The organism is Clostridium pabulibutyricum (assembly GCF_058242705.1).
On sequence record NZ_JBZAYZ010000005.1, the window covers coordinates 1 to 115,343 of the forward strand.

The following is a 115,343-nucleotide window of genomic DNA, read 5'->3' on the forward strand; positions in this document are numbered from 1 at the left end:
TCCATGGAAACAGGCTTCATTTGAACGTTACTGTAATAAGCAAGTTCATAGACAAAAAGAAAAGATAGCATAAAAAACTTACGAAATTATTTTTTAAAAATTAATTGTTTCTAAGGTTTGTTTGCCATACCTTAAATTAATAGCATCAAAACAATAAAGCACCAGCAAAAAACTGGTGCTAATAATTAAAACTTTTTGGGACATTTTCAAAAATGCTTGACACAACTTTGCAAACATTTTCAATAAGTAACTGTTTTGGAATTATTACATAAAATAAAGTGAAGTTTTTAATTTGGAGGAGATTATGTATTTTAATGAATATATGCGTCCATTTTTAGGTTATAGTTTTTATGGATATAGGAATGCTGAAATGGATATGCCTGTTAGAAGAGCAATTGCCTATATATCAGGAGGACCTCTTGATTCTGATATAAGAGGAACGGTTGTATTCACCCAGGTACCTGGAGGAACTGAGGTATCTGTGGAAGTCAATGGTTTGCCTTCGTACAAACCTGCAATGGATGGAAATCCGCAAATTGGCCCTCATGGATTTCACATACATCAGAACGGCACGTGTGCTGTTGGAAATCCAAAAGAACCGTTTGGTGGTGCTGGAGGACACTGGAATCCCACGGACCAGCCTCATGGTAATCATGCAGGAGATTTTCCAGTTCTTTTTTCTAATAATGGTTATGCCAGGATGAGTTTTTTTACAAACAAATTTAATGTAAATCAGATTATTGGAAAATCTGTGATCATACATGAAAGTCCGGACGATTATAGAACTCAGCCATCCGGGAACTCCGGCAGACGATTAGCCTGCGGTGTTATTAAAGCAGTAATGTAATTAGGAACTTTGTATATAAAGAAATACACGGCTGATAATATATTATCAGCCGTGATATCTTTGAATTTGTAATTTCCGTATCATAACCATACAAAACTAAATCTCTGGTGCGAAAGACGGGACTTGAACCCGTACGATTTTACTCACACGCCCCTCAAACGTGCGCGTCTGCCTATTCCGCCACTCTCGCAAAACTCAATTGATACAAGTAGTATTATAACCAGATTCGACTTCTTTGTCAACTGTTTAATTTAATTTTTATGAGATTATTGCAATTTTATGTTGAACTTCTTTATTTTCCTGTATATTGTTGCCTTGCCTATTTTGAGTGCGTCTGCAGCCAGTGAGGCATTGCCGTTAAAATATTCAAGAGCATTTTTTATGCATGATTTTTCTACATTTTCAAGAGGAAGTATGATGTCATTCCTGTTTTTGGGACTTTCAAAATTTGAATTTGTACTGTCACAATACAGGTAACTTGCAGTTATTATAGTATCTTCACAGAGATAATATGAACGTTCGACTATATTTCTAAGCTCCCGTATATTGCCTCTGAAATTGTGTGCTTTTAATTTTTTTATGTAGTCTGAGTCAATGTATTTTGGAAAATTTGGGTTTTGGGTGTTTAATTTACTTATAAAATGGTTGGCAAGAGGTTCTATATCTTCAATTCTCTTATTCAAAGGCGGAAGTTGAAGTTTCATTACATTGAGCCTGTAGTACAGATCCGATCTGAAATTTTTGTTTTTTACCTCCTGCTCTAGAATTTTGTTTGTTGCTGCTATTATTCTCACATTGACAGCCTTTTCGTAAGTTGCACCTACACGAATGATTTTAAAATTGTCTAAAAATCGTAATAACTTTGATTGAATATTTAGTGGAAGTTCTCCTATTTCATCAAGAAATATGGTTCCGCCGTCTGCAAGTTCGAATTTTCCGGGATAGCCTCCTTTTGAAGCACCGGTAAATGCACCCTTTTCATATCCGAATAATTCACTTTCAACAAGTTCTCTTGGTATTGCAGCACAATTGACAGCTACAAAAGGTCCTTTGTGCCTTTGACTGTAATTGTGTATTGATTGTGCAAATACCTCCTTGCCGGTTCCGCTTTTTCCCTGTATCAGTATGGAGCAGTTTGTTTTGGCAATTTTCTTTGCTGTATTTACAATGGTTTTCATATCAGGTGATCCTGTTATGATATCGTTGAATGTGAAAGAAGCCTTATATCCTATAACATTGTTGACTATGTGATGTAATTTTTTCATGTTTTTTAATGAAAATACAAACCCTAGGGTTTGTTCTTCTGTTTTTATTGGAATTATGTTTACAACGCAGCGTACTTCTCTGCCTTTTATGTGGAAAGTAAAATCTGCGTCCATAATTTTTTTGCCAGAATTAATTGAAGGAAAAAAGGAGTTTTCACTGCAGATTTCATCCATGTGAATTTTGTATATCTGGCTTTCTGTTGTATGAAATATTTTTAAAACGGATGAGTTCACCAGTCTTATAAGCAGGTTGTTGTCGGTTATTATCATGCCGTCGTAGGTTGAATCAAGAATTGAGTGAAGTACTGGAGATGCCAGAATATATTCTATATTACAAGGACATTCACGATGTGAATTTTCCATATAAGTTGTATTTTTACATTTGTTCATAGTATTGTCTCCATTAAAATATAATTTATTTTAATATCAGTATAACATTGAGAAATGTATTTTTAAAGAAAAGATATATGAGCTGTGCTATAATTTCATATGATATGTGGTATAATATGTATACTTTATAGAAAATGGATGAATACAATCAAAAAATAAATAAAACTGTCTGTATACTGAAAATATTAAAGAATTTGAACTTAAATGGAGTATGAGTGGGTAAAGACAACTTATGATAATATTGAATAATAATATATAATCATTTCATGTTGATAATAGAAAATTTACTTTTAGAGGTGCTGAAAGATGATTTTTAAGTTAGGAAGGTTTTTGGATGCTCTTACAGGAAAAAGTTTGAAAACTGAGGAGCTAAAGGCAGAAAAACTGAACGTTTTTTGGGGACTGCCTATATTGTCAAGTGACGCAATTTCTTCAGTAGCGTATGCAGGTGAGGAAATATTGTGGGTGTTGATACCTGTATTGGGCATTATGTCGTATAAATATATGTTCCTTGCAGCTCTTTGTATTGTTATTTTGATGCTGCTGGTCACGCTTTCTTACAGGCAGACTATAGATGCGTACCCTGGAGGTGGAGGATCCTACATTGTTGCAAAGGATAATCTTGGAACACTTCCAGGACTTGTTGCAGGAGCATCGCTTACAATAGGATATATACTTACGGTGGCAGTTAGTGCGTCAGCAGGAACTGCTGCTATTTTATCTGCTGTGCCTCAGCTTATTCCACACAGGGTTTCAATAACATTATTTTTGATATTTTTCATGACGGTTGGAAATTTGAGAGGTGTTAGAGAATCGTCTAAAATGTTTGGAGTTCCAACATATATTTTTATTATTGCAACTTTGTTTATGATAATATGGGGAATTTTTAAAGTGAAATTTTTGGGGTATGTTCCTACACCGCAGTACAGTATACCAAAGGTTACAGGTGATATAACACTGTTTTTATTTCTTAAAGCTTTTTCATCAGGATGTACTGCACTTACTGGAATAGAGGCAGTGAGTAATGGAATACCAAATTTTAGAGAACCTTCTCAGAAGAATGCTAAAATGGTACTTGGACTTCTTACTCTTATAATGTTTGTAATATTTGGGGGAATTTCATATCTCTCAACCTTGTATCATGCAGTACCAAATTCAAATGTTACTGTAGTTGCGCAAATTGCATCACAGGTGTTTGGAAACAATGTAATGTTTTATATAATACAGGCAACTACTGCAATTATACTTATAATGGCCAGTAATACAGCTTTTGCAGGACTTCCAATGCTTTTGGCATATATAGCAAAAGACGGATTTGCACCTAGGCAGTTTGCAAAAAGGGGTAAAAGGCTTGGCTATTCAAACGGAATAGTTACACTTGGAATAATATCTGCATTGCTTGTTGTTATATTCAAGGGTGAAACCCACTATCTGATCCCGCTTTATGCAGTTGGAGTATTTGTTTCTTTTACACTTTCACAGTCGGGGATGCTTATAAGATGGATAAGAGGCAAAGAAAAAGGATGGTTGAGGAAGGCTTTTGTAAATGGAATGGGAGCCCTTGTAACGCTGGCTACTGCAATAGTACTTGGAATAACCAAATTTACAAGTGGCGCATGGATAGTATTTATAGTTGTACCTATAATTGTATATTTTATGCTTATAATAAACAGGCATTATTCGGAGGTTGCAAGACAGCTTAAGCTTCCTCTCAATGAAAAACCGAAGGAGATAAACTTTGAGGAGCAGAAGAGATATGCCATAGTTCCTATAGATACATTGAACAAGTCTTTTCTAAAAGCATTGAATTATGCAAGAACAATATCGGATAACATAATAGTTTTTCATGTGTCCGTGGATGATGAGGCTACAGAAAAACTGCTTAGAAAGTGGGATGAATATGACGTTGGAATACCTATAGTTGTCAAGAAGTCACCTTATAGAAGTATTGTTGGACCGCTTTTAAGATTTATAGAGTCGGAGGAGTATTCTGCAGGACCTAAGGATACGGTAACGGTTGTACTTCCACAGTTCGTGGTTACAAAATGGTGGGGTAATATTTTGCACAACCAGACCTCTCTCATAATAAGGACGATGCTTCTTAGAAGAAGAAATATAGCTATAGTTACAGTACCTTATATAATAATTGAAAAATAAAATCGCATATATAATAGTAAAAATCATAATTCAATCTGAATTATGATTTTTATTTTATTTATTTATGTAAAGGTTATGTATTTGATAAATAAATATTATTAAACGTTTAAATATCAATATGTATTTATATATTGATATTTATATTGACAAACAGTTATAAAAGTATGGAAAGTTGATGAAAGTTTGCTTGAATTTAAAATAAATATGTGATACCATAGAAAATATAATTTTTACTCGCGTACATTTGTACGCGAAAGACGTACAAAAAGGTGAAACTTATGAATAAAAAATTTTTAATAATCGATTCAGAGATACTTCCGGATGTTTTCCTGAAAGTTATAAAGGTAAAAGAGTTTCTAAGGACAGGAAGGGCAAAGGATATATCTGAGGCGGCAAAGGAAATAGGAATAAGCAGAAGTACTTATTACAAGTACAAGAATTCTGTGTTTGCCATGTCGGAAGGAGCTGCAGGTCACAAGATTACACTTGGTTTTATGATTTTGCACAAGACGGGTACTCTCTCTAAGATAATTGACAAGATTGCACAGGAACATGGCAATATACTGACAATAAATCAGGATATACCAATAAATAATGTAGCCAGTGTTTCAATAACTTTTGATGCATCGGAACTTTCAATTGATACTGATAGGCTTGTAAGGGATATAGAGAGCATAGAAAGTGTTATTGATGTGAGACTTGTAGCTGTTGAATAGAGGAATTATAGTATGATTTTTTAAAACAGTGTATTCGTAAATATAAAGGGGGCATATAAAAATGGCAGTTATAGCTATGCTTGGGTATGGAGTTGTCGGAAATGGGGTAGCCGAACTCATATGGAAAAATAGATACAAGTTCAAAAAGAGACTGGATGAAGAACTTGTTATATCCAACATTCTGGTAAAGAATATAGGCAAGCACTCAAATCAGAAAAATAAAGAACTGCTTACAGACAATATAGAAGATATATTCAAAAAAAAGGTGGATATTGTAGTTGAAGCCATGGGCGGATTGAATCCTTCCTATGAATATGTAAAAAGAGCACTTAATATGAAGAAACATGTCGTTACTGCAAACAAGGATCTGATAGCAGAACATGGATCGGAACTTCTGGAACTTGCAAGCAAAAATGGAGTAACAATACATTTTGAGGCCAGCGTAGGAGGCGGAATACCTATACTGAAGTCCATGAATGAATGTCTTGTGGGAAATGAAATAAAAAGCATAATGTCTATACTGAATGGAACTACGAATTTCATACTTTCAAAGATGAATCATGATAATATGAGCTATAATGAAGCACTTAAACTTGCGCAGGACAGTGGTTTTGCAGAGGCAAATCCTGAATCGGATGTGAGAGGGTATGATGCAGCAAGAAAGCTTTCAATACTGTCCACAATTGCCTATAACAAGAGAATATACTGGAAAGATATTGATACAGAGGGAATTGAAGATGTAGACGAGGATGATTTCAATTATGCAAAGATGGAGGGATCCAGCATAAAGCTTCTTGGAATCAGCAAAAATCTTGAAAATGGTGTATATGCTTCGGTAAGGCCTGTTATGGTCAAGCAAAATTCAGTACTTGGCAGAATAGAGGATGAGTACAATGCAATTCTTGTGGAGGGAGATGCTGTAGGAGATGTGCTTTTCACGGGAAAGGGAGCAGGAATGTTTCCAACAGCAAGTGCAGTTTTTTCTGATATAGCAGATATAATTATTCATAAGGATGATGATGAAAATATGATTTTTAATGATGAAATGGTTAATGTTGATAAAACGTGGAATGCTGCATCAAAGTGGCTTCTTAGAATAACAACGGATGACAGGGCATCTGTTATTGGAAATATAAGTGAAAATTTTACAAGCAGTTATATACTCTCAAGTGCAGCTTCGAAAAACAGGGATGAAGTTGTTGCATTTGTAAATGCCGACAACGAAGAAAAAGTCGACAAATATATAGAAAATGTCAAAAAAAATTCATATGTGAAATTTGTCAAAAAACTTTTGATTTTGGAGGAGTAAAAGTGTATCCTTTACGATGAAGTTTTAAGGGGGATTTGAGCATGACTAAAGTCAAGATTAGGGTGCCTGCAACTACGGCAAATATGGGGCCTGGGTTTGATACGCTTGGTATGGCAGTAAAACTCTATAATGAAATTGAAGTTGAAGAGATAAATGGAGAAACTGAAATATACAATAACGGAATCAGGATTGATGAAGATTTTAATGACAATTTAATATATAAAAGTATAAAAATTACTATGGATAGACAAAAATATAAAATACCTGGACTTAGGATAGATGTTACAAAATGTGACATACCTATGTCAAGAGGGCTTGGCAGTAGTTCTTCATGTATTGTTGGAGGAATAAAGGCTGCCGATTGTATAATTAACGGCTGTATGACTGTGAATGATATAATTGAACTTGCAACTGAGATAGAAGGGCATCCAGATAATGTTGTACCGGCAGTTATAGGCGGTATGGTAATTTCTATAAAACTCGGTAACAAGATACAGTATTCCAAAGTAAAGCTTCCGGGTATGCTCAGATTTGCGGCGATTATACCTCCATTTGAAGTTAGTACTGAACTTTCGAGAAAGGTACTTCCGGAATCATATAAGAAGGAAGAATGTGTATTCAATGTCTCGAGAGCGTCAATGCTTGTAAATGCTCTTTCAAATTCTGAACTTGATAAGCTTAGAATATGTTTTGAAGATAAGATTCACGAGCCTTATAGAAAAAAGTTGATAAAAAATTCGGATCTTGTATTTGAAAAGTGCAGGGAATATGGATCAATTGGTGAGTTTATAAGTGGTTCAGGTTCTACATTGATGGCGGTTGTCAAGGAAGACAACAAAGATTGTTTTGCTGTTTCAATGAAAGAGTTCCTGAAAAATTTTGGAGATGGGTGGAATATGGTTTTGCTCGAACCAGATCTTTCCGGAGCCAAAATAATATGATATAAAAAATGCTGTTGATTATTTATTTTTCAATAGTGTTTTTTTTATTGTGTATATATAGTAATAATTTTTTCCCTCTGTAATTATATATAGAATATGGAATATATATAACAATGGAAAAATGGGGTGAAAAAATGAAGTACACACGATATGACCTTAAGAAGGATACAAAAAAAAGACCGTTTGTATTTATGGTGGCATTCATACTGGCAGGAGCTTTTCTGATAGGAACGGCTGCATCGGAATTGTTTTTGAACAACTATGGAAAAAATCAGAGTACGAATGTTTCAAGCGTGGTGAAGTCCGTGTCAAAGGGAAAAAGTGACAGGACGGCGGTGGATGGAAGTGAAGTGAAATTTACAGCTGTTCAGGGAGGAATGTATAAAAACAGTGGCAATGCATATAAGGAAAGAGACAGCCTTTCAAGCTGTGGGACTCCGTTTATTGTGAAAGAAGACGGCAAAATTAGAGTGTTCCTTGGAATATATGGATCGGATGCTTTAAAAAATGTTGAGACACTATTGAAAAGCAAGAGTATAGACAGTTCCAATATGAATTTTTCTATAAAAAAGAGTGATCTTTCCAACACTGAGATAATTGAAATTTTAAATGCCAATCTTCAAATATTAAATAAATTTTCGGATATAAATGTAAAATATATAAAAACTTTGGATTTGAAAAAGTGGTGTTCTTCTCTAAAGGAAACTGATAAAACCGATAAGAATTTCAAAGTTCTCTCTGATTTGAAAAAACACACTGCAGGACTTGAAGAGAAGCTGTCCAGAGACAAAAGTCAGGAAAATTATATATATATATATGGAGAACTGAAACAGTTGAAATAAAGCATATAATGGAGCAGGTGGTTATACATTACATCTTAAGCGCCTGCTATTTTTGTGCCCAATTTAAAAATTTTTTTAAACAATAGTATATGTACTTGTTTATGGTTATATTAAATGATAAACTATATTAGACATATTGTTAATTAGGGGGATTTAAGTGAAGGGGACGGGTAAAAATTTAATTTTTTTATGGTTCCTGATATTTTTGGGCGCCATAGCGGGTAGTCTGATTGGGGATACTCTCGGAAACAGCTTTGATGCACTGAAATTTTTAAAAAATGCGTATGAGATAGGTACAAATTCACCATGTGTTTTGAGCTTTAGAATTATGACAATAACTTTAGGAATAAAGTTGAGCGTAAACATAATGACTATAATAGGTGTAGTTGTGGCTATAATACTATATAGGAAATATTAGGAAGTGATTAAATGAAAATTGTATTAGCTTCCTCGTCTATAAGGAGGAAACAGCTTTTAGGCAGACTTGTAGATGACTTTGATGTGTTTGTTGGTGGTTTTCCTGAAAACAGTGTTACATTTAATGGTGATTGCAGCGAGTATGTTATGGATCTTGCTTTTGGAAAGGCGGAAAGTGCCTGTTCAAAGCTTGACGAAAAACAACTGATTGTAATAGGGTGTGATACTGTTGTATATTTTAACGGAAGTATATTTGGAAAGCCAAAAGACAAGTATGAAGCTTATCACATGTTAAAATGCCTGAGTTCAAATGAACACGAGGTGTATTCTGGGATAGCAGTTATTGATAAAGAACATGGAACTACCAGGAAAGATTTTGTAAAGACAACTGTTGAATTTTCCAATCTGTCTGATGATCAGATAGAAAGATATCTTGAAAAAGGTGAATATGTGGATAAGGCAGGTGCTTATGGTATTCAGGGTTATGGAGGGGTATTTGTATCTCAAATCCATGGATGCTATTATAATGTGGTAGGATTTCCTTTAAATAAAGTTTATGAAATGTTGGTTGGAATGGGGGTAAATCTAGTATATCAAGGAGTTTGATGTAGTGATATGTTGAAAATCAAAGATTTGCCTGAAAATGAAAGACCTAGGGAAAGACTTTTAAGATACGGACCTGAGATGTTGTCGAATGTTGAACTTTTGGCTGTGCTTCTGGGTTGTGGAAGTAAGAATGAGAATATAATGTCATTGAGCAGCAGAATTATACATAAAAAAGGCGGATTGAGCGGGATTATGAAATCTTCACTTGAAGATTTTGTTGACATTAAAGGAATAGGCAATGCTAAGGCTTCGAAACTATTGGCTGTAATAGAACTCTCAAAAAGATTAAATTCTTTTAAGGATGGAGACAACTACAAAATATCAAATTCAAAGGATGCAGCATCTCTTGTAATGGGAGAGATGCAGTCACTTAATCAGGAAAATCTTGTAGTTGTAATGTTGAATACCAAAAATATAGTTATAAATGTAAAGACGGTTTTTGTTGGAAGTTTGAATTCATCAATAGTCCATCCAAGAGAGGTATTCAGTGATGCCATTAAAAAAAGCAGTGCTTCAATAATAATATGCCACAACCACCCGTCGGGTGATCCTTCTCCTAGTGAGGAGGATATAAAGGTGACGTACAGGCTAAGCAAATGTGGAGAAATTTTAGGAATAGATTTGCTTGATCATTTGATAATAGGGAATGGAAAATATATAAGTTTAAAAGAAAAAGGAATATTGTGAATTTGAAAGGAGAAATATAAATGGGCTTTTTTGGAATTTCGAGAGATATGGGAATAGATTTGGGTACAGCCAATACGTTGATATATGTAAAAGGTAAGGGAATAGTACTTAGGGAACCTTCGGTGGTTGCCATAAACAATGAGGCAAAAAAGGTAATGGCGGTTGGAAACGAAGCAAAAGAAATGATAGGGAGGACGCCTGGAAATATTGTTGCAATTAGACCTCTCAAGGATGGAGTTATCGCAGATTTTGACGTAACACAGACAATGCTTAGAAAGTTTATTGACAAGGTAAGTCCAAAATCAGCATTCACAAGTCCTAGAATTTTCGTGTGCTTTCCTTCAGGAGTTACTGAAGTTGAAAAAAGAGCTATAGAAGAAGCTACAAAACATGCAGGAGCAAGAGATGTACTTCTTATGGAAGAGCCAATGGCAGCAGCAATTGGAGCAGGACTTCCTGTAAATGAACCTACAGGAAGCATGATTGTGGATATAGGTGGTGGAACAACGGAAGTTGCTATAATATCACTTGGTGGAATAGTTACAAGCAAGTCTCTTAGAATAGCAGGAGATGAGCTTGATGAGGCCATAGTCAATTATATTAAAAAGGAATACAGCTTGATGATTGGTGAAAGAACTGCTGAAAATGTAAAGATAGAACTTGGATCGGCTTATGATACAGGTGAAAATGAATCAATTGAAATAAGAGGAAGAGATCTTGTCACAGGACTTCCAAAGGTTATAACAATAACCGAAGAAGAAGTGAGGGGTGCACTTAAGGAACCGGTGGCAGCAATAATAGATTCTATAAAAACCACACTTGAGAAAACTCCACCTGAACTTGCATCTGATATAATGGACAAAGGAATTATGCTTGCAGGAGGTGGCGCAATGCTGAGAGGTCTTGATCAACTCGTTAATCTGGAGACTCACATACCTGTTCATATGGCAGAAACACCATTGGATTGTGTGGCACTTGGAGCAGGAAAGGCACTAGATACTATAGATAAAATAGTGTCTAGTAGAAAATAGGGCGGTTTTATCATGAAATTTTTTAGAAATAAACTGGCGGTTACTATAACAGTACTGTCAGTTACATTTTTAATTCTCATATCATTCAGCATAAAAGGCAATAATGTATTTTTTATGAGAAATGGTATTGGTGCTACATTTAATTCAGTTCAGGGTGGAATTTATAAATTCAACAATGGTATAAAGCAATTTTTCAGTTTCATAATCAATTTTTCTGAAGTTAAGACGGAAAATGAGACATTAACTAAAAAGAACAATGATCTTGAAAATAAACTTGTGGAATATGATTCACTGAAGGAAGAAAATGCTAACCTCAGAAAAGAAATGAACTTTAAAAAGAACAGGTCGGAATACAACTATATAGGATGTGACATAATAGGTAAAAGCGGAAATGAAACCTTTCAACAGTTTGTTTTAAACAGAGGAAGCAATGATGGTATAAAGAAGAATATGGTTGCTCTTAATTCAGATGGACTTGTTGGTCAGGTGATTCATGTTGAGAAAAGCTGGTCAATAATACAGTCACTTGTAAATGAAAATATGGCAGTCGGAGGAGAAATTCAGGGAACGAAAAGTAATGATGAAGTTTCAGAAGAAGGAATGGTTAAAGGATATAAAAACAATTCAAATAGCTTTCTTGCAAAGATATATTATCTTCCGGTGAAATCAAAAATTAAAAAAGGTGATACGATTTTGACTTCAGGAATTGATAATGCCTATCCAAAGGGAATAAGAATTGGAAAAGTTATAAGTGTGAGTTTGGATAAGGGAAGTGTAATGAAAGAAGCTGTTATAAAACCTTATGTTAATTTTGACAGAATAGAAGAAGTATTGATTGCAGTTCCGAAAGATCAAATAGATATAAAATATTAAGGTGATGTTTTATGAAGAAAATATTGATGCTGATTTTAATATCCATAGTATTGTTTATATTGGACAATGCCTTCGTGCCGTTTTTAAATATAAAAACAATATGCCCGAGTCTTCTGTTTGTTTTTATGGTTTCTTATTCCATTGTAAGTGGAAAATATGAGGTACTGTGGCTCGGAATTTTTACAGGAATGCTTCAGGATATATATTTCATAGACGGATTTTGGGTAAATACTTTTGTAAACATGATAGTATCCATGTTTGCAGTCTTTATAGGAAACAGCATATTCAAGGAAAAGAAATTTATCCCTGTTGTGTCGTGCTTTTTTTTGTCAGTTGCAAAAGGAATGATTATATTTCTGATACTTTTGATTGCCGGAATTCATGTGAGTGTTATGAATATGCTGTTTACCGGAATATATAATATGATATTATGCATATTCATGTATAATGCTGTATACAGGCTGTGCAAAATAAATTATATGAAAACTGAATGGAAATTTTAGGAGACGGGTGATTGTATGAAACTCAAAAAGAAAAAAGGTCTTAGCAGGTATACCGTATTTGTGATAGTTTTTGTGGTTATACTTGGTATAATAGGGGGACAACTTTTCACACTTCAGGTAATAAATGGAAAGGAATATAAGGATATAGCTGCAAACAAATCTATAAGACAGGTTGCAGCTTCAGCTCCAAGAGGTGATATTTTAGATAAAAATGGAAATATACTTGCTACAAGCAAGCAGAGTTATAATCTTGTTTACAATGAAACTGACGAGAACAACAATCATTTTTTCGAGACAATGGCAAAAGTATTTAAAATTTTAGATGAAAACAATGAAAGTCAGCAGGATGATTTTGAACTCAAAATCAATCCGTTCAGATTTGAATTCATGAGTGACGATGCAAAGACGAGGCAGAATCTGGAGATAAAGTTTAAAAGAGACAGAGGATTAAATGAAGATATAGAAAACAAGATAAAGGCAAATAATAAAGACATATCAGATGATGAGCTTAAAGTTAAGGTAAACAAGGAGCTTCTGAAAATTTCTGCAGAGGATACATATAAGCTTCTTCTTAAAGAATACGGAATAAGTAGCAGTTATCCACTGGAAGAACAGAGAAAATTTATGATAGTCAAAGACACTATGAAAATGCACAGTTATACAGGATATGATCCTGTAATAATAGCCAGCAACATAAAGAAAGAAACTGCACTTAAATTTTCACAAAAACTGAATGATCTTCCCGGAGTGGATGTTCAAACGGAACCCATAAGATATTATCCAAACAAGGATTTTGCGTCGGCAATTCTGGGATACATATCAAAAATCAGCAGTACGGATTCCGCAAAATACAAGGCAAAGGGATATAATACAAATACGGATTATGTAGGGCAGGCAGGAATCGAGGCTGCATTTGAAAGCGAACTTAGAGGAAGCAAGGGTGGAAGGGTTGTAAAGCTGAACAACAATGGAAAAGTGCTTGAAGAGCTTGGAACCAAGAAGAGCACACCGGGGGATACAATACAACTCACAATAGACGAGAAAGTGCAGCAGGCTGCGGAGAAATCACTAGATGCAAGAATGAAGGAGCTGCAGTCTAATCCTTATGGTTATGAGAGGTCCGATACTACAAATGCAACGAGAGGTGCAGCTGTGGCAATAGATGTAAAAACCGGTGCTGTAATTGCACTTGTAAGCAAGCCGGGATATGATCCAAATCTGTTTTCAACTCCTGGAAAACTTACATCGGAGCAATACAACGAGTATTTCAGTCCCGACCTTGAGAAGTTTGGAGAGCAGTATATATCAAAGAGAAGCCTTGGCGTGTCACTGGATGAGCTTTTCCCTGTAGACAAAAGCATAAAGGGGAATACCACAATAAGGCAGGATTCCTATGACATATATCCAAAGCCGTTTTACAATTATGCTACACAGTCTCTTATACCACCAGGCTCGACTTTCAAACCGATGACTGCAATTGCAGGCCTTGAGTCAGGTGCAATAACTCCTGATTTCAGTGTGGACGACGAAGGTATATTCGACAAAGGCGGCGGCAATATTGTACATTTTTTGTTGGATGGCTCAAATGGCGTTGTTGATCTTGCACGTGCCATAGAAAAATCAAGTAATCCTTATTTTATGACAGTGGGTAAGAGAATAAGAGATATGTTTGGTGATGATACTCTTGCAAAGTATGCATGGAAATTTGGACTTGGTTCGGATCCAAACAGTAGTATTACTCCGACTACAGGAATAGAGATACCTGAAAAATTCGGTCAGGTGTACAATACTGTATCAAATAAAAATACTTTTGCAAATACCTATCTCTGGAAAGTCATGTCGGTTCTGAGAAGCGGACAGGATGACAGGGGAAACAAGGTTGTGACACTTAATTTAAATGACAATACCGCGGACTCAAAAAAGGTTGCACAAATAAAATCAGATATAAAGACACTTATAAAAAATTCGATAAAAAATGGAGATAAATCTTTTGACAGGACAAAATACAAGGAACTATTCACTGAACTGACAGAGCAAGATTTAAACAACAAGAAAAACATAACAGACAAGCAAATGAACAACCTTCTTGATATAATGTACTATATAACAGTATCAGATGCGAACTCCCAGCTCAGTGTTCCTGCAAATATAGAGGATGCTTCGATAGGGCAGGGTATCGATCAGTTTACTCCTGTTCAGATGGCAAATTACATAGCTACGATTGCAAATGGTGGAACAAGGTACAAAGTCCACCTGCTTGACAAAATACTTGATTCAAACGGTAAGGTTATAAAGAACGTAAAGCCCGAGGTACTTCAAAAAACAGGAGTAAGCCAGGCTAACATCCAGGCTGTCAAGGCAGGAATGGAGGCCGTTAATGAAAAAGGAACAGCAGCAACTACTTTTTCAAATTTTCCTATAAAAACAGCTGGAAAAACTGGTACTGCAAGTGTTGGAAGCCAGGAACACATGGAATATATAGGAAGAACGGACTATGCGGTATATGTTGGATATGCACCTCTTGATGATCCAAAGATAGCAGTATATGTGGTTGTGTTTGACGGTGGTATGGGAGCAGGTTCCGCACAGGTTGCAAAAGATATATATTCTTCTTATTTTGGACTTGACAAGACTACTTCAAGTACTTCTTCTGGAAATTAGGACAGGCAATGTTTATAAATTTGCGTTTAGATGTTTCTACTCGCAAATTTTATTTAATTAAGAATAAAACTTGAATATTTAGAAGGATTTATTATAATTGTGTTGAAATATTATATGTGGTGGTACGTTTTGGAGGTCTGGCTGTATGGATAATGGTATAATTGTAAAGGGAAACAGGGATGGAATAAATATAATCATAAATATCAACAAGTTCAAGGATTTCGATGAAATGGTAGAGGCTCTAAATGATAGGCTTTCAACAGGCAGAACCTTTTATAAAGGGTGTACGTTGAAGATAATAACCGATTTGAAGGAAATAAATGAAAAACAATATAGGAAGCTAAAAGATGTATTATTTGATGAGTTTTTAATAAAAGATTGTGTGTTTGAGGATATAAAGGAAAAATCCATAAAGGTTTTCTCTGGAATTTATGAAGGAAGAACCAAATTTTTGAGAAGAACAGTTAGAAGTGGACAAGTTGTAAATTATTCGGGCAATATAGTTGTAATTGGTGATGTGAATGCCGGCTCTGAGGTATATGCCGGTGGAAATATAATTGTGTTCGGTGCACTTAGAGGATATGCACATGCGGGATTTAGTGGAAATCCCAAAGCTATTGTTGCAGCATTTTTTCTTGAACCGGAGATACTTCAAATTGCAAATGTAGTTACGAGAGCACCGGAGGACAATGTTAAGCCGCTGTATCCCGAAGTTGCACGTGTCAAAGGTAATACAATAATCGTCGAGCCGTATCTACCCAATAAATTTATATGATGGAGGTTTTTTTATGGGAGAAGCAATTGTAGTAACATCAGGCAAAGGGGGAGTTGGAAAAACAACAACCACAGCAAATATTGGTACGGGACTGGCCTCCCTTGGGAAAAGTGTAGTAGTCGTTGATGGAGATACAGGACTTAGAAATTTAGATGTTCTGATGGGACTTGAAAATAGAATTGTTTTTACACTTATAGACGTTATAGAAGGAAAATGCAAGCTTAAACAGGCTCTTATAAGAGACAAGAGATTTTCAAATTTATATCTTCTTCCAACAGCACAGACAAGGGACAAGGAAGATATAAAAACCGAAGAGATGAATGATCTTGTATCTGAACTGAAAAAAGAATTTGATTATGTTATAATCGATTGTCCAGCAGGTATAGAACAGGGATTTGAAAATGCAATAGTTGGAGCTGACAGGGCTCTTGTTGTAGTTAATCCTGAGGTAACGTCTGTAAGGGATTCGGACAGAGTTATCGGAAAACTTGATTCAAAGGGACTTGAAAATCATCAGCTTGTAGTAAACAGAATAGACTACAAGATGACAAAGGATGGGCAAATGCTGGATGTAAATGATATACTTGACAGTCTTGCCATAGAACTTATAGGTGTTGTTCCAGATGACAGGGAAATAACTGTATCTACAAACAATGGAGAGCCTGTAGTTTTAGATGAAAAATCTACCGCAGGAAAAGCCTTTAGGAATATATCTGAAAGAATTACGGGAAAAGATATACCGTTTATGGATCTTGATTGTGACCAGCAGGGATTTTTTTCATCAATTAAAAAATTATTTGGTATTAAATAGGAGGGAATATAATGGATTTATTCAACATCTTTTCAAAGCGTTCCTCTAAAAAGGTTGCCAAGGAAAGACTTAGACTTATACTTATACATGATAGATCCAGTATGTCTCCTGATCTTCTTGAAGATATAAAGGAAGATATTTTAAAGGTACTTTCAAAGTATATGGACGTTGATTTTGGAGATATAGATGTAAAAATGACACCTGCTGATGAGAAGGAAACTTCTCCGGCATTGATTGCCAGTATACCTATAAAAAGTGTGAAACATAAAAAATAGCTATGTGTATTTATTTATGCATAGCTTTTTTAAGTGTATATGTTATAATCGTATATAGTTGTATTGGAGGTTTGATTAGAATGCTTGAAAAGTTTACTATTGATAGAAGGTTGCTTAGAGAACTTGATTTTACAGTTATGATAACAGTACTTGTAATTTCTATATTTGGTATTTTGAATATATATAGTGCTACACGAATGACTGCTGGATTTTCTACGATGAGAACTCAGATTGTATGGATTGTAGGAGGTATTATACTGGCATATTTTGTACTTCTTGTAGATTATTCTATAATAGAAAATTATGCACATATAATTTATTGGTTTGGAGTATTTTTACTTGTATTAAACTGTATTCCGGGAATAAAGTCCACGGTAAATGGTGCAGCTTCATGGATAAAACTGGGTCCTATTTCATTTCAACCCTCAGAAATTGCAAAAGTGGGAATAATTCTCATGCTTGCAAAGGAAATTAGTGATATGGAAGGCAACATAAATAACATAAAGAATTTATGTAAACTTACAATATATGCACTTATTCCAATGCTTTTGATAGTCAGACAGCCGGATCTTGGAATGACAATGGTATGTTTTTTTACTGTTTTAGGAATATATTTTATATCAGGTTTGGATTATAAGATTATATTTGTTGGAATTGCAGGTGTGATTGGGGCAGGAGCTCTGGCATGGAAACTTTCATTAATAGAATATTACCAGAAGATGAGAATAATTTCTCTTTTTGATCCTGTAAAATATGAAATGTCCTATGCACTTCAGCTGAGGCAGTCTCAGATAGGAATAGGTTCAGGTGGAATATTTGGAAAGGGATTCCTGCATGGAACACAGATTTCAGGAGGATATGTACCTTTTGCATCGACTGACTTTATATTTTCAGTTGTTGGAGAAGAATGGGGATTTTTAGGAGCTGGAATTCTAGTATTGTTTTATGGAATAGTACTTTACAGGATAATAAGTATATCAAAGGAGTCAAAAGATATATTCGGTTCAGTTGTATGTGCCGGAGTTGCATCTACGATGTTGTTTTCTATACTTCAGAATATAGGAATGACTATAGGACTCCTTCCTATAACAGGTATTACCCTTCCTTTCATGAGTTATGGTGGAAGTTCAATGGTAACTGCATTTATAAATATTGCCTTGATTTTAAATATTGGCATGAGAAGAAAAAAGATTAATTTTTAATAAGTAAAAGGGGGAATGATTATTATGAGGATAGCATTTATAGCACATGACAAGAAAAAGGACGATATGGTCGACTTCGTAAAAAGGTACAAAAGTTTTTTTGAGGGACATGATTTATTTGCAACAGGAACTACTGGAAAGCTTATAACGGAGGCATCGGGACTTAAGATCCAAAGATTTCTTTCGGGACCACTTGGAGGAGATCAGGAAATAGGAAGCAAGGTTGCAGAGGGAAAAATTGATCTTGTATTCTTCTTAAGAGATCCTTTGACGGCACAGCCGCATGAACCAGATGTGTCAGCACTGCTTAGGATATGTGATGTGCACAGTGTTCCACTTGCAACGAATCTAGCAAGTGCTGAAATATTTGCAAAAGTTGTTGGAATGCATTCCGATATGGAAGATTGACAGCAAAATAAATAGAGGCAGTTAAAGGACAAGCTCCTTCAGCTGCCTCTATCTTTTAATGTCATAAATTATTGTCGGTTAAAATATATATAGTTTATGAAAATGATATTAGAAGGGTGATAATTTTGGGCTGCTATAATTCGCAATATGAAGATTATTACAATGGTCTTAAAAAGAAGGTAAAGTATTCTCCAAAATACAACAATGGACCTATAGACTTAAAACGTACAAAACACATGACAAATTGGATTGTAAAACGTGTTATAAGAGATCTTGCAGGAGTTCTTGTACTCACGATTTTTGTATTTTCATGCAAAATCATACGAACCCCCCAGACCCAAACTGCATACAGTTATGCTAGAGAAGTAGTTGACAAGACCTATGATTATAAAACAGTAATGGGATATTTAAAAAATATTGACCTTGAGAAATTGAAAACGCAGGGGAAAAATATAATAAACAGACTCGATATAAATATACAGCAGTGACTGGTAGGTAAAAATCTTGTGATAAAAATAAGCAGGTATTTTATTCCATATATAATACTTCTCACTATCATAGGTTATAGAGGCCAAATTATTTATACCTTTATAATAGTATTTTTACATGAATTGACACATTATCTGGCTGCCAGGTATTATAAGTTTTCTGGATTTGATATAGAATTCATATCACTTGGAACTGTGATAAAATTAAAAAATCTTGATGAAGCATCGACCAGGGAGGATATTATAATATCTTCTTCTGCACCATTGTCGAATGTACTACTTTATTTTATACTTTATTTTGTATATTCAAAAACTGGAATGTATTTTTTACTTGTACTTGCATATACAAATCTGGCGATTGGGATATTTAATTTAATACCTGCATTTCCGCTGGATGGAGGGAGAATTTTAAGAGATTTATTGTGTTTTAAAACCACGTACAGAAAGGCCAACAAAATAACGATTATAGCGAGCATTATTATAGGAATTATACTAATGCTTGTTTATTTAATAGGATTTTTAAAGGGAAGAGGGATATTAAATATTGGTATTATAGGATTGTTTATAGTTATATCTTCCCTAAAGGAAAATGAAAGGACTTCATATATAATTATGAGTGATATTATAAAGAAAAAGTATAAATTTATAAAAAGAGGATATATGGAAAACAGAGTGCTTTCCATACATTTTAAAAGAGAACTTATAATGGGAATGTCCATGCTGGACAAAAACAAATACAATATATTCAACGTGCTTGATGATGAAATGAAAGTTATGGGAATTGTTTATGAAGAGGAGATAGTAGAGGCATTGAAAAACTATGGAAACATGACCTTTGAGGAATTTTTGAAAGTTAATAGATAGAGCGGACAGCACGGTTTAAAAAAAATTGCTGGTGTGTTAGAATAGAAAAATGTACTTAAGAGGAGGAGTTTGATGAACAGAATTTCTGATGACATATTGTTTAAAGTAGAAAAACCCGCCCGATACATTGGAGGAGAATTTAATTCTTTTGTCAAAGACAAAGAAAATATAGATATAAGATTTGCATTTTGTTTTCCTGACGTCTATGAAGTTGGAATGTCGCATCTTGGGATGAAAATACTCTATTATGTGCTTAACATGAGGCAGGATACTTACTGCGAGAGGGTATTTGCTCCATGGCCGGATCTTGAAAAACTCATGAGGGAAAATGATATTTTGTTGTATGCACTTGAAACAAAAGATCCCATCATTGATTTTGATTTTATAGGATTTACACTTCAGTATGAAATGAGTTACAGTAATGTGCTTAATATGCTGGATCTTTCAGGACTTCCAGTAAGGGCTTCCGAAAGAGGCGAAAATGATCCTGTTGTGATATGTGGAGGGCCATGTGCGTATAATCCCGAACCAATGTATGATATAGCAGATTTGTTTGCACTTGGAGAAGGTGAAGAACAACTTCAGGAACTTATGGATCTTTATAAAAAGTATAAGGGAAAAGGGAAAAAAAGAGAGTTTTTGAGAGAGGCGTCCCACATAGGTGGAATATATGTTCCATCGCTTTACAGGACGGATTACAATGAAGATGGAACTTTGAAAAGCTTTGTGCCATTGTATGATGATGTTCCAGCGGTAGTAAAAAAAAGAATACTTCCAAAATTGGATTCGGCTGTATATCCTGATAAACTTGTTGTTCCATACACGGATATAGTGCACGATAGAATAATGCTTGAAACGTTCAGGGGATGTACGAGGGGATGCAGGTTCTGCCAGGCTGGTATAATATACAGACCGGTTAGGGAGAAGAGCCGGGAACTTCTTCTTGAGCAGGCAGACAAACTCATAAAAAACACAGGGTATGCCGAGGTTTCACTTACTTCCCTGAGTATATGCGATTATTCCGATTTGAAGAATCTTGTGTATGATTTTATAGAAAAATACAAGGATCAGAAGATAGGACTTTCGCTGCCATCTCTCAGGATAGACTCGTTTTCGGTGGAACTTATAAACGAGATACAGAAGGTTAGAAAGACTGGGCTTACTTTTGCACCCGAGGCAGGAAGTCAGAGAATGCGAGATGTCATAAACAAAGGCGTTACGGAAGAAAATCTCATGACTTCTGTTAGGAGTGCTTTTGAATCCGGATGGTCCACAATAAAGCTTTATTTCATGATAGGACTTCCCTATGAAACTATGGATGATGTGCGAAGTATTGGAAAGCTTGCTGAAAAAGTTGTGGATGAATATTACTGTGTTCCGCGTGAAAGAAGGAAGAAGGGACTTAAGGTTACTGTAAGTACATCCATATTTGTTCCAAAACCATTTACGCCGTTTCAGTGGTCACCTCAGATTTCAATTGCAGATGTAAGGCAGGAAATAAATGCAGTTAGAAGTACAATAAAGAGAAAACAGATAAAATACAGCTGGCATGAAAGTCCGGTAAGTTATCTTGAAGCAGTTTTTGCAAGGGGTGATAGAAGACTTTGCGATGTACTTGTTGATGCTTTTAAAAGTGGTGCAAAGTTCGATGGGTGGTCGGAGTATTTCGATTTTGACCTCTGGATGAAATCTTTAGAAAAATGTGGTGTAGACGGTGATTTTTACACGGCACGAAGTAGAAACTACGATGAACTTTTTCCATGGGATTTTATAGATGTAGGAGTTGACAAGGAGTTTCTCGAAAGTGAAAATGAAAAGGCCAAACAGGGAAAAGTTACTACAGACTGCAGGCGTGGATGTAAGATGTGCGGGGCGAATGTAAATCTTGAAGGGAAGTGTTTTGATGGTGCGGTATTTAGTCAAGTTTAGCAAGGAAAGCAGTATAAAATTCATAGGGCATCTTGATCTTATGAGAACTATTCAAAGAACTGCAAGAAGATCCGGCCTTCCCGTCCAGTATTCAAATGGATTCAATCCACACATAAACATGTCGATTGCACAGCCGCTTTCAGTTGGGGTGTATTCCTGCGGCGAGTATATGGACATTTCCTTTGAGGAGGAAGTTCCTTTGGAAGATATAAAAAATGAGTTTAACTCAAATGCCCCATCAGGTGTCAGAATACTTGCAGTAAAAAAGATAGAAGATATTCCGAACACAAAGATATACAAATCAATGGCGGAAATTAAAGCAGCAAGATACAGGATAAAAATAAAATATAAAGATACATCCCTGCTTTGTGAAGATATCGAAAATCTAGAAAAAATGGATGAATGGCCTGCCATAAGAAAAAGCAAGAAAAAAGAGAATGAGATAGATATTAAAAAATTTATAAATAATATTTCTTATAAAATAGATGAAAATGTACTTTTGATAAATACAGTGATTAGCTGTGGCAGCAGTGAAAATCTTTCAGCCAGGCTTCTTGTGGATTTCATACGAAAAGGTACAAAAAATGCAGATATGGATGCGTTTGTGGATATAATGAGGGAGGAAATGTATGGAAAGGTGGAAGACAAGATACTTCCCCTTTTAGAGCTCGTTTAACTAAAATGAGGTGAAATATTGAGAGAAATATTTATAGATGAAAATAATAAAATGTTGAGAATTGCAGTTAAAGAGGATGGAATTTTAAAAGAATTGTTTTTCAGGGAAAAATGTAATGTATATCCTGGGCAAATATACATTGGAGTTATTGGAAACGTGGTTCCTGGAATAAAATGTGCTTTTGTGGATATAGGCATGCATAAAAATGCCTATATGTATATTGATAGAAAATTTAAAAATACAAGATTGAAGAAAGGTGATTGCATTCTTGTACAGGTATTGAAGGAGCCGGTTGGAAAAAAAGGACCCAAGGTTACAAATGCAATCGATATTTCCGGGAAATATTGTGTGTTGAGTAATTTTTACAGTGGAGTGAATTTCTCAAGAAAGATAGAAAATAGTGAATTTAAAAAATATGTAATTGAAAAATTGTATGTTCCGCAGGATACGGGAATCATGATAAGAACAGAAGCAGAAAAGGTTTCTGTTGAATCCATACAGAATGAACTAAATATGCTTTACAATATGTACAAGAGTGTTATAGACAAAGGAAAATATTCCAGCAAAAAGGGACTTGTATCTGAAAATGGAGGACTTTTATTCAAGGTATTGAACGAAAAGCTTCAAGAAGTACCGGTGAGAATATTTGCAAACACTCATAAAAGCTTTGATGCAATAAAAAATTTCATGGAGAAATACGAAAAAACTGAAAACAGCGTAGTCCTTTATGAGAAGGAAGTTGGTATGTTCGAGTATTACAATATTGAAGATGAAATACTTAAACTTAGAAATAGAAAGGTTTGTCTTGAATGTGGTGGATACATAGTAATTGATAAAACAGAGGCCATGTATACGATAGATGTGAATTCAGGCAGAAATACAAACCAAAACTCAATGGAAGATACAGTGTTTACTACAAATATTCAAGCTGCACTTGAAATAGCACGTCAGATAAAACTCAGAAATCTTGGAGGCATAATAGTCATAGATTTTATTGATATGCATGACGACAAGAAAAAAGAAAATATAATTAAAGTGATTAAAAGAGAATTTTCAGGCGACAAAAACAAGACTGTTGTATACCAATTTACCGAGCTGAACCTTGTGCAGATTGCAAGGCACAGGTATGGAAGGGAAATATGCGATTATATTCAAGAGGAATGCAGTTTTTGCAGAGGAAGAGGAAACAAGCTCAAGTTTTCATATTTAAGTATGCTTATTGAGGATAAAATAAAAAAAATACCGGAGGAGAATATACATATTAGGATAGGCAATAATTATAAAGAGGACATTGAACGTAACAAGAGTTCTTTTTTGGAAGAAATATATAAAGAGGGTAAAAATATTTACGTTACTTACGAAGATGATGACTATTTTAAAGTTGAACCTGTTGTTTTTTCAAGTGATATTGAAAAACTTGCAAAGTTCAAACTTAATTCAATATAAACTTTACAAAGGACATCATGTGTGCTAGAATATCGGGTGTAGACCGCGCGAAATAGGTTTGAAAATGCAGTTTTTTCTGCATACCTTTTAGGCGAGACTGGATTGAGGAGGTGTTTTTATTGTACGCAGTTTTGGTTACAGGAGGAAAACAGTATAAGGTTTCAGAAGGAGACGTTATATATGTTGAAAAACTTGATGCCGAGGTTGATTCAACAGTTGAGATAGAAGATGTTCTTGCGGTAAGCAAGGAAGATGGCGAAATTGTTGTTGGAAAACCAAAGGTTGAAGGAGCAAAAGTAAGTGCCAAAGTTTTGTCTCACGGCAAAAACAAGAAGGTAATTGTATTCAAATACAAGAGAAAGATTGACTACAGAAAGAAACAAGGTCACAGACAGCCTTATACTAAGTTACAGATAGAAAAAATAGATGCTTAGTCATGATTGATGTGGAATTTAAAAAGAAGTCCTGCAATCTGGTTTCAGTCAGACTTTCAGGTCATGCCGGGTCTGTGGACAGCGGATATGATTTGGTCTGTTGTGCTGTATCTGTATTGTCGCAGAGTATATTAATTGGAATTATAGAGGTATTGAATTTCGATGTTCAATATTCTGTAGATGATGGTTTTTTAAGCTTTTCACTTGAAAATATGAAAAAAAGTGATATAGAAAAATGCCAGGTACTTATGAATACCATGTTGCTCGGCTTGAAAAACATAGAATTAAATTATGGTAGATATATAAAAACATATGTTGAGGAGGTGTGATTTTATGTTTACTATGGATCTTCAGTTGTTTGCACATAAAAAGGGAGTAGGTAGTTCAAGAAACGGTAGAGAAAGTGAATCCAAGAGATTGGGCGCTAAGTCTGCAGATGGACAGTTTGTTCTAGCTGGAAATATATTGTTCAGGCAGAGAGGAACAAAAATACATCCTGGAAATAACGTAGGAATAGGTTCAGACGACACACTTTTTGCCAAGATAGATGGTGTAGTTAAGTTTGAAAGAGTAGGGAAAAATAGAAAAAAGGCCAGCGTTTATCCTTTACCTGAGGAAGAAGTTGTAGCTGAATAATTTTTATAAGGCACCCTTGCGGAGGGTGCCTTTTTTAAATCAAGATTAAAATATAGGAAGGTGATACAAGTGTTTGTGGATACGGCCAGAATATTTGTAAAATCTGGAGATGGCGGAGATGGAGCCATATCATTCAGAAGAGAAAAGTATGTACCACTTGGGGGACCTGACGGAGGAGACGGAGGAGATGGAGGAGACGTAATACTAGTAGTTGATGATAATATTACAACTCTTCTTGACTTTGCGTATAAAAAGAAATACAAGGCGGATAAGGGAGTAAACGGAGGACCGTCCAAGTGCTTTGGAAAAGACGGAGAAAATCTTTATATAAAAGTGCCTATAGGCACTGTTGTAAGAGATGTTGATACAAACAAGATAATAGCGGATCTTTCACACAAAGGCGAAAGCTGCGTTGTTGCAAAGGGAGGACGTGGAGGACGCGGAAATGTGAGATTTACTACGTCTACAAGACAGGCACCTGAATTTGCAGAACCAGGCATGCCGGGTGAGGAAAGACATATTTCGCTTGAGCTTAAGGTACTTGCCGACGTTGGTCTTGTTGGGTTCCCGAATGTTGGAAAATCAACTATATTGTCTATTGTAACAAAGGCAACCCCAAAAATCGCAAATTACCATTTTACTACTCTCAATCCTAATCTAGGAGTAGTTGATGTACCGGGGATAAATGGCTTTGTAATAGCAGACATTCCAGGAATAATAGAAGGTGCATCCTCAGGTGTAGGTCTTGGAATTCAGTTTCTAAGGCATATTGAGAGAACAAGACTTTTGATACATGTGGTTGATATATCCCAAGTAGAGGGAAGAGATGCTTTTGATGATTTTTTGAAGATAAACGAAGAACTTAAGAAGTATGATGTGAAGTTATGGGATAAACCTCAGATAATTGCTGCAAACAAATGTGATATGCTTTATGACGACAGTGTATTTGAAAAATTCAAGGAAAAGGTAATGAAGCTTGGATATAAAAAAGTATTCAAGATATCTGCAGCTGCAAACATGGGAATAGATGAACTTATGAAGGAAGCTTATGAAGAACTCAGCAAGATACCTGTAAAAGATATGGAAATAGATGAAAGTGAAATGTTTGTACCTGAGGAGAAGAGATTTGTCTATAATATAAGAAAAGAAGAAAATACGTATATTATAGAGGGAAGCTTTGTAGATAGACTTCTTGCAAGTGTTAATGTAAATGATTATAATGAACTCAGGTATTTCTATAAGGTATTGAAAAACAAAGGTGTAATGGATGAACTTAGAGAATTGGGAATCAAAGATGGAGATACTATAAGACTCAACGACTTTGAATTTGAATATCTGCTATAATTTGTTTGGAGAGATAAGCACAATGATTAGAAAAGCTATTTTTGGTGGTACCTTTGATCCTATACACAATGGACACATACACATAGCCTATGAGGCGCTGTATAAACTTAAGCTCGACAAAATTGTATTTATGCCGTCGGGTACTCCGCCTCACAAGCTTGAAAATGAGGTAACTGATGCACCTATAAGGTACGACATGGTAAAAGAGGCTGTTAAAAAAGAAGAGAAGTTTGTTGTAAGCGATTATGAAATGGAAAACAGCCGATTGAGTTATACATACAGGACATTACTTCATTTTAGAGAAAATGACGATAACACGGAATTGTATTTTTTAACCGGTATGGACTGTCTCATGGATATAGAAAAATGGAATAATCCAGGAGGAATATTCAAGTTATGTAAGTTTATAGTCTTTGACAGACCGGGATTCAGCAGAGAAAGTATAATAGACCAAAAAAGGTATATCGAGAAAAAATATTCTACCAATATAATATGTCTGAAGGCTCCTCTTTTGGATATTTCATCTACAAGCATAAGGGAAAATATTAGGATTGGAAGAAACGTAAGCTATCTTTTACCTGAAAGTGTTTATGAAATAATAAAAAAATACAATCTTTATAAATAGAATAATATTTATTGTTTTGGAGTGATGGTTAAATGTGGGATGAGGAAGAAATAAATCAGTATTTGGAAAAAAATCTCAAAATCAAGAGATATAAACACAGTATTGGTGTGAGGGATACCTCTGTCAAATTGGCCCAATTATATGGAGCTCATGTGGATAAAGCCAGGATAGCTGGACTTGTACATGATTGTGCCAAATGCATGTCTGATGATGAACTTATATATATTGCAAATAAAAATGGAATTGTCATAGATGAAGTTTTAAAAGAAACTCCAAATCTCCTTCATGGTCCTGTAGCGGCAGTAATTGCAAGAGACAAGATGGGAATATACGATGAGGATATACTGAGTGCAGTAGCCTATCATACAACGGGCAAGGAAAATATGACTTTGATGCAGAAGATAGTCTATGTTTCAGATTATATTGAGCCTATGAGAGATTTCCCAGGAGTTGATAAAATAAGAAAAGATGCATTTTTAAATTTGGATAGAGCTCTGCTTGATTCCTTTGACAATACAATAAAGCATGTTATAGACAAGAGACAGCTTTTGCATGTAAATACTATAAAAGGTAGAAATTATTTAATTTCACAATACAAAAATAAAATATGTAAGTAACTGGGGGCTTTTTTATGAAAAAAGTAATAAGTACTAAAAATGCACCTGCTGCGGTAGGTCCATATTCTCAGGCAATAAAAGCCGGCAATATGCTTTTTATATCAGGGCAAATTCCACTTGATCCGTCTTCAGGCGAACTTGTCTCAGGTGATGTAAGGAAAGCTGCTTGCAGATCACTTGACAATGTAGGGGCTATTTTAAAGGAAGCAGGGGCATCTTTTGATAATGTTGTTAAGACTACTGTATTTGTAAAAAACATGGAAGATTTTTCAGTAGTAAATGAGGTCTATGCCAAATATTTCAAGGGAGATATGCCTGCAAGATCATGTGTGGAAGTAAAGCTTCCAAAGGATGCTCTTGTTGAAGTTGAAGTAATAGCAGTTTTGGATTAGTTAAAATGCAGTGGGGATGTATTCTCCACTGCATTTTAAGGGAAAAGAAAGGGTGTGGCTATGAGAGAACATGAAAAATTAATTTTCGATGTAGAGTCTGAAGAACAGGGATTGAAGTTGAGGCAGTATTTGAAAAGTCACAAAAAACTTTCCAGCAGACTTATAAAAAGTGCAGCATTGGATGGAAGAATTCAAGTAAATGGAGTACGTGTAAAGTTAAACTATGTTTTAAAGGTGAACGATGTTGTAGCTCTTGATCCTTTTAAAGAAGAAACTCAAAATGTAAATCCAGAAAATATGGAACTTGACATAGTTTATGAGGACCAGGACGTAATTGTTGTAAACAAGTCACCAGGAATGGTTGTACATCCAACTAAAAGCTACCAGAGCGGCACTCTTGCAAATGGTCTTTTGTATCATTTCAGAGAAAATGAAGAAACCTGCATAGTAAGGCTCGTAAGTAGACTTGATATGGATACATCAGGGCTTGTGATTGTTGCAAAAAACCAATTTTCACACATGGCTCTTGCAAGAGATATGAAATCTGTAAACTTTGTAAAAAGTTATATTGCAGTAGTTCATGGAAATATGGATGAGGATGAAGGCATTATAGATTTGCCTATATACAGATCAGAGGATAATGGAATAAAGAGGGTTGTAGACAATAGGGGCCAGAAGAGTATTACAAGGTACAAGGTGATTGAAAGAAGAAAACTTGGTGATATTGTAAAACTTACTCTTGAAACAGGGAGAACCCATCAAATAAGAGTGCATTTAAGCAGCATTGGATACCCTATATTTGGAGATTCGCTTTATTGTGAAGAGGATGACTGCCAATATATAGGAAGACAGGCTCTTCATGCGTACAGTGTAAAATTTCCACATCCACGTACTGGCAAGAAAATAGAACTTGAAACGGAACTACCAGAAGATATAAAACAGCTCATAGAAAAAATAAGTTGAAACATGATTTTCATGGATTTCAACTTATTTTTTATTAATTTATGTTTGATAAACGCCGTCTTATTAAAAGTAGTGCAGTTCCACCTATCAATATTGTAAAACAAGATAAAATTAATATGTATTGATTGTCTATACCTGTTATCTGACTTATATGTTGCTTAATATTGATTTTTGGATCATGGTTTGTTTTGCTTAAAAGATTTAGTTTGCCGACTACTTTTCCATTTAAGGATATTGTTGCCTGTTCTATAGTTTCACCCTTTTTAAAAGATTTTTCAGCTAAATTTAAATGCTTGAGTTTTATTGTTGGTTTGGAGTTGTCTTTTATATCCTTTGTGTAGTAAAAATCCGACTGGGCTATAAGTGGCACTGATAAATCTCCACTTTTATATGTAGTTACAATTTGATTTTTGGAATATAGTTTTTCAAGTTTGAAGTTGTTGAATCCATAGTTTAAAAGAGATACTGCATCCGGAAAAAATGTTTTCTTCTTGTCGTGTACAAGGGCAACTACAAATTTATGTCCTCCGCGAGATGCAGAAGTCACATAGGAATGAAAAGACTGGATTGTATATCCTGTCTTACCTCCGAGTGATCCCTCGTAATAATACTTGGATTGTTTTTGAATTAGTTTGTTTTCATTCCATACAGTCCTAGTTTCTTTTGATTTATTTGTTTTAGGTATTGTATAAGAAACTTTGGTAGCTATTCGTGAATACTCAGGGTTTTCAGATAATTTTTTCATTATAAGAGCCAGGTCTTTTGAGGATGTCTTGTGGTTTTCATCGAAAAGACCACTTGGATTAACAAAGTTTGTGTGGGAAGCTCCAAGTTCCCTTGCCCTCTTATTCATTTTGTCTGCAAATTTTTTTATCGAACCATCCCCTACATATTCTGCAAGGGCTTCAGCACAGTCGTTGCCGGAAGCGAGTAGCATACCGTAAAGTAGGTCTATAACTCTTATCTTTTCACCTTGTATTAAACCGATTCTAGTACCTTCAATTTTAGGTGGGGTTGCACCAACAGTTACGTAATCGTCCAATTTGCAGTTTTCAAGTACTAGAAGTGCAGTCATGATTTTTGTAGTTGATGCAGGCGGATATGCTGAATCTTGATTTTTTGAATACAGGATTTGTCCTGTTGTAGCATCAAGAAGTACTGCACTGTCAGCTGATACCGAAGGAGGTTTTTCTTTTGCGTAAACCTTTATACTGGATGCGCATTCGACTAAAAACAAACTTAATATTAAGAATGAGAGTAATTTTTTCATATCTTCCTCCTTTGCAATGCTTATAACATTATATCAAAAAAATGTAATATATGCGACATAATTTTTGAATACTGTCAATACTATAAATAATTAGCATGAATATACATTGTAATTCAAAATAATGTAAAATGCAAATTCTATATGTTATATGGAGGAAATAAAATGAGTATAATGGATAAAATTTGTCTGTGGATTGAAAAAAATAAAAGGAAGGTATTGAAAAAGAAAATTATAGGATCGGTAGTTATACTACTTTTATTTTCGGTATTTGCTGCAGTTGGTTATTTTAGATCAAAGCCGGTTCAGAATGTTAAGACCGAAGATGTATTCAAAGAAGAAAAAAACACTGAAGGATTGGGAAAAAGCAATGCAGTTAAAAATATGTCTGGAAAGATAACTGTTTACATAAATGGAGAGGTAAATAAACCAGGCGTATATACTTTGAAAAGTGACAGTAGAATACAGGAACTTATAAGAGTATCGGGAGGATTTAAAAGCGATGCAGATACTTTGAAAGTAAATCTTGCAGAAAAATTGAAAGATGAAGATTATATATACATAGAAAAAATACAAAATAGTAATAATACTGCAGGTCAGTCAGATTCTTCTTCATCATCATCTTCAAAAGATGATAAAAAGATAAATATAAACAAAGCCTCCAAGGAAGAACTTGAGAATATACCGGGGGTAGGTGAAGTTACTGCCCAGAAAATAATAGATTATAGGGAGTCTGAGGGTGGTTTTTCATCTGTAGAAGATATAAAGAATGTAGACCGGATAGGAGACAAGAGTTTTGAAAAGATGAAGGACAAAATAGACATCAGATAATTTTATATTATATGACATCTATTTTATACAATACTAAAATAAAAGTATTGTAGCTGCAGTTATGGGAACCATAACCATTGCAAATTTAAGCAGGGGTTCAGGAACGCGTTTTGTAAATTTGGCACCTATATATGATCCGGCCATTGTTCCTGCTACAACTTCAATTAAAAGTTTTATGTCAAGATATCCAAGGTGGTAGTATCCGGCACCTCCGGCAAGGGCTATGGGTATTATTACAAGCATGGTTGTTCCGGCTGATTTTCTTACGGACATTCCCATTATAAACAGAAGGCCTATCTGTATAAAAGAGGCTGAACCTATGCCAAATATTCCAGAAATTGCACCACAGACGATTCCTATACCAAAACAATAAATCCAAAATTTCATTCCATCTGGCACATTGTCAAAATCCATACTTGATCCGCGTTTTGAAATTATGATCATCCTAATCCATAAAATGAGAGCTGACAGGTAAAGCATTCCGGAAGTCATCCATTTTAAGTCATTAGCTGGCACGAAGGTAGAAAAGTTGGAACTTATCCATGCACCTGCAGCTCCGGATATACCTGTTGCAAGTCCGACTTTAAGTATTATGTTGTTTTCTCTGTAGTGACTTGCTGTGCCTGATATTGAAGAAAATATCATTGCTGCCAGAGCAGTTCCGAGGGAAGTATGAATTGGAAATCCGAATATTGTCGTGAGTATTGATATTATGAACCCTGAGCCGCCGGCGCCGATAAATCCAAGCAGCATTCCAACTACAAACATCGTCAATATAATTTGTATAATCAAAATTAAGACACCTTCTTTATAAATTGAAAACCTTATAAGATTATTTTAACATCTATAACATTCAATGTGATATCTTTCACTTCAAAACTTGAAAAATTGCACATGAAAATTATGATAAAATAAATTCAAAGGAAATATATATTTAATTATAAATCAAGAGATTAGTGTTTTCAAAACAAATACAAAGGGAGTTTGGAGTGGTATTTATGGATTATATGGATCGTGAAATATTGAGATGTTTGAAAGTCAATGCAAGAGCTAAGGCGTCTGCAATAAGCAGAGAAATACATCTTTCAGTTTCAGCTGTGATTGAACGCATAAAGAAAATGGAAGCAAACGGTATAATAAAAGGTTATACTATTTTACTTGACGAGGGTAAAATGGGAAATACAACGAGTGCTTTGATGGAGGTAAGTCTTGACCATCCCAAATTTTATAAATCATTTACTGAAGCTGTGTTGAAAAACAAGCATATAGTATTCTGTTATTATTTAACAGGAGATTTTGATTTCATTTTAAAAATATTGTGTAATTCACCGGAAGATCTGGAGAAAATTCATAGAGAAGTAAAAAGTATTGAGGGGGTATCACGTACAAAGACTTATTGTATACTTAAAGATGTAAAATAAGTATATTTTATTAGAGTAAAAAATTCTTTTATATGTGAAAATAAAATAAAAATTATAGGCATTATCATAATAAAAACTAAATTATACATAAATTCATGTAAATATTGAAAAAATATATTTAGTAATATAATATGTAGTTAAATCATAAATCAATAACAAATGCACAACTATTTAAATAAAAAAATAAAAAATATTATATATAATTAATAAAATATCAATTTGAGGAGGAAATATAAATGAAAAATCTTGGGTACTATGATGGTAAGTATGATCTTATTGAGAATATGACAATACCAATGAATGATCGTGTATGTTACTTTGGAGATGGAGTCTACGATGCAACCTACAGTAGAAATCACAAGATATTTGCACTTGATGAACATGTGGATCGTTTTTTTAATAGTGCAGGACTTTTGAAAATAAAGATTCCATATACAAAAAAAGAGTTGAAAGAGCTTTTGATTGATATGGTTAATAAAGTTGATTCTGGAGAACAGTTTGTGTACTGGCAGATAACAAGAGGGACTGAAATGAGAAATCATGTTTTCCCAAAGGCTGAAGTAAAGGCAAATGTGTGGATAATATTAAAGCCGCAGGAAGTAAAGGACATGTCTGATAAGTTAAGACTTATAACTGTTGAGGATACTAGATTTTTGCACTGCAATATTAAAACTCTTAATCTTCTTCCAAGTGTAATGGCTGCTCAAAAGGCTGATGAAGCGGGATGCCAGGAGGCGGTTTTTCACAGGGGAAGCAGAGTTACGGAATGTGCACACAGTAATGTATCAATTATAAAAGACAGAATATTTAAAACAGCGCCGGCAGACAATCTGATTCTTCCAGGTATTGCAAGGTCACATATTATAAAGATGTGCAAAAAGTTTGGGATACCTGTAGATGAAACGCCATTTACGCTGGAAGAACTTATGGATGCGGATGAGGTTATAGTTACAAGTTCAGGACAATTTTGCATGACTGCGGGCGAGATAGACGGGAAAGCTGTGGGTGGAGGTGCACCTGACATAATTAGAAAACTTCAGGATGCGCTTATGGAAGAATTTTTAGAAGAAACAAAATAACAGGGAGGGTTAGGGTATGATTAATCAGGAAGAATTGACTGTATTTAATATAGGAGAAAATTTGGACAGCCTTATGAATCTAGACCCGAGAGGATATGGGGTATGCAGAATACTCTACAGTGCAGCAAGAGAATATACAAAAGAACCACTTACGATGAATAGTGGGAAGAAGCTTGCTTTAACATTGAAGGAGGGGGATATCGTGTATATACTCACAGGATTTGTACTTCTTCCATTTAAAAAGGCCGAAATGGACGGCATAGTAAGTACAATGCTTCTTGCAAGAGCTCTTGTAAAAGGATTTGGAGTAAAACCTGTTATAGTGTGTCCCAAAGACAATATAGAAGCGGTTCAAAATCTTTCATATGTAGTCGGACTTCATTATTATGAAAGTATTGAAGATGTAAAGAAGTACCCATTGTCTGTTTCAGGAATAGCTTTTACAAAGGATAAAAGTAGGGCTGAAAGGCAGGCGGATGAGCTTATTTCAAAAGGTGTTCCTTCTGCAGTTATAAGTATAGAATGTCCAGGAGCAAATTCAGTTGGAGTTTATCATAATGCAATAGGACTTGACGTCACCGAAATAGAGGCAAAGGTGGACATACTCTTTAAAAAGCTCAAAAAAATGGGAGTTCTTAATATAGCAATAGGGGATCTTGGAAATGAGCTTGGAATGGGTGCTATAAAAGAACATATACAAAAGTATGTGCCTTATGCTGCAAAGGGAGGATGCGCCTGCGGCTGCAAGGGAGGAATACTTGCTGATACGGCTGCGGACAATATAATAACTGCTACGGTTTCCGACTGGGGATGTTATGGCCTTATAGCGGCACTTTCGTATCTAAAAAAAGACATGAATATAATGCATACTGTTGAAATGGAGAAAGACGCTATGATAACGGCATCGAGAAGTGGAATGATAGATATGTATGGAGATTTGATACCGGCAATAGACGGCTGCAATATGTCTATGAACGTATCAATTGTGAATCTTATGAGGGAGTGTATAGATTCTGCGATGAAGCTTGACAAAACTTGTGCTGTATGGTTTGACAAGGTAATCGAGCTTGGTTTTTATGAAAAAGAAGACGTTAAGAGATACAAGAAAGACAACAGTCTGAAAAATGTGATTTAGAGGTGTATTGATCATGGATTATTCAATTATGAAGCCTTATGAAGTAAGAAAACTGATACGGGAAGGAAAACTTACAGGACCCACGTCCGGAATGTGTTCAGGGTATGCTCAGGCAAATCTTGTTGTTCTTCCAAAAAATCTAGCCTATGATTTTCTGCTCTTTACACAGCGGAATCCGAAGTCCTGTCCAATACTCGAGGTAAGTGATACAGGTAGTAGAAAACTTAAATATCTTGGAAAAGATATAGATATTACGCGAGATATTCCAAAATACCGTGTGTATGAAAATGGGATACTTTCTGGAGAGTATACGAATGTCGAAAGTATGTGGAGGGATGACTTTGTAAGTTTTTTGATTGGATGCAGTTTTTCGTTTGAATCAAATCTTATTGAGGCCGGCATTCCTGTAAGGCATATTGAAGAGAGCTGCAATGTACCGATGTTTATTACAAATATAGACTGCATACCGGCGGGAATATTCAATGGAAAGATGGTTGTGAGTATGAGACCGATTCCTCGGGAGCAGGTAGTTAAGTCGGTGCTTGTAAGCGGCGAAATTCCAAAGGTTCATGGAGCGCCTGTGCATATAGGAAATCCTTTGTGTATAGGAATTGATGATATAAGAAAACCTGATTTTGGAGATCCGGTTACAATAAACAAGGGTGAAGTTCCGGTATTCTGGGCATGCGGAGTGACACCGCAGTCTGTGATTATGAATGTAAAACCCAAGATTGTGATAACCCATTCTCCTGGACACATGCTTGTTACGGATCTGAAAAATGTTGAACTTAAATACTAGGGGGAAGATATGTATAAGATAGATTTGAATTGTGATATGGGAGAAGGTTTCGGACATTATAAAATTGGATCGGATGCAGAGGTGATTAAATATATTTCGTCTGCAAATATAGCATGTGGATTCCATGCATCAGATCCGGTTGTAATGGACAGGACTGTTAAAATTTCAAAGGAACATGATGTTTCAATAGGGGCTCATGTTGGCTTCCATGATATTGAGGGATTTGGCAGAAGAAAAATTGAACTGTCTTTGGAGGAAATTAAGTTAATGGTTCAATATCAGCTTGGTGCCCTTTATGCATTTTGCAGGTCTAGGGGAGCTGAAATGCATCATGTAAAACCACATGGTGCGCTGTATAATATGGCAGCGAAGGATATGGGCATCTCACTTGCCATATGCCGTGGAATATTTGAGTTCGATGAAAATCTTATTCTTTTAGGACTCAGCGGAAGCAAGATGATCGAAGCTTCCCGAAAGGTTGGAATTAGATCTGCAAGCGAGGTGTTTGCAGATAGAGCGTATAATTATGACGGATCTCTTGTACAGAGAGGAGTGCCGGGGGCTGTCCTTGAAGAAGACGAAGTTGTAATTAAAAGGGCTTTAAGAATGGTCAAGGAAGGAAAAGTGGAAGATGTACATGGAAATGATATTTCAATCCAAGCAGATTCAATATGTATTCATGGAGATGGAGCAAAGGCTGTTGAGTTCGTTAAAAAAATAAAGAGAGCGTTTGAAGCTGAAAAAATACAGATAAAGTCTCTATAAATTGGGGTTTTAGTTTTCAAAGGCGGTGATTTGAAAGATGAAGGATCAGGAATTTAATGTATTTCAGGCAAATGAGATGATGGCCGTGATTGAGTTTGGATATAAAATTGATGAGAGTATAAATAAAAAAATAAGGATTTTCTGTGAGTATCTTGATAAACATGAGTTCAAGGGGTTTATAGAATATATACCTTATTTTTCGAGCGTCTCTGTTATTTATGATCCGTTTCTTGTTGGTTCGGAATCGCCTTTTGAAAGGGTAGAAGGGATACTTGAGGATATACTTTCAAAATTGGATTTTACCTGCAGATATGATCATCATGTAGTTGAGATACCTGTGTGTTATGAAGGAGAGTTTGGTCCGGATTTAGAATATGTTGCCGAATTTAACAGGATTACAGTAGAAGAAGTAATACACATACATTCAAGTGGGGAATATTTAGTATACATGATTGGTTTTGCACCTGGCTTTCCGTATCTTGGAGGGCTTTCGGAGAAACTTTATACTCCAAGGAGAAAATCACCAAGAACTAAAATTCCAAAAGGTTCTGTTGGAATTGCAGGAAGTCAGACGGGAGTGTATCCAATAGAAACTCCGGGAGGATGGCAGATAATTGGCAGGACACCACTTGAATTGTTTGATTTTAATGTATATGACAAACCTATCCTGGAATGTGGTGATGTAGTAAAATTTTATCCTGTTTCCAAGGGGGACTACGCAAAATTCAAGGAGGGAATGTTGTGAGTATAGTTGTTTTGAAAGGAGGACTTTTTACAACCATTCAGGATTCTGGAAGATATGGATATCAAAAGTATGGAGTAGTTGCAGGCGGAGCAATGGATAACTATTCCATGAAACTTGCAAACTTGGTTGTAGGCAACGATGAGAATGAAAGTGTTTTTGAAATAACGCTTGTGGGACCTTCTTTAAAAATATCAGAAGGGACTTTGATTGCAATATCCGGTGCAGATATTTCACCTGAAATAGATGGAAAAAGGGTACCGGCTGATAGGCCTGTTTATATAAAGAAGGACTGTATACTGGATTTTGGAAGATGCATCCTTGGTTCAAGGTGTTATTTGGCTGTAGCAGGTGGATTTGATGTTCCCGATGTTATGGGAAGCAGGAGTACTTATACAAGGGGTAAAATTGGCGGGAAAGATGGAAGGTGTCTTTTAGAGGGCGATGTTGTTAAAACACGTTCAAAAAGTGAGTTTTCAAGGAGGATAATAAAAAGTATTATTTCAAATGAAAACTTTCAAAATAAAAAATTCCTGACATCCAGCTGGTATGTTAGAAATTATGTTATAGAAAGTATCAAGTGTCATACAATAAGGGTTTTTAAAGATACTCAATTCAATATGGTAAAGGCAGACAGTATAAAAGATTTTTTCAATTCTTGTTTTACCATAGATGCTAAATCCGATAGAATGGGATTTAGACTGAAAGGTCCTAAAATTGAATTTCAGAAAGATGTGGAAATGATATCAGGAGAAGTATCTTTTGGAACTATACAAATTCCAGGGGAGGGAAACCCAATAATACTTCTGGCTGACAGGGCAACGGCAGGGGGATATCCCAAAATAGCGCATGTTGCGGCCTGTGATATACCAAAGCTTGTTCAGTTAAAACCCATGGACAAGATTAAATTTCATAAAATAGAATTAAAAGAAGCTGAAAAATTATATATTGAGCGAAGAAGTTACACGGAAGATTTGAAAAAGTCGATAAGGCTAATGGTGCCGGATGAGTTTTTTTAAGTAATATAATTTGTTCCAGATTTATAAAGTTGCTATTTTTAAATACGATATAAATAGAAGTATATATTGTCCTTTTTTATAGGAGGGTGAATAAAAATCTATGATTAACAAGTGGTATAGAAAATCCTGGAGTCAAATTGTAAAGGAACTTGACAGCAGCAGTTATTATGGACTTTATGATGAACAGATTGAGTCCCGCAGAAAAAAATATGGATCAAACGAGATAATGATGCCGGATACTAAAAGTTTCGTGATGTTGATTATCATGCAGTTTAAACAAATATGGGTTGTTTTTATGCTTCTCTGCATGTCGGTACTTTTATATTTCAGTTTCTTTACTGAGGCATTTGCGTTAGTTCTTATATTAGCTGTGAATTGTATGTGTGTAATTATCGACAGATATAAGGATGAAGAGAATATAAAAGAGTTGAAAAGGCTTAATTCAGGTCATGCACGTGTAATACGAAATGGAAGGACAATGAAAATTGAATCGCAGGATCTTGTAGTTGGAGACATAGTTATAGTTGGCACGGGGGAACTTGTACCAGCCGACATGAGGATAATAGAATGCAGTGACTTAAAAGTGGATGAATGTTCTGTTACAGGTCAAAGATATTTGGTAGACAAATATGAGCCGAGGATGGAAGATAACGAAATACCACTTTCAGATATAAAGAACATGGTTTTTAAGTCGTCTACTGTTGTAAAAGGTGATACTACCGGGATTGTAGTTGCGGTTGGAATGGATACTCAGGTGGCTGAAATTATGAGGCTTCTTTTAAAGGAAGACAAGGTGAAGTCTTCTTTTGGAGAAAAAATGAATGAAATATTGAACATGTACACAATAATTTTAGCGGCAATTACTGCAGGGGCAGTTGCTTTGAGGTATGTAATCGGACTTGATGTATCAAATCCATTTGTTTTTTCAACATTCATGGCTGTAAGTTGTTTCCCGATTGGATTTTGTATAATACTCGGAATTATAAGTACGATTCTGCTTTCGAGACTTAAGAAAAACAATGTGGACTTTAAAAATCTTTTTAGTATTGAAAAGTTTTCCAAGATTTCTGCTATATGCACAGATAAAATAGGAAGTTTTTCACGTGAGAGAGTTGATATAGCAAGAGCATATGGCAGTGGCGGGTTTATTGAACTTGATGGTGAAACTTTAAGAGAAGGTATGAATGACAACTTGAGAAGAATGCTGTATATAGGTATCTTATGCAGCGGTACAAGGTTTGGACATGGAAAGATTCAAGATTCAAAGGATGATCTAATTGAAATTTCAATTGCTAAATTTGCAGAGCAGAATGGTATATACAGAAAAAAAGTTCAGGATGAGCATCAGAGGCTGTTTCAAATTTCCTTTGACACAGAGAGAAGAATAATGACCACTGTAAACAGAGTAGGTAAAAAGTACAGGGCCAATGTAAAAGGAACAGTTGATTCGATACTTGAAAGGTGCACTCACATACTTAAAAATGGCGTTGAGGTTGAAATAACCGAAGATGATATGGATTCAATACGTGATGCTGATATGAATATGTCGAATGATTCACTTAATGTAATTGGATTTGCATATAGAAATTTCAATTATGAACCGAGCCAGGAAGAAAATATAGAAAGCAATCTTGTATTTGTTGGTCTAATTGGATTTGAAAACAGATTGAAGGATAATGCCATGGAAGCTTTGCTTAAGGCTTCAAAACTTTCAATAAAGCCTGTCATAATTACGGATGACAGTAAACTTACAGCGCTGGCTGTAGGAAAAAAACTTGGAATTGTGAAAAGGTTGCAGCAGATATTGTCAGGAATTGAAATGGACAACATGCAGGAAGAAGAATTTAAACGTATTGGAGAAAAAATAAATATATTTTCCAGAGTAAATTCGAAACACAAGGTTGAAATGATAAGTGCATTAAAGGATTATGGGTATACAACCGCTTTGACGGGATGGAAGCTTACAGATCTCCCGGCACTTAAGATGTCCAATATAGGAATAACAAACATGGGAAGTAATATCGTAAAAAAGCTGTCAGATATATTCATACAGGATATAGATTTTATGCGGCTTCTAAATCTTGTCGAAAGTTCCAGAAGAATAATAAATGTAATTAGAAAAATAATGATATATATTATATCTACAAGTTTTTCTATTATGTGGTTTATCGCATTTGAAATGTTTACATCACAGAAAGCGGATGTGATGAAGAATATTTTTCCAAAGTCGCTTTGGAGCAGTTTATTTGTTGTATTTTTGTCTTCGATTGCACTCATATCCCAGTGCAGGGTAGAGTCAACCGAATATAATGATTACTCCATAGGGAGAAATGTTGTAAGAGAAAAGACTTCGTTTATGATATCCAGTGGATTTTTAATTGGACTACTTTCATTTTTGAGTTTTAAAACGGCGGATTTTTTAAATGTAACGTATTTTGGGAGTATTCCTTTTAATGTATTAAATTTGAATCTTATTATTTTTATACTTAGTTTTTCAAATAAAAAAATATTTGAAGTTAGAATTTCAAATATAATACTTTTCTTGGGCGCTTTGTTGCAAATAGGAATTTGTGCGGCTTTTTACGGATTCAAGATGTTTTTCGATGTGACTTATTGGGAGGTTGTAGTCCTGTTTGTAGTGCCGTGGTTTATATTTTGCCTGTTTCGAAAGGTTGATAAAGAAAATTACTATATGTATGAACAAGATGATATATAGTGTTTATAATAATAATTTTGTGGACACAATTATAGACAGGGGTGCTGTCCATGAGAAAACCAATGGTATTTTATGCTGTTTCAACAGCTTGTGGTTGTGTGTTCGTTTTAGAATGTTTTTATAATTTATTTGTGGGGGCGGCTTTTGCCGCCCTGTTTTTTATAATATTTTTTGCTGTACTTGAAAAGAAATTTTTTATATTGAATTTGATTTTCTTTTTATTGGCATGTGTTAGTTCTCTAAACTATTTTAGTTTGAAACCCGGTCAAAATGCATATATAAGGATACAGGAAAGAAAAAACTATTATATTACAGGTAGTATAGAAGGAAGAAAAGTGACCTTGAGTGGCAAACTTGATGGAATAGAAGAGGGGAGTAAGATATATGCATGTGGAAGTTTCAAGAACGGAGATCAATTTGACAGGGGAATAATAGGTGAATACAAAGTAAGAAAATATAAAGTATTGAAGAAGGATTTTTATTATTTGTCATATAAGTACAAAAAGATGATTCATGACAAGTTTCAAAGTGCAATTGGAAATGATAAATCTGCAGTTGTCATGGGAATATGTTTTGGTGATGTGCAGTATTTTACACAGGAGCAAAAGGATGAATTCCAGAAGCTTGGTGTTGTTCATGCAGTGAGTGTTTCTGGATTTCACATGGCTGTTCTTTATGCTGCCCTTGAAAATCTTGTTGGATTTAAAGTTTCGTCGCTTGTATGTCTTTTCTATACATTTTTTACAGGCATGTCTGCAGCAACTGTAAGATCTTTTATTATGATGTTTGTATTCAAAATGTCAAGGGTTCTTTTCAAGGAATATGACAGTCTTTCTTCTTTGGGACTTGCAGCAGTTGTACTTATAATGGCTAGACCGTATTATATAGTGGATATAGGGTTTGGATTATCATTTTTAGCAACCATTGGTATAATATTGTATTATAATAAAATAGCATGCAAACTTTACATGATTCCGGAAAAAATAGCGTCGGCAATAAGTCTGGACGTTTCGTCTCAGCTTTTTTCACTTCCCTATATAGCTTTTACAATCCAAAAATTCAGTTATGTTTCGCTTCTTGGAAACATGATACTTCTTCCCATGTATTCTGTTATTGTTGTACTTGGAAATTTGTCATTGCCTTTTATTTTTACGGGAGGGATGTTCTTTTATATTTCAAAACTTATTGGGATTGTTATAATGGCATGTGATGGAGCAACTTCAATTATACTCGGCATATATTCTGATATTGCATATTTGAGTTATATGACTGGAATTGCAATTTTGATTTCTTACATAAGCTGTCTTTTTTACAAGAGAGGGCTTAAAAAAGCAAAGTACATTCCAATAGCATTTCTGATTTTTTTATTTTTTCAGAACTTCAATGTTTTTACGAAAATAACACTTGTAAGTTTAAAAGGAGGCCAGTCGGTTATTATAGAAAGCAGAGAAAAAAAGATTATGTTGTGTAATTATGATTTTTTTAATTCGAGCTGGATTATGGACATAAAAGACTCAAAAAATATATCAAAGGTTGTTACTGATCCAAAAGACGGCCTGATATATAATATAAGAAAGAATGAATCTATAAAATTGAATATTGAAGGAAAGAATTTTGTATCTGCAAATTTCTATGAAAATGGAACAAAATTCAAGCTCAAGTTTGACATTAAAGATAAATGCAATCAAGGCAGGCAACATTTCGAACATGGAGATGCTCTAGATAAAAGCAAGTCATATGTTATAATGTTTAACAGGATGGTCAAGGTTCGTTAATATGTTGTCTGAAGGGAAGAAGTGATTATTATGATAGATACTTTTACTTTAAGCCAGGATTTAAAAAAGGGCAATTTAAAAAATTGTTATATATTTTGTGGGACGGATGAGAAGATTATTGAAGAATGCATAGAAAATATTATTGAAAAATCGATATCGAAAAATTTACGCGAACTTAATTTTCAAAAATTTGATGGATGTGCCCTCGAAAGTTTTGATGCAATAATAAATGCATGTCAGACACTTCCGTTTATGAGTGATAAAAAAGTTGTGGTAGTATACAGGGCGCCTTTTATAAATGACAATTCAACGGAAAAGAGCAAATTGTCAGGCGAAAAACAATTTGAACTAATATGCAGTTACATTCAAAAGATTCCCAAACACTGTATATTAATAATGTATGATGTATTCAAAGGCAAAAGGGATAAACCTGGAAGAAAGATTTACAAGATGGATAAGAGTGCATGTGTGGTCAGGGTTGGAAAATTAAAGGGAAGACAGCTTGAACAAAAAGTGGAAAAACTTTTTATTGAGAGGAAAAAAAACATAAGAAAACTTGAACTTAGAATATTTTGCAGCCTAGTTGAAGAAGAAAATTTCAGTGAGATAAAAAATGAAGTGGAAAAATTATGCTGTTATACATACGAAAGGGAAATTTCCAGAGAGGATATAGAAAAACTTCTTTCAAAAAGCAGTGATGAGGATATATTTGATCTTGTCAATCCCATTGCAGATAAGAAAGTGAAAGAAGCACTCAATGTTCTGGATGAACTCTTATACAAAGGCATGAAAATAAGCTATATACTTTCAATGATAGAACGTCAATTTGATAGAATGCTTAAAATGAAAGTGGAACTTGAGGCGAAAAAGGAAAAGAAATATATAATGAATATGCTTGGCATGAAATCGGAATATGCGTATAAAATTATGGTTGGACAAAGTAAAAAATTCACCATCAGACAGTTGAAAAGGTCTCTTGATATGTGTCTCGATACTGAGGAGAGAATAAAAAGTCTTCCTGTAAATGAGAAGACTGAGATGGAACTTTTAATAATAAACACAACTGCTGCATAAATAAATAACCGGTATCAACCGGTTTATTTATTAAGCAGATAAGCTATGTAATCTTGCTGCGAGTCTTGATTTTTTTCTTGATGCCTTGTTTTTGTGGATTACACCCTTTGTAACAGCTTTGTCAAGAGCTTTTACTGAAGCAGCAAAAGTGACTTTAGCTTCATCAACATTGCTGCCTTCAACAGCAGTTGAAAATTTCTTCAACGTTGTTTTTAATGAAGATTTTATCATTTTATTTCTTAGAGTTTTTGTCTCTATAACTTTTATCCTTTTTTTTGCTGATTTAATATTTGCCATGGTAGTTCACCCCCTTATAATTTTATAATTTCGTCAGCTTTGGGGAATGCTGGTGAGTTTCGAATATTTAACAAATGCTATTATAACATTAAAAGTAAGTTCCTTCAAGTATAATTTCAATGAATATATGTCTTTAAAACGCTAATAATAATTTAAAGATTATATGTGTTTGGAGTGATTGCTTTGTTTATGAATGTGAGAACTGATTTGGCGCTGGAGGCTAAACAGATATATGAAAGTGAAAATGGAGAAGAAGCAGATGGAATAGAGATTGATGAAGTATTTAAAGATGATATAAAAATAACAAATGTGAGAGTTACGGGAGAAGTCGGAGAAAAGAAGATAGGTAAGCCGAAAGGATCATATATAACAATTGAGATTCCAAAGTATGCATTTTACAACGGAGAGCTTGGAGATAAGCTCAGTAAAGTAGTTGGAGACCAACTGGAAAATGTGATAAAAAAATTAAAAAATCCGATTGACAAGAGTATGACTGTGATGGTGGTAGGATTGGGAAATTGGAATATAACTCCGGATTCACTCGGACCCAAGGTTGTATCAAAGCTTATGATAACACGGCATCTCAAACAGCTTGTTCCAGATAAAATAGATGAGAGGATAAGACCTGTTTGTGCAGTTGCGCCTGGAGTTCTTGGAATAACAGGAATTGAAACCGGTGAAATAGTAAGAGGAATAGTAAGAAATATAAAGCCTAACCTTATAATATGTATAGATGCACTGGCGTCCAGAAAACTTGAAAGGGTAAATTCTACGATACAGATAAGCGACACCGGTATATCCCCCGGTTCTGGGGTTGCAAACAGAAGAATGGAACTCAGCGAAAAGACACTTGGTATTCCTGTAATTGCAGTAGGGGTTCCAACGGTGGTTGATGCAGCAACTATGGCAAATGACACTATAGATCTTGTAATTGAAGAGCTTATGTCAAAGTCCCATAAAGGAAGCGAATTCTACAACATGCTGAGGTCTCTTGACAGGGAAGAGAAGAGAAAACTTATAAACGAAGTTTTAGAACCGTACTCGGGGAATATCATGGTTACGCCGAAGGATGTGGATATTGTAATGGAATCAATATCGAAGATATTGTCGAGCTCAATAAACAGGGCACTTCAACCGGAACTTGACGAAAAGGAAATAAAAGCTTTTCTGGAGTAGAGGTTTTACTTTAATGTATAAAATACGTAAAAATGTTCATCCTTAGTAATAGAAAAATTTATTGTGAGGGTGGTCTTATGGGTATTAAAACAGTAAAATCGATTGTAATTTTAAGTATTGCAATCATTGTTTCAGGTATATTGGTTGTCAGTAACAGCATGCCTAAATTTATAAAGGATAACTCAAAAATAAGTATAGATTACAGTTTTTCGCCGCTTGATTTTAAAATAGAAACAAACAAATATTCCATAGACATGAATGGAAATACATTTTGCAGTTTGAAAGACAAGGCTGCCAATGCTATTTTTAATGCGGGAGACGGTATTAAATCTGCAGGGGAGCATGTGGTTTCAGGGGTATCGGATAGAATTGATGAAATAAAAACAAATGTATTTCAAAAGTAGATAAAATGCCATTTAGTACTCTTTTCAGGAAATACCCGTTATGTTATAATTTATTATAAATAATAGTTAGTGTTTAGAAAGATTTGCAGAGTTGCAAATCTTTTAAATTTATCTGACGGCCAGGCGATGGAGGTTGCTAATATGCAGAGTGAACGACAAAAGTACATAAGAAATTTTTCAATAGTTGCACATATAGATCATGGTAAGTCCACACTTGCAGACAGACTTATTGAAAAGACGGGTGCCCTTACAAAGAGAGAGATGGAATCCCAGGTACTTGATAATATGGAACTTGAGAGAGAAAGAGGAATAACTATAAAATCACAGGCGGTAAGGCTTGTGTATAAAAGACGTGAAAATGAAGAATACATATTTAATCTCATAGATACTCCAGGACATGTAGATTTCAATTATGAGGTATCGAGGAGTCTTGCTGCCTGTGAAGGGGCCATACTTGTTGTGGACGCAACACAGGGTATACAGGCACAGACACTTGCAAACTGCTATCTTGCACTGGATCATGATCTTGAAATTGTTCCTGTTATAAACAAGATAGATCTTCCAAGTGCAAGACCTGATGAAATAAAAAAGGAGATAGAAGATGTAATCGGCATAGATTCAGAAGATGCACCTCTTGTATCGGCAAAGACAGGTGTAAATATAGAGGATGTACTTGAAGCCATAGTTGAAAAAGTACCTGCTCCTGAGGGAGATGAAAGTGCGCCTTTAAAAGCGCTCATATTTGATTCCAATTATGACAGCTACAGAGGTGTTGTATGCCACATAAGAGTAAAGGAAGGAACCATTAAACAGGGAATGCAGATAAAGCTCATGGCAACTGGCAAACTTTATGAAGTTACCGAAACAGGAGTGTTTGCACCTGGATTTCTTCCAAACAGCGGACTTGAGGCAGGAGATGTAGGGTACTTTACGGCATCTATAAAAGATGTAAGGGATGCAAGAGTCGGAGATACGGTTACAGAGGCAAAAAGACCTGCAGAAGAGGCACTTGAAGGTTACAGACCGGCAGTACCGATGGTATTTAGCGGAATATATCCTGCAGATGGTGCAAAATACGATGAACTCAAAGATTCCCTTGAGAAACTTCAGGTAAATGATGCAGCATTGTCTTTTGAAGCTGAAACTTCAATAGCACTTGGATTTGGATTCAGATGCGGTTTTCTTGGACTTTTGCATATGGATATTATACAGGAGAGAATAGAGAGAGAATTCAATCTTGATATAATAACCACTGCACCATCTGTAATATACAAGATAACAAAAACAGATGGAAGTATAGTTGAACTTACAAATCCAACCAACATGCCCGACCTGTCTGAAATAAAATACATGGAAGAGCCGATTGTAAAGGCATCTATAATAACTCCATCCGATTATGTCGGCCCTGTTATGAAACTCGCTCAGGGAAGAAGAGGAACATTTGAGGATATGCAGTATATAGAAACTACAAGAGTATCTTTAAATTATGATATACCACTCAATGAAATAATATATGATTTCTTTGACGCACTTAAATCAAGAACAAGAGGATATGCATCCTTCGATTATGAATTAAAAGGATATGAAAAAGCAAGTTTGGTAAAATTGGATATACTTCTGAACGGTGAGGTTGTAGATGCACTTTCGATAATTGTCCCAGAGGAAAGAGCATATGAGCGGGGAAGACATACAGCACAAAAGTTAAAAGAGATAATTCCAAGACAGCTCTTTGAAATACCTATTCAGGCTGCCATAGGTGGAAAGATCATAGCACGTGAAACTGTAAAAGCCATGAGAAAAGATGTACTTGCAAAATGCTATGGAGGAGATATATCGAGAAAGAAAAAACTTCTTGAAAAACAAAAAGAGGGAAAAAAGAGAATGAGACAGGTAGGATCGGTTGAAATACCTCAGGAAGCATTTATGGCGATATTGAAGACTGAGGATTAGAAGGTGCCTTTATGAGTTTTAAAGTACAGCATGATGATTTTGAAAAATACACTTCATTGTATGTGCATATACCGTTTTGTGCGAGAAAGTGTTTGTACTGTGATTTTACTTCATACAGTGGAAAGGAAACACTTATTGATAAATATTCCCAGGCACTTTCAGATGAGATAAGAGATATAAAAGGTGGTATAAGTACTATATTTATAGGTGGGGGTACGCCTACGTATGTAAATACAAATTCCATGAAGACAATTATAGAATCCATAAATTCAAGAAAACTTCATAGTCAAATTGAATTTACAATAGAGGGTAATCCCGGAAGTTTTACTGCAGACAAACTCAAGCTGTTTAAAGATATGGGAGTAAACAGACTGAGCATAGGACTTCAGGCATGGCAGGACAAAATACTCGAAAGACTTGGAAGAATACATAAGCTTGAAGATTTTAAGAAGGCATATTCTATTTCAAGAGAGCTTGGGTTTTCAAATATAAATGTAGATCTCATGTTTGGAATTCCAGGCCAGAGTTTTGATGACTGGAAGGAAACTTTGGAAAGGGTAGTGGAACTTGATGTTGAACACATATCATGCTACAGCCTTATATTGGAACAGGGAACCCCTTTTTATAGAATGTATAATGAGGGTGAAATAGAATTGATGAACGAGTGCGATGAAAGAGACATGTATCATTTTGCAGTTGGTTTTCTTGAGAAAAATGGATATCTGCAATATGAAATATCCAATTTTTCAAAGAAAGGGTTTGAATGCATTCATAATTTGAATTATTGGAATCTTGGAGATTATATTGGATGCGGCGCCGGTTCACATTCCTGTGTTGGAAAAACCAGATACAGGAGAACAGACAGTATAGAAGAATATATAAACCAAATTGAAGAGAAAAAGCTTCGAAAGCTTGATGTACATAAAAATTCAATTTACGACAGTATGGAAGAATTTATGTTCATGGGCCTTAGAAAAAAAAATGGCATAAGTATTTTTGAGTTTCAAAAAAGATTTGGAAAAGATATTTATTCGGTATACAAGGTGCCTATTGAGAAACATATACGATATGGAACTCTTGTTGAAAAGGGAGATAGAATGTACTTGAGCAGAAGAGGTATGGATGTGGCAAACAGTGTGATGTGTGAGTTTATATTGACAACTTAGATATAAGGAGTAAAAGTGAGTATTTTAAAATATGGTCGGCTTAAATAAATTATACTGCAAATTATGATTAGATAATAAACACTGTATAAAGTTGACAAAAAAAAATATCAGTGATATTTTTTAATCATAGCAGTTAGCACTCAGTAATAACGAGTGCTAATAAAGAGGTGATATTATGGAAATGGATGAAAGAAAGATAAGAATACTTCAGGCCATAATAAATGATTATATAAAAACAGCGGAGCCTGTGGGATCCAGAACCATAGCAAAAAAATATAATATGGGAATAAGTTCGGCTACAATAAGAAATGAAATGGCTGATCTTGAGGATATGGGCTATTTGGAGCAACCTCATAGTTCGTCGGGAAGGAAGCCGTCAAACAAGGGATATAGGCTTTATGTTGATAAACTTATGCATGTGCCTAATCTCAGTGAAGAAGAATTAATTATAATAAAAAACAAGATTTTAAACAGTGCAATACTCCAGATGGATGAGATAATAAAACATACGACGATGCTTCTTTCGGAACTTACAAAGCTTACATGTATAGTCAAGGTTCCTTCAATAAGCAAGAGTTATATAAAACACCTTCAGCTTGTAAATATAGAGTCAAACAACAACATACTCCTTGTAATTGTTACAGATAATGGAGTAATAAAGAATAATGTTATACGTGTTGGGAAAAATATTCCTGATAATGTTCTTATAAAACTCAGCCGCCTTTTAAGTGACAGGTTGAGGGGACTTAACAGTGAACAGATAAATCTTGAAGTCATAAATAATATAAAATTGGACTTAAAAGGATATGAAGATATATTCAATGCAATTATACCTGTCATGTATGAGAATCTGAAAAGTGCAGACAATGCTGACATATATATGCAGGGTACCGTAAATATATTTGATTACCCAGAGTACAAAGATATTGAAAAAGCCAGAGAATTTCTGTCAATGTTGGATAATAAGGAAAAGGTGAATGAACTGTTGAATGATTCATCCAATATTTCTATAAGAATTGGAAGCGAAAATTATATACAAGGAGCTGAGGATTGCAGTGTGATATCGGCATTTTACAATCTTGGAAATAAACCTATAGGGAAAATTGGTCTCATAGGTCCTACGAGAATTCCGTATTCCAAGGTTATTTCCGTACTCACAAATGTAGTTAGAGAATTGAATTTTATTCTGACAAATGCTTACTTTGATTATGATTAAGTTTTATATTCACCTGCATTTTATTATAAATATATGAGATTGGAGGAAACAATCAAATGTTTAAGAAGAAGGATGATATTAAAAATAATGATGAATGTAAAAATAAAGATTTAAAAGATAAGGTTGAAGAAAATAGTTCGGCCGATGATAAGGATCCTGAAGAAGAGAAACAGGAAGATACTTGCACGAAAGATGTGGATGAAGAAAGTGCAGGGGAATCAGAGCAAAAAGAAAAGGAAGATGAACTAAAAAATATAAAAAGTGAGAATGAAGAATTGAAAATTAAAATTGGAAAATCAAAGAGTCAGTGTGAAGCTTTGAAAGACAGATTGGCAAGGACAGTTGCAGAGTATGATAATTTTAGAAAAAGGACTGCCAAGGAGAAAGAAAAAATATATACAGATGTATGTGAAGATGTACTTAAAGAAATTCTTCCTGTACTTGATAATCTTGAAAGAGCAATCAAAGTTGATGGAAGTGCAGACGATTTGAAAAAAGGTGTCGAAATGACAGTGAAAATTTTTAATGAGGCTCTTAAAAAACTTGATGTCGATGAAATACCTGCAGATGGTGAATTTGATCCTAATTTTCATAATGCAGTTATGCATGTGGAAGATGAAAACTATGATAAGAATAGTATAGCAGAGGTGTTTCAAAAGGGATACAAGCGGGGAGATAAAGTGATAAGATACAGCATGGTAAAGGTTGCAAATTAATTCAAATATTTAATAGAACTTTGAAGTTAGTTAATTGAGGAGGTAATTAGTATGTCAAAGATAATAGGTATTGATTTAGGTACGACAAATTCATGTGTTGCGGTTATGGAAGGTGGAGATCCTGTAGTTATAGCAAACTCAGAAGGTGCAAGAACTACCCCATCTGTGGTTTCATTTCAGGCAAACGGTGAAAGACTTGTAGGTCAGGTTGCAAAAAGACAGGCAATAACAAATCCTGACAAGACAATAATGTCAATAAAGAGAGATATGGGAACAGACCATAAAGTAAATATAGATGGAAAACAGTATACACCACAGGAGATATCTGCCATGATACTCCAGAAAATAAAGGCAGATGCAGAAGCATATCTTGGAGAAACTGTAACAGAAGCAGTTATAACTGTTCCAGCATATTTTAACGACAGTCAAAGACAGGCAACCAAGGATGCAGGTAAAATTGCAGGACTCAATGTAAGAAGAATTATAAATGAGCCTACGGCAGCTTCTCTTGCATATGGAATGGATAAGACTGAAACAAACCAGAAAATATTTGTATATGATCTGGGTGGTGGTACATTTGATGTATCAATACTTGAACTCGGTGATGGTGTATTTGAAGTAAAAGCTACAAATGGTGATACACGTCTTGGTGGAGATGACTTCGACCAGAAGATAATAGATTATATAGCAGATACTTTCAAGGCAGACAACAATATAGATTTAAGAGCTGACAAGATGTCTCTCCAGAGATTGAAGGAAGCTGCAGAAAAGGCAAAGATAGAGCTTTCATCATCAATGCAGACAAATATAAACTTACCATTTATTACGGCTGATGCAACAGGTCCAAAACACATAGACATGAACCTTACAAGGGCAAAATTCAATGAACTTACACAGGACCTTGTTCAAAGAACAATAGAACCTATGAAAAAGGCTCTCAAAGATGCAGGACTTTCAATAAACGATATAAACAAGGTTATACTTGTAGGTGGTTCTACAAGAATCCCTGCAGTTCAGGAAGCTGTTAAAAACTTTACTGGAAAAGAACCATCAAAGGGAGTTAATCCTGATGAATGTGTTGCAGTTGGAGCCGCAATACAGGCAGGAGTTCTTACAGGAGATGTAAAAGATGTACTTCTTCTTGATGTTACACCTCTTACTCTTGGAATTGAAACTTTAGGAGGAGTTGCAACACCTCTTATAGAGAGAAATACTACAATACCTACTAAAAAGAGCCAGGTATTCTCAACTGCAGCTGACGGGCAGACTTCTGTTGAAATACATGTAGTACAGGGAGAAAGAAAGATGGCTGCTGATGACAAGACTCTCGGAAGATTCACACTTTCAGGAATAGCACCTGCTCCAAGAGGGGTTCCACAGATAGAAGTTGCATTTGATATTGATGCAAATGGTATAGTAAATGTATCTGCAAAAGATAAGGGAACTGGAAAAGAGGCAAATATAACAATTACAGCATCAACTAATCTTACTGATGATGAAATAGATAAGGCTGTAAAAGATGCAGAGAAATTCAAACAGCAGGATGAAGACAGAAAGAAGTCAATCGAGATAAAGAACAATGCAGACCAGTCTGTATACCAGACTGAAAAAACATTGAAGGATTTGGGAGATAAAGTATCTGCTGAAGACAAGAAGTCAATTGAAGAAAAGATTGATGCTTTAAAGAAGATCAAGGACGGAGAAGATCTTGATGCAATAAAGAAAGCTACTGATGATCTTACTCAGACATTCTATGGAATATCATCCAAGATATACAGTCAAAATGCACAGGCAGGCCCAAATCCTGGCGCAGGACCAAATCCAGGTGAAGGATCAGGACAGCAGGCAGGTCCAGACCAGGGAAGTGCAAAAAATGATGACAATGTAGTGGATGCGGATTACAAGGTAGACGATGATAAATAATATTTTCTCTTCACGATTATATAATAAATGTGTATAATGGTAATAGTTAAGGGATGAGTTCTTACTCTTCCCTTAATTTGAGTATAAAGTTTAATTTTGCAATTATTGTTTTTAGTAAATTTAAAAGTGTTTATATATAGTATTTTTAGGTGGTGAAATATAAAAAATGGCAAGTAAGGATTACTATGAAGTCCTGGGACTTCAAAAAGGTGCAAGTGATGATGAAATAAAAAGAGCGTTCAGAAAATTAGCTTTAAAATACCACCCTGACAGGAATCCAAATGATAAAGAAGCCGAGGAAAAATTCAAAGAGATAAATGAAGCTTATCAAGTACTTTCAGATCCGCAGAAAAAAGCGCAGTACGATCAGTTCGGTACTACTGATTTTGGAGGTGCTGGAGCAGGTCAAGGTTTCGGAGGATTCGATTTTTCGGATTTTGGAGGATTTGGTGATATATTTGATTCCTTCTTTGGAGGCGGATTTTCAGGTGGAGGAGGCAGTTCAAGAAGACGTCGGAATTCACCGCAGAAAGGTTCCGATCTTGAATACACGATTAATCTAACTTTTGAAGAGGCTGTTTTTGGGACGAAGAAAGAAATAAACATAAATAAAAACGAAACATGCAGTCATTGTCATGGTACAGGAGCAAAACCTGGAACCAAACCTCGAACATGCGACAAATGTGGCGGCACGGGTCAGGTAAGAACACAGAGAAATACTCCTCTTGGAAGTTTTGTAAGTATGAATACATGTGATAAATGCGGAGGTACAGGTCAGGTAATAAAAGACTATTGTTCTCACTGCAAGGGCAAGGGAAAAATAAGAAAGCACAAAAAGATAAATGTAAATATTCCGGCAGGAGTGGATAATGGCAATATTATTCCTATAAGAGGCCAGGGGGAAGCCGGTTCCAATGGAGGACCGTCTGGAGATCTTTATATAAATATAAAAGTTGCATCAAGTCCTAAATTTAAAAGAGAAGGATTTGATATATATATAGAAAGTCATATAAGCTTTGGAAAAGCGGTTTTTGGAACAACATTGAAGGTACCTACAATAGATGGAGAAGTGAAATATGATGTACCGTCTGGCACCCAGTCAGGAACTGTATTCAGACTCAGGGGAAAAGGTGTTGAGAAAGTAAACGGACACGGCAGAGGCGATCAGTACGTAAAGCTTATAGTTGATGTTCCAAAGAGCATAAATCAAAGACAGAAAGAGGCACTACTTGATTTTATGAAGGCTGGCGGCGAAGATGTTGAAGGCGGAAAAAAATCAATTATAGATAAGATAAAACGTAAGCTTTAAAGAGCTATATAATTAAAAGTTGGTGTATTATGGATAAAAATTGGATTGAAGTTTCTATAAAGACTACAAGTGAAGCTGTGGAAGCTGTTTCAGGGATATTATACAATACAGGAGTTCAGGGGGTTTCAGTAGAAGACCCTGATGATGTTGAATTTAAAAAGAAACATCCTGGAGACTGGGATTATTTTGACAACAGCCTTTTGAAGAGTAAGGATTATGCGCTTGTTAAGGCATATTTTGAGGAAGATGAAAATTTTAATGACACTTTGGCGTATATAAAAAATTCAGTTGATAAATTATCCGAGTTCGATATTGACGCCGGACTTGGTATTGTAAAAGCAGAAAGAGTAAATGAAGAAGATTGGGCAAACAACTGGAAAAAGTATTACAAGCCGACAAGGGTTGGAAGCAAAGTTGTAGTGGTACCTATATGGGAAGAATATGAGAAAAAAGATGAAGATGTTGTTGTAAGGCTTGATCCGGGTATGGCATTTGGAACAGGGACACATGAAACTACAAGGATGTGTATAAAGCAGCTCGAAAAATATGTCGGTGCAAATACAAGGATATTTGACATAGGAACGGGTTCGGGTATACTTTCCATAGTTTCTGCAAAGCTTGGTGCAGCACATGCTACTGGAGTTGACATGGATCCTGTTGCTGTAAGGTCGGCATGCGAAAATATAAAGTACAATGATGTTCAAAACATAGATATAATTGAAGGAAATCTCATGGATGTAATAAAAGGAAAAGCTGATATTGTGGTTGCAAATATAATTGCCGATATAATTATCCCACTTACTGATGAAGTAAAGAACTTTCTTGAACGTGGAGGTATTTTTATATCTTCCGGAATACTAAGGGACAGGAAGGACGAAGTTGTTTCCAAACTTCAAAATTCAGGATTTGAAATAGAGAGTGTCAATGAAGATGGAGAGTGGGTTTGCGTGTCTGCAAGATTAGTTGAAGAATAATAGAGAGGTTTCTAATAATGCGTAAATTTTTTGTATCAGATAAAAATATAATAGATGGTACTGCTTATATTTCAGGAGAAGATGTAAAACATATATACAAGGTTCTTAGATTGAAAAATGGTGATTCTGTAATCATAAACAATTGCTCTGGAAAAGAGTTTGCGGGAGAAATATCATATATCGACAAGGAAAGTGTGCATGTAGATATAATTGAAGAATTGAATTTTCAAAATGAGAGCAAATTACGAATTCATCTATTTCAGGGATTTCCGAAATCTGCAAAAATGGATCTTATAGTACAAAAAGCAACGGAGCTTGGAGCAGTTGAAATAGTACCAGTTTTTACAGATAGAGTTGTTGTTAAAAACAAGGGTGGAGAAGAAAAGAAAATTCAGAGATGGAAGAAGATAGCGATTGAGGCCTGCAAGCAGTGTGGAAGAGGTTTGATTCCTGATGTAAGCAGTCCTGTGTCTTTTAAAGAAGCTATGGACAGATTTGAAAATATGGACCTGAAGGTTGTACCGTATGAAAATGAAAGAAAACTTGGTATGAAGGAAGTTTTTAATTCATCTGATTGTAAAGATATAAAAAATATTGCTATATTTATTGGACCGGAAGGTGGATTTTCAGATTCTGAAATACAGGCATTTAAAGATGTTAATTCAAGTATAGTAACACTTGGTCCAAGAATACTTAGAACCGAGACAGCGGGATTTGTGTGCATATCTATTCTAATGTATGAACTTGGTGATTTGGGAGGAATGGAATAGTTGAGTGAATTAAATGAAATTGTTGACTTGACCATGGATAATGATAAATTTGTTTCGATATATGGAAGAAAAAAAACTGTGGCTGCTGCAACACTGGGATGCAGAGTTAATCAATATGATACAGAAGCTATGCTTGAGAAATTTGTACATTCTGGATATGAAGTTATTGATTACGGTGAACATGCAGATGTGTACATAATAAATACATGCACTGTTACCAATATGGGCGATAAAAAATCAAGACAGATGATACATCGTGCCAGAAGAAAGAATAAACATGCAGTAATTGCTGTTGTGGGATGTTACTCTCAGGTTGCACCTGAAGTTGTTTCAAACATAGAGGGAGTAGATGTAGTTCTTGGTACAAAAAACAAAGGTGACATACTTCATTGGATAAATAATTCAGTCCTTGAAAAAAAAAGAATTGTCAGGGTAAATACGGTTTTAAGAGATAATGTTTTTGAAAATTTGAATATTGAGAAGTATGAGAAGAGAACAAGAGCATTTTTAAAAATACAGGATGGCTGCAACAGATTTTGTTCCTATTGTCTGATTCCGTTTGCACGTGGAGATGTTTGCAGTAAGAAGCCGGAAACCATAGTAAGTGAAGTTAAAAAACTGGCAGAGAACAATTTTAAGGAGATAATATTATCTGGAATACATATAGCCTCTTATGGTGATGACTTTCACAATGAGTGGAGTCTTATGCGTGTACTTGAAAAAGTAGACCAAATAGATGGAATAGAGAGAATTAGAATAGGATCAATAGATCCGCAATTTTTTACAGATGAAATTATAAAGAAAATAAGTTCACTTAAAAAATTATGCCCCCACTTTCATCTTTCACTTCAGAGTGGATGTGAAAAGACTCTTAAAAGAATGAACAGGAGGTATACTCCGGAAGAGTACGAGAAGGTGCTTAATGGACTCAGAAATCATATAGAGGATGTTTCTGTGACTACAGATGTTATAGTTGGCTTTCCAGGTGAAAGTGATGAGGAATTTGAAGAAACCTATGCCTTTTTGAAAAGAATACGTCTTTCAAAGATGCATGTTTTTAAGTACAGCAAGAGGGACGGTACAAGGGCGGCAGCAATGAAAGAACAGATAGATGGAAAAGTTAAAGAACAAAGAAGTGCGAAACTTATAGAACTTGATAAAACTCTTGAAAGACAGTTTATGGATAGATTTATTGGGAAGAATATGAATGTACTTTATGAGCAGAACTTTGAAAACAATCATGATGTTTATGAAGGCTACACTCCAAATTATATAAAAGTAATTGCAAAATCAGATAGAAATCTTAAAGACTGCATAGAAAAAACCAAACTTGTTTCCTCAGAAAATGGATATGCTGTTGGCAAGTTGTGCTGATACGTAAAAGTTTTTATTTGATTTGGAAGGATATTTGATTCCTTTATTGAATATTATAAATAAATGTTCAATTGTTAATTTAAGACTGAACCCTAAAAATGCATCACGTCATACTGGAAAAGGGGGTGAATACATGGAAGATTGTGTTTTTTGTAAAATTATAAAGGGTGATATACCTTCAGAAAAAGTGTATGAAGATGACACGGTAATGAGCTTTAAAGATATAAGTCCGGGCGCACCGGTTCATGTTCTCATAATTCCTAAAAAACATATAAGCAGTATTAACGATTTGGATGAAGCAGATTCGAAGATTATTGCGCATGTTTTTATGGTTGCAAAAAAAATTGCCCAAAGTTTGAATATATCTGAAAATGGATATAGAATTGTTTCAAATACAGGAAAAGATGGAGGACAGACCGTACCACATGTTCATTTTCACATGCTTGGTGGAAGGTCACTTGAATGGCCTCCAGGCTGAATTCAATCTGTTGACAGTATAAAAAGATTTGTTGTATAATGATTAGTGTGCTATTTGACCTATGTTAACTGTATTTAATTTTTAAAATTAAATTGGGCTAGCGGAGGGAGGGATATAATATGTCAGAAATAAAAGTTGGAGAAAATGAAACTATTGAAAGTGCATTAAGAAGATTTAAAAGGAAATGTGCTAGAGCTGGTGTTCTTTCAGAAGTTAGGAAGAGAGAACATTACGAAAAGCCGAGTGTAAAAAGAAAAAAGAAATCAGAAGCTGCTAGAAAGAGAAAATATAAGTAGAGTTCTTTTGGAAAGAGGGTACCAAAATTAAATGTCTCTTAAAAAAAGATTACAAGAGGATTGGAAGAATGCCTTGAAGTCCAAGGATAAGTTTAAGGCTAATACCATAAGTATGGCTAGAGCTGCTGTTTTACTGGTTGAAAAGACCAATGGAAAAGAGCTTGACGATGAGAAAGTGACAGATATATTGGCAAAAGAAGTCAAGCAAAGGCGTGAAGCTATACAGGAATTTAAAAATGGGAACAGGCAAGATTTGGTTGATTCCACCGAGAATGAAATAAAGATCTTGTTGAATTACCTTCCTCAGCAGTTAAGCAAAGAAGATATTACCGAAATTGTTCATCAGGCAGTTAATGAAGTAGGGGCAAATAGTATGAAGGACATGGGAAAAATTATGTCGTACATTATGCCGAAAGTAAAAGGCAGAGCTGATGGTAAGCTCATAAGTGAAATTGTAAAACAACATTTGAATATGTAAAAGGTTGGGGTTTCTCAGCCTTTTTTGTTTTTTAAAATTCCTTCGGGAGTTTTTGTTTTTTGTTTAAGTAATTTATTTTTAGTATCTCTCATAAAATTAATAAAGGAATTGGTAGTAATGCTAATTATACAAGGAGTGATATTATGGGAGATAAATTGTATAATACAAAACAAAACATTGCAGATAAACTGGATCTTCCAAGAGATATAATTTTAAACATGCCAAGGATTCAGGTAACTGGCAATAATGAAATAATTATAGAAAACCATAAGGGAATAATACTTTTTGAAAAAAATGAGGTTAAAGTCAATTCAGGCATAGGTATAATTTCAATATGCGGAAGTGAATTTGAAGTACTTTTTATGGGGGGAAGTACCATAACAATAGGAGGGAAATTCACATCTATAACATATGAAAAAAAATAGCAGAAAAAAATATGGAAATGCACTTGTAACAATTGAGATACAGTCAATTATGCCTGAAAAATTTTTAAACCTCATATGGAGAAATAATATCCATATAAAAAATGTCAGGAAAAAAAACATAACTACGCTTGTTATGGAAGTTGAACTTGAAGATTTTTATGTTATAAAGGATATGGCGAAAAAAAATAAAGTAAAGATTAAAATAATAGGCAAGAGAGGGCTTACGTTTCTCTTGATTAAATTCAAGAAAAATAGAAGTTTGATTGTAGGATCCATGTTGTTTGTTGGTATAGTTTATTATATGTCGACATTTTTGTGGGAGATACAGATAAATACGGATTCAAGTCTCCCGCCCTATGAGATAAGGCAAAAACTTAAAAATTATGGTATTGTTCCAGGAATACCGAAAAGTAAGGTGGATGTATATAAACTTGAGGAAAATCTTATGAAGAATGACGACAGCATAATGTGGGTAAGAGCAAGAATTGAAGGATCGAGAATTGTAATAAAAGTTGAAGAGAGAAAATCACCGCCGAATATAACATTTGACAATACACAGTGTGATCTTTCAGCTTCAAAAAATGGCCAGGTTGTTGGAATTTATACGACTGCAGGAACTCCAGTTGTAAAAACCGGCGATGTTGTTAAAAAAGGGCAGATACTTGTAAGTGGAGTTCAGGGGAAGGAAGGAGAAACGTATCCTGTACATTCTTCAGGAAAAGTAATATGCAGAGTATCCTATGAGAAACAAAAAACAGTTAATGCATACAGCATTAAAAAGAAACGAACAGGAAGAAAAGTGGTAAATTATTATATAAACCTGAATGGAAAGAGATTATATTTAAAAAAAGATGCAAATAAATTTAGTAAGTATGATAAAATAGAGGAAAGTAAATATTTCTTGAATAAAGAAATTTTTTATGAAGTAAATGAAGTTAAAACCAGAAAGAATATTGACAAACTTGCTGAATCCACAGGAGAGGAACTTTACAGGGGAATATGTTCAAATCTTGACAAGTCGGTAAAGATATTGAATAAGGCAATTGAAAGTAAAGTTGAAAAAGGGAATCTTTTAAAAGTAAAGCTTCTTGTCACAACAGAGGAAGATATAGCGGCTCAAACAGAACACATTGAGGAACCTAAACAAAAAAATGTGGATGATGATGCAGGCAATTAATATTACGAAGGGTGATTTCTAATGAAAAAACTACGAATAGGTGAAATTATCGTAGAAAAAAAACAAAACAAGATTATTATTTTTGTTGTTGGATTTATTTTCATATATATAGTGTTGCTAACTGGACTTGTAACTAAAAGATACAATTTGAAAGCAGGTGAAATCGCCAAAGTCGACATCAAAGCTCCGCGTGAGGTAAAAGATGAACTTTCCACAAAGGAAAGGATAAATCAGGCAATCGAATCGGTACCAATTCAATACAACAAAAATCCTGAAGTAAAGACCCAGACTTTAATAAAAATAAACAAGTTTTTTTCAATTCTGGGAGAAGCGACAGCTGATGACAGTCTGGATGAAAATTCAAAAATCCAGAAACTAAAAGGGAACTCAAATATTCAACTATCGGATAATACATATACTTCTCTTATTAGAATGGATAAAGATGAAAGAAAAGACATCCAGACATTTTTGTTAAGTGTTATGTCTGAACTTTACGATAAAAACAATATAAGTGACAATAGTCAGAAGGACAATAAAGATGATATAAAAAATGCCCAGGACAGCATAGCCCTCAAGGCAGGCACTTCCAATTTATCAAAGTCAATGAGGGATACAGCAGTTGCTATAGCCTATACTCAGATATCGCCTAATTTTTTTTATGACAAGAACAAAACGCAGGAGCTCAAAGAAGAGACAGCCAAAAAAGTTCAGCCAGTTGTAGTTAAGAAGGATCAAATTATAGTCAAAGAAGGGGAACCTGTTACAAAGTATCAAATAGGTGTACTCAAGGATCTTGGATTATTGAATGATGGATCTTATTTTAAATGGTATATATATGTATTTCTTGCTCTTCTTGTAGTTCTCATACTTGCAGTGCAGTGGGTATATTTGAGTGTATACAGGAAAAAACTATATAATAATTTAAATATGCTGATTATGATGAGCATATTGAACTGCATGGCGGTTTTGTTTGCGAGGGTTTTTGATATAGCATCACCTTTTTTGATACCACTTGCCTTTATCCCAATGATATCCTCAATACTTTTAGACAGCAGTACATCACTTGTTTTGAATTCCATAAATTGTGTCCTTATAAGTACTGCAGTTGAGTTTAACATAGAAATAACTATACTTGCAATTATAAATGCAGTGGTTGGATCGATTGTTATAAGAAAGCTTCAACAGAGAAATGATATACTGTATGCTTCATTTTACATTGCCATTGTAAATATTCTTCTTACATTGTCAATGGGATTTATGCTTAGTAATAATGCTGCTGATGTGGCAGTTAAAACTGTCTTTTCAGGAGTAGCCAGTATAATTTCAGGTATATTTGTAATAGGATTTCTTCCGTTGTTTGAAAGTACATTCAATATAGTTACTACAATTAAGCTTCTTGAACTTTCAAATCCCAACAATCCACTTTTGAAAAGGCTTCTTATAGAGGCGCCAGGAACTTATCATCACAGCGTACTTGTTGGAAATCTTGCAGAGATGGCCACTGAGGAAGTAGGCGGTAATGCGCTTTTTGCACGAGTTGCAGCGTATTATCATGACATTGGAAAAATAAAGAGACCGTATTTTTTTAAAGAGAATCAACTTGGCAATGATAATCCGCATGATAAAATAACACCTGCTTTGAGCGCTCTTATAATAATATCCCATGTAAAAGACGGGGTGGAAATGGCAGAAGAATACAAGCTTCCTAAAATAGTAAAGGACGTTATTGAACAACATCATGGTACATCGCTTGTCAAGTATTTTTATATTACAATGAAAAACTCCAGTGAAAGTCCTGAGGAAATAAGGGAGGAAGATTTCAGGTATCCAGGTCCTATGCCTGACAGTAAGGAATCTGCCATAATAATGCTTGCAGATGGTGTTGAAGCTTCTGTAAGATCCATAAATAATCCTGACAAGAACAATATAGAAAAGATGGTAAATAGCATTATAATGGATAGGCTTGAGCAGGGACAGCTTGACAATTGTGATCTTACGCTTAAAGATATAAAAAAGATAAAAGGTGCATTTCTGAAAGTACTACTTGGAATATATCACCATAGAATAGAATATCCAAAGGACAAATATGCTGTAGATAACGGCGGTATGCTTATTCAAGACATGGAAGGTATCGGCCGCAAGTTGAAATGATGGAGGGTTTAGATGATTTTTATAGACAATAGACAGACAAAAATAGAGATTACAGATGAACTTAAAAATACGATAAATGAAGTTATAGAACATGCTTTAAGTGAGGAAATGGTCTGTATACCCTGTGAAGTAAGTATCATTTTTGTGGATAATGATGAAATAAAGGATATAAACAAGGAAAATAGGGGAATAGATAGGGCCACAGATGTGCTGTCATTTCCAATGCTTGACTATGAAGAAGGAAAAGTTTTCAAGGAAACGTACAGCGAATATAAATTTAAGGAAAGCGATATGGACTCCGATAATCTTGTACTCGGAGACATTGCACTTTCTCTTGAACGGGCAATGGAGCAGAGCAGGGAATTCGGACATTCCTTTAAACGTGAGGTATGTTACTTGACGGTACATTCGGTTTTGCATCTTCTTGGATATGACCATATGCAGGAAGAGGATAAAAAACGTATGAGGTTGAGAGAGGAAGACATACTAAAATGTTTCAAACTTTAAGATATAATTTCTAATATAAAAAGAGGAATCGGTATGAAGGTTAAAAAGCTTCTTGACAGTTTTAATTATGCTATAGAAGGAATAATATATTCTGTTAGAACCCAGAGGAATATGAGAATTCATATGGCAGCTGCAATTTTAGTTCTCATTTTGTGTTTCTTCTATGATCTAAGTAAAATTGAAATACTTGCCATTACAATAACTATAACCATGGTTATTGCAGCTGAGCTCTTTAACACGGCTGTTGAGTTTGCCATAGATGCAACAGCAAATTATTATCACCCGCTTGTTAAAATTGCTAAAAATGCAGCAGCAGGGGCAGTTCTTGTAACAGCTATAAATGCAGTATTTGTAGGCTATATAATATTTTGGGATAAACTCAAGTATATAAATTTTGTTCTTATGAGAAAAGTAAAAACTGCCAATCCGTATACTGTATTTATAATACTTGCAGTTGTCTGCATATCAACTATAGTTGTAAAAGCCATATTTGGAGAAGGTACTCCTCTAAAGGGAGGAATGCCTAGTGGTCACAGTACACTTGCATTTTCAATAGCTACTATTATTGCACTCATGGCAAAAAATCTTTCAGTTGTAATACTGAGTTATATTCTTGCCTTAATAGTTGCACAAAGCAGGGTGGATTCAGAAGTCCATTCAATACTTGAAGTATTCTGGGGAGGCGTTCTTGGAGTGCTCATGACTGTTTTTCTTTTTAGGGTATTTGGTTAGACTTATTGGATAAAATAATGAATAAGGAGAATATATATGTTTAAATCAGGTTTCGTAACTATAATAGGAATGCCAAATGTAGGTAAGTCAACTTTGCTTAACAGACTTATTGGAGAGAAAATATCAATAGTATCCTGCAGGCCGCAAACTACCAGAAACAATATACAGGCAATACTTACGGGAAAAGAATATCAGGTTGTTTTTGTTGATACGCCTGGAATTCACAATCCAAAGCACAAGCTTGGGGAGTACATGGTAAAGTCTGCAAAGGAATCAATAAATGATGTTGACCTTGTTATGTTTCTTACAAATCCACAAGGAGAAATAAAAAAAGGAGACAGGTATATTCTGGATGAAATTAAAGGAATAAAAGTTCCTGTGTTCCTTGTTGTAAATAAAATAGACGAGAATCCTCGCGAAAAAGTTGCAGAAACTTTAAGGGCATACTCTGAAGAATATAAGTTTGATGAATGCATACCGGTGTCTGCACTTAAAGGTAAAAATCTGGATGAACTTAAAGATTTGATAATACGTTATATGAAGGAAGGACCTAAGTATTATCCGGATGACATGATAATAGATAAACAGGAGAGATTTGTTGTATCTGAAATAATAAGGGAAAAATCTTTAAAACTTCTTTCAGAAGAAGTTCCACATGGCATTGCAGTTGAAATAATTCAGATGAAGAAGAAAAATGGTTCCTATAAAATAGAAGCTACACTGCTTTGTGAAAAAAATTCACACAAGGGAATAATAATAGGCAAGGGTGGAAGCATGCTTAAGAAAATATCAAACTATGCCAGACAGGATATAGAAAAATTCCTCGATTCAAAAGTATCTCTTAATATATGGGTTAAGGTTAAGAAGGAATGGAGAGACAGCGGCGGACTTTTAAAGGAACTTGGTTATAAATAGATAGTGGGGGAGATGATTTTCTGTCTATACTAAAAACGCGTGCTGTTGTAATTAAAACCCAGGATATAAAAGAAAATGATAAAATAGTATGGCTGTTTACAGAAGAATTTGGAAAAGTATCCAGTATAGTTAGGGGAGTCAAAAAGAGCAGAAATAAGTTATTTTCTTCGGCACTTCAGTTTTGTTACGGACATTATGTATTGTATAAATCGAAAAAGTTTTATACTATAGATGAAAGCAGTATAATAGATTCTTTCCAAAATTTTCTTGGAGATTTGAATACTCTTACATATGCGTCATATTTTTGTGAACTTGTTGATATTGCAATGGATGATGAAGAAAAAAATGAAGCACTCTTTGTAAATTTGATAACTGCATTTTATTTGATGAAAAACAAAGCTGTTGATTTGGAAACCTTGGCAAGAGCCTTTGAACTTAAAATACTTGAGCTTACAGGCTATGGCGTTGACTTTGATAATTGTGTTTTGTGCAGAAAAGAAATCAATACTTCAAATTACTTTAGCATGCAGTATTTAGGCGGAGTATGTGATGAATGTGAAAAGACAAAAGGTATAAGTGTAAAAAATTCAACTTTCAATGCACTGAAATATATTTCAAAAATTGGACTTGAAAAAGTATATAGGGTAAATTTATCGTCTGAAGTAAAAAATGAGATTTACAGAATACTTTCCACAGTCATATCACAAAATTATTTTAGAAAACCTAAAAGCCTCGAGACATTGAAATGTCTGGCTGATTTTAAAAACTAAAGGAGAGGATAAAATGAGTGAGGTAAACCTTGAGAAGATTGATGTTGTAAGAGAGAGAACTGGAGTTAGTTATGAAGAAGCGAAAGAGGCACTGGAGGCAAGCTCGGGAAATGTAGTAGATGCAATAATATATATTGAGAAAGATAAAAAAGATATAAAAGACAATATGTATACTACAAAAGATGAACTTTTGAAATGGTTAAAAGATATAGTAAAAAAAGGAAATGTAAACAGGATAAAAATAAAAAAGGATGATAATGTAATTGTTGATATTCCTGTAAATGCAGGCGTTTTTGCAACTCTTACAGCACTTGTATGGCCACCTCTTATTGCAATTGGGATTCTTACTGCAGTAGTAACGAAAGTAACAATAGAAATAACAAAGGACGATGGCTCTGTAGAAGTAGTCAACAAGATATTAAAAGGTGGTGTTAAAAGCACTGTGGATGATGTTAAAGACAAGGTCTTTGATAAGGCGTCATCACTTAGAGAAAAGTTTAAAAGACGTGATAAAAACTATGATTCACAGAATACTTACAGATATACTGTAAAGTTTGATGATATAGACGATGAACAGGAACCCTGTGACGGTGAAAACGACAAGAAGGATAATTAATAGTATACTCCATCCGTGAATTATGTCATAAAAGTGATGGAGTATGTCAAAAATAAAAATATTAGGTCAAATAGTGTAGCATATAAGGACGAAAAATGATATACTATTTGTCGATACATAATGGTATAATAGTATTGTAGTTTTGTAAATTATTCTAGATTATATTTTATGAATTGGAATAGTTTATGGAGAGAGGGTGGAAAATATCAAATTTTCAAACAGACAGGAAAAAATAATAGAATTGGTTAAGAAAAATGCACCTATAACAAGTGAACACCTTGCAAAGCATGTTGGTGTTACAAGGGCAGCACTTAGATCTGACTTGTCTGTTCTTACCATGACAGGTATCCTGGAAGCCAAACCTAAAGTTGGGTATATATATTCAAAAAAACCATCCTATAGCCTTTTATATGAATATATAAGAAATATAACTGTAGAAGATATAATGTCGAAGCCAGTTATAGTTGATGAAAATACCACGCTTTATGATGCAATAGTAAATTTGTTCTTGAATGATGTGGGAACCCTTTTTATAGAAAACAATGGAGTGCTTACTGGAGCTGTATCCCGTAAGGACTTTCTGAAAATAGCAATAGGTGGCACTGACATGCGAAAGGTTCCTGTAGGTATAATAATGACGAGGATGCCCAATATAGTATTTGTGCAGAGAAAAGACTCTGTGTATGTTGCAGCTGAAAAAATAATGGAACACCAAGTGGACAGCCTTCCTGTAGTTGAACAATTTGGGGGTGACTCCAAGGATAAATTCAAGATATTGGGAAAAGTTTCGAAAACCAATATAACTAGGCTTTTTGTAAAAATAGGCAAAAATAAATAAGTCAAATGAGCGGATTATATCCGTTTATTTATATATATTAAATATAAATAATTAAAAAGAAAGGGATGCTTATTTCATGGAAGGTAAAAAATATGTCTATCTTTTTAGTGAGGGAAATGCCAATATGAGGAATCTTCTTGGAGGAAAGGGTGCAAATCTTGCAGAAATGACCAATCTTGGGATTCCTGTGCCGCACGGATTTACTGTAACCGCAGAGGCATGTACCAAATATTACGAAGATAATAAGAAAATAAATGAGGATATTGTTGATGAAATTTATTCCAGTCTTAAAAAACTTGAAGAGGCCACCGGGAAAAAGTTTGGAAGTCTTGACAATCCACTTCTTGTATCAGTAAGATCTGGAGCAAGAGTATCCATGCCTGGAATGATGGATACAATATTGAATCTTGGATTAAATGATGATTCTGTACAAGCACTTGCAAAACTTACAAGCAATAAAAGATTTGCAAATGATTCATATAGAAGGTTTATTCAGATGTTTTCGGATGTTGTCATGGGAATTGAAAAGAGAAAATTCGAAGATGTTCTTGACGAAATCAAGGATTCAAAAGGAGTTAAATTTGATACTGAATTAGATGAAAAAGATCTTGAGAATGTTATAGCAAGATTTAAGGGAATATATAAAGAAGATATAGGAGAAGATTTTCCTCAAGACCCAAGAGAACAGCTTATACAGTCAATTACCGCAGTATTTAGATCCTGGGAAAATCCAAGAGCCATAGTTTATAGAAGATTGAATGATATTTCTGGTGATTGGGGAACTGCTGTAAACGTTCAAGCAATGGTATTTGGAAATATGGGAGATACCTCAGGTACGGGAGTTGCATTTACAAGAAATCCTGCAACTGGTGAAAACAAGATATTTGGAGAATATCTTATAAATGCGCAGGGTGAGGATGTTGTTTCAGGAGTAAGAACACCGCAGCCTATACAGAAACTCAAGGAAGATTTGCCGGAATGTTATAATCAGTTTGTTGAAATCGCAAATAAACTTGAGAAGCACTATAAAGACATGCAGGATATGGAATTTACAATAGAACAGGGAAAGTTATATTTTCTTCAAACTAGAAATGGAAAGAGAACCGCACAGGCAGCTCTTAAGGTTGCAGTTGAAATGGTAAATGAAAGCCTTATAACAAAAGAAGAAGCACTTATGAAAGTTGAACCTAAACAGCTGGATACACTTCTTCATCCAAATTTTAACAAAGATGAACTTAAGAAAGCTGCTGTAATTGCAACTGGACTTCCTGCATCACCTGGAGCAGCTTGCGGTAAAATATATTTTTCTGCGTCTTCGGCAAAAAAACACCATGATCTTGGAGAAAAAGTTATTCTTGTAAGGCTTGAGACTTCTCCAGAAGATATAGAAGGAATGGCAGCAGCAGAAGGAATACTTACAGTAAGAGGAGGAATGACTTCTCATGCAGCTGTTGTAGCAAGAGGAATGGGTACATGCTGTGTTGCAGGATGTGGCGATATAAGTGTAAATGAGGATGACAAGACAATTGATATTCTTGGGAAAATATATAGACAAGGAGATTACCTGTCTTTAGACGGAAGCACTGGAAATGTATATGGACAACCTATAAAGACTGTTGCTCCTGAAATAAGCGGATATTTCGGAACGTTTATGTCATGGGCAGACAGTGTACGAAAGTTAAAAATAAGAACTAATGCGGATACTCCGAGAGATGCAAGGCAAGCGGTTAAATTTGGTGCAGAAGGTGTAGGACTTTGCAGAACCGAGCACATGTTCTTTGACGAAGATAGAATACCTGCTGTAAGAAAAATGATAGTATCAAGTGATGAAAAGCATAGGAGAGAAGCGCTAGACAGTATACTTCCGATGCAAAAAGGCGATTTTATAGGAATATATGAAGCAATGGAAGGGAGACCTGTAACTATAAGATTTCTTGATCCACCTCTTCATGAATTCCTTCCTACAGAAGATGATGATATAAAAGAACTTGCAAAGGAAATGAAGCTTGACTTTGAAGATTTAAAGGCAACAATAGATTCTCTTCATGAATTCAATCCGATGATGGGACATAGAGGATGCAGACTTACGGTTTCATATCCTGAAATAGCTGAAATGCAGACACGTGCTGTTATTGAAGCTGCAATAGAAGTTAAAAAGAAAAAAGGATATGATATTGTACCAGAAATCATGATACCACTTGTTGGAGAAGTAAAGGAACTTGCTTATGTCAAAAACATAGTAGTTGGTGTTGCAGATCAGATAATAAGTGAATCTGGAATTGACATGAAGTACAAAGTTGGAACAATGATAGAAATACCAAGAGCTGCAATTACTGCAGACAAGATAGCCGAACAGGCTGAGTTTTTCTCATTTGGAACCAATGATCTTACACAGATGACATTTGGTTTTTCAAGAGATGATGCAGGCAAGTTTCTAGGATATTATTATGATAAAAAGATATACGATTTTGATCCTTTCCAGAAGGTTGATCAACAGGGAGTTGGAAAACTTATAGATATGGCAGCTACACTTGGAAGGAAAACAAGACCGGACATACATCTTGGAATATGTGGGGAACATGGAGGAGATCCGGCATCTGTTGAATTTTTCCACAATATAGGACTTGATTATGTTTCATGTTCACCTTACAGGGTTCCTGTTGCAAGACTTGCAGCAGCACAGGCACAGGTTAAAAATCACAGATAATATTTGCAAATAGTAAAAAAGCACCACGAAATTTCATGGTGCTTTTTTACAGGCCAATTTTAATTGTATACAAGCAAAGTTTTGAATTCTTTTTCAATGTACTTTCCAAAATTGATTGTAAATTCAAGCTGTGCATTGGAATTTGCAGATGCTTTTTTTAGCAAATAAAAGAAGGAGTTATGATTACATTTGGCTATGTTGTTGTAATAGTCTCTTGATATCTTCCAAAATTTCTGTGGAAAAGCCAGATAAGAAAGTATATACTTATAGTCGTCAAGATTAAGCTCTGATACTTTTCGATATATGTTAAGACATTTTATGGCAGAGTCAAAATTCCAGTTAGTGCGTGTCCTTTTTAGAAATCTTCTTAGAAAATAGGATATATCATGAGAGCAATAAGCCACGCTGCACTTGTCAAAGTCTATAGTCCATATGTTTTTGTCTCCGTCGAAAATAATGTTCTTATTTACATAATCAAGATGACAAAGGGAAACATGAAGTTTTTTATAGTTTATAGTCTGAGATATTTTAACTGAAATTTCGGAAAGAATGTGATTTATGTCAAAGTATTCAAGAAATAAATTTGAGAATTTATCATTGTGTTTGAAGGCCATATTTGAGCAACTTAAAAGTTGGAAAAAGTGTTTTTCGAATGACATTCCTATATTGTCAAAAATTTGCCTTGAGTTACTGCCATAAATAGGTGCAAATTTTCTGGTGGACTGATGAATTTGTGATAAATTTAAGATTGCATGGTTTATATCATCATCATTATCATAGCTGCATTTTTCACCGACTATCCATGGGGTAAGTACAAATAGCATATCTTTATATTTTACAAATCGATTTCTATTTTCGGTAGGAAGAATTCTTGGAACTTTTATGTTATTTCTGTACAACCATTCTACACCTGAATATACAAATAGTAGATCTGCTTCATCAAAGTATACTTTCTTGAGACAGTAGCTTTTATTGCTTGAGTCAACTTTATATACTGCTCTCTGTTTGTCTGTATTTTTGAATTTTATTCTGCTCAAGTTGGCATTTTTGAGATTATAACAAGGAAGTACGTATTTTTTTACATTTTCTTCAGATAATAAATTTATGTCTCTATTCATTTATCGATACTCCTTAAAAAATACTCCTTTATAATAATATTAAATATTTTTTTACATTATACATTATAGCTAAAAAGGATTTTTAAAAGTTAAAATAGAATTAATAATTTGAGGTGGTTCAGATGCTTATAAGGGAAAAGATAGAGCAAAAAGAAAAGTTGATATTAATACCTCAGGCTTCATTTTCATCGGAAACCGGAGGAAGGGTTTTAAAAGAGGAGGAGGACATTGTAAGAACGGCATTCATGGTAGATAGAGATAGAATTATACATAGCAAGTCCTTTAGAAGGCTGAAGCACAAAACCCAGGTTTATATAAGAATATCGGGAGATCATTACAGAACACGACTTACTCATACCCTTGAAGTTTCACAGGTTGCAAAGACAATTGGAAAGGGAATAGGGTTAAATGAAGACCTCATAGAAGCAATGGCATTGGCACATGATATTGGACATGTACCATTTGCACACAGCGGCGAGGAAGTGTTGAATGAGCTTTTAGATGGAGGCTTCAAGCATAATGTAAATAGTGTTAGGGTTTTAACTTTTATAGAAAATGATGGAAAAGGTCTTAACTTGACCCGTGAGGTCATAGATGGGGTGTTAAATCACAGTGGATTTTCAAATCCTAATGCAACAGCTTCAACACTTGAAGGACAGGTGGTGAAATACAGCGATAAAATAGCATACGTGAATCATGATATAGATGATTCAATAAGGGCTGGAATACTAAAAGAAAGTGATCTTCCACGAAATGCTGTAAGGATACTTGGAAATACCAATGGGAAGAGAATAGATACACTGGTAAAAGACTGTATTTATTCAACTATGGAAAATATAGAAAAGGGTATTTGCAAGGTTTCTCTTGACAGGGATATATTCAATGCACTTGGCGAACTTAGAGATTTTATGTTTGAGAAAGTGTATAGGGGAAGCACGCTAAAAGGAGAAAGAGAAAAGGCCAAATTTGTTTTGAAAAAAGTTTTTGACTATTTTTACAACAATCCCCGTGATATGCCCGAATTTTACCAAAAAGTCATTCGCCATGATGGACTTCTGCGAGGAACAGCAGACTATATATCCGGCATGAGTGATGATTATTGTCTTATGCTGTTTAATAATATATATGTTCCTAAAAATGTTATATATTAGGAATAATTTTCAATACTTTAAGGGAAAAATAGAAGTGTAAATTAAATATAGATTTATTGAAGGATATTTAACACTTTTAAAGAATATATATAGTGTGATAACTAAATTAAAGCATAAAAAAATCAATATTGAGCAGGAATATAATAATTTTTGTCGAATATATTAAAACTTGGTATGATAATTCAGATAGGTGGGAGTTGTATTTTGATATCGGAAGATGTCATTCAGAGAGTTAAAGATGAAAATGACATAGTTGATGTAATATCTGAAAGTATAAAACTAAAAGGATCCGGGAGAAATTATATGGGTTTGTGTCCTTTCCATAACGAAAAGACACCTTCATTCAGTGTATCCCGTGACAAACAAATATACAAGTGCTTTGGATGCGGCGAAGCGGGGAATGTAATAACTTTTGTTATGAAGACAAAAAGTCTTAGTTTTCCTGAAGCTGTTGGATTGCTGGCTGATAGAGCCAATATAGATATAGAAATCGATGGAAAGGAAAATAAAGGCAGAAATAGGAGCTTTGAAAAGTTGTATAAACTGAATGTAGAAGCTGCAAGATATTTCTTTTCCTGTTTAAATGAAAGTAGTAGTGCGAAAAAATATCTCATAAATAGAGGAATAACAATATCTACAATGAGAAAATTTGGCCTTGGATATTCAAAAGATAGTTGGGATGGTCTTCTTGTATATTTAAAAAACAAAGGATTTACGAATCTAGATTTGGTTTCAGATGGACTTATAATAAAAAGCAAAAAGGGAAGTTATTATGATAGATTTAGAAATAGGATAATATTTCCTGTATTTGATTACAGAAGAAGGGTAATAGGTTTTGGAGGAAGGGTAATGGACGATTCAAAACCAAAATATTTGAATTCACCTGAAACAGCAATATTTAAAAAGGGGACCAATTTATATGGGTTGAATTTTGCAATAAAAAACAACACATCAAAATTTTTTATAATAGTAGAAGGATACATGGATTGTATATCTCTCAACCAGTATGGTATAACAAATGTCGTAGCATCACTTGGAACTTCTCTGACATTAAACCAGGCAAGACTTATGAAAAGATATGTCCCAAAAGTCATAATATCCTATGACGCTGATACTGCAGGACAAATGGCGACTTTAAGGGGACTTGACATATTAAAAAGTGTAGGACTTGATGTGAGGGTGCTTTTAATTCCAGAGGGAAAAGATCCTGATGAATTTATAAGAAAAAATGGAAAGAAGGCTTTTATGGAACTGGCTCAAAAATCCCTTCCACTTGTGGACTATAAAATTAGAAGTGTAAAAAGTGGATTGGATCTGTCAGAAGAGGAAGACAAGGTTAAGTATATAGAGCAGGTTTTAAAGATATTGATGGAATTGGATTCTATAGAGAAAGAGATATATGTAAAAAAAATATCAGAAGAAACTGGAATAAGGCTGCAGGTACTTTACGACATGTTAAATGGAAATATTCAAAAAAATACAAAAAAAGTTTCAAATATGAATATAGATGCTCACTTTGGACAAAAATTATATTTAGAACCAGCATATCTCAAGGCAGAGAGGTCTCTTTTAAAACTTATTGTCGATGATGAAAAAGTGCTGGAGTATTTTAGAGGATCAATGAAAGATGAAGATTTTATACTAGAAAGTCATAGAGAGATATATCGGTATATAATTGAAAGTTTAGAATTTGATAATTCCAAGAAGTTTTCATATATAGAGAGTAAATGTACAGATTTGGATACAGCCAGGGAATGGGTTAATATAATGGACACTGATGTTTTATTTGGAAATCTTAGCTATAAGGTTGTTGTTGATAGCTTCATGAATAGCATAAAAAAGCACAAACTGGAACAGCAAAAATTAGTTATTATAAATCAAATAAAACAGTGTGAGAATGAGGGGAAGATTCAGGAGTCTCTTAAATTGGCACAGGAGCTCATGAAAATTCAAAAAAGGATTGGTGAAATACAGTAATGGCTGAAGGAGGCAAAAAAATGAAGGATAAAAGTTCAAAGATTCAGATAGTTAAAAAGTTAATAGAAAAGGGCAAGAAAAATAATAAATTAACTTATAAAGAAATAATGGATGAATTGGAAGAAGTGGACTTGAATCCAGAACAGATTGAGAAGATATATGAAGCGCTCGAGTCTATGGGTGTGGAAGTCATAGGAGATATGAACGATGACAAGGTGGATGAAAAGAATATAGATTTATCCGTACCTGATGGGGTTGCAATAGATGATCCTGTAAGAATGTATCTGAAGGAAATAGGAAAAGTACCTCTGCTTTTACCGGAGCAGGAAGTTGAACTTGCACAGAGAATAAAAAATGGAGACCAGGTTGCAAAGAAGAAACTTGCAGAGGCAAATTTGAGACTTGTTGTAAGTATAGCGAAAAGATATGTTGGAAGAGGAATGTTGTTTCTGGATTTGATTCAGGAGGGAAACCTTGGACTTATAAAGGCAGTTGAAAAGTTTGATTATAGGAAGGGATTTAAATTCAGCACCTATGCTACATGGTGGATAAGGCAGGCCATTACAAGGGCTATTGCAGATCAAGCAAGGACAATAAGGATACCTGTGCATATGGTGGAAACTATAAACAAACTTATAAGAGTTTCGAGACAGCTCCTTCAGGAACTTGGAAGAGAACCTCAACCTGAAGAAGTAGCCGAAATAATGAAAATGCCAGTAGACAAGGTAAGGGAAATAACAAAGATAGCACAGGAACCTGTGTCACTTGAAACACCTATAGGAGAAGAGGAAGACAGTCACCTTGGAGATTTTATACCTGATGACGAGGCACCTGCACCTGCAGAAGCTGCAGCATTTACAATGCTTAAAGAACAGCTTATAAATGTTCTTGATACTCTTACACCAAGGGAAGAAAAAGTATTGAGACTTAGATTTGGACTTGATGATGGAAGAGCTAGGACACTTGAAGAGGTTGGAAAAGAGTTTAATGTTACGAGAGAGAGAATAAGACAGATTGAGGCAAAAGCACTTAGAAAACTCAGACATCCGAGCAGAAGTAAGAAATTGAAAGATTATCTGGATTAAGAGCATCGCAGTTGGGTGCTTTAAATTTTCCTTCTCTGTATAAAGGTTTTAAAGCACGAAACATGTAATTTACATATGTTATAATTTATATGTGGGAAGGTGATGATGTGAAATCTTATAAAGCGTCAAAAGGAACAGGAATTTATTCAATTATTCAGATAATAGTCTTGTATGATATAGTTTTTGGAATGATGTATCATTTTATAAATTCATATGAACTTTTAAATTTGATAAAGTTTGCAATTGTTGTATTTAATGTGTATGAGCTTTATTATATAATAATATACAGGACAGTCAGTTACTCTATGGATGATGAAAATTTTTACATAAACAGCATGTTTGGATTTAAGAACGTCAAGATACCTTTGAGTTCAATACTGGCATACCAGAAATCAAATGGACATATAAAAGGTGTAAAATTGATGGGGCATGGTAAGAACAATTTTGCAATTGGAAGATCGTTTATTTACGATGTTGGAACTACAAATATGTTTGTTACATCAAATAAAAACATTATATATTTACATACTGAAAATGAAAATTACGGAATATCACCTGAAAATTTTAATGATTTTGAAGTGAAAGTAAAATTAAAGGGGATAGAGCATAAAAGTTGGAAAAACAGTTTTGCAAATATAAGTGTTGCGAGAGACAGAAAATTTGTAACAATATTTCTTGTGGCATCACTTGTTGCAATTATAATAACATTAAATCCAATAGTAATATACTTGATGGGACGAATACCGGACAGGATGCCACTTGTATTTAATTCCGACTTTACTCCTAGCCTATTTGGAACTGCAAAGCAGTTTGCATTCAAGCAGATGAGTTATGGAATTTTAAATATGGCAATATTGTTCTGTATGTATTATGCAGGTTGTCTTTATGGAAAGTATGATAAAAAATTATCGTATAAACTCATTCTCATATCACTTGCAGTGGCAGTAGTATTTTTATTTATGCAAATTAGGATAATTTTAAATTTTAGATAAGTATTTTTAGTTATTATGGACGGAGAATGACATGAATTTAAGTTTGAGATTGAAAGCTATAGCAGATATGGTTGAAAAATGTGATCGTATGGCTGATATAGGTACTGACCACGCTTATATACCTGTGTATCTTGTGGATAAGCATATATGCAGAGAAGCTATAGCATCTGATATAAATTGTGGCCCTATAGAAAAAGCTAAAGTCAATATAAAATTGAATGGATTTTCTGACAGGATAGAGTGTAGAATTGGAAGCGGGCTTGATACTATAAAATGCGGAGAAGTTCAACAGACTGTTATTGCGGGAATGGGAGGAAATCTCATACGTGATATAATAGATGCAAACATTGGTGTGTTTAAAAACAGCGGGAAATTTGTATTACAGCCTGTTCAGAATCCAGAGGTATTGAGAAAGTATATATATTCAAAAGGTTTTAAAATAATTGACGAGGATTTGTGTATTGACGAAAATATATTTTATGAGATAATAAAAGTAGAATATGATGATTTTGTTTCAGAACCGGATTCAATTTTTTATGAAGTTGGCAAAAAAATCATAGAAAAAAAACATCCACTTGCTGAAGCTTTCATACAAAGAAAAATATACAAGTATAATAATATACTCAGGTATATAAACGATGATGGGATAGCTTCTCGAAAGAGGAAAGTCGAAGTCAAATCAAAAATAATCAAACTACGGGAGTTGATTGAATGCCTCTCAAAGTAAAGGACATAAATAATATAATTGAACAATGTGCACCTTCAAAGCTTATGGAGGATTATGATAACGTAGGTCTTATGGTAGGTGATATGGAAAGTACCGTCACATCTGTTTTGGTTGCTCTCGACTGTACTCTAAGTGTAATTGATGAGGCTTTAAGTCAAAAATGTAATTTGATTTTTACACATCATCCTCTGTTTTTTTCAAAACCAAAATGCATAACCTCAGATAGTTTGATTGGAAAAAAGACTATGAAACTGATTCAAAATAATATAAATTTATATTCAAGTCATACAAATTTGGATTCTGCACCTTGCGGCATGAATGATATTCTAATGGATATTCTTGGTTTTCACAATGCTTCAATCATGGAAATTAAGGAATGCAGGGATGAAAATTTTAGATCTAATTCCGGGATAGGAAGATTTGTCGAACTTGAGAAGCCTGTTGCACTTGGAACCTTGTGTGAGAATGTTAAAGAAAAGTTGGGACTTAGGCACCTTAGGTTTACAGGAGCAGATGATAAGGTTATAAGAAAGGTTGCAGTTATAAATGGAAGTGGAAAGGATTATTTTATGCTTGCAAAAACTCTCAAAGCAGATTGCATCATAACTGGTGATACTACATATCACTATGTAAGTGATTTTGATGAAGAAGGTATATCCGTTATAGATGCAGGACACTTTGGAACTGAATGGCCTTGTATGTCCAAAGTTGCAGTTTATTTGAAAAATAAAATAAAAAATATGGGATTTGAAAATAAAGTTGTTTTGTCTAAATCTAACAAAGATCCCTATAGATATAAGTAGAAGTGAATTTTGTATGTTCATTTCTACTTTTTTTATTCAAGTACAGTTTAAATATTAGAGGGAGGTAGTCTAATGCTGGATTTATTAATTAAGATTCAGGAAAATAGAAAGATAATAGAAAATGCAGGTAAGGATTCGAAAAACATTGAAGCAATAAATAATTTGAGAAATATTAAAAATAAGTTTGAGAACCATAAGAAAATATATGTTACAGTAAGTAATAATTTGAAAAATCTCAAGGATGAAATTCAAGAATCCGGAGATATACTGGAAGCAACAAGGAAGGAACTTGAAAAGGATGAGGCTAAGCTTTACAGTAATACGAAATATGATTTGAAATTTATAACAAGCATGGAAAAATCGATAGAAGCTAAAAAGCGGGAAGCCTCAAGTATGGAGGATAAAAGCTTTGAACTCCTTTGCAGAGAGGAGGAACTTTCGAAACAAAAGAGTGAAAAAAGAGAGGAGCTTGTAAAATTGAGAGATGAGTTTTATAAGTGCAGGGATATATATAACAATTATATGGCAGAATCGCAGCAAATGGTACAAAAGGCAAAAGACAATTTAGAAGATATGGAAAAGCTTGTACCTGAAGAACTGCTTGAACAATTCAATAATATATTCAAGGCAAAGGGAAGTGGTGCAGCGGAGATTTTAAACGGGGTATGTCAGGGATGCAGAATGAAAGTATCAGCTATAACTCTGGATTATATAAAGAAAAATAAAAAAATAGTATATTGCGACAACTGTGGAAGAATAATTCATTGTAAAGATGTAAACTAATATTAAATATAGTGTTGTAAATAATCCCGAATTGTGATATCATTTTACCTGCGAGTAAGTCAGACAATCACTGCTGTATTTAATACAGGAGAGGAAAGTCCGAGCTCCATAGGGCAGGATGCTGGGTAACGCCCAGTCAAGGTGACTTGAAGGAAAGTGCAACAGAGATATACTGCCGAAATTATTTTCGGTAAAGGTGGAAAGGCGAGGTAAGAGCTCACCAGCGCAATGGCGACTTTGCGGCTATGTAAACCCCATCTGGAGCAAGATCGAATAGGGAAGCATCAAAAAAAGTGGCCCGCTTTGCTTTCGGGTAGTATCGCTGGAGCCTACTGGCAACAATAGGCCTAGATAGATGATTGTCTAATACAGAACTCGGCTTATAGATTTACTCAAACCATTGAAAACACTGGCTTTACAGCTTAGTGTTTTTTTATTTGCCACCAATTTGCCATACTCAGAAACAAATAAAAAAAGAACCAACCTTTTTAGGGCTGGCTAAAGAGTTTAAACATGAAAAAAGTTCTTGGAGCATTTATAGTATACCACGTAATTGAAATAATTGAAAACAATATCAAAATTGATAGTAGACTTTATTTCGATTGGATTTCATAATAGGCTGTTTTATGGGTTATTACTTTGTCTGATGTTTTGTTGTTTGCAAATTGAACTATATCCACTTTATGTTTCCCTGCCTTTATAGCATCTGATTTCAGTTTTATAGTAGCCTTGCCGGAAAGATGTTTTTTGGAATTATAAATACCGTCTATAAATATATAGCTCGTATTTTCACTGTTGAGTCCGCTGGAATTCAATTCTATTTTTCCGGATTTATCATTTTTATTTGTATATACAACGGGAACTTTTCCGCTGTCTGTAGTTGAGCTGGTTGATTTGTCAGATACGAATAATTTGCCGGAACCAATGTCATTAGTTAAATTTTTAGGAAAGTCTACTACATCATCTTTGCCTTTATTCACTATGCTTTGAGTTTTGTCTTTTATGGAATTGGATTGTTGTTTGTCTCCGCATCCTGCAAGACCTGATGCAAGAATTAATACTGTTGCCATTATTGAAAAAAATTTTTTCATCTTATAAACACCTCTATCGTAATAATAAATTGTTATAATAATATTATGCTTAAATTAAGAAATAATATTATTATTCCAAGGAGATGTTGGGAAAAAGTTGAGGTGGAGTTAAGATTGAAATATGAAGGTGTGGTATACAGGCCTCCAAGCGAGGCAAGAAGTTTAATAATCCAGGTAACTATAGGATGTGCACATAACAAGTGTAGTTTTTGCAGTATGTATAAGAGCAAAAAATTTAGGATAAGGGATATTGAAGATATATATGAAGATCTTTACGAGGCAAGAGAGACATTCAACAATATACAAAGAATATTTTTAGCTGATGGAGATGCGCTTGTACTTGGAATGGACAGATTGAGGAAAATATGTACAAAGATAAGAGAGCTGTTTCCTGAGTGCAGAAGGATTTCAGCTTATTCAACTCCGCGGGATATTCTAAGAAAATCTAAAGAAGATCTTGAAGAACTTAAGAGCTTTGGGTTTGGAATGTTATATATGGGAGTTGAAAGTGGAAGTGATATCGTTCTTGAACATATAAAAAAAGGTGTGACCTCCAAAGAAATTATAGAAGCTGGAAGAAAAATAAAAGAAAGCGGCATTAAACTTTCAATTACATTTATTTCGGGAATAGGCGGAGAAGAACTTTTGCATGAACATGCAAGAGAATCCGCACAGGTTATAAACAGCATAGATCCAGATTATGTTGGACTTCTTACACTTATGATAGAGAATGGAACTGAGATTTTCAATGAAATTAATTCAGGAAAATTTAAAATACTTGATCCGGAAAAGATTATGCTTGAAACAAGGGAACTTATCTTTAATATAAAATCTGTATCAAATTGTGTATTCAGAAGCAATCATGCTTCAAATTATGTGGCACTCAGGGGAACACTGCCGCAGGACAAGGAGATGCTGCTTGATCTCATAGACAGTGTTTTAAAAGAAAAACAAGGATATAGACCGGAACAGCTTAGAAGGCTTTAACTTGGAGTTAGCCTTCTTTGAGCTTTTCCAGCTTTTTATCTACCAATTTGAGTGCAGTTATGTCATCGATGTATCCGATTGGAAAAATGTAGTCGGGAATTATATCCGTGGAAAGTATGAAATATAAAAGAGCACTGCCTATTATGGACTGTTTTTCTTTTGACAAATTCTCACCTGAAAAATCTTTATACATATTTTCAAGCTTTTCTACAAAAAAACCACTTCCATTTACGCTAGTAAGTTTTTTTTCAAAGTTTTTATATATTATGTTTTTACCTTCTGCTGTTAGAGCATATTGCTGATATTTATTAAGTTCCTCATTTATTTTTTCAGTGTCGCATTTATAATTCAGGGAATCAATTACATCAAGCATTTCAGAGGAGTCATTTTCTTTTATGCCTACGTTGTAGCCATCAGATTTTAGTAAAATTTCCATTGGAATACCAAGTTTTTCTGAAAACTTTTCCATATGATTTATGTTTGCAGATTGTTTCCCGTTTATAATTCTTGAGATTGTTGCAGTATCTATTCCTGTAATTTTACTTAACTTTCTCATGGAAATTGATTTGTCTTTTAATGCAGATTTCAGTATTTTTCCAAGCCCTGATTTTTTTGCGGATGAATCCATAACAATTATTACCTCACAAAAATATTATTAGTACATTATATGCTTATTTAAAAACAATATTTAAGCAGTTTTTATAATTTCAACATCAAGTTGATAAATAAGAAACAATTTTGAGTTTTAAGTATATTATGTATTAGAATTAAATATTTCAAGGCAGGTTTTTTTCGAACTGGAAAGGAGCAAAAAATGAGTGAACTTCAACAGGAATTGTGTAAAGATAAATTTGAAAGAAAAAATAAATTTTTGTTTTTGTGGATTTTAATAGGACCAGGGTTTCTAGCCGCTATAGGCGACAATGATGCAGGAGGTCTTATTTCATATTGTATAACTGGAATGAAATTTGGAATAAGTTTTTTTATACCTTTTACAATTTTTCTTGTTTTGATTACTTATACTGTGCAGGAGATGTCCATGAGGCTCAGTGTTGTAACTCAAACCGGATTTACAAGTCTTATAAGAAAACATTACGGCAAACACTGGATGAAATATAATGTTGCGGCTATTTTTATAGAAAATATCATGATGCTTGTAACTGAATTCATAGGGATGTCTGCCGGACTTGCCTTTGTAGGCATACCAATGTGGATTGGGGTCCTTGTAAGCATGCTCCTTGTTATTTTTATTATTACTATTTCCGGATATTCTACAAAAGAAAGATTGTCTGTTGCTATAGGATTTTCAAATATAGTGTTTGTAATATTGGCATTCATCGCAGGCCCTCATGTTGGCAGTGCAGTTGAAATTTTCGATAAATTAAAATATGTTTCATCAGATTCCAATGTCTTTTGGTACATTGTTGCGATGGTGGGCAATTCTGTAGCTCCATGGATGATATTTTTTCAGAGCAGTGCTTGTCTGGACAAGGGAATTAAAAAAAACAATATTAAGATGGGGCGTATTGATACTGCAGTTGGATGTTTTGTTCAAGTTGTGATTGCAGTATGTGTAATTGTATCGGGGGCTGCATTATTTGGAAAAGTTGGAGGTGTAAACAATCTCGGACCTTCTTCAATAATAGAAGCTTTTTTTAAATTTACGGGGAAATTTTCAGGAATTTTATTTGGAGTGGGGATTTTCAATGCGGGACTTTTAGCATCGATTACGATATCACTTTCGACTACATGGTGTGTATCTGAAGCTTCTGGATGGAAAATGGGGCTTGACTTAAAGATATCTGATGCACCAGGATTTTATTTGATTTATATAGGAAGTGTGGTTCTGGCTGCTGCAATAAGTATAATTCCAGGCATACCCTTAAATTACATTACAATGCTGACACAGGTTGTTGGAGGACTTATAATGGTGCCGGTACTTTTATTTTTAATAATGCTGACGAATAAAAAAGAAATCATGGGAGAGTATGTAAATAACAGGTCTCAAAATGCAAGGGCACGTGTAGTTGCGTTGATACTTGTAACCATGATAGGGCTTTTTATATTCAATTCTATTGCAGGATGAGGATTTGAAAAGATGGTTGTATTTCGTTATTAATATTGGTAAAATAAATCTATTCTTTAGTAAGGGATGTGACGTATTGTGAATCCAGTGGCATTTTCTATAAATGGCTTTGAGATTAGATGGTATGGAATTATTATAGCCTGCGGTGTTGCAGCAGCATTTTTACTTGCAAGCATTAATTGTAAGAGGAAAAATTATGATTTTGATACAATCATAGACGTGTTTCTTGTGGCTTTCCCATTTGGAATAATTGGAGCAAGAGCTTATTATGTCATATTCCAATTTGAAGATTACAGAGACAATTTACTTAACGTGTTCAATATAAGACAGGGAGGACTCGCAATACACGGAGGACTTCTATTTGCTATTACAGCAGCTTATATATATACAAGACATAGAAAAAAGGATTTCTTTAAAATTGCAGATCTTGTAGCACCTTCCATAATACTTGCACAGGGAATTGGAAGATGGGGCAATTTTTTCAATGAAGAGGCACATGGGGGACAGGTGAGTTACGCTTTTATAAGCAGGTTTCCATTATTCATACAAAATGGAATGCACATAAATGGACTGTACTACCATCCTACTTTTTTATATGAATCAGTATGGGATGTTGCAGTATGTTTTATTCTCTTATATGTATTGAGAAAAGATCATGTAAAAGGAAGCGTGATATTTTCGTATATAGGACTTTATTCACTTGGAAGGTTTTTTATTGAAGGACTCAGAACGGACAGTCTTATGCTGGGACCTATAAGGGTTGCACAATTTGTGAGCCTTATTGGAGTTTTAGTTAGTTTAATATTTTTTATAGCAGTTAAGCTGAAAAATAGAGCTGTCACATAATTGTGATAGCTCTATTTTCTATGATTCTTCCAATGTGAGATTAAGCTCTTTAGTATCGTTATTCCTTAGAATTACAATTGAAATTACATCTCCCGATTTGTGCTTTGATTTCAAAGTATTTAAGTCACTTACAGTTGAAATTTTCTTGCCGTCAAATTTCTGGATTACATCATTAGCTTTAAGACCGGCTTTTTCAGCAGGACTTGAACTTTGGACGCCTTCCACATATACCCCTTCGTTTGAATTGGCGGCAATTATACCTATTGTAAGAGATGGCTTCAGAAGATTGCTGAGTTTTGATTTTACAGTATTTATAGGAATTGCAAATCCTATTCCCTCAACTCCATTTCCACCTATTTTTGCAGAATTTATTCCAATTACCTGACCTTTTGAATTTACAAGAGCACCTCCACTGTTCCCAGGGTTTATTGCAGCATCTGTTTGGATAAAGTTTTGAGTTGTGCTGCCAACGCTTATGGCTCTGTTTGTTGAGCTTATTATACCGCTTGTTACAGAACCTAGAAGCTCTTTCCCGAGAGGGTTTCCTATTGCAACTACAGAATCACCAACCTGAACTTTTGATGAATCTCCAAGTTCCGCTACGGCAGGCATTGTAGTTTTTTCTGTTACTTTTATTACGGCAAGATCCTGGTTTGCATTGTAATTTACAACTTTTGCAGGAACTTCTTTTTTGTTGTTGAGTATTACGCTTACGGTTTCAGCACCTTGTACTACATGATAGTTTGTAAGTATGTAGCCATCTGAATTTATTATTATTCCAGAACCCATGCCATCTTCTTCACTGCTGCTGTTGTCCGAGTAAAATCCGAAAGTATTGTCAGTTGTAATAGTTTTTACAGAAACTCCAACTACGGCGGGACTTACTTTTTTAGCTATTTGTGTTATTGTAAGAGTTCCCGTATTTACAGTGTTTGTTGATACAGGAGAGGCATTAGTAGTTCCCTGACCGGATGAGGAACTTGAATTGACCATATTTTGATATAGAGGAGTATTTCTGAAAAAATTGGTGCTGGGTAAAATATACAAAAATGCTGCTGCAGATATGCATCCTCCAACTATACTTGATACAAGTGCCACTATTATGGAAGATACAATTTTATTGTTGTGGAAATTTAGTTTGTGTTTGAAATCAACCATATGCAGATACCTCCTTGTAGGTTTTCTATATAACATACTACTTTTTTATTGTTACAGTACTATGTCAAAATTGTTAATTAGCTATGACAATTTTGTTTTATGAATTTTATAATGGCGATTAAAATATATATTTTTGAATGGATATTCAAATATTGTATTGACAATAATTTTTTAATATTATAGCATATATTGTACGCTTATTTAAGTCATGTTCTAATACAAAGAAATGATTGATTGTATGAGAGGGTTGTTTTTAGGGAAGATAAAACAACTCTCAGTTCCATGGATTAAAAAGCACAGAAACAGTTTTAATTATAAAAGGGGGTATAAATTTGGAGCGTTCAGCAAAACTTGAAGATAAGAAAATAAGCAAATTGCTTATGGAATTTTCAATACCTGCAATTGTCGGTATGCTTGTAAATTCCATGTATATTGTAATAGACAGGATATTTATTGGAAGAGTTGTGGGGGCATTTGCCATATCGGGAGTGAGTTTAACTTTCCCAATATCCATACTTATAATGGCCTTCGGAATGCTTGTTGGTATTGGTGCTGCTGCCAGAATTTCGATAAAACTTGGACAGAAGAAAAAGGATGACGCTGAGCAAATACTTGGAAATGCAATGGTGCTTCTTGTGATAGTGGGGATTATTGTAACATTTTTTGGACTGTTATTTGTAAATCCAATGCTAAGGGCTTTCGGATCAAGTGACAATACAATAGTCTATGCAAGACAGTTTATAACAATACTTCTTGCAGGTTGTATATTCCAGATAATTGGATTTGGACTCAATAACATAATAAGATCCGAGGGAGATCCCAAAAAGGCAATGACTACCATGCTCATAGGTGCAATTTGTAATATAGTACTTGATTTCATATTTATATACATTTTACATTTTGGTATAAGAGGTGCTGCTGTTGCAACAGTTATATCACAGTTTGTAAGTATGGTATGGGTTGTACACTACTTTATAAAGGGGAAAAGTCTTCTTAAGATAAGAAGATCAAATCTCTCGTTGAAGAAAGATATAATAATAAGTATATTTACAATAGGAATGTCGCCTTTTGCAATGCAGCTTGCAGCAAGTCTTGTAAATGTAATTTTAAACAGAAGTCTTGGAATTTATGGAGGGGATTTGGCAATAGGAGCATTAGGAATAATAAATGGAATAACTACAGTTGTTCTTATGCCTATATTCGGAATAAACCAGGGAGCACAGCCTATAATAGGTTTTAATTATGGCTCAAGGCAATATGCGCGTGTTAAGGAGACACTTAAACTTGCAATTATAGCAGGAACTACAATATCAACTGCAGGTGTTATAATAGCACATGTTTTTCCAACAGCTCTCGTAGGATTTTTCAATCAGTCGGACAAAAGCCTTACGAATATTGCGGTAAATGGATTGAAACTGTTTATGATCATGTTTCCTGTAGTTGGTTTTCAGGTTGTTAGTTCAAACTTTTTTCAGGCAATAGGAAAGGCAAAAGTATCAATGTTTCTTGCACTTTTGAGACAGGTTATAATTCTTATACCGATGCTCTTCATACTTCCTAGAATATTTGGACTCAATGGAGTATGGATATCTGCACCTGTATCCGATGGAATTTCTTCAATACTTACGGCATTTTTCTTATTTTTTCAGCTTAAAAAATTAAAAACTGAAAAAGCTGAAGCATAACTCCAAGATTTAAATATGGGAAGTATATAAATGGATAAGATGATTGGTTTGGATTATGAAAATTCTATTGACAGTGTACTCAGGAAAAAAAATGGGACCTTTTATACACCTTCTTCAATTATAGATAAGGTTTTAAAAAGAGCCCTTGGGGATGTTGATGTTCTTGACAATCCGTTTGTCAGAATACTCGACCCATCCTGTGGATGTGGATACTTTCTTTTGGGTGTATATAAAGTTCTATATAATGCGTTTTACAAAAGACTTTCAGATCTAAGAAAAAAATTTAATTCATCTACATATAAAGTAGTTAGAAATCAAAAAACATGTGAGATATATGGATATGATTACTGGAATATTAAAAATCTGAGTTATCATATAATTCAAAATTGCATATATGGTGCGGATATAGATGCAGAAGCCGTTAAAATTGCAAAAGAAAATTTAATAAGAGTGTCTGGAAATAAAAACCTGCAGCAAATTAATATAGTATGTTGCAATAGTCTTGTAAGGTGGGAAAAAAATTCTTCAAAAGATGAGCTATCAATTTTCTGGGGTAGAAAATACAATTATGTTGTAGGGAATCCTCCATGGGTATCGCTTAGTAGAAAATTTGGGAACAATGCGGATGAAAAGCTTCTAGAATACTACATGAATGAATATCATGGAAACAGGTATCTTCCAAATCTATATGAGTATTTTATAAAAAGATCAATTGAAGTACTTGAGAAGAAAGGGAAACTTGGATTTGTAATTCCAGACAGGTTTGCAAAAAATCTGTATTATAGGGATTTTAGAAAGGAAATACTTGAAAACTACAATATAGTATATGTTGCATTTGGAATTGAGTTTCCCGGGATAAATACGGATTGCATGATTTTTATAATGCAGAAAAAATTTAACTTAAAAAATGGTGTAGTTGTAGAAGAAGGCAAGGATTCATGTATTGTGAAACAGGAAAGTTACATGAGAAGCCTCAATATGTGTTTTTATGGAATTGTGTATATAAAGTTTTGCGATATAAAATACAAAATTGAATCTCAAAGTGTGTTTTTAGGAGACATGGCTACTACATTTACAGGGTTTATAGGAAAAAGTTCCATAATTTCAGAGAAAAGATTGAGCACTTGCCAAACATGTATACTAAGGGGTAAAAGCATAGAAAAGTATGCTGTTGTGAAAAAGTTTTATTATGAATTTAAAGAGGAAAATATAAAGGGCGGTACCAGAGATATAAAAAAACTTAAATTTAAAAAGAAAATAATTATGAGAAAAACAGGAAAAGATATAATTGCTGCTATAGATTATAGTGGATGTATAATAGAGCAGTCACTTTACGGAATAATATGCGATGATAACTTTGAGGCAGAGTATGTTCTTGGAATATTGAATTCAAAACTTATAAAGTGGTACTATAGAAATTTCCTTGTTACAAATTGCAAATCAATGCCTCAAATAAAAAAATACATACTTGAGAGAATACCTGTAAAAAAGTGTACGAAATCATTACAGAAAAAGATTTCAAGAACCGTATCATGTATAAGTTCATGCGAAAGTCAGGATATGAAAATTGCATTGGAGAATGAACTTGATGATATGATATTTTCATTGTATAAGATAGAAGGTCAAAATAGACAAAAAATACTTGATATGGTAAATAAATAGTATATTTGAATTTTGATAATAATTCGTTACAATACGAATTATTATATCTATAATGATGGTATAGTACATAAAGCATAGAATATTAGATTACTTTTTAAGAAAATATATTGACTTTAAAAGTCATGGGTGATATTATAAATAAGAAATTTATAAATTTCTTGTTTAATGTAAATTTAATATTAAGGTATCATCTATATAATCTTGATAATATGGTTCAAGAGTCTCTACCGGGAAGCCAAAATTCCTGACTATGGGTGAATCCATTAGGTAATTAGAAAAGTTTAGGTGGGTTCAATCCTGCCTAAACTTTAAAATTTTTTATTTTAAAATTGGAGGTAGAAATATATGGAACAACCTAAGGGTTCAAGTGGACATGAAAAATCTTTTTTAGAGGATTATTTTAAACTTTCTGAGAATCATACTACTGTTAGGACGGAAATTCTTGCAGGTATAACTACTTTTATAACAATGGCCTATATAATTTTTGTAAATCCTAGTGTACTTATGCAGGCTGGTATGAACACAAAAGGGCTTGTTGGTGATGCTGCACTTAAGGCGGGAATTTCGTCAATAAACGATCCTATAGTGGCTTCAATATTTGCGGCTACGTGTATAGCTGCTGCTGTAGGAACAATTATAATGGGACTTTATGCAAATCTTCCTTTTGCACAGGCACCGGGAATGGGACTTAATGCATTTTTTACCTACAGTGTTTGCATAGGAATGGGATATACATGGCATCAGGCACTTGCAGCTGTTTTTGTTTCTGGAATAATTTTTATATTAATTACGGTTACATCAATAAGAGAAAAAATAGTCGATGCACTGCCTCAAAATTTAAAACTTGCTATATCAGGTGGTATAGGACTTTTTATAGCACTTATAGGACTTAAAAATGCAGGTATTGTTGTATCTGATCCATCGACGCTTGTTGCTTTTGGAAAACTTACAACACCACATGTTCTTGTAGCAATAATAGGTGTACTTATAACATCAATATTAATGGCAAGAAGGATGAGGGGAGCAATACTTATAGGAATAATAATTACTACTATAGTAGGCATACCTTTTGGTGTAACCAATCTTACAGGTATACATATTATAAGCAGACCTCCATCACTTGCACCTACAATGTTTGCTTTTGATTTTAATGGACTGCTTGGAGTTGGAAAAGCAGGTATCATGGGGGCATTAACAAGTATAGTCATGGTAGTTTTAACTTTTACACTTGTTGATTTATTTGATACTATAGGTACACTTGTTGGAACTGCACAGAAGGCAGGGATGCTTGATAAGAACGGAAGAGTAAGGAACATGCACAAGGCACTTCTTTCAGATGCAGTTGCAACTACTGTAGGATCAATGCTTGGTACAAGTACTGTAAGTACATATGTAGAATCAACGTCCGGTGTAACAGAAGGTGGAAGGACAGGTCTTACTTCACTTACAGTTGGAATACTTTTTATACTTTCAATTTTCTTCAGCGGACTTGTTGGAATTGTACCTACAGAAGCAACCTCACCTGCACTTATAATAGTTGGGGTGCTTATGATGGGTGCAGTTACTAAAATTGATTTTGATGATTTTACAGAGGCGCTTCCAGCTTTCTTTGCAATAGCATTTATGCCCTTCAGTTACAGTATAGCAAATGGAATTGCAGCGGCTATAATATTCTATCCTATAGTAAAAGTTGTTACAGGCAAATACAAGGAAGTTAGTCCTATAGTATATGTACTCGCAGTATTATTTATATTGAGATTTGCACTGATTTCATAAAAATTGGAATTAACGGTTTATGCCTAAAATGGATGGCTCATATTCAGCCATCCATTTTGTTTTTTTAAATACATAGTTTAATAAAATATTAATTATGAGCCTGTGCAGTTGAAATGTCATCTGTTATAAACTATGATAGTAACATCTTATTATATATTAAAGACAGGTGGGTTTTGTATGAGAAAATCTGTGAAGGCGGCATTGTGTCTCACTACTGTTTTATTTGTAGCAGTATTGCTTACGGAATTTGAGGTTATATTTTTTGGAGAAAACTCAAAACCGCAGAAATCTGATTGCATAATAGTTCTTGGATGCAGGGTGTATGGAACTACTCCAAGCCCATTTTTAAAAGCAAGACTTGAAGAAGGGCTGAGACTTTACAATAAAGGATATGGAAGCTATATAATTGTTTCAGGTGGAAGGGGAAGCGGAGAGAATATATCGGAGGCTGCTGCCATGAAAAATTATCTGGTATATAAAGGAATTGATGCTTCAAAGATAATAGCTGAAGAAAGATCTTATTCCACACAGGAAAATCTGGCAAATTCCAAAGCTATAATGAAAGTTAATGGTTTCAAGAGTGCAGTTGTAGTTTCAAACAAGTATCACTTGAAAAGAGCTTCAATTGAAGCTTCCAGCCAGAAAATGCAAGCAACTTATTCAGGAGTTTTTGTTTCAGAATATAAAGGACATGAAATATTAGGTTATATTAGGGAAATACCTGCAGTTTGGAAATACTCCATTTCAAACATGCTTAAAAAAGTTTAGGCATGTTTGAAGTTGAATGTTTCCGTGAATTTTGAGATCATAAGATCTTCCATCAATTTGTGTCCCTTTTTTGAGGGATGAATCCCATCTATGAATAGTTCGTCTGGAGCTGTAGTTTTTAATTCAAAATAAAAAAGTTCAAAAAAGTCAATATACTTGATTTTCTGCCGGCGGCATTGGGAAATGATCCAGTTTTTATATTTTATCTGCTGCTGTTTTATTTTGCGGTAATCAGCATCGTGGCTCCAGTGGATATATGCCATGCTGCCGATTATCGGAGGCTGGATTCCGATTACTGGTGTTATGTTGTATTTTAATGCTTCATCTGCAAGCTCACATATACAATTTTCTGTATTTTTAAGAGACATATTTGACATTATGTCATTTGTCCCACCCATTATAAATACGAAGTCGGGTTTTATATTTACCACATCTTTGAATGATCTTGAAAGCATACCGGCTGTGGTATCTCCGTTTATACCTTTGTTTATTAATTCAAGTCCGGAGTCTTGTCCTAATTTGTTTATCCATGAATCTTCTTTAAAAACTCCATATCCGGTTGTAAGGCTGTCACCTATACATACAATTTTTTTCAAAATATTACCTCCATATTCATAAAAATATTAATGTACGTACCATCCCGAACGTTATTTATAGAGATACATTACTTGACTGCTGATATACGAATATTACAATACATATTTAAAATAATATATTGAATTATACAATCCTATGTGTTAATATAAATTATATCATAAATATTAAGTAGTCCATATAATCCTAATAATGAGGTTTAGGAGTTTCTACAGGAAGCCGTAAATTTCCCGTCTATGGATAGAGTTTTAGTAACTTGATGTTTTACGTCAAGTTGCAAATTGTTTTGTCTGTTCAAGGCTTCGCTGGATTCAATTATGGATTTGTTGGGGCCTTTTTTATATTTTTAAATCAATTATATTTGAAAAATTTGAGGAGGATTAAAATGAAGGTAGCAATTATATTTGGAAGCAGTTCTGATACGGATAAGATGAAAGGTGCAGCAAAGGCATTGAAAGAGTTTGGCATTGAATACAAGGCATATGTATTGTCTGCACACAGGGTTCCTGAGAAACTTGTAGAGACAGTAAAGTATCTTGAAGAAAATGGATGCGAGTGTATAATTTCAGGGGCCGGACTTGCGGCACATCTTCCAGGAGTTATTGCAGCAAATACTACGATCCCTGTTATAGGAATACCGATAAATGCAGCAGTTTCAGGGCTTGATTCATTATTTTCCATAGTTCAAATGCCAAAAGCAATACCTGTAGCTACAGTCGGAATAAACAACAGCTATAATGCAGGAATGCTGGCAGTGGAAATTTTATCATTGAAATATCCAGAACTAAAATCCAAATTAGTTGAGTATAGAAAAAATATGAAAGAAAAATTTATTAGAGAAAACGGAGAGGGAGTTGAATTATAATATGGAAAAAGGAAAGATGATATATGAGGGAAAAGCAAAAAAGGTATATGAAACTGAAGATAAGGAAAAAGTTATAATATATTACAAAGATGATGCAACTGCCTTTAATGGTGAGAAGAAGGGGCAGATATCCGACAAGGGTGTTTTGAACAATACAATAACTTCGATGTTGTTTGAACTTCTTGAAAAGCATGGAATAGAGAGTCACTTTGAAAAGAAACTCAGTGACAGGGAACAACTTTGCAAAAGGGTTGAGATAGTTCCGCTTGAGGTTATCGTAAGAAATGTAGCGGCAGGAAGCATGGCAAAAAGACTGGGAGTTAAAGAGGGAACTGCTCTTAAGACTACTGTATTTGAACTTAGTTACAAAAATGATGATCTTGGAGATCCTCTTATAAATGATTACCATGCACTTGCACTTGGATATGCAACTCAGGAGGAGCTTGACACCATATACAAGATGACCTCTAAAATAAATGAAGTTTTAAAGGAATTTTTCTTGAAACAGGGCATAAAGCTTATAGATTTTAAGCTTGAATTTGGAAAGTTCAATGGAAAGATACTTCTTGCCGATGAAATATCACCGGATACATGCAGGTTCTGGGATTCAAAGACAAACGAAAAACTAGACAAAGACAGATTTAGAAGAGATATGGGAAATGTAAAGGAAGCTTACGAGGAAATATTAAGCAGAATCAGCAGTAAATAATTGATAGAGAAAGGAAAGAATCTAATGCACATTTCAGAGGATAAGCTTAAAGAAGAATGCGGAGTATTTGGTATATTTTGTACGAATGATGATATGGATGTGGCTTCTATAACTTACTATGGCCTTTATGCACTTCAGCATAGAGGACAGGAGAGTGCGGGAATAGCCGTCTCAGACGGACAAAAGCTTGAATGCTACAAAGAAATGGGACTTGTGGCTGATGTGTTTGACAGGGAAAGACTCCAGAGCTTGAAAGGTAAAAGTGCAATAGGACATGTAAGATATTCTACAGCAGGCTCCAGCAATATTGAAAATGCGCAGCCAATTTTAAAAGACTACAAAAATGGAAGTATTGCCATAGCTCACAATGGAAATCTTGTAAATGCGAAAATTGTAAAAGATGAACTTTCAAAATATGGTTGCTGTTTTGAGAGTGAAGCTGATACTGAAGTCATATTGAACCTTATAGTCGACAGTAAAGAGAGTAATTTGAAAGATGCCATCTCATCTTCTTTAAAAAACATAAAAGGTTCGTATGCACTTGTTGTATTAACTGAAGACAAACTCATTGGAATAAGAGATCCTAATGGAATCAGACCGCTTTGTATTGGAAAAATAAATGATAATTATGTGCTGTGTTCTGAAAGCTGTGCGTTAGATGCTGTAGGAGCGGATTTTGTAAGAGATGTACTTCCAGGGGAAATTGTAACTATAGACAAAAGTGGATTGAAATCTGACAGGTTTACTGAAGCTATAGAATGCAAAACATGTTCTTTTGAGTATGTTTATTTTGCAAGACCAGACAGTACCATAGATGGAATAAATGTATATAAATCCAGAGTTGAAGCTGGTAAAATATTATATAGGGAAAGTCCTGTGGAGGCAGATGTGGTAATAGGTGTTCCGGATTCTGGAATACCTGCAGCAGTAGGCTTTGCAGAGGCTTCGGGAATACCGTACGGTATAGGATTCATAAAGAATAAGTATATAGCGAGGACATTTATAGCACCTTCAAAGGAACTCAGGGAAAAATCTGTATCTGTGAAGCTCAATCCTTTAAAGATGAATGTTGAAGGCAAAAGAGTGGTTATTGTGGATGATTCAATTGTAAGGGGAACTACGAGCAAAAGGCTTGTACAAGTTTTGAGACGTGCAGGTGCAAAAGAGGTTCACTTTAGAGTTTCCTCACCAGTAGTTAAGTTCCCATGTTATTTTGGAATTGATACGCCTTATAGAAAAGAATTGATTGGGGCAAATTTTTCTGTTGAAGAAATAAGAAAGAAAATAGGTGCAGACAGTCTTGCATATATAGATATTCCAGGAATGGTTGAATCCTTTGGAAAAAAGAAAACCAAGGATTATTGTCTTGGATGTTTCAATGGTAAATATCCAATGTCTACACCGGACAAGGAATACAGTAAAAGCATGGTATAAATTAGTTCGTATGAATAAATATTTTCAAGGGGTGATACACTGGTGGTAACCTATAAGGATTCCGGCGTCAATATAAAAGAAGGATATAAATCAGTAAAGCTAATGAAGGAATATTCAAAATCGACATTTATTCCAGGGGTTTTAAATGGTCTTGGAAGTTTTGCAGGTATGTTCGAACTCGGTGCCTATAAAAATCCCGTGTTGGTATCAGGTACCGACGGGGTTGGTACTAAACTCAAGATAGCTTTTCATGAAAAGAAATATGATACTGTGGGGATAGATTGTGTTGCAATGTGTGTAAATGACATATTGTGTCATGGAGCAAAGCCGATATTCTTTCTTGATTATATAGCTTGTGGAAAGCTTGATGCAAAAGTTGCATCGGATATGGTAAAGGGAGTTTCGGATGGATGTCTTCAATCGGAATGTGCGCTGATTGGCGGCGAGACTGCCGAAATGCCTGGATTTTATGATGAAGGCGAATATGACATGGCAGGATTTGCTGTAGGCGTTGTAGAGAAAGATGAGATAATAGATGGAAGCAAAGTTGAAGGCGGAGATGTACTTATAGGAATTGGATCAAGTGGTGTACACAGCAATGGATACTCGCTTGTAAGAAAAGTAGTTAAAGATCTGGATTCTCCTTTTTTAAATGGAACTATTGGAGAGGAACTTTTAACTCCAACAAAAATATATGTGAAACCTGTACGGGAATTGCTTAAAAATTTTCAAATTAAAGCTATGGCACATATAACAGGCGGTGGTTTTTTTGAAAATATACCAAGAATGTTCAAGGAAGATTTTACGTCTATTATAGATAAGAGAAGCTTTCCTGTTCCAAAGATATTCAAGCATATAATTGAGCTTGGTGTGCCGGAAGAAGAAATGTATAATACTTACAATATGGGTATTGGTTTTGTTGTATGTGCTGCACGTGAGGATGCTGACCTGATAGTTCGTAAACTCTCTGATTTAGGTGAGAAAGCTTATGTAATAGGAAATGTGGAAAGAGGAGATAAAGAAGTATGTTTAAGATAGCAGTTTTGGTCTCTGGAGGAGGTACTGATTTCCAATCTATAATAGATGGTGTAAACAGTGGATATCTTAAAGGATGTTCGATTGAAGCTGCTATAAGTGACAGAAAAGGGACATATGCACTTGAGAGGGCTAAGAAAAATGGAATAGATACTTATGTATTTGACAGAAAGGTATACGGGAATGATATTTCATCCTGTATACTGAAACTGCTTTATGGAAAAGTTGACCTTATAGTGTGTGCAGGATGGCTTTCGATACTTGAAGGTGACTTGATTTCGAAGTTTGAAAATAGAATAATAAACATACACCCATCTTTGATACCAGCATTTTGTGGAAATGGAATGTATGGAATGAAGGTGCATGAAAAAGCTGTTGAATACGGAGTGAAGGTGTCTGGATGTACAGTACATTTTGTAGATGGTGGCACTGACAGCGGTCCTATAATAATTCAGAGAACGGTTCCTGTATATTTTAAAGATACAGCAGAAAGTTTGCAGAAAAGAATACTTGAAGAAGAACATAAGGCACTTCCAGAAGTTGTGAAACTTATTTCTCTTGGCAAAGTAAAGGTAGAAGGCAGGAGAGTAAGCATTCTGGATTAACAGGACTATTTATTTTTATAAAAAGTGTGGAGGTTATAAATATATGATAAAACGTGCATTGTTAAGTGTTTATAATAAGAGCGGCCTTCTTGAACTGGCACAGGCTTTAACTGAAAAAGATGTGGAAATAATATCTACAGGTGGTACATACAAATATTTGTGTGAAAATGGCATACAGGCAGTTGAAATCTCAAGCATAACAGGTTTTGAAGAGATACTTGACGGAAGAGTAAAAACACTTCATCCTGTAATACATGCAGGTATACTTGCCAGGCGTGACAGCAAGGAGCATATGGATACTTTGAAAAAAAAGAACATAACTCCAATAGACATGGTAGTTGTAAATCTGTATCCATTCTTTGACAAGGCGGCAAGTGACATAAGTTTTGAGGAAAAGGTTGAATTTATAGATATTGGCGGACCTACAATGATAAGGGCGGCAGCTAAGAATTTCAAGGATGTTATTGTGCTTACAGATGTAGAGGATTATGATGGGGTAATAGAAAGTTTAAAAAATGACGGTGAAGTTGATTTTGACACTAGAAAGAAGTTTGCAGGAAAGGTATTTAATTTAATGTCAGCATATGATGCTGCAATTTCAAATTTCCTTTTGAATGAAGAATATCCTGAATATCTTTCACTCTCATATAGAAAAAATTCAAGTCTAAGATATGGCGAAAATCCACATCAAAGTGCAGCTTATTATACAAAAACAGTTGGAAATGCACCTATGAAAAATTTTGAACAGTTAAACGGGAAAGAACTTTCCTACAACAATATAAAGGACATGGACATTGCATGGAAAACAGTAAATGAATTTGAGGAAATATGCTGTGTAGGAGTAAAGCACAACACGCCATGTGGTGCTTCACTGGGTTCTACACTTCTTGATGCGTACAAGAAGACATATGCGTGTGATTCAACTTCAATATTTGGTGGAATTGTAGCTGTAAACAGAAAGCTTGACAGGGAAACCGCCGAGGAAATAAGCAAGATATTTCTTGAAATAGTCATAGCGCCTGATTTTTCAGGAGATGCGCTGGAGGTTTTGAGAAAGAAGAAAAATTTAAGGGTTATAAAGTGCACTGAAAAGCCTACATCGGATTTTGAAATAGCAAAAGTTGATGGAGGAATACTTCTTCAGTCAAAGGATGAAAAGTTTGCAGAGAAAATGGAAGTTGTAACAGAGAAAAAACCTTCCAAAGATGAAATAGACAACTTGATATTTGGAATGAAGATATGTAAATATGTAAAATCAAATGCTATTGTAGTTGTAAAGGACTTTATGGCGAAAGGAATAGGCGGAGGACAGGTAAATAGAATATGGCCTACATGTCATGCACTTGATAGAGCAGGTGACGGAGTTATTCTTGCATCAGATGCATTTTTCCCTTTTGGAGATGTAGTAGAAGAAGCTGCAAAGCACGGCATAAAAGCAATAATCCAGCCGGGTGGTTCAATAAGAGACCAGGAATCAATAGATGGCTGTAATAAAAACGGCATATCCATGGTATTTACAGGAGTAAGACATTTTAAACACTAAATGGGGGGATTTTTTTGAAGATACTTGTAGTTGGCTCAGGGGGAAGAGAAGATGCTATTGCATGGAAGATTTCACAGAACCAAAACGTTGAAACTATATTTTGTGCACCAGGAAATGGCGGAACGGCAAGAAGACAGAAATGTAAAAATATAGATGTAAATGATGATGATGTTCAGGCTCTAACAAATTTTGCAGTTGAAAATAATGTAGACCTTACTATAGTTGGGCCCGAAGTTCCTCTTGTATATGGAATTGTTGACGAGTTCAAGGCTAAGGGACTTAAAATATTCGGGCCGGATTCCAGGGGTGCACAGCTTGAAGGAAGCAAGGGATATGCAAAGGCTTTTATGAAAAAGTACGGGGTTAAAACAGCGGAATACGAGAGCTTTGAAGATTCAAAACCTGCGTTTGAATATATAAAAAAGTGCAGTTATCCTATAGTTGTAAAAGCGGATGGACTTGCCGCTGGAAAAGGTGTTGCCATATGTGAAAACTATGAAGAGGCTTTTAAGAGCATAGAAAAGTTTATGGTAAATGATATATTCAAGGGTTCTGGAAGAAAAATAATAATAGAAGAGTTCCTGGAAGGAGTTGAAGCTTCCATACTTTCTGTAACTGATGGAAAGACAATAGTGCCTTTTATATCAGCAAAAGACCACAAGCAGATATATGATGGGGGAAAAGGTCCTAACACGGGAGGAATGGGAGCAATAGCACCTAATCCATATTGTACTGGAGAAGTGCTGGAGGATTTTGATAAAAAAATACTCAAGCCTACTATAGATGGAATAAAAAATGAAGAGTTTGATTACAAGGGTGTAATATTCTTTGGAGTTATGATAACTAAAAAGGGCACATATCTTCTTGAGTACAATGTTAGACTGGGAGATCCTGAAACACAGGCAGTGCTTCCACTTATGGAAAGTGATTTTGTTGACCTTGTGGAAAGCTGTCTCTCTGAGAAGCTTTCGGAATTCAACTTGAAGTGGAAAAATGAAGCATGCTGCTGTGTAGTTGCCGTTTCAAAAGGATATCCTATGGATTACAAAACTGGATTTGAAATAAAAGGAATTCAAGATGTTCAAAATTTATTTGCAGCAGGTGTGAAATTTGAAAATGAAAAGTTCAAGACATCCGGCGGAAGGGTATTGTGTACTTATGGCACAGGATCAAATCTCAACGAAGCTGTCGAAAGTGCCTATAATGATCTTGAAAAGATAAGGTTTAGCGGAAAATACTTTAGGAATGATATAGGAGAGTAACTTTAAAAGCACTTTGGATGTTTGTCCAGAGTGCTTTTAAAGTATACATAGAAAAGTTACAAATGTTTTACAATTACTTTTTTAGTAGAAATAACTTAAGAATAATAGTAAAATATTATTTGTAATGTTTGTTTACAGTAAGATAACACCTATTTTGTGGAGGTAATTGCATGAAAAAGCGCAAAAGAAAAAAGAAAGTTTCTAGAAATTTCGTATTTTTTATAATATATGAGATTATAGTATTCATTGTAGCAGCACCACTTCTTGTTTTTTATGGGCCCTTTACAGATGTAAGGGATATGGTTGTAAGCACTGCAATGAAGACTTTCACACATCAGTACATAGCAACTACGTTTTTGTCGAAAGACAAGATAAATGAGATAATGAATAAAAATGCGACAGGAGAAGTAGATGGAAAACAGGAGGAAAATCAAGAAGGAGTAAATATAGAGCACAGGAACGACAAGGGAATAGAGCAATATGAAATACCAGGTACAAGATTTGATGGGTATATACTTGAGGTTAAAGATCCAACAAGAGTTAAAATAGGCTATACAAAGCATCTCGGAAAAGTTGGAGAAAAGACAAGTGAAATAGCCAGAGATAATAATGCAGTTGCAGCAATAAATGGCGGGGGATTTCAGGACAAAGCATCAAATGGAAAATTATGGACAGGTACTGGCGCATATCCTGAAGGAATTGTAATATCAAAAGGAAAAAGCATAAATAAAAGTGTAAATTCAGATGAAAAGTTAAGTGTATCTGCATTCAACTCGTCTGGAAAGTTGATAGTAGGGTATCATAGCCTTAAAGAACTCTTAAATCAGGGAGTAAAGGAAGCACTTTCTTTCAACAATCCACTTATAATAAATGGAAAAACTGTTTTCAATGGTGACAAAGGACGTAATCCCAGAACTGCCATTGGGCAGAAGGAAGATGGTACTGTTGTACTTCTTGTAATAGATGGCAGAAAAGGGATAAAACTTGGTGCTACTATAAATGAAGTTCAGAACATAATGATGCAAAGAGGTGTGGTAAATGCAGCAGACCTTGATGGAGGTTCATCTGCAACTATGTATTACAATGGAGAGGTAATAAACACACCATGCGACTGGAATGGTGAGAGAACAGTAGCTACTGCAGTTTATGTAGAACCTTAGAAGGAGTGTAGTTTTAATGAAAGTACTTAAGAGAATTATTGTGTGGACCTTGATACCTTTGATTTTTGAAATGGCAGGGCTGTTCTTTGTAGATAAATTTTATGTAAAAAACCAGGGAAGTTTTAATATAAAAAAAGTTGATACGTCAAGTAGGGAAGCAAAGACAAAGATAAAGGTAAAGGTTCCTGATGATGCAGAGAATATAAAAATATCACATAATGGGAACTATGTTTCCTACTATGAGGATGGAAGTATATATGTTGTGAATACAGAAAATAATGACAAGAAGGAAGTGGATGTTGATGATGATTCAGATCTCTCATATTATAGATGGGATCTTGAAAGTGATGTCATCCTCATGCTGGAGAAGTTTACACGGGGAGGTTCAAGTTATCTTAAATTTGTAGCATATGATGCCAAGAGGAATTCTACAGAAGAGAGAAAGAACTCCTCAAACGAGCCGCTTGAGATACTCCTTCCAGACAGCAGCTATGAAGTTAAAAATGTAGCATTTTCAGGTGCGAGCAATGTGACTTATGTGACATCAGGTGCGCAGGGAGAAGCTGCAAGAATATATAGAATAGACCGTATGACTGCTTTGAACAAAATTAATTTTGGAGGAATAGAACTTGGGAATATATCTGCAATAAACAATGAAGATGGAGATCAGGTTGTTTATGAAGACAGGAGTGCGAATAGAATAAGAGTCGGTAAAAGAGGAGATGTAATTGCAACAGGCGAAAATGCGATGCATTATTTGCTTGGTACGGATGATAACGAGAGGGTATACATAGGAAATGGAAATGACGACAATATAAATAAAATATTTGTTGAAGACTTGAACAAGGAAAGAAGCAGCTGGAAAGTATATAATCTTTCCAAGCAAACAAACAGGAAAAATATATACGTAATTAGAGATGGAAGAATATGCGTAAATAATCCATCCGAGAACACAGTGACTGAAATCACAAAGAAGAAAACTGTTGAATACAAGGGAAATCTTATAGGGGTGTATAATTATGGTGTAATAAGCAGGGATGGAAATAAGGTTTTGGGAGCACTGTTTGATTAAACAGTGTCCCTTTTCACTTTGCCTTAAAGTAGTATAATTTTCCGTCTTCTATGGAGTAGTCTATGAGTCTTTCATTATAGAGATATGATATAAAAGCTGAAACTCCTGCGAAGTCAAGATAATATTCATTGAAGTTCAAATCAAGATTATTTAATATGGAGATATTTTCAAGAATGTCTTCACGGGTTAGAGGCTGCTCGAGCAGCTCAAGCAGCTCATTTTTGTAGTTTTCAATATTTGTTATATTCTTGTCTACAAGTTCTGAAATATCGTTTTTTGAGACAATTCCGCGGGAGTGGCTTATTAGGAAGTAGTCTGCATCAATTTCTTTTATTCTATTTAATGTTTCTATGGTGTCGGATATGTTGTACAAGTATGGAAATGAGTATTTTTCAAGTATTTCACTGCTGAATATAGAATCACCGAGAAAGCATACTCTATCATTTGAAACCATACCTATATGCTCTATTGAATGACCTGGAAGCGGTAATATATTAAATTTTTCGTCTCCTATTTTATTTATACCATACTCTGCTATGTAGTCAACTTCAATAGGCTTGTTGATTTTGTTAAGAGCCTTTATTGGATAGGAGGAGCTTAAAATTGAAGGATGGAGATCCTCATTTTCCATAAAGAGCTTTTCTTTTATAGATGAGTATACTATGATTCCAGGATAGTTTTTTTTGAAGTATAGATTTCCACCGCAGTGATCGAGATGGCTGTGTGTATTTATTATATATTTTGGATGAAGGCTGTTTGAGGCAAGTATATCATCCAGTTTTTTTGCTGCGGTATTGTTAAGCCCTGAATCTACAATAAGGCAGTTTTTATTTTTGAACTTGTATACTCCAACATTTGTTGGGGCATCTATATAATATGTGTTTCCATTTATTTTATTTAGTTTCATTTGAAATCAGTCCTTTCTAATGAAGAAACATTTGAGTCTTTTCAAAGAATTATAGTATTACTTGTCAATTTATTATACACTAGGATACCTTTCAGGACAAAATTGATTATTTATGGTTTTTATTATGTTTATTATCTGATATAATTGTTTAATAGAGTATAGTTTTCGTTTTTTATCGTAATATATTATTTATAACTTTAATTGATAAGGAGATAAAGTGATATGCTTGCTTTTGAAAGACATAATAAAATATTAGACCTATTATATGAGAACAAAAAAATTACAACCCATAGTTTGAGTGAATTGATAAATGTTTCCGAATGTACTGTAAGAAATGATTTAAACAAGTTGGAAAAGGATGGACTTTTAAAGAGGATACACGGTGGAGCGGTGCTGCCACAGGCTATACAGCAGGATTTAAGTTTTCCAAATAGAAAAAGTGAAAATCAATCTGAGAAGAACTGTATTGGTAAGAAAGCATATGAATTTGTGGAAGATGGTCAATGTATAATAATAGATGCAAGCTCCACTGCAATGTCATTTGCAAAGTATTTGAGTAAAACTGATTTTAGGATTACTGTCATAACAAACGGGATATACACAGCTTTTGAGCTTAAAGACAATAGTAACATAAATGTAATTCTTGTAGGTGGTGTAGTAAGACCTAAATCTGGGTCAATCGAAGGATTGCTTGGAAAAAATTTGATTTCTCAAATGAATGCTGATATAGCCTTTGTATCTGCAAGAGGTTTTACGATTGAACAGGGGCTTACAGAGTTCAATATATATGAAGCTGAATTGAAAAAACTTTTGATATCGAGAGCGCAGAGGGTTATTGCCATGCTTGATTTTTCAAAATTAGAAGTTAATTCTATTTCGAGTTTTGCAGATTTAAATCAAATTGATACTATAATTACTGATGGCAATTCACAGGAAGAGGTACTTCAAAAATATAGAGAACATGGTATAAATGTTATGGCGACACATGATCAGCAATAGTTTATAGTAAAGAAGTGGGAGAAAATATAAGAAAACAAAAGTAAAGGAGTGCCGATAAAATCGGCACTCTTAGTTTAATTACATGACAATAGCTTTTCAACTTCTGAGATTACATTTTCGGTAGTAAATCCATAATGTTTAAACAATTCATTTGCAGGTGCTGAAGCTCCAAAATAATCTATTGACATGACCTTACCTTCCAGTCCAACATATTTATACCAGCCTATGGATGAGCCGGCTTCAATGGACAACCTTTTTTTTACAGAATGAGGAAGTATTGATTCTTTATATTCAATACTTTGCATTTCAAATACTTCAAAGGAAGGAAAACTAACTACTCGTGCACTTATATCTTTTTTTTGCAGTTCTTCTGCTGCTTTGTATATGAGTTCAACTTCAGATCCTGAAGCCATAAGGATTATATCAGGTTTTGACTTATGACCTTTTTTTAATATATATGCTCCTTTTAGAGCATCTTTACTTGTTTCCATGTATAAAGGAACAGTTTGCCTTGTAAGTATTATTGAGGTAGGACCATTTTTATTTGTAAGCGAATAATACCATGCAGCTGCAGTTTCCTTAGCGTCAGCTGGTCTGTATACGGTCATGTTTGGTATACTTCTTAGAGATGCAAGTTGTTCAATTGGTTCATGGGTTGGGCCATCTTCACCTACGCCTATGCTGTCATGAGTCAGTATATATATTATAGGAAGCTTCATTATTGATGAAAGTCTCATTGAACCTTTCATATAGTCACTGAATACTAGGAATGTCGAAACATATGGTCTTAAGCCTCCGTGAAGATATATTCCATTTGCAATTGCAGCCATAGAATGCTCTCTTATTCCAAAATGAAGGTTTCTTCCTAGTCGGTTATTTTTTGAGAAATCACCTTTATCATTCATGTATGTTTTGTTTGATGGTGCAAGATCAGCAGAGCCTCCGATCATATTTGGAATTTTATCGGCAAGTCTGTTTATTATATTGCCTGATGCGTTTCTTGTGGACATTTTTTCTTTAAATGACCATAAACTTTCGCAATTAATTATACATTTTGGATCGAGTTTTGCATAATATTTGTCAAGTTTTTTTGACAAATCAGGATATTTTATATCATATTCAGATTTTAAATTATTCCATTCAAATTCATACATCTGCAAATTACTTATAATACTGGTCATATGTTTATTTACACTCTCTGGTATAAAAAAATCTTCAGTGTATTCCCAGTTTAAAAATTTCTTTGTACTTTTTATATTTTCTTTACCTAAAGGTTCACCGTGTGCAGATGATTTGCCTTGTTTTTCAGGGCATCCATAACCAATTTGAGTGTTTACTATTATTAAACTTGGTTTTGAATGTTCTTTTTTTGCAACATCAATAGCTGTTTCTATAATATTTATATCATTTCCATCTCGTATGTTTAATACCTGCCATCCATATGATTCAAATCTTTTACCGACATTTTCAGTAAATGTTATATTTGTATTTCCTTCAATAGTTATATTATTAGAATCATAAAATACAATTAATTTGCCAAGACCAAGTGTTCCTGCAAGTGAAGCAGCTTCTGATGATATTCCCTCCATCATACATCCGTCGCCTGCTAGACAGTATGTATTGTGGTTTATTATCGGATAACCGGGTCTATTGAATTTTTTTGCAAAATGGGCTTCTGCAATAGCCATTCCAACTCCATTTGCTATTCCTTGTCCTAAAGGACCTGTAGTAGTTTCCACTCCAGTAGTATGTCCGTATTCTGGATGACCTGGAGTTTTGCTATCCCATTGTCTGAATTGTTTTAAATCAGCTATAGTTAAACCATATCCAAATAATAGGAGAAGGGAATACAACATGGCTGAACCATGTCCCGCTGATAATATAAATCTGTCGCGGTTTATCCAATTTGGATTTTTGGGATTGTGTTTCATTCCTTTTGCCCATAATGTATATGCCATAGGTGAAGCTCCAAGGCAAAGTCCGGGATGTCCGGACTTTGCCTTTTCTATTGCTTCAACTGACAATAAGCGTATACAATTTACAGCTAATTGATCAATATTTTTTTCATTCATGAAGAACACATCCTTTTTTAATTATGATGGAGTATTTTTAGGTACTGATTTCCAATCATCAAGAAATTTTTTTATTCCTATATCGGTTAAAGGGTGTTTTGTCATTTGAATTAGTATTTTATATGGTATTGTGGCTATATCGGAACCTGCTTTTGCAGCATTTATAACGTGAAGAGGACCTCTTATACTAGCTGATATTATTTCTGTTTGTATATTATAATTATTGAATATTTCAGATATTTGTTTTACAAGTTCAATTCCGTTTATGCCGATATCATCCAGCCTTCCTAAAAATGGACTTACATAAGATGCACCTGCTTTTGCAGCCAGAAGAGCTTGTCCGGCAGAAAATATCAAAGTAACATTTGTTTTTATGCCTTGTTCTGAAAGAATTTTTACAGCCTTTAGTCCCTCGGTATTCATTGGAATTTTTATTACTATATTTTTATGAATCGTTACAAGATCCTTTGCTTGATTAACCATATCAGCTGAAGTCAATCCCGTTACTTCAGCACTAATTGGACCATCAACAATAGTAGTTATTTCTTTTACTACTTCTTTAAAATCTCTTCCTTCTTTTGCAATTAGTGATGGATTTGTAGTTACTCCACAAATTACTCCCATTTCATTTGCACGTTTAATTTCATCTACATTAGCTGTATCTATAAATAATTTCATCGATTACACCGCCTTATTTGTATCTTTTTTAAATTTTTTATCAATCTCGTTTATAAGTTTTATTTTTGGAGTGGATCTTCCATCTACAAATTCTGAGTTTAGCCATATGTTAAGTAAGTATTTTGCAAGGGAAGGACCAACTATTTCAGCACCAAAAGTAGCTATTTGAGCATTATTACTCTTTTTAGCTCTTTCTGCTGAATAAATGTCATGGCATACAGCGGCTCTTATGCCGGGAACTTTATTTGCTGTTATCGCCATGCCTATGCCTGTACCACAAATAAGTATTCCACGATCAAAATTACCATTCGCTATTTCTTCACTCACTTTGAGAGCTATGTTTGGATAATATATACTTTCACCCTCATTTGAGCCAAAATCCGTATATTCGATATTTTTTTCTTTGAGAAATTTTAATAAAGTGAGCTTTAACTGATATCCATTTTGGTCACAGCCTACAGCTATTTTCATTGGAACCAATCCTTTCTATTATTATTTTTTTGAATTTTATCGAAAATTATTGTTTACTATAGATTTATAGTATCATTTTTAATCGTTACTTCCAAATATGCAAATACCTTATAATTACTATTTATGTACTGTAGAAGGGCAGTTTTGATTTATTTTCACTATTTTTTATTGAATTACGATTTGGATACATTTTAATTTAAAACATTAAGAAAATAAAAGAAAATAAAAGAAAATAATAAAGAAACATACTAAAAACAACATATAAATAAAAATTATGATCTTGAAAACGAATAACATTGATGATAAGATTAAGATAAAGGTAAGAAATGAAAATAAAACTTAGTTTCATTATAAAGCATTAATATATAATTAATAATGCTTTAAGTAATTTACTTTAAAAAATATTACATATATAAACAAATAGTACTTAGTTACGACACATAAATTCTCTAATTAAAGGAACTTATTTGGTATTTTATAGATCTAAATAAAATGCTAACATGTAATTAAGTTAAGATATAAGAGAGGTTAATAAATTGAACAGTTTAAATAATCGTCAAATAAAATTTATAAATCTTTTAATAGTAGAAAATGAATATAAAACGATTAGTTACTTTGCTGACTTTTTAAAAACTTCTTGTAAAACATTACAAAAAGATTTAAAAATAATAGAAAAGTATTTGGGAAGCTTTAATGTGTTACTTAATAGAAAAAGGGGTGTAGGAATAAAAATTATTAATGTTAAGACAGCACGTTGGCTTTTGGTTAATGACCTTAAATTTCAAAGGACGAAGTGCAAAAAAATTACAACTAATGAACGTAGGCTTGAAATAGCACGGAATATGTTGCTTGATTCAGATACAGCTACTTCCATACAAAAACTTTCTGACATATATTATGTGAGTAAGACAAGTATAGTAGCTGATATAAATTACATTGAAAAATGGTTTAGTAAATTTAATTTGAAGCTAAAAAAGAGTGTTAAAGGCACAATATTAGTTGGCAGTGAAATTAATATTAGAAGAACATTATCTATGCTTATGATAGAATATTCAAAATTAGATTACAAGACCGATGACATATTTAAAAATATAAGTTCTAGAATAAACCCATCTACATTTAATGCATTAGCTGAGATTTTTGATGAAGATAAAATTATTTATGTAAATAATTACCTTATGAAATTAGAAAAAAAATATAACTGTTGCATAAATGATCCATATTATATTAATCTACTTACACATATTCTTATTTCACTTACTAGAGGAATTGCCGGTATGCAGATAAATAGTGATTTTATTAAAGATGATTATGATTTAAAAAGTCAAATTTCCTACAAAGTTGCGCTTAATATGGTAACAACAATGAATCGAGATTTTAAAGTTAGTTTAGGTGAATCAGAAGTATATTATTTATATGAATATTTTGCATCTTGTGGATTGATAAAAAATGTAGAAGAAAATTCAAGCTTAATTTTGGATAAATTAAATTATAAAGCTAAAATATTTACTGAGAATATGAGTAAATATGTAGAAAAAATTATGGGAATTAATATTTGTAATGACAAAAAAATTATGAAAGACGTTTTTTTACATGTACGTCCTATGTTAAATAGATTAAAAAATAATATTAAGATAACAAATCCTTTATTAGAAGATATAGAAAAAGAATGTTCAGATACGTTGGAAGTTTGTAAATTAGCAGTACTATTTACATTGCATGATTTATGCAGAGTAAATTATAACTTTATACCAGTTGATGAAATAGGTTATTTGACAGTTTATTATGAAACTGCGATAGAACGTATGCCTGTAAAGAAAAAAGTTATTTTAGTATGTCAGAGTGGCTTTGGAACATCTCAGCTATTAATGACAAAAATAAAGAAAACGTTTTTTGAATGGGAAATTAGTGATGTAGTTCCTGCATATGCGCTTAAAGATTACAATTTGAATAATATTGATCTTGTAATTTCGACTGTTCCAATATGTCATATAAGGAAGCCGTATATAATAGTATCTGCATTTTTAAGTGAAGAGGATGTTATAAACATTTCCAATATGTTGTCTTATGACAATAGACCTAAAAGCCTTAGAAATGTACAAGCTGGACTCAACTATATAAACAAGTATATTTCAAAAGAAAACGTTTATTTTAATAAAACCGATGATGAGGTGTTTTATGATATAAACAAAAAATATAGCTGTGAGATTAAATTCAATGATATATCCTTTGGTGAAAAAATAAAGATAAAGTTAGCATTTACTCATGGTCTGAATTTATTAATTAATTTTAAGAATACTTTAAGTTTAAAAGAACATATGACAGTTTATATTATGGCCGATGATACTAAGATTATAAGTGAGGTTATGTCAACAATATATTATTTTTATAAAGCTAATTATACTATCAAGGAAATTGTAATGTTTATTAACAAATGCAAATACGGTATTAAGTGTGATGAATTTAAAAATGACAAAGATAATTTAAAATTAGATGATATTAAAAAAATTATAAGTAAGGATACAATCAATTTGGAAATGAATGTTAAAAATAAATTGGAAGCTATAACTCAACTATCTTATGTCATGAAAAAATATGGAATTATATCAGACGTGGATAAGTTCCTAGATGATATAAATCAGAGAGAGTCTTTAGGAGTTACTGGAATAGGTGGAGGAATTGCAATACCACATATAAGGTCAAGTTTTGTTAATAGGACAACTATAGCTATAGGTAGAAGCAAGAATCCAATACAATGGGAAAGTTTAGATAATGAACCCGTATATGTAGTTATATTATTTGCCGTAAGAAAGGACAACGAAATAGATGATAATATTAAAATTGTTTCGAAGATAGCAGGTATGCTTGGGGATGATGATGTATGTAAAAGGTTACTGCTGGCTCAAAAGCCAGATAATATATATAAAATATTTTTAAAATAAAAAATTTTGAAAGGAAGATGTTATTATGACTGAGCAAGAGATAATAAACAGAAGGAGAAGTGCGGTTAAATGGTTTGAAGGTGCTCATATAGCTTTAACTGAAGAAGAAAAGGACCAGATTGAGATTGCCGATTTTGGTTTGGGAAAAGTTGATGAGGTTGGTTCACAAATTTTAGTCTATGTTAATACGCCTAGGTATTGTGGTAAAGAAATGTTGATGTTTCCAGGCCAGGTATTCCCTGAACATAAGCACCCTGTTAGAGAAGATGGAAGTGAAGGAAAGCAGGAAACATTTAGATGTAGAAGTGGTATAGTTTATGTTTATGTTCCTGGTGAAGAAACTATTAATCCAGCTATAAAACCACCTAAAGGTGATGAAAAGTATTATACTTCAAAGCATGAGATTGTATTAAAACCTGGTGAGGAATATACAATGGTTCCAGGTACACCGCATTGGTTTGCAGGAGGACCGGAAGGCGCAATAGTGTCAGAATTTTCTTCAAATAGTGATGATGCTTCAGATGTATATACTGATCCGAGACTTGTTAGTCATTTCTCTGCAAAATAATTTTGAAAGGATGATTTTATATGTTAATTGATATGAAGGAAATGTTGAATGTTGCAAAGGAACATAAGTTCGCTGTTCCTGCATTTAATGCAGGATCAGGACAACTATTAACAGCTGTAATGGAAAGTGCCGAAGAAAAAAATGCGCCGTTTATTTTAGCAATTCATCCAGATGAGCTATCTTTTTTAAGAGATAGTTTTGTCTCACAAGTTATTTATGAATGCAATCATAGCAAAGTACCAATTGTGTTGCATTTGGATCATGGGTCAAATTTTGAACAAGTAATCCATGCAATTCAACTAGGATTTACTTCAGTTATGATAGACAGCTCGAAAATGCCATTTGATGAAAATGTTAAAATTACTAAGAAAGTTGTAGAAGCAGCACATCCAGTTGGAGTTTCTGTAGAGGCTGAATTAGGTACAATAGGCGATACTGGAAATAGTATAGAGGGTGGAGTTACAGATGTCATTTATACCGATCCACAGAAGGCAAGTGAATTTGTGAATATGACTAATGTCGATTCTCTTGCGGTAGCCATAGGTACTGCTCATGGCATTTATCCTAAAGATTTAAAACCTGAACTTAGATTGGATATTCTTCAGAGTATAAGAGAGGCAGTTGATATTCCACTTGTATTGCATGGTGGATCAAGCAACCCTGACGATGAAATCGCTAAATCTGTGGCAATGGGTATATCAAAAATTAATATTTCGAGTGATATTAAAGTAGCTTTTTGTAAAAAGTTGAAAGAAATTATAGAAAGTAATGATATAAGTGAAATAAGAGAGCCTAATATTATGTTCCCTGAATGTATAAAAGCATGCAGAGAAGTAGTAGATCAAAAAATTGATTTATTTAATGATGCCGATAAAACTAAGTATTTTAAATTTATTATTGAGGATTAGGAGTTTGCTATGGATTTGAGTGAAATATTAGATGATAGAATTATTAGTGTCGATATGTCGGTTAAAAACAAGGAAGAAGCAATAACATTTTTATCTCAAAAGCTTAAGACAGCGGGTTATATTGATGATATAGAATCTTTTAAAAAAGATATATATTATAGAGAATCTTTAGGTATAACAGGAATTGGAAATTACATTGCTATTCCGCATGGTAAGAGTGATTCTGTAAAAAAAATAGGTATAGCTATTGGAAAACTTAAGGAAGAAATTAAGTGGGAGACATTAGATGATAAAGGAGTTAAAGTAGTATTTTTATTTGCTGTTTGCAATAACAATGACTATGCTAAAAAACATTTGAAATTACTTTCGGAGTTAGCTTCTAAGCTTGGAGATGACGATAAAGTAAGTGAAATTTTAGGTGCAGGTTCTGTTGATGATATAAAGAAAGTATTTACTTAAAATAAGGGGGTATATTTATGAAAATTGTAGGTATTACTGCTTGTGCTGCTGGTATTGCTCATACTTATATTTCAAAGGAGAAATTGATTAAGGCTGCAGAAAAAGCAGGTCATGAAATTCATGTTGAAACTCAAGGTACTATAGGCACAGAGAATAAATTGAATGAAAAGGATATTGAAGAGGCTGATGTTGTAATAATTGCAGCAGATATTCAAGTGGCCGGCACAGAAAGATTTAAAGGCAAAAAAAAGATTGAAGTGTCTACTGATACTGTGATAAAGTCACCAAATAAATTTATTAAAAAAGTTGAAGATATTATTAAAAAATAAAAATATAGGGAGGAAATTAACATGTTGGCGGAATTAAAAAAACATGCCATGACTGCTATTTCATTTCTAATTCCAGTTGTTGTTGCTGCTGGTTTTCTATTAGCTATTGGGAGTATTGGTGGGGGGACAGTAATAACTGATTTTTCGAAAAGTTTCCACTTCTTTGATGCTTTTAGTACTATGGGAAGTTTGGGATTGGGATTGTTGCCTGTTGTTATAGCAACAGGAATCTCATTTTCAATTGCAGACAAACCAGGAATTGCCCCAGGCGTGATTATAGGATTGATTTCCAAAGCTATAGGAGCAGGTTTCTTTGGAGGATTTATTGGAGGATATATAGCTGGATATATAACTAGATTTGTAGTTAAAAAATTGAAGGTACCATATTGGGCAGAAGGATTAAAACCTATGCTTATAATACCTTTGATTTCATCTGCAATTTGTGGACTCTTGATGTTTTTTGTAATTGGTATTCCGGTTAGATCAGGAACATTTTTGTTACAAACTTATTTGGAACATCTAAATGGATCTTCTAAGTTTATTTATGGAATGGTTATAGGAATACTTTCGGCAGTTGATTATGGTGGAGCTATAAATAAGGTTGTATATGCATTTTGCCTTGGACTATTGTCTCAAGGAGTTAAAGAGCCTGTCACTGTACTTATGATAGCATCTATGGTTACCCCATTTGGAATGGCTATGGCATATTTTATACAGAAAATATTTAGAAAAAACATTTACAGAAAAGAAGAGATTGAAAATTTAAAGGTTGCTTTTCCAATGGGTATTTGCATGATAACAGAAGGATGCTTGCCTATTGTTATGAATGATGTTGTGCGTTGTGTAATTGCAACTGGAGTTGGTGGTGCAGTAGGCGGAGGCTTTAGTATGCTTTGGGGCGCTGATTCAGCAGTTCCGCATGGAGGATTGTTTGCAATTGTTACCATGAGTCATCCTCTAGCATTCCTTCTTGCATTGTTTATTGGTTCTCTTGCTACGGCGATTGTACTTGTTGTTTTAAAGAAGTCTGTAGATGTGAATTCAGATGGACCTGAAGATGGCAATGAGGAAGCTGATATATCGGATGGCAGTATTAAAATTTCATAATTTTAATAAAGGAGACGTTAATATGAATTTTAAATTTGGAGTTGATACATTTATATGGACAGAAAAGTTTTCTGAAAAAGATTTATGGATAATTAAAAAAGCTAAAGAACTGGGCTTTGAAATAATAGACTTTGCAATTTCAGATCCATATAGTTTTCCAACAGAGCTTGTAAAAAGAGAACTTTTGAAGATTGGAATAGATTGTGTTTGTACTACAACACTTACACGCGATACAAATCCTATTTCACCTGATGCAACTATAAGGAAGGCGTCTGTAAAGGCAATGAAAAAAGCAATTGATATATGCAATGAACTTGATGCCCCTATTCTTGGCGGTGTTAATTACGCAGCATGGGGATATACTACGGGAAAGCCAAGAACCAGTGAAGAATGGGACTGGGGTGTAAATTGTATGAAAGAGGTTGCCGAATATGCGGAGAAAACTGGCTCTGTAACGATTTGTGTTGAGTGTGTAAATCGTTTTGAGACGCATTTTCTTAATATTGCTAAAGATGCAGTTGAATTTTGTAAAAGTGTAGGAACTAAAAATATTAAAGTTCATCTTGATTGCTTTCATATGATTAGAGAAGAAAAGAGTTTTCGGGGTGCGGTTGAGACATGTGGTAAAGAGTATCTTGGATATGTTCATGTAAATGAGAATGACAGAGGAGTTCCAGGAACTGGTCTTGTGCCATTTGATGAATTCTTTTCATCACTTGTTGAAATAGGGTATAAGGGACCTCTTGTAATAGAGTCATTTGATCCTGGTTTTGAAGAATTGAATGCTAATTGTGCTATTTGGAGAAAACTTGCAGATACAGGTGAAAAACTTGCAGTTGATGGACTTGCAAATTTGAAACAAATCGCAGAAAGTATTTAATTTTGTGTATTCAACAGTTAAATTAGAGAAAGAAGTGATTATAGTTGAATAGTATTATAAATGAACCAGATCATATGGTTGAAGATATGCTAAAAGGGTTTGTAAAAGCAAATAATGATATTGTTTTACCAACAAAAAATCCAAAAGTATTGAAATATGTAAATGCACCAGTGAAAGATAAGGTAGGGATTGTGACAGGCGGTGGTTCAGGCCACAAACCAGCTTTTATTGGATATATAGGTAAGAACATGTGTGATGCGGTTGCGGCAGGAGAAATATTTTCATCACCTACGGCGTCAGCATTTTTGGATGCTATAAAGGAAGCTGATTCAGGCAAAGGTGTTGCGTGCCTTTATGGAAACTACGCAGGTGATAACATGAATATGAAAATAGCCATGCGAAGAGCCGAGGCAATTGGAATTAAGGTTAAGACTGTAGTTGCAAATGATGATTGTGCATCTGCACCGAAAAGCGATATGAAAAAACGCAGGGGAGTTGCAGGTGAAGTTCTGATGTGGAAGGTTGGAGGAGCAAAGGCTGCCATGGGAGCAAGCCTTGATGAAGTCATAAATACATCACAGAAGGCAATTGATAATACACGTTCCGTAGGAATAGGAATAGCTCCGTGCACAATACCAGCTGTTGGACATCCGAATTTCGATATAGCTGAAGGCAGTATGGAAGTTGGAATAGGACATCACGGGGAGCCGGGGATTAAGGTAGAGCCATTGAAGAGAGCCGATGAAATGGCTGAAGAAATGTTTAATATTATAATTAAAGATTTTTATCTTCAAAAAGGCGATGAGGTTGTTGTGCTTTTATCTGGTCTTGGTGCAACGCCTGCAATGGAGCAGTATATTGTATATGACAAAATTGAAGATTTAATTAAAAGTAGAGGGATTAATATATATAAGTCATATGTTGGCGATTATTTTACATCTCTTGATATGAAAGGCATAACATTGACGATTATGAAACTGGATGATGAACTAAAAAAATGTATTGATTTGCCGGTATATTCTGTTGGAATGAAGCAGTTATAAATGGGAGGTGTTGAATTGTCTATTAAAAATAGTGATTGTGCTATAGTGATACAAAATTTAATTAATACAATCCACGATAATAAGGATTTTCTTAGCAAAATAGATGGAGAAATTGGTGATGGTGACCATGGTATTAATATGGATAAAGGTTTTGCCATGTGCAGTCAAAAGCTAAAAGGGAAAAAATATAATATGTCACAAGGTTTGTCTGTTTTAGCCTCAACACTTCTAGAAGACATAGGTGGCTCAATGGGCCCGTTGTACGGAATCTTTTTTGAAAGTATGGCTGAAAAATCAAATGTAGAAGAAATAGATGAAGTTGTATTTGGAGATATGCTTGATGAAGCATTAAGTGGTGTTCAGGATATAGGAAATGCTAAGATAGGAGATAAGACATTGCTTGATACGTTGATTCCTGCTATAGAGTCCTATAAAAAATCAATTAAAGATAATGAAAACTTTTATGATTCTCTTGAAAAGTTGAAGGATGCGGCAAAGAAAGGATGCCAGTCAACTAAGAATATGGTAGCTAAAGTTGGAAGAGCAAGTAGGCTAGGAGAACGTTCTAGGGGAATTTTAGATGCTGGATCAGTTAGTTGCTATCTAATTCTTGAATCTATTGCAAACTCGCTTCAATTTGAAATTCGTAAGAGTGACACTTCCTGTTAAATGTGGAGAGATCATAATAAAAAACATTCTAGACACAAATGTAAATATTATAGCTGAAAAAACTATAATATAAACATTGACAATGCTGAATAATGAGTATATATTATAATTAATTAAATATTTAACTTTCGGGGCAGGGTGAAATTCCCGATCGGCGGTATAGTCCGCGAGCTTGTAAGAGTTAAGAACTGGTGAAATTCCAGTACCGACAGTAAAGTCTGGATGGAAGAAAGTAAGTACGCTTAATTATTGTATGTGTTTTTTATGTATGATTAATTGTACATTATTCCCCCTGAAGGTTTTTCAGGGGGATTTTTAGTGTACTTAATTTAAGAAATTATTCTTGTTATGGAAGTGAATTTTATGAAACATGAAGATACAGAAAAGTATTACATGAATATGGCACTTGAACTTGCGGTAAAGGGAGAGGGCTTTGTAAGTCCAAATCCGCTTGTAGGTGCGGTAATTGTAAAAGACGGCAAAGTTGTGGGAAAGGGATTTCATAAATTCTTTGGAGGACCTCATGCAGAAGTATACGCACTTAAGGAGGCAGGAGACGATGCTAGAGGAGGGGAGCTTTACGTGACTCTTGAACCATGCTCTCATTATGGAAAAAACCCGCCCTGTGCGAAAGCTGTAATAGAAGCAGGCATAAAGAAAGTTGTTGTTGCAGTAAAGGATCCGAATCCACTTGTTTCGGGAAAAGGAATAAAAATGCTTGAAAATGCAGGGGTGGAAGTCCATACCGGAATCATGGAAAGAGAAGCTTTCAAAATTAATGAAATATTCATGAAATATATTACAAGAAAGATACCCTTCGTAACAATAAAGTCAGCAGTTACGATAGATGGGAAAATAGCCCTTTCAAATGGTGAATCAAAATGGATAACAGGGGAGAAGTCGAGAGAAAAAGTACATGAAATGAGAAATAAGTATACAGCTGTAATGGCTGGAATAGGTACAATAATTAAAGATGATCCATTGCTTACAACAAGGCTTGGCGGCAGAGGGAGAAGTCCAAGGGCAATTTTGATTGACTCTAAAATTAGAATACCGCTCTCGTCGAAAATACTTGGTACTTTAGATGACAGGGACATTGTGATTGCATGTACTGAAAATTTCGATAAATCCAAGTTTAGAAAATTGGAAAATATGGGAGTTAAAATCATTGTCTGTCCTGAAAAGGATGATAAAGTTGACCTTAAATATCTTGTGAAAA

The 115,343-nt window shown here is 34.3% G+C and carries 114 protein-coding genes, 1 tRNA gene, 1 other RNA gene and 3 riboswitches (1 of these 119 running past the window's edge); of the genes, 102 read left to right on the forward strand and 14 right to left on the reverse strand.

Features of this window, described 5'->3' with window-relative positions:
- Positions 1 to 304: 304 nt before the first annotated feature.
- A complete protein-coding gene (locus AC4CVH_RS07295; RefSeq protein ID WP_490787096.1) occupies positions 305 to 847 on the forward strand; it encodes a superoxide dismutase family protein in 543 nt (180 codons plus the stop codon).
- Between the two features lie 105 nt (positions 848 to 952).
- Here AC4CVH_RS07295 and AC4CVH_RS07300 read toward each other — a convergent pair.
- Positions 953 to 1,037, reverse strand: a tRNA-Leu gene (locus AC4CVH_RS07300).
- 76 nt (positions 1,038 to 1,113) lie between these two features.
- On the reverse strand, positions 1,114 to 2,502 hold the full coding sequence (locus tag AC4CVH_RS07305; protein ID WP_490787097.1) for a sigma-54 interaction domain-containing protein: 1,389 nt from the start codon (positions 2,500 to 2,502) through the stop codon (positions 1,114 to 1,116).
- A 306-nt stretch (positions 2,503 to 2,808) separates the two neighbouring features.
- Between AC4CVH_RS07305 and AC4CVH_RS07310 the strand changes: the two genes are divergently transcribed.
- The 30 genes from AC4CVH_RS07310 (at position 2,809) to AC4CVH_RS07455 (ending at position 29,130) form a co-directional block, all read left to right on the forward strand.
- Positions 2,809 to 4,659, forward strand: coding sequence for an APC family permease (locus tag AC4CVH_RS07310; protein ID WP_490787098.1), 1,851 nt, complete (start codon positions 2,809 to 2,811; stop codon positions 4,657 to 4,659).
- 278 nt (positions 4,660 to 4,937) lie between these two features.
- On the forward strand, positions 4,938 to 5,375 hold the full coding sequence (locus AC4CVH_RS07315) for an ACT domain-containing protein (RefSeq protein ID WP_490787099.1): 438 nt from the start codon (positions 4,938 to 4,940) through the stop codon (positions 5,373 to 5,375).
- Positions 5,376 to 5,436: 61 nt separating this feature from the next.
- The gene (locus AC4CVH_RS07320; RefSeq protein ID WP_490787100.1) at positions 5,437 to 6,684 is read left to right on the forward strand and encodes a homoserine dehydrogenase; all 1,248 of its coding nucleotides are present in this window, start codon (positions 5,437 to 5,439) and stop codon (positions 6,682 to 6,684) included.
- Positions 6,685 to 6,725: 41 nt separating this feature from the next.
- On the forward strand, positions 6,726 to 7,625 hold the full coding sequence (gene thrB, locus AC4CVH_RS07325; protein ID WP_490787101.1) for a homoserine kinase: 900 nt from the start codon (positions 6,726 to 6,728) through the stop codon (positions 7,623 to 7,625).
- A gap of 113 nt (positions 7,626 to 7,738) precedes the next feature.
- The gene (locus AC4CVH_RS07330; protein WP_490787102.1) at positions 7,739 to 8,467 is read left to right on the forward strand and encodes a hypothetical protein; all 729 of its coding nucleotides are present in this window, start codon (positions 7,739 to 7,741) and stop codon (positions 8,465 to 8,467) included.
- 157 nt (positions 8,468 to 8,624) lie between these two features.
- Positions 8,625 to 8,885, forward strand: a complete 261-nt coding sequence (locus AC4CVH_RS07335) for a DUF4321 domain-containing protein (RefSeq protein ID WP_490787103.1) — start codon at positions 8,625 to 8,627, stop codon at positions 8,883 to 8,885.
- Positions 8,886 to 8,896: 11 nt separating this feature from the next.
- On the forward strand, positions 8,897 to 9,490 hold the full coding sequence (locus tag AC4CVH_RS07340) for a Maf-like protein (protein WP_490787104.1): 594 nt from the start codon (positions 8,897 to 8,899) through the stop codon (positions 9,488 to 9,490).
- 9 nt (positions 9,491 to 9,499) lie between these two features.
- Positions 9,500 to 10,177, forward strand: coding sequence for a RadC family protein (gene radC, locus AC4CVH_RS07345; protein ID WP_490787105.1), 678 nt, complete (start codon positions 9,500 to 9,502; stop codon positions 10,175 to 10,177).
- A gap of 20 nt (positions 10,178 to 10,197) precedes the next feature.
- Positions 10,198 to 11,208 carry a rod shape-determining protein gene (locus tag AC4CVH_RS07350; RefSeq protein ID WP_490787106.1) on the forward strand — a complete coding sequence of 337 codons (1,011 nt, stop codon included), beginning with the start codon at positions 10,198 to 10,200 and terminating at the stop codon, positions 11,206 to 11,208.
- A 12-nt stretch (positions 11,209 to 11,220) separates the two neighbouring features.
- The gene (gene mreC / locus AC4CVH_RS07355; protein ID WP_490787107.1) at positions 11,221 to 12,081 is read left to right on the forward strand and encodes a rod shape-determining protein MreC; all 861 of its coding nucleotides are present in this window, start codon (positions 11,221 to 11,223) and stop codon (positions 12,079 to 12,081) included.
- An 11-nt stretch (positions 12,082 to 12,092) separates the two neighbouring features.
- Complete coding sequence (gene mreD, locus AC4CVH_RS07360) at positions 12,093 to 12,584, forward strand: rod shape-determining protein MreD (protein ID WP_490787108.1); 492 nt, start codon at positions 12,093 to 12,095, stop codon at positions 12,582 to 12,584.
- A gap of 15 nt (positions 12,585 to 12,599) precedes the next feature.
- Positions 12,600 to 15,245 (forward strand): penicillin-binding transpeptidase domain-containing protein, encoded by a 2,646-nt coding sequence (locus AC4CVH_RS07365; protein ID WP_490787109.1) that lies wholly within the window; start codon positions 12,600 to 12,602, stop codon positions 15,243 to 15,245.
- A gap of 145 nt (positions 15,246 to 15,390) precedes the next feature.
- The gene (gene minC / locus AC4CVH_RS07370; RefSeq protein ID WP_490787110.1) at positions 15,391 to 16,020 is read left to right on the forward strand and encodes a septum site-determining protein MinC; all 630 of its coding nucleotides are present in this window, start codon (positions 15,391 to 15,393) and stop codon (positions 16,018 to 16,020) included.
- A 13-nt stretch (positions 16,021 to 16,033) separates the two neighbouring features.
- Complete coding sequence (minD, locus tag AC4CVH_RS07375) at positions 16,034 to 16,831, forward strand: septum site-determining protein MinD (RefSeq protein WP_490787111.1); 798 nt, start codon at positions 16,034 to 16,036, stop codon at positions 16,829 to 16,831.
- An 11-nt stretch (positions 16,832 to 16,842) separates the two neighbouring features.
- Positions 16,843 to 17,106, forward strand: a complete 264-nt coding sequence (minE, locus tag AC4CVH_RS07380; protein ID WP_490787112.1) for a cell division topological specificity factor MinE — start codon at positions 16,843 to 16,845, stop codon at positions 17,104 to 17,106.
- A gap of 80 nt (positions 17,107 to 17,186) precedes the next feature.
- Complete coding sequence (gene rodA / locus AC4CVH_RS07385) at positions 17,187 to 18,308, forward strand: rod shape-determining protein RodA (RefSeq protein WP_490787113.1); 1,122 nt, start codon at positions 17,187 to 17,189, stop codon at positions 18,306 to 18,308.
- A 24-nt stretch (positions 18,309 to 18,332) separates the two neighbouring features.
- Positions 18,333 to 18,716, forward strand: a complete 384-nt coding sequence (gene mgsA / locus AC4CVH_RS07390; protein WP_490787114.1) for a methylglyoxal synthase — start codon at positions 18,333 to 18,335, stop codon at positions 18,714 to 18,716.
- A 125-nt stretch (positions 18,717 to 18,841) separates the two neighbouring features.
- On the forward strand, positions 18,842 to 19,204 hold the full coding sequence (locus tag AC4CVH_RS07395) for an endopeptidase (protein ID WP_490787115.1): 363 nt from the start codon (positions 18,842 to 18,844) through the stop codon (positions 19,202 to 19,204).
- An 18-nt stretch (positions 19,205 to 19,222) separates the two neighbouring features.
- Complete coding sequence (locus AC4CVH_RS07400; protein WP_490787116.1) at positions 19,223 to 20,068, forward strand: M50 family metallopeptidase; 846 nt, start codon at positions 19,223 to 19,225, stop codon at positions 20,066 to 20,068.
- Between the two features lie 72 nt (positions 20,069 to 20,140).
- Positions 20,141 to 21,997, forward strand: a complete 1,857-nt coding sequence (locus AC4CVH_RS07405) for a TIGR03960 family B12-binding radical SAM protein (RefSeq protein WP_490787117.1) — start codon at positions 20,141 to 20,143, stop codon at positions 21,995 to 21,997.
- Positions 21,969 to 22,673, forward strand: coding sequence for a TIGR03936 family radical SAM-associated protein (locus tag AC4CVH_RS07410; protein ID WP_490787118.1), 705 nt, complete (start codon positions 21,969 to 21,971; stop codon positions 22,671 to 22,673). The genes AC4CVH_RS07405 and AC4CVH_RS07410 overlap by 29 nt, the downstream gene beginning before the upstream one ends.
- Positions 22,674 to 22,691: 18 nt before the next feature.
- Complete coding sequence (locus AC4CVH_RS07415; protein ID WP_490787119.1) at positions 22,692 to 24,119, forward strand: Rne/Rng family ribonuclease; 1,428 nt, start codon at positions 22,692 to 22,694, stop codon at positions 24,117 to 24,119.
- A 119-nt stretch (positions 24,120 to 24,238) separates the two neighbouring features.
- Positions 24,239 to 24,553: a 50S ribosomal protein L21 gene (gene rplU / locus AC4CVH_RS07420; RefSeq protein WP_490787120.1), complete on the forward strand. Its 315-nt coding sequence runs from the start codon at positions 24,239 to 24,241 to the stop codon at positions 24,551 to 24,553.
- A gap of 2 nt (positions 24,554 to 24,555) precedes the next feature.
- Complete coding sequence (locus AC4CVH_RS07425; RefSeq protein WP_490787121.1) at positions 24,556 to 24,882, forward strand: ribosomal-processing cysteine protease Prp; 327 nt, start codon at positions 24,556 to 24,558, stop codon at positions 24,880 to 24,882.
- Between the two features lie 4 nt (positions 24,883 to 24,886).
- Positions 24,887 to 25,189 carry a 50S ribosomal protein L27 gene (gene rpmA, locus AC4CVH_RS07430; protein WP_490787122.1) on the forward strand — a complete coding sequence of 101 codons (303 nt, stop codon included), beginning with the start codon at positions 24,887 to 24,889 and terminating at the stop codon, positions 25,187 to 25,189.
- A gap of 69 nt (positions 25,190 to 25,258) precedes the next feature.
- Positions 25,259 to 26,533, forward strand: a complete 1,275-nt coding sequence (gene obgE, locus AC4CVH_RS07435) for a GTPase ObgE (RefSeq protein ID WP_490787123.1) — start codon at positions 25,259 to 25,261, stop codon at positions 26,531 to 26,533.
- A gap of 22 nt (positions 26,534 to 26,555) precedes the next feature.
- Entirely contained in the window at positions 26,556 to 27,158 is a 603-nt protein-coding gene (nadD, locus tag AC4CVH_RS07440; RefSeq protein WP_490787124.1) for a nicotinate-nucleotide adenylyltransferase, read from the forward strand.
- Between the two features lie 32 nt (positions 27,159 to 27,190).
- Positions 27,191 to 27,775, forward strand: coding sequence for a bis(5'-nucleosyl)-tetraphosphatase (symmetrical) YqeK (gene yqeK / locus AC4CVH_RS07445; protein ID WP_490787125.1), 585 nt, complete (start codon positions 27,191 to 27,193; stop codon positions 27,773 to 27,775).
- A 14-nt stretch (positions 27,776 to 27,789) separates the two neighbouring features.
- Positions 27,790 to 28,167 carry a RidA family protein gene (locus AC4CVH_RS07450; protein ID WP_490787126.1) on the forward strand — a complete coding sequence of 126 codons (378 nt, stop codon included), beginning with the start codon at positions 27,790 to 27,792 and terminating at the stop codon, positions 28,165 to 28,167.
- A 60-nt stretch (positions 28,168 to 28,227) separates the two neighbouring features.
- Complete coding sequence (locus AC4CVH_RS07455; protein ID WP_490787127.1) at positions 28,228 to 29,130, forward strand: RluA family pseudouridine synthase; 903 nt, start codon at positions 28,228 to 28,230, stop codon at positions 29,128 to 29,130.
- Between the two features lie 34 nt (positions 29,131 to 29,164).
- On the opposite strand, the gene AC4CVH_RS07460 is transcribed toward AC4CVH_RS07455, so the two are convergent.
- Positions 29,165 to 30,400 carry a D-alanyl-D-alanine carboxypeptidase family protein gene (locus tag AC4CVH_RS07460; protein ID WP_490787128.1) on the reverse strand — a complete coding sequence of 412 codons (1,236 nt, stop codon included), beginning with the start codon at positions 30,398 to 30,400 and terminating at the stop codon, positions 29,165 to 29,167.
- 162 nt (positions 30,401 to 30,562) lie between these two features.
- On the opposite strand from AC4CVH_RS07460, the gene AC4CVH_RS07465 reads away from it, so the two are divergent.
- Positions 30,563 to 31,228, forward strand: coding sequence for a helix-hairpin-helix domain-containing protein (locus AC4CVH_RS07465; protein ID WP_490787129.1), 666 nt, complete (start codon positions 30,563 to 30,565; stop codon positions 31,226 to 31,228).
- 33 nt (positions 31,229 to 31,261) lie between these two features.
- On the opposite strand, the gene AC4CVH_RS07470 is transcribed toward AC4CVH_RS07465, so the two are convergent.
- Positions 31,262 to 32,020, reverse strand: coding sequence for a sulfite exporter TauE/SafE family protein (locus AC4CVH_RS07470; protein ID WP_490787130.1), 759 nt, complete (start codon positions 32,018 to 32,020; stop codon positions 31,262 to 31,264).
- 206 nt (positions 32,021 to 32,226) lie between these two features.
- Between AC4CVH_RS07470 and AC4CVH_RS07475 the strand changes: the two genes are divergently transcribed.
- From AC4CVH_RS07475 to holA, 10 genes are all read left to right on the forward strand, one after another.
- Positions 32,227 to 32,649 carry an Lrp/AsnC family transcriptional regulator gene (locus tag AC4CVH_RS07475; RefSeq protein WP_490787131.1) on the forward strand — a complete coding sequence of 141 codons (423 nt, stop codon included), beginning with the start codon at positions 32,227 to 32,229 and terminating at the stop codon, positions 32,647 to 32,649.
- Between the two features lie 236 nt (positions 32,650 to 32,885).
- The gene (locus AC4CVH_RS07480; protein ID WP_490787132.1) at positions 32,886 to 33,728 is read left to right on the forward strand and encodes a D-amino acid aminotransferase; all 843 of its coding nucleotides are present in this window, start codon (positions 32,886 to 32,888) and stop codon (positions 33,726 to 33,728) included.
- A 19-nt stretch (positions 33,729 to 33,747) separates the two neighbouring features.
- Positions 33,748 to 34,863, forward strand: a complete 1,116-nt coding sequence (locus AC4CVH_RS07485; protein ID WP_490787240.1) for a DUF4392 domain-containing protein — start codon at positions 33,748 to 33,750, stop codon at positions 34,861 to 34,863.
- Between the two features lie 13 nt (positions 34,864 to 34,876).
- Positions 34,877 to 35,662, forward strand: coding sequence for a putative hydro-lyase (locus tag AC4CVH_RS07490; protein ID WP_490787133.1), 786 nt, complete (start codon positions 34,877 to 34,879; stop codon positions 35,660 to 35,662).
- Positions 35,663 to 35,671: 9 nt separating this feature from the next.
- Positions 35,672 to 36,427, forward strand: coding sequence for a LamB/YcsF family protein (locus AC4CVH_RS07495; RefSeq protein WP_490787134.1), 756 nt, complete (start codon positions 35,672 to 35,674; stop codon positions 36,425 to 36,427).
- A 37-nt stretch (positions 36,428 to 36,464) separates the two neighbouring features.
- Positions 36,465 to 37,172 carry a 5-oxoprolinase subunit PxpB gene (pxpB, locus tag AC4CVH_RS07500; RefSeq protein WP_490787135.1) on the forward strand — a complete coding sequence of 236 codons (708 nt, stop codon included), beginning with the start codon at positions 36,465 to 36,467 and terminating at the stop codon, positions 37,170 to 37,172.
- Complete coding sequence (locus AC4CVH_RS07505) at positions 37,169 to 38,188, forward strand: 5-oxoprolinase subunit C family protein (RefSeq protein WP_490787136.1); 1,020 nt, start codon at positions 37,169 to 37,171, stop codon at positions 38,186 to 38,188. Before pxpB ends, AC4CVH_RS07505 begins: the two co-directional genes overlap by 4 nt.
- A 100-nt stretch (positions 38,189 to 38,288) precedes the next feature.
- Positions 38,289 to 40,904: a cation-translocating P-type ATPase gene (locus AC4CVH_RS07510; RefSeq protein ID WP_490787137.1), complete on the forward strand. Its 2,616-nt coding sequence runs from the start codon at positions 38,289 to 38,291 to the stop codon at positions 40,902 to 40,904.
- Between the two features lie 50 nt (positions 40,905 to 40,954).
- A complete protein-coding gene (locus AC4CVH_RS07515; RefSeq protein ID WP_490787138.1) occupies positions 40,955 to 42,679 on the forward strand; it encodes a ComEC/Rec2 family competence protein in 1,725 nt (574 codons plus the stop codon).
- A 30-nt stretch (positions 42,680 to 42,709) separates the two neighbouring features.
- Positions 42,710 to 43,753: a DNA polymerase III subunit delta gene (gene holA, locus AC4CVH_RS07520; RefSeq protein WP_490787139.1), complete on the forward strand. Its 1,044-nt coding sequence runs from the start codon at positions 42,710 to 42,712 to the stop codon at positions 43,751 to 43,753.
- Between the two features lie 30 nt (positions 43,754 to 43,783).
- On the opposite strand, the gene rpsT is transcribed toward holA, so the two are convergent.
- The gene (gene rpsT / locus AC4CVH_RS07525) at positions 43,784 to 44,050 is read right to left on the reverse strand and encodes a 30S ribosomal protein S20 (protein ID WP_490787140.1); all 267 of its coding nucleotides are present in this window, start codon (positions 44,048 to 44,050) and stop codon (positions 43,784 to 43,786) included.
- A 189-nt stretch (positions 44,051 to 44,239) separates the two neighbouring features.
- Here rpsT and gpr point away from each other — a divergent pair, with 189 nt between their 5' ends.
- The 24 genes from gpr (at position 44,240) to ppdK (ending at position 69,118) form a co-directional block, all read left to right on the forward strand.
- Positions 44,240 to 45,226, forward strand: coding sequence for a GPR endopeptidase (gene gpr / locus AC4CVH_RS07530; RefSeq protein ID WP_490787141.1), 987 nt, complete (start codon positions 44,240 to 44,242; stop codon positions 45,224 to 45,226).
- 77 nt (positions 45,227 to 45,303) lie between these two features.
- Positions 45,304 to 45,630, forward strand: a complete 327-nt coding sequence (locus tag AC4CVH_RS07535; RefSeq protein WP_490787142.1) for a hypothetical protein — start codon at positions 45,304 to 45,306, stop codon at positions 45,628 to 45,630.
- 141 nt (positions 45,631 to 45,771) lie between these two features.
- The gene (gene lepA / locus AC4CVH_RS07540; protein ID WP_490787143.1) at positions 45,772 to 47,580 is read left to right on the forward strand and encodes a translation elongation factor 4; all 1,809 of its coding nucleotides are present in this window, start codon (positions 45,772 to 45,774) and stop codon (positions 47,578 to 47,580) included.
- Between the two features lie 11 nt (positions 47,581 to 47,591).
- Complete coding sequence (hemW, locus tag AC4CVH_RS07545; RefSeq protein ID WP_490787144.1) at positions 47,592 to 48,746, forward strand: radical SAM family heme chaperone HemW; 1,155 nt, start codon at positions 47,592 to 47,594, stop codon at positions 48,744 to 48,746.
- A 175-nt stretch (positions 48,747 to 48,921) separates the two neighbouring features.
- A complete protein-coding gene (hrcA, locus tag AC4CVH_RS07550) occupies positions 48,922 to 49,962 on the forward strand; it encodes a heat-inducible transcriptional repressor HrcA (RefSeq protein WP_490787145.1) in 1,041 nt (346 codons plus the stop codon).
- A gap of 56 nt (positions 49,963 to 50,018) precedes the next feature.
- Positions 50,019 to 50,678, forward strand: coding sequence for a nucleotide exchange factor GrpE (gene grpE, locus AC4CVH_RS07555; protein ID WP_490787146.1), 660 nt, complete (start codon positions 50,019 to 50,021; stop codon positions 50,676 to 50,678).
- A gap of 51 nt (positions 50,679 to 50,729) precedes the next feature.
- The gene (gene dnaK, locus AC4CVH_RS07560) at positions 50,730 to 52,601 is read left to right on the forward strand and encodes a molecular chaperone DnaK (protein ID WP_490787147.1); all 1,872 of its coding nucleotides are present in this window, start codon (positions 50,730 to 50,732) and stop codon (positions 52,599 to 52,601) included.
- Between the two features lie 166 nt (positions 52,602 to 52,767).
- Complete coding sequence (dnaJ, locus tag AC4CVH_RS07565; protein ID WP_490787148.1) at positions 52,768 to 53,910, forward strand: molecular chaperone DnaJ; 1,143 nt, start codon at positions 52,768 to 52,770, stop codon at positions 53,908 to 53,910.
- Positions 53,911 to 53,939: 29 nt separating this feature from the next.
- Positions 53,940 to 54,884, forward strand: coding sequence for a 50S ribosomal protein L11 methyltransferase (prmA, locus tag AC4CVH_RS07570; protein ID WP_490787149.1), 945 nt, complete (start codon positions 53,940 to 53,942; stop codon positions 54,882 to 54,884).
- A gap of 17 nt (positions 54,885 to 54,901) precedes the next feature.
- Positions 54,902 to 55,654 carry a 16S rRNA (uracil(1498)-N(3))-methyltransferase gene (locus tag AC4CVH_RS07575; RefSeq protein WP_490787150.1) on the forward strand — a complete coding sequence of 251 codons (753 nt, stop codon included), beginning with the start codon at positions 54,902 to 54,904 and terminating at the stop codon, positions 55,652 to 55,654.
- Between the two features lie 33 nt (positions 55,655 to 55,687).
- Entirely contained in the window at positions 55,688 to 57,028 is a 1,341-nt protein-coding gene (gene mtaB / locus AC4CVH_RS07580) for a tRNA (N(6)-L-threonylcarbamoyladenosine(37)-C(2))-methylthiotransferase MtaB (protein ID WP_490787241.1), read from the forward strand.
- Positions 57,029 to 57,161: 133 nt separating this feature from the next.
- Positions 57,162 to 57,506, forward strand: coding sequence for a histidine triad nucleotide-binding protein (locus AC4CVH_RS07585; protein WP_490787151.1), 345 nt, complete (start codon positions 57,162 to 57,164; stop codon positions 57,504 to 57,506).
- Between the two features lie 119 nt (positions 57,507 to 57,625).
- The gene (gene rpsU / locus AC4CVH_RS07590; protein WP_294182373.1) at positions 57,626 to 57,802 is read left to right on the forward strand and encodes a 30S ribosomal protein S21; all 177 of its coding nucleotides are present in this window, start codon (positions 57,626 to 57,628) and stop codon (positions 57,800 to 57,802) included.
- 31 nt (positions 57,803 to 57,833) lie between these two features.
- Complete coding sequence (locus AC4CVH_RS07595; RefSeq protein ID WP_490787152.1) at positions 57,834 to 58,280, forward strand: GatB/YqeY domain-containing protein; 447 nt, start codon at positions 57,834 to 57,836, stop codon at positions 58,278 to 58,280.
- Positions 58,281 to 58,423: 143 nt separating this feature from the next.
- Entirely contained in the window at positions 58,424 to 58,705 is a 282-nt protein-coding gene (yqfC, locus tag AC4CVH_RS07600) for a sporulation protein YqfC (RefSeq protein WP_490787153.1), read from the forward strand.
- Entirely contained in the window at positions 58,692 to 59,882 is a 1,191-nt protein-coding gene (yqfD, locus tag AC4CVH_RS07605) for a sporulation protein YqfD (protein ID WP_490787154.1), read from the forward strand. Before yqfC ends, yqfD begins: the two co-directional genes overlap by 14 nt.
- A 21-nt stretch (positions 59,883 to 59,903) precedes the next feature.
- Positions 59,904 to 62,033: an HD family phosphohydrolase gene (locus tag AC4CVH_RS07610; RefSeq protein ID WP_490787155.1), complete on the forward strand. Its 2,130-nt coding sequence runs from the start codon at positions 59,904 to 59,906 to the stop codon at positions 62,031 to 62,033.
- Positions 62,034 to 62,045: 12 nt separating this feature from the next.
- On the forward strand, positions 62,046 to 62,540 hold the full coding sequence (ybeY, locus tag AC4CVH_RS07615) for an rRNA maturation RNase YbeY (RefSeq protein ID WP_490787156.1): 495 nt from the start codon (positions 62,046 to 62,048) through the stop codon (positions 62,538 to 62,540).
- Positions 62,541 to 62,573: 33 nt separating this feature from the next.
- Positions 62,574 to 63,272: a diacylglycerol kinase gene (locus AC4CVH_RS07620; protein ID WP_490787157.1), complete on the forward strand. Its 699-nt coding sequence runs from the start codon at positions 62,574 to 62,576 to the stop codon at positions 63,270 to 63,272.
- Between the two features lie 36 nt (positions 63,273 to 63,308).
- A complete protein-coding gene (era, locus tag AC4CVH_RS07625; RefSeq protein WP_490787158.1) occupies positions 63,309 to 64,187 on the forward strand; it encodes a GTPase Era in 879 nt (292 codons plus the stop codon).
- Entirely contained in the window at positions 64,184 to 64,957 is a 774-nt protein-coding gene (recO, locus tag AC4CVH_RS07630) for a DNA repair protein RecO (protein ID WP_490787242.1), read from the forward strand. Before era ends, recO begins: the two co-directional genes overlap by 4 nt.
- Before the next feature lie 13 nt (positions 64,958 to 64,970).
- The gene (locus tag AC4CVH_RS07635) at positions 64,971 to 65,573 is read left to right on the forward strand and encodes a DUF4342 domain-containing protein (RefSeq protein WP_490787159.1); all 603 of its coding nucleotides are present in this window, start codon (positions 64,971 to 64,973) and stop codon (positions 65,571 to 65,573) included.
- A gap of 196 nt (positions 65,574 to 65,769) precedes the next feature.
- Complete coding sequence (gene ccpN, locus AC4CVH_RS07640) at positions 65,770 to 66,411, forward strand: transcriptional regulator CcpN (protein WP_490787160.1); 642 nt, start codon at positions 65,770 to 65,772, stop codon at positions 66,409 to 66,411.
- A 76-nt stretch (positions 66,412 to 66,487) separates the two neighbouring features.
- The gene (gene ppdK / locus AC4CVH_RS07645; RefSeq protein ID WP_490787161.1) at positions 66,488 to 69,118 is read left to right on the forward strand and encodes a pyruvate, phosphate dikinase; all 2,631 of its coding nucleotides are present in this window, start codon (positions 66,488 to 66,490) and stop codon (positions 69,116 to 69,118) included.
- Between the two features lie 59 nt (positions 69,119 to 69,177).
- Here the strand turns inward: ppdK and AC4CVH_RS07650 are convergent, their stop codons facing one another.
- Positions 69,178 to 70,236 (reverse strand): CotS family spore coat protein, encoded by a 1,059-nt coding sequence (locus AC4CVH_RS07650; RefSeq protein ID WP_490787162.1) that lies wholly within the window; start codon positions 70,234 to 70,236, stop codon positions 69,178 to 69,180.
- 122 nt (positions 70,237 to 70,358) lie between these two features.
- Between AC4CVH_RS07650 and AC4CVH_RS07655 the strand changes: the two genes are divergently transcribed.
- The 8 genes from AC4CVH_RS07655 (at position 70,359) to rnpB (ending at position 78,153) form a co-directional block, all read left to right on the forward strand.
- The gene (locus tag AC4CVH_RS07655; protein WP_490787163.1) at positions 70,359 to 71,387 is read left to right on the forward strand and encodes a deoxyguanosinetriphosphate triphosphohydrolase; all 1,029 of its coding nucleotides are present in this window, start codon (positions 70,359 to 70,361) and stop codon (positions 71,385 to 71,387) included.
- A 174-nt stretch (positions 71,388 to 71,561) separates the two neighbouring features.
- The gene (dnaG, locus tag AC4CVH_RS07660) at positions 71,562 to 73,364 is read left to right on the forward strand and encodes a DNA primase (RefSeq protein WP_490787243.1); all 1,803 of its coding nucleotides are present in this window, start codon (positions 71,562 to 71,564) and stop codon (positions 73,362 to 73,364) included.
- Positions 73,364 to 74,449 (forward strand): RNA polymerase sigma factor RpoD, encoded by a 1,086-nt coding sequence (gene rpoD / locus AC4CVH_RS07665; RefSeq protein WP_490787164.1) that lies wholly within the window; start codon positions 73,364 to 73,366, stop codon positions 74,447 to 74,449. Before dnaG ends, rpoD begins: the two co-directional genes overlap by 1 nt.
- 107 nt (positions 74,450 to 74,556) lie before the next feature.
- On the forward strand, positions 74,557 to 75,441 hold the full coding sequence (locus AC4CVH_RS07670) for a PH domain-containing protein (protein WP_490787165.1): 885 nt from the start codon (positions 74,557 to 74,559) through the stop codon (positions 75,439 to 75,441).
- A 31-nt stretch (positions 75,442 to 75,472) separates the two neighbouring features.
- Complete coding sequence (locus AC4CVH_RS07675; RefSeq protein WP_490787166.1) at positions 75,473 to 76,168, forward strand: tRNA (adenine(22)-N(1))-methyltransferase; 696 nt, start codon at positions 75,473 to 75,475, stop codon at positions 76,166 to 76,168.
- Positions 76,153 to 76,971: a Nif3-like dinuclear metal center hexameric protein gene (locus tag AC4CVH_RS07680; RefSeq protein ID WP_490787167.1), complete on the forward strand. Its 819-nt coding sequence runs from the start codon at positions 76,153 to 76,155 to the stop codon at positions 76,969 to 76,971. Before AC4CVH_RS07675 ends, AC4CVH_RS07680 begins: the two co-directional genes overlap by 16 nt.
- Positions 76,972 to 77,043: 72 nt before the next feature.
- A complete protein-coding gene (locus tag AC4CVH_RS07685) occupies positions 77,044 to 77,754 on the forward strand; it encodes a zinc ribbon domain-containing protein (protein WP_490787168.1) in 711 nt (236 codons plus the stop codon).
- Between the two features lie 51 nt (positions 77,755 to 77,805).
- An RNA gene (rnpB, locus tag AC4CVH_RS07690) (RNase P RNA component class A) lies at positions 77,806 to 78,153 on the forward strand.
- Between the two features lie 194 nt (positions 78,154 to 78,347).
- On the opposite strand, the gene AC4CVH_RS07695 is transcribed toward rnpB, so the two are convergent.
- The gene (locus AC4CVH_RS07695; RefSeq protein WP_490787169.1) at positions 78,348 to 78,845 is read right to left on the reverse strand and encodes a hypothetical protein; all 498 of its coding nucleotides are present in this window, start codon (positions 78,843 to 78,845) and stop codon (positions 78,348 to 78,350) included.
- Positions 78,846 to 78,959: 114 nt separating this feature from the next.
- Between AC4CVH_RS07695 and AC4CVH_RS07700 the strand changes: the two genes are divergently transcribed.
- Positions 78,960 to 79,832 carry a radical SAM protein gene (locus AC4CVH_RS07700; RefSeq protein ID WP_490787170.1) on the forward strand — a complete coding sequence of 291 codons (873 nt, stop codon included), beginning with the start codon at positions 78,960 to 78,962 and terminating at the stop codon, positions 79,830 to 79,832.
- A gap of 7 nt (positions 79,833 to 79,839) precedes the next feature.
- On the opposite strand, the gene AC4CVH_RS07705 is transcribed toward AC4CVH_RS07700, so the two are convergent.
- Entirely contained in the window at positions 79,840 to 80,460 is a 621-nt protein-coding gene (locus tag AC4CVH_RS07705; RefSeq protein WP_490787171.1) for a DUF1232 domain-containing protein, read from the reverse strand.
- A 186-nt stretch (positions 80,461 to 80,646) separates the two neighbouring features.
- Here AC4CVH_RS07705 and AC4CVH_RS07710 point away from each other — a divergent pair, with 186 nt between their 5' ends.
- Positions 80,647 to 81,918, forward strand: coding sequence for an NRAMP family divalent metal transporter (locus tag AC4CVH_RS07710; RefSeq protein WP_490787172.1), 1,272 nt, complete (start codon positions 80,647 to 80,649; stop codon positions 81,916 to 81,918).
- Positions 81,919 to 81,996: 78 nt separating this feature from the next.
- Positions 81,997 to 82,764, forward strand: a complete 768-nt coding sequence (gene lgt, locus AC4CVH_RS07715) for a prolipoprotein diacylglyceryl transferase (protein ID WP_490787173.1) — start codon at positions 81,997 to 81,999, stop codon at positions 82,762 to 82,764.
- An 18-nt stretch (positions 82,765 to 82,782) separates the two neighbouring features.
- Here the strand turns inward: lgt and AC4CVH_RS07720 are convergent, their stop codons facing one another.
- Positions 82,783 to 83,922 (reverse strand): S1C family serine protease, encoded by a 1,140-nt coding sequence (locus AC4CVH_RS07720; protein ID WP_490787174.1) that lies wholly within the window; start codon positions 83,920 to 83,922, stop codon positions 82,783 to 82,785.
- A gap of 332 nt (positions 83,923 to 84,254) precedes the next feature.
- Between AC4CVH_RS07720 and AC4CVH_RS07725 the strand changes: the two genes are divergently transcribed.
- From AC4CVH_RS07725 to AC4CVH_RS07740, 4 genes are all read left to right on the forward strand, one after another.
- Positions 84,255 to 85,607 (forward strand): MATE family efflux transporter, encoded by a 1,353-nt coding sequence (locus AC4CVH_RS07725; protein WP_490787175.1) that lies wholly within the window; start codon positions 84,255 to 84,257, stop codon positions 85,605 to 85,607.
- A gap of 30 nt (positions 85,608 to 85,637) precedes the next feature.
- Positions 85,638 to 87,269, forward strand: a complete 1,632-nt coding sequence (locus tag AC4CVH_RS07730) for an N-6 DNA methylase family protein (protein WP_490787176.1) — start codon at positions 85,638 to 85,640, stop codon at positions 87,267 to 87,269.
- A gap of 171 nt (positions 87,270 to 87,440) precedes the next feature.
- Positions 87,441 to 87,540: riboswitch (purine riboswitch) on the forward strand.
- A gap of 74 nt (positions 87,541 to 87,614) precedes the next feature.
- Positions 87,615 to 89,045 (forward strand): NCS2 family permease, encoded by a 1,431-nt coding sequence (locus AC4CVH_RS07735; protein ID WP_490787177.1) that lies wholly within the window; start codon positions 87,615 to 87,617, stop codon positions 89,043 to 89,045.
- Positions 89,046 to 89,222: 177 nt separating this feature from the next.
- Positions 89,223 to 89,813: a YdcF family protein gene (locus tag AC4CVH_RS07740; protein WP_490787178.1), complete on the forward strand. Its 591-nt coding sequence runs from the start codon at positions 89,223 to 89,225 to the stop codon at positions 89,811 to 89,813.
- Here the strand turns inward: AC4CVH_RS07740 and AC4CVH_RS07745 are convergent.
- Positions 89,810 to 90,409, reverse strand: coding sequence for a GDSL-type esterase/lipase family protein (locus tag AC4CVH_RS07745; protein WP_490787179.1), 600 nt, complete (start codon positions 90,407 to 90,409; stop codon positions 89,810 to 89,812). The two genes, AC4CVH_RS07740 and AC4CVH_RS07745, sit on opposite strands and share 4 nt — an antisense overlap.
- A 154-nt stretch (positions 90,410 to 90,563) precedes the next feature.
- Positions 90,564 to 90,664: riboswitch (purine riboswitch) on the forward strand.
- A gap of 128 nt (positions 90,665 to 90,792) precedes the next feature.
- Here AC4CVH_RS07745 and purE point away from each other — a divergent pair.
- From purE to AC4CVH_RS07790, 9 genes are all read left to right on the forward strand, one after another.
- Complete coding sequence (gene purE, locus AC4CVH_RS07750) at positions 90,793 to 91,272, forward strand: 5-(carboxyamino)imidazole ribonucleotide mutase (protein WP_490787180.1); 480 nt, start codon at positions 90,793 to 90,795, stop codon at positions 91,270 to 91,272.
- 1 nt (position 91,273) lies between these two features.
- Positions 91,274 to 91,981, forward strand: a complete 708-nt coding sequence (gene purC, locus AC4CVH_RS07755; RefSeq protein ID WP_490787181.1) for a phosphoribosylaminoimidazolesuccinocarboxamide synthase — start codon at positions 91,274 to 91,276, stop codon at positions 91,979 to 91,981.
- A gap of 24 nt (positions 91,982 to 92,005) precedes the next feature.
- The gene (gene purF / locus AC4CVH_RS07760; RefSeq protein WP_490787244.1) at positions 92,006 to 93,415 is read left to right on the forward strand and encodes an amidophosphoribosyltransferase; all 1,410 of its coding nucleotides are present in this window, start codon (positions 92,006 to 92,008) and stop codon (positions 93,413 to 93,415) included.
- 42 nt (positions 93,416 to 93,457) lie between these two features.
- Positions 93,458 to 94,453 carry a phosphoribosylformylglycinamidine cyclo-ligase gene (purM, locus tag AC4CVH_RS07765; RefSeq protein WP_490787182.1) on the forward strand — a complete coding sequence of 332 codons (996 nt, stop codon included), beginning with the start codon at positions 93,458 to 93,460 and terminating at the stop codon, positions 94,451 to 94,453.
- Positions 94,441 to 95,055 (forward strand): phosphoribosylglycinamide formyltransferase, encoded by a 615-nt coding sequence (gene purN, locus AC4CVH_RS07770; protein ID WP_490787183.1) that lies wholly within the window; start codon positions 94,441 to 94,443, stop codon positions 95,053 to 95,055. The genes purM and purN overlap by 13 nt, the downstream gene beginning before the upstream one ends.
- Before the next feature lie 43 nt (positions 95,056 to 95,098).
- On the forward strand, positions 95,099 to 96,598 hold the full coding sequence (purH, locus tag AC4CVH_RS07775; protein ID WP_490787184.1) for a bifunctional phosphoribosylaminoimidazolecarboxamide formyltransferase/IMP cyclohydrolase: 1,500 nt from the start codon (positions 95,099 to 95,101) through the stop codon (positions 96,596 to 96,598).
- A 14-nt stretch (positions 96,599 to 96,612) separates the two neighbouring features.
- Positions 96,613 to 97,860 (forward strand): phosphoribosylamine--glycine ligase, encoded by a 1,248-nt coding sequence (purD, locus tag AC4CVH_RS07780; RefSeq protein WP_490787185.1) that lies wholly within the window; start codon positions 96,613 to 96,615, stop codon positions 97,858 to 97,860.
- Between the two features lie 170 nt (positions 97,861 to 98,030).
- On the forward strand, positions 98,031 to 99,020 hold the full coding sequence (locus tag AC4CVH_RS07785; protein ID WP_490787186.1) for a phosphodiester glycosidase family protein: 990 nt from the start codon (positions 98,031 to 98,033) through the stop codon (positions 99,018 to 99,020).
- Between the two features lie 16 nt (positions 99,021 to 99,036).
- Positions 99,037 to 100,092, forward strand: a complete 1,056-nt coding sequence (locus AC4CVH_RS07790) for a hypothetical protein (RefSeq protein WP_490787187.1) — start codon at positions 99,037 to 99,039, stop codon at positions 100,090 to 100,092.
- Between the two features lie 13 nt (positions 100,093 to 100,105).
- Here the strand turns inward: AC4CVH_RS07790 and AC4CVH_RS07795 are convergent, their stop codons facing one another.
- A complete protein-coding gene (locus tag AC4CVH_RS07795; RefSeq protein ID WP_490787188.1) occupies positions 100,106 to 100,999 on the reverse strand; it encodes an MBL fold metallo-hydrolase in 894 nt (297 codons plus the stop codon).
- Positions 101,000 to 101,221: 222 nt separating this feature from the next.
- Between AC4CVH_RS07795 and AC4CVH_RS07800 the strand changes: the two genes are divergently transcribed.
- Complete coding sequence (locus tag AC4CVH_RS07800; RefSeq protein ID WP_490787189.1) at positions 101,222 to 101,998, forward strand: DeoR/GlpR family DNA-binding transcription regulator; 777 nt, start codon at positions 101,222 to 101,224, stop codon at positions 101,996 to 101,998.
- 74 nt (positions 101,999 to 102,072) lie between these two features.
- Here the strand turns inward: AC4CVH_RS07800 and tkt are convergent, their stop codons facing one another.
- The 3 genes from tkt to rpiB are packed head-to-tail and all read right to left on the reverse strand — an operon-like array spanning position 102,073 to position 105,219.
- Positions 102,073 to 104,070 carry a transketolase gene (gene tkt / locus AC4CVH_RS07805; RefSeq protein WP_490787190.1) on the reverse strand — a complete coding sequence of 666 codons (1,998 nt, stop codon included), beginning with the start codon at positions 104,068 to 104,070 and terminating at the stop codon, positions 102,073 to 102,075.
- A 21-nt stretch (positions 104,071 to 104,091) separates the two neighbouring features.
- Positions 104,092 to 104,748 carry a fructose-6-phosphate aldolase gene (fsa, locus tag AC4CVH_RS07810; RefSeq protein WP_490787191.1) on the reverse strand — a complete coding sequence of 219 codons (657 nt, stop codon included), beginning with the start codon at positions 104,746 to 104,748 and terminating at the stop codon, positions 104,092 to 104,094.
- 3 nt (positions 104,749 to 104,751) lie between these two features.
- Complete coding sequence (rpiB, locus tag AC4CVH_RS07815; protein WP_490787192.1) at positions 104,752 to 105,219, reverse strand: ribose 5-phosphate isomerase B; 468 nt, start codon at positions 105,217 to 105,219, stop codon at positions 104,752 to 104,754.
- A 536-nt stretch (positions 105,220 to 105,755) separates the two neighbouring features.
- On the opposite strand from rpiB, the gene AC4CVH_RS07820 reads away from it, so the two are divergent.
- The 11 genes from AC4CVH_RS07820 to ribD all read left to right on the forward strand — a co-directional run.
- The gene (locus tag AC4CVH_RS07820; RefSeq protein WP_490787193.1) at positions 105,756 to 108,161 is read left to right on the forward strand and encodes a BglG family transcription antiterminator; all 2,406 of its coding nucleotides are present in this window, start codon (positions 105,756 to 105,758) and stop codon (positions 108,159 to 108,161) included.
- A 25-nt stretch (positions 108,162 to 108,186) separates the two neighbouring features.
- Positions 108,187 to 108,729 (forward strand): D-lyxose/D-mannose family sugar isomerase, encoded by a 543-nt coding sequence (locus AC4CVH_RS07825; RefSeq protein WP_490787194.1) that lies wholly within the window; start codon positions 108,187 to 108,189, stop codon positions 108,727 to 108,729.
- 20 nt (positions 108,730 to 108,749) lie between these two features.
- Positions 108,750 to 109,637, forward strand: a complete 888-nt coding sequence (locus AC4CVH_RS07830) for a ketose-bisphosphate aldolase (protein ID WP_490787195.1) — start codon at positions 108,750 to 108,752, stop codon at positions 109,635 to 109,637.
- Between the two features lie 9 nt (positions 109,638 to 109,646).
- Positions 109,647 to 110,096 carry a PTS sugar transporter subunit IIA gene (locus tag AC4CVH_RS07835; RefSeq protein ID WP_490787196.1) on the forward strand — a complete coding sequence of 150 codons (450 nt, stop codon included), beginning with the start codon at positions 109,647 to 109,649 and terminating at the stop codon, positions 110,094 to 110,096.
- A 17-nt stretch (positions 110,097 to 110,113) separates the two neighbouring features.
- Positions 110,114 to 110,425: a PTS fructose transporter subunit IIB gene (locus AC4CVH_RS07840; protein WP_490787197.1), complete on the forward strand. Its 312-nt coding sequence runs from the start codon at positions 110,114 to 110,116 to the stop codon at positions 110,423 to 110,425.
- 21 nt (positions 110,426 to 110,446) lie between these two features.
- Positions 110,447 to 111,532, forward strand: coding sequence for a PTS fructose transporter subunit IIC (locus tag AC4CVH_RS07845; RefSeq protein ID WP_490787198.1), 1,086 nt, complete (start codon positions 110,447 to 110,449; stop codon positions 111,530 to 111,532).
- Between the two features lie 22 nt (positions 111,533 to 111,554).
- Positions 111,555 to 112,412: a sugar phosphate isomerase/epimerase family protein gene (locus AC4CVH_RS07850; protein WP_490787199.1), complete on the forward strand. Its 858-nt coding sequence runs from the start codon at positions 111,555 to 111,557 to the stop codon at positions 112,410 to 112,412.
- Between the two features lie 44 nt (positions 112,413 to 112,456).
- Positions 112,457 to 113,455 (forward strand): dihydroxyacetone kinase subunit DhaK, encoded by a 999-nt coding sequence (locus tag AC4CVH_RS07855; protein WP_490787200.1) that lies wholly within the window; start codon positions 112,457 to 112,459, stop codon positions 113,453 to 113,455.
- 15 nt (positions 113,456 to 113,470) lie between these two features.
- Positions 113,471 to 114,124, forward strand: a complete 654-nt coding sequence (gene dhaL / locus AC4CVH_RS07860; RefSeq protein ID WP_490787201.1) for a dihydroxyacetone kinase subunit DhaL — start codon at positions 113,471 to 113,473, stop codon at positions 114,122 to 114,124.
- Complete coding sequence (locus tag AC4CVH_RS07865; RefSeq protein ID WP_490787202.1) at positions 114,108 to 114,197, forward strand: DUF1667 domain-containing protein; 90 nt, start codon at positions 114,108 to 114,110, stop codon at positions 114,195 to 114,197. The genes dhaL and AC4CVH_RS07865 overlap by 17 nt, the downstream gene beginning before the upstream one ends.
- Before the next feature lie 47 nt (positions 114,198 to 114,244).
- Positions 114,245 to 114,362: riboswitch (FMN riboswitch) on the forward strand.
- 125 nt (positions 114,363 to 114,487) lie between these two features.
- A protein-coding gene (gene ribD, locus AC4CVH_RS07870; protein ID WP_490787203.1) for a bifunctional diaminohydroxyphosphoribosylaminopyrimidine deaminase/5-amino-6-(5-phosphoribosylamino)uracil reductase RibD crosses the window boundary here: on the forward strand, positions 114,488 to 115,343 show its 5' portion. The gene runs 251 nt beyond the window's last position; 856 of the gene's 1,107 nt are visible here — the first part of the coding sequence; the start codon lies at positions 114,488 to 114,490; the stop codon falls past the right edge of the window.

Bases quoted from the DNA above. Each gene is read 5' to 3' on its own strand.
- minE (WP_490787112.1), top strand. From the start codon at position 16,843: ATGGATTTATTCAACATCTTTTCAAAGCGTTCCTCTAAAAAGGTTGCC.
- AC4CVH_RS07610 (WP_490787155.1), top strand. From the start codon at position 59,904: ATGAAAAAACTACGAATAGGTGAAATTATCGTAGAAAAAAAACAAAAC.
- AC4CVH_RS07320 (WP_490787100.1), top strand. From the start codon at position 5,437: ATGGCAGTTATAGCTATGCTTGGGTATGGAGTTGTCGGAAATGGGGTA.
- AC4CVH_RS07475 (WP_490787131.1), top strand. From the start codon at position 32,227: ATGGATTATATGGATCGTGAAATATTGAGATGTTTGAAAGTCAATGCA.
- AC4CVH_RS07305 (WP_490787097.1), bottom strand. From the start codon at position 2,502: ATGAACAAATGTAAAAATACAACTTATATGGAAAATTCACATCGTGAA.
- purC (WP_490787181.1), top strand. From the start codon at position 91,274: ATGGAAAAAGGAAAGATGATATATGAGGGAAAAGCAAAAAAGGTATAT.
- AC4CVH_RS07795 (WP_490787188.1), bottom strand. From the start codon at position 100,999: ATGAAACTAAATAAAATAAATGGAAACACATATTATATAGATGCCCCA.
- yqeK (WP_490787125.1), top strand. From the start codon at position 27,191: ATGTGGGATGAGGAAGAAATAAATCAGTATTTGGAAAAAAATCTCAAA.
- purN (WP_490787183.1), top strand. From the start codon at position 94,441: ATGTTTAAGATAGCAGTTTTGGTCTCTGGAGGAGGTACTGATTTCCAA.
- AC4CVH_RS07825 (WP_490787194.1), top strand. From the start codon at position 108,187: ATGACTGAGCAAGAGATAATAAACAGAAGGAGAAGTGCGGTTAAATGG.
- holA (WP_490787139.1), top strand. From the start codon at position 42,710: ATGATAGATACTTTTACTTTAAGCCAGGATTTAAAAAAGGGCAATTTA.
- dnaJ (WP_490787148.1), top strand. From the start codon at position 52,768: ATGGCAAGTAAGGATTACTATGAAGTCCTGGGACTTCAAAAAGGTGCA.
- lepA (WP_490787143.1), top strand. From the start codon at position 45,772: ATGCAGAGTGAACGACAAAAGTACATAAGAAATTTTTCAATAGTTGCA.
- minD (WP_490787111.1), top strand. From the start codon at position 16,034: ATGGGAGAAGCAATTGTAGTAACATCAGGCAAAGGGGGAGTTGGAAAA.
- nadD (WP_490787124.1), top strand. From the start codon at position 26,556: ATGATTAGAAAAGCTATTTTTGGTGGTACCTTTGATCCTATACACAAT.
- AC4CVH_RS07405 (WP_490787117.1), top strand. From the start codon at position 20,141: ATGAACAGAATTTCTGATGACATATTGTTTAAAGTAGAAAAACCCGCC.
- AC4CVH_RS07840 (WP_490787197.1), top strand. From the start codon at position 110,114: ATGAAAATTGTAGGTATTACTGCTTGTGCTGCTGGTATTGCTCATACT.
- yqfD (WP_490787154.1), top strand. From the start codon at position 58,692: ATGAAAAAAAATAGCAGAAAAAAATATGGAAATGCACTTGTAACAATT.
- gpr (WP_490787141.1), top strand. From the start codon at position 44,240: ATGAATGTGAGAACTGATTTGGCGCTGGAGGCTAAACAGATATATGAA.
- AC4CVH_RS07675 (WP_490787166.1), top strand. From the start codon at position 75,473: ATGAATTTAAGTTTGAGATTGAAAGCTATAGCAGATATGGTTGAAAAA.
- dnaG (WP_490787243.1), top strand. From the start codon at position 71,562: ATGATAATTCAGATAGGTGGGAGTTGTATTTTGATATCGGAAGATGTC.
- radC (WP_490787105.1), top strand. From the start codon at position 9,500: ATGTTGAAAATCAAAGATTTGCCTGAAAATGAAAGACCTAGGGAAAGA.
- AC4CVH_RS07705 (WP_490787171.1), bottom strand. From the start codon at position 80,460: ATGGATTCATCCGCAAAAAAATCAGGGCTTGGAAAAATACTGAAATCT.
- rpsU (WP_294182373.1), top strand. From the start codon at position 57,626: ATGTCAGAAATAAAAGTTGGAGAAAATGAAACTATTGAAAGTGCATTA.
- AC4CVH_RS07845 (WP_490787198.1), top strand. From the start codon at position 110,447: ATGTTGGCGGAATTAAAAAAACATGCCATGACTGCTATTTCATTTCTA.
- mtaB (WP_490787241.1), top strand. From the start codon at position 55,688: ATGGATAATGATAAATTTGTTTCGATATATGGAAGAAAAAAAACTGTG.
- AC4CVH_RS07710 (WP_490787172.1), top strand. From the start codon at position 80,647: ATGAGTGAACTTCAACAGGAATTGTGTAAAGATAAATTTGAAAGAAAA.
- yqfC (WP_490787153.1), top strand. From the start codon at position 58,424: ATGGGAGATAAATTGTATAATACAAAACAAAACATTGCAGATAAACTG.
- AC4CVH_RS07740 (WP_490787178.1), top strand. From the start codon at position 89,223: ATGAGAAAATCTGTGAAGGCGGCATTGTGTCTCACTACTGTTTTATTT.
- AC4CVH_RS07310 (WP_490787098.1), top strand. From the start codon at position 2,809: ATGATTTTTAAGTTAGGAAGGTTTTTGGATGCTCTTACAGGAAAAAGT.
- AC4CVH_RS07620 (WP_490787157.1), top strand. From the start codon at position 62,574: ATGAAGGTTAAAAAGCTTCTTGACAGTTTTAATTATGCTATAGAAGGA.
- rodA (WP_490787113.1), top strand. From the start codon at position 17,187: ATGCTTGAAAAGTTTACTATTGATAGAAGGTTGCTTAGAGAACTTGAT.
- AC4CVH_RS07465 (WP_490787129.1), top strand. From the start codon at position 30,563: ATGAGTATAATGGATAAAATTTGTCTGTGGATTGAAAAAAATAAAAGG.
- AC4CVH_RS07650 (WP_490787162.1), bottom strand. From the start codon at position 70,236: ATGAATAGAGACATAAATTTATTATCTGAAGAAAATGTAAAAAAATAC.
- rpiB (WP_490787192.1), bottom strand. From the start codon at position 105,219: ATGAAAATAGCTGTAGGCTGTGACCAAAATGGATATCAGTTAAAGCTC.
- AC4CVH_RS07455 (WP_490787127.1), top strand. From the start codon at position 28,228: ATGAGAGAACATGAAAAATTAATTTTCGATGTAGAGTCTGAAGAACAG.
- mreD (WP_490787108.1), top strand. From the start codon at position 12,093: ATGAAGAAAATATTGATGCTGATTTTAATATCCATAGTATTGTTTATA.
- AC4CVH_RS07585 (WP_490787151.1), top strand. From the start codon at position 57,162: ATGGAAGATTGTGTTTTTTGTAAAATTATAAAGGGTGATATACCTTCA.
- AC4CVH_RS07350 (WP_490787106.1), top strand. From the start codon at position 10,198: ATGGGCTTTTTTGGAATTTCGAGAGATATGGGAATAGATTTGGGTACA.
- rpmA (WP_490787122.1), top strand. From the start codon at position 24,887: ATGTTTACTATGGATCTTCAGTTGTTTGCACATAAAAAGGGAGTAGGT.
- dnaK (WP_490787147.1), top strand. From the start codon at position 50,730: ATGTCAAAGATAATAGGTATTGATTTAGGTACGACAAATTCATGTGTT.
- AC4CVH_RS07655 (WP_490787163.1), top strand. From the start codon at position 70,359: ATGCTTATAAGGGAAAAGATAGAGCAAAAAGAAAAGTTGATATTAATA.
- AC4CVH_RS07480 (WP_490787132.1), top strand. From the start codon at position 32,886: ATGAAAAATCTTGGGTACTATGATGGTAAGTATGATCTTATTGAGAAT.
- AC4CVH_RS07720 (WP_490787174.1), bottom strand. From the start codon at position 83,922: ATGGTTGATTTCAAACACAAACTAAATTTCCACAACAATAAAATTGTA.
- AC4CVH_RS07365 (WP_490787109.1), top strand. From the start codon at position 12,600: ATGAAACTCAAAAAGAAAAAAGGTCTTAGCAGGTATACCGTATTTGTG.
- ppdK (WP_490787161.1), top strand. From the start codon at position 66,488: ATGGAAGGTAAAAAATATGTCTATCTTTTTAGTGAGGGAAATGCCAAT.
- pxpB (WP_490787135.1), top strand. From the start codon at position 36,465: ATGAAGGATCAGGAATTTAATGTATTTCAGGCAAATGAGATGATGGCC.
- AC4CVH_RS07850 (WP_490787199.1), top strand. From the start codon at position 111,555: ATGAATTTTAAATTTGGAGTTGATACATTTATATGGACAGAAAAGTTT.
- fsa (WP_490787191.1), bottom strand. From the start codon at position 104,748: ATGAAATTATTTATAGATACAGCTAATGTAGATGAAATTAAACGTGCA.
- AC4CVH_RS07495 (WP_490787134.1), top strand. From the start codon at position 35,672: ATGTATAAGATAGATTTGAATTGTGATATGGGAGAAGGTTTCGGACAT.
- prmA (WP_490787149.1), top strand. From the start codon at position 53,940: ATGGATAAAAATTGGATTGAAGTTTCTATAAAGACTACAAGTGAAGCT.
- rpsT (WP_490787140.1), bottom strand. From the start codon at position 44,050: ATGGCAAATATTAAATCAGCAAAAAAAAGGATAAAAGTTATAGAGACA.
- AC4CVH_RS07295 (WP_490787096.1), top strand. From the start codon at position 305: ATGTATTTTAATGAATATATGCGTCCATTTTTAGGTTATAGTTTTTAT.
- grpE (WP_490787146.1), top strand. From the start codon at position 50,019: ATGTTTAAGAAGAAGGATGATATTAAAAATAATGATGAATGTAAAAAT.
- ybeY (WP_490787156.1), top strand. From the start codon at position 62,046: ATGATTTTTATAGACAATAGACAGACAAAAATAGAGATTACAGATGAA.
- purE (WP_490787180.1), top strand. From the start codon at position 90,793: ATGAAGGTAGCAATTATATTTGGAAGCAGTTCTGATACGGATAAGATG.
- purH (WP_490787184.1), top strand. From the start codon at position 95,099: ATGATAAAACGTGCATTGTTAAGTGTTTATAATAAGAGCGGCCTTCTT.
- AC4CVH_RS07835 (WP_490787196.1), top strand. From the start codon at position 109,647: ATGGATTTGAGTGAAATATTAGATGATAGAATTATTAGTGTCGATATG.
- mreC (WP_490787107.1), top strand. From the start codon at position 11,221: ATGAAATTTTTTAGAAATAAACTGGCGGTTACTATAACAGTACTGTCA.
- purF (WP_490787244.1), top strand. From the start codon at position 92,006: ATGCACATTTCAGAGGATAAGCTTAAAGAAGAATGCGGAGTATTTGGT.
- AC4CVH_RS07425 (WP_490787121.1), top strand. From the start codon at position 24,556: ATGATTGATGTGGAATTTAAAAAGAAGTCCTGCAATCTGGTTTCAGTC.
- AC4CVH_RS07490 (WP_490787133.1), top strand. From the start codon at position 34,877: ATGGATTATTCAATTATGAAGCCTTATGAAGTAAGAAAACTGATACGG.
- AC4CVH_RS07695 (WP_490787169.1), bottom strand. From the start codon at position 78,845: ATGAAAAAATTTTTTTCAATAATGGCAACAGTATTAATTCTTGCATCA.
- AC4CVH_RS07460 (WP_490787128.1), bottom strand. From the start codon at position 30,400: ATGAAAAAATTACTCTCATTCTTAATATTAAGTTTGTTTTTAGTCGAA.
- AC4CVH_RS07735 (WP_490787177.1), top strand. From the start codon at position 87,615: ATGGAACAACCTAAGGGTTCAAGTGGACATGAAAAATCTTTTTTAGAG.
- mgsA (WP_490787114.1), top strand. From the start codon at position 18,333: ATGAGGATAGCATTTATAGCACATGACAAGAAAAAGGACGATATGGTC.
- tkt (WP_490787190.1), bottom strand. From the start codon at position 104,070: ATGAATGAAAAAAATATTGATCAATTAGCTGTAAATTGTATACGCTTA.
- AC4CVH_RS07450 (WP_490787126.1), top strand. From the start codon at position 27,790: ATGAAAAAAGTAATAAGTACTAAAAATGCACCTGCTGCGGTAGGTCCA.
- AC4CVH_RS07330 (WP_490787102.1), top strand. From the start codon at position 7,739: ATGGAAAAATGGGGTGAAAAAATGAAGTACACACGATATGACCTTAAG.
- AC4CVH_RS07575 (WP_490787150.1), top strand. From the start codon at position 54,902: ATGCGTAAATTTTTTGTATCAGATAAAAATATAATAGATGGTACTGCT.
- minC (WP_490787110.1), top strand. From the start codon at position 15,391: ATGGATAATGGTATAATTGTAAAGGGAAACAGGGATGGAATAAATATA.
- rpoD (WP_490787164.1), top strand. From the start codon at position 73,364: ATGGCTGAAGGAGGCAAAAAAATGAAGGATAAAAGTTCAAAGATTCAG.
- AC4CVH_RS07730 (WP_490787176.1), top strand. From the start codon at position 85,638: ATGGATAAGATGATTGGTTTGGATTATGAAAATTCTATTGACAGTGTA.
- AC4CVH_RS07785 (WP_490787186.1), top strand. From the start codon at position 98,031: ATGAAAAAGCGCAAAAGAAAAAAGAAAGTTTCTAGAAATTTCGTATTT.
- AC4CVH_RS07800 (WP_490787189.1), top strand. From the start codon at position 101,222: ATGCTTGCTTTTGAAAGACATAATAAAATATTAGACCTATTATATGAG.
- AC4CVH_RS07535 (WP_490787142.1), top strand. From the start codon at position 45,304: ATGGGTATTAAAACAGTAAAATCGATTGTAATTTTAAGTATTGCAATC.
- AC4CVH_RS07635 (WP_490787159.1), top strand. From the start codon at position 64,971: ATGAGTGAGGTAAACCTTGAGAAGATTGATGTTGTAAGAGAGAGAACT.
- AC4CVH_RS07680 (WP_490787167.1), top strand. From the start codon at position 76,153: ATGCCTCTCAAAGTAAAGGACATAAATAATATAATTGAACAATGTGCA.
- AC4CVH_RS07685 (WP_490787168.1), top strand. From the start codon at position 77,044: ATGCTGGATTTATTAATTAAGATTCAGGAAAATAGAAAGATAATAGAA.
- AC4CVH_RS07340 (WP_490787104.1), top strand. From the start codon at position 8,897: ATGAAAATTGTATTAGCTTCCTCGTCTATAAGGAGGAAACAGCTTTTA.
- thrB (WP_490787101.1), top strand. From the start codon at position 6,726: ATGACTAAAGTCAAGATTAGGGTGCCTGCAACTACGGCAAATATGGGG.
- era (WP_490787158.1), top strand. From the start codon at position 63,309: ATGTTTAAATCAGGTTTCGTAACTATAATAGGAATGCCAAATGTAGGT.
- AC4CVH_RS07790 (WP_490787187.1), top strand. From the start codon at position 99,037: ATGAAAGTACTTAAGAGAATTATTGTGTGGACCTTGATACCTTTGATT.
- AC4CVH_RS07515 (WP_490787138.1), top strand. From the start codon at position 40,955: ATGAGAAAACCAATGGTATTTTATGCTGTTTCAACAGCTTGTGGTTGT.
- AC4CVH_RS07510 (WP_490787137.1), top strand. From the start codon at position 38,289: ATGATTAACAAGTGGTATAGAAAATCCTGGAGTCAAATTGTAAAGGAA.
- hrcA (WP_490787145.1), top strand. From the start codon at position 48,922: ATGGAAATGGATGAAAGAAAGATAAGAATACTTCAGGCCATAATAAAT.
- hemW (WP_490787144.1), top strand. From the start codon at position 47,592: ATGAGTTTTAAAGTACAGCATGATGATTTTGAAAAATACACTTCATTG.
- AC4CVH_RS07595 (WP_490787152.1), top strand. From the start codon at position 57,834: ATGTCTCTTAAAAAAAGATTACAAGAGGATTGGAAGAATGCCTTGAAG.
- AC4CVH_RS07315 (WP_490787099.1), top strand. From the start codon at position 4,938: ATGAATAAAAAATTTTTAATAATCGATTCAGAGATACTTCCGGATGTT.
- AC4CVH_RS07830 (WP_490787195.1), top strand. From the start codon at position 108,750: ATGTTAATTGATATGAAGGAAATGTTGAATGTTGCAAAGGAACATAAG.